We start from the raw sequence: 111,319 nt of genomic DNA, 5'->3' as shown, positions 1-111,319 counted from the left end.
AGGTGTTCTTCAGTTCGGTGTTCATCCAGGTCGCACCGGCCAGCAGGCGCAGGCCGTCAACCGGCTCTCCGAACACGTTCAGCTCTACGCCTTTGTTGATCTGCTCGCCATCGACGCTGAAGGTATTGGTGCCATTCGGGTTGGTGTTGGTGGCGCTGCTGGGCTGCTCGATTCGGTAGACACCCAAGGTCGCGCCAAAACCGTCCCAATCCAGCTTGACCCCGGCTTCGGTCTGCTTGCTGCGGTTAGGCGCAAAGACCTCGCCGGGGTTGGTGACGTTGGTCAACGGCGCGGTCGGCCCTTGGGCCAAGCCTTCGATGCGGTTGGCGTAGAACGACACGTGCTCCCACGGCTTGACCACCAGGCCATACACCGGCGTGGTGATGCTCTCGGCATAGTTGGCGTTGCGCACGCCCGTGGTGGTGTTCCACGCGTCTACCTCAATGGTCTGGCGCCGCACGCCCAGGGTCAGCAGCACACGATCATCGATAAAGCCCAGGGTGTCGGACACTGCCGCACTTTTGATGCGGTTCTTGCCGACGATGCGCGGGTCGTGGATGTCGCTGCCGAAGTAAGTAACGGACGGACGTGGGATCTGGGTCGGGTTATAGAGGTTGCCCGGACGGCGGTTGGCTTGCAAGATCGCTTCAAACGCCGAACGCTGCTCACCCCAGATGCCGGACAAACCGAAGTTCACCTGATGGCTCACCGGGCCGGTGTTGAAACGCCCGTTCAAGCCGGCCATGGCGCTCTTGTTGTCCTCGTCGTGAGGCGAGTACAAAAAGCCCACACGGCCACTGCCATCGTTGCCCACGTACAGCGACGAATACTGCCCGTTCTCCCGCGTGTGCTTGGCCCCGCCACCGACATAGGCGGTCCAGCTGTCATTCAAATCGTATTCGGCATTGAACATGCCATAGGTGTCTTCCAGCTCCGACCAGCTCCAGTCCTGGGCATAGTTGTGCTTGGCCGATGGCGCCTTCGGCACCTGTGTGCCGTTGGGATAGACCACCGAGCGACCGCTGTTGATGCGCTCTTTCTGGTAGCCGAAGTCGGTGGACACGCGCAGGCGATCGCCCCGGTAATCCAGGGCGACGGCCACCAGTTGCGAGCTTTTGAATTCATCCTCGATGGCCGTGTCGCCGCCATGCTTGGCCAGGTTGACCCGCGCGCCGAAGCGGTTGTCTTCACCGAACCGCTGGCCCAGGTCGAGGTGGCCGCCGCTCTGGCCATCGGTAGTGGTGTCGAGGCTGACGCTACGGGTTGGCACATCTTCGGCGCGCTTGGGCACCAGGTTGACGCTGCCGCCAATGCCGCTGCCGGCTGGCGATACACCGTTGACGAAGGCGTTGGGGCCTTTGAACAACTCGACCCGCTCCAGGGCTTCGGTGGTGATGATCTGTCGCGGCAGCACGCCGTACAGACCGTTGAAGGCAATGTCATCGGTGTTCAGCGGCAGGCCGCGAATGGTAAACACCTGGGAAAAATTGCCGAAGCCCGCCGACTGGCGCACCGACGCATCATTGAGCAGCACATCCCCGACAGTACGCGCCTGTTGGTCGGCGATGGTCTTGGCGGTGTAACTGACCACGCTGAACGGCACGTCATTGATCGAGCGATTGCCCAACACCCCCAGGCGCGCCGATCGGGCGACCTGGCCACCGCCATAGGTATCCGCCTGCGCCCCGCTCTCGCCGCTGATGGTGGTCGCGCCCAGTTGCACTGCATCGCCCGTTGCTTCAGGCGCCAGGGTGTAGCCATTGGCGCCGGTGCTTTGCAGTGCGTAGCCGCTGCCTTGCAGCAGTTGCATGAAGCCCACCTGCGCGGTGAAGCTGCCCTGCAAACCGGCGCTTTGCTGGTCGTTGAGCAGCGTGGAATCAAATGACAACGGCACCCCGGACAACGCCGCGAATTGCGCCAACACATTGCCCAACGGCCCCGGCGCAAGGTGGTAGCTGCGTGTCGCGCTGCTCGTCGGGGCGTCGGCTGCCACGGCGCTGTGCAGCGGCGCGATGGCAGCCAGGGCGACAGCCAGGCTCAAGGCCTTCAAGGGGCGGATCGGGTGCGGGGTGAAGGTCATGAGGGTTCCTGTCGACGCGGTGCAGAGTTGAGGGTTCTCCCCTACACCGGGCGACAACTGAAAAGGTATCAGCGAAACGGGAAAAAATTCAGCGCGGTTCGATCGTCACCCAGTAGCCGGTCAAGCTGCTGACCTTGACCGGCAGGGTTTCCTGCAACAAACGCAGGCTGGCGTCGGTGTCCCGCAGGGGGAACGCCCCGGACACGCTCAGCCCGGCGACGCTGTCGTGGCAGCGCAACACGCCGTGGCGGTAGCGTCCCAGTTCATCGAGCAAGTCCGCCAGGCGCATCTGCTGGGCCAGCAGCATGCCGCTTTCCCAGGTGGTGGCGCCGGCCTCCAGCGCCTGCACCGCGGCCACGCTGTCACTGCCGAACGCGCTCTGCTCGCCAGCCCTGAGGATCAGCCCACGACTGGCATGTTGCGGCAGCATTTCCACCGCACCGTCGAGCACCGCCACGCGGCTGCTCTGCTCGTCCACCCGCACGCTGAAATGCGTGCCCAGGGCGCGGGCGGTGCCGTGGCGGGTCTGCACCACAAACGGACGATGGGTCGGCGCGGGGTCCTTGGCGGTGGTGATCATCACTTCACCCTGCAGCAACTCGAGACACCGCAGCTGGTCGGTGAACGCGATATTCAATGAGCTGGCTGTGTTGATCAGCAGGCGCGTGCCATCCGGCAAAGTGAGGTTGCGTTGCTCGCCAACGGCGGTGTGCTGGTCGGCGGTCCACGGTTGCCACGGCTTTTGCCGGTAGGCCAGCCAGGTCGCAGGGCCCGCCAGCAGCAACAGGCCAAGCGCCTGGCGGCGGCCGAGGGATTTTTTGCGGCCGATACGCTTGAGGGTGTCGCCCGCAATCGCTGCCGGCACACTGTTGAAATCTCCCAGAATCGCCTGCGCCCGTTGCCAGGCCTGGGCGTGCTGGGCGCTGCGACCTTGCCATTGGGCGATGGCGCGACGGTCTTCGTCGGTGGCGCTGCCGGACTGCAACTGCACCATCCAGTCGGCGGCTTCACCGAGGATCAGCGGGTCGATAGACGGGTTCATGCCACGCTCAGGCACGCAAGGAACGCATCGCGCATGTAGCGTTTGACCGAGACCAGCGACACCTTCAATTCGTCGGCGATCTGCTGATAGGTCAAGCCGTCGAGCTGTGACATCAGGAAGGCCTGGCGGGTCTTTTCCGGCAAATCCCGCAACATGGCTTCGATGCGGTACAACGCCTCGAGGATCAGCCAGCGGGTTTCCGGCGACGGCACTGCCTGCTCGGGCAGGTGCGCGATGGTTTCCAGGTAGGCGCGCTCGACTTCCTGGCGACGCCAGCTGTCGATCATCAGGCCCTTGGCAATATGGGTGAGCAACGCGCGTGGCTCGCTGCCGAAACCGGCACTGTATTGGCGGGTGAGCAGGCGCATGAAGGTGTCGTGGGCCAGGTCGGCCGCATCGTTGGCATTGCCCAGCTTGCGGTCGAGCCAGCGGTACAGCCAACCATGATGTTCGCAGTACAACGCCTGGACAGGCAGATGGAGCGAAGACGACATGCCGATCACCCGAACCCGGTAGTAATTAAGAATTGATCGCATTCTAATCTGGGCAACGAATCGCGGCAACGCGTTAATTAATGTTATAGGATAACAACCCATTTTCGCCCTGCCCTGTGATCCTCGCCCATGACCGACGCTGTTCCCCTGCGCCAACGCCTGCTGTCCATCGACGCCCTGCGCGGCCTGGTGATCCTGTTCATGTTGCTGGACCATGTGCGCGAAACCTTCCTGCTGCACCGTCAGGTCAGCGATCCGATGACTATCGACAGCACCGAGCCCGCGCTGTTTTTCAGCCGCACCCTCGCCCACCTGTGTGCGCCAGTGTTTGTGTTGCTCACGGGCTTGTCGGCGTGGCTGTACGGCCAGAAATACCAGGGCCGGCGCGATGTGTCGGCGTTCCTGTTCAAACGTGGGCTGTTCCTGGTGGTGCTGGAGTTCACCCTGGTCAACTTCGCCTGGACCTTTCAGCTGCCGCCCAGCGTGATCTATATGCAAGTGATCTGGGCGATTGGCGTGAGCATGATCGCCCTTGCGGCACTGGTGTGGTTGCCGCGTCCGCTGCTGATCGTGTTGGCAGTGGTGATCATTGCCGGGCACAACCTGCTGGACGGGCTGCACTCCGACGCCGGTTCGGCACTGCACATTCCGTGGGCAATCCTGCATGAGCGCAGTTGGATCGAAGTGGGCGACTCGCTGCGCCTGCGCATCACTTATCCGGTGCTGCCGTGGATCGGTGTGATTGCCCTGGGCTACAGCCTCGGCCCGTGGTTTGCCAAAGGCATGTCGCCGGCGCTGCGTCAGCGTTATCTGTTGCTCGGCGGTATGAGTGCATTGATAGGGTTCGTGGTGTTGCGAGCAGCCAACGGGTATGGCGAAAAACCCTGGCAAGCCTATGACAGTGGCGTGCAGACCCTGATGAGCTTTTTCAACATCACCAAGTACCCGCCTTCGTTGTTGTTTCTGGCACTGACACTGGGGATCGGCTTGCTGCTGTTGCTGGCGTTTGAGAAGGCGGGAAGCAAGCGTTGGATCGGCCTGCTCGCCACCTTCGGTGCAGCGCCGATGTTCTTCTACCTGCTGCACCTGTACGTGCTGAAAATCCTCTACGTCGCGTGTGTGGCACTGTTTGGCCTGAATCACGGCAACTACTTCGGCGTCGACGGCATGGGTGCCATTTGGCTGGTGGCGTTGCTGCTGCCGCTGGCGCTGTATCTGCCGGTACGTTGGTTTGCCGGGCTCAAGACGCGACGCCGCGACCTGGCCTGGCTCAAGTACCTGTAGAAACCGGATAGCTTTTCTGTGGGAGCTGGCTTGCCTGCGATTGCATCACCTCGGTCTCTGCATAAAACCGGGGTGACAACATCCACTCACGTGGCGACCAGATGCACATAGAACGCGTGAAACATGAAATACGCACACACCGCCAGCGCCAGGCCCATGCAGCGGTTGAACACGGTAAACGCCGACGTCCCGTTGATCCGCCGCCCCAGCAGTGCACCAAGCAACGCATAGATCCACGGCGCACCAAACGCGCCAAAGGCCAGCAACGCCGACACCAGCGCAATCGACACCCCGGTGATATGCGCCGCCGGCAGCATGACGCTGGTGATCGGCAGCACCGCCATGATGCCCTTGGGGTTGAGCAACTGGATCACCAGGCCGTTCCAGAACGTGAGCGTCTTGGCCGGTGCGGTAGAGACTTTTTCATCGACCACCGTGCGCGCGGTGAACACCTGATAAGCCAGGTACAAGGTGTACACGCCGCCAATCAACGAGATATAGGGCAACGCCGCCTGGGAAATGATCGCCTCGCCGGTGTAGCCGAACAGCACGAACAACACCAGCATCGCGCAGCCTACGCCGATGAAAAACCCGGTGGAGCGCCGGAACTGGCCGGTGAGCCCGGCGTTGAGGCCCATGAAGTTCACGGGGCCGGGGCTGTACATGACGCTGAAGGCGTAGAGGAAGATGTCCATGGAAGACCTGCAGTAGAGGAAGTGCGGCGAGTCTACTGAGAGGGTTGGGGGGATTCTTGTACGTTTGTGGTTGGGCTGGATGGGGATGCTGCGCATCCCAGCGGGAGCAAGCTCCCTCGCCACAGGTATAGTGTTTGCCGGACCCTTCAGGACAAAACCAGACATGGATGTATTCACCCAAGGCAGTTGCCTCTGCGGCGCAATCACTTATCACGTTTCGACACCGCTCAAGGCCGTCACCCACTGCCACTGCAAAAAATGCCAGAAAGGGCATGGGGCGGCGTTCGCGACGTATGCCAGCGCGCGCCGATCAGACGTGACGATCCAGGCTGTGCGTGACACGCTGAAAAGCTATGAATCTTCGCCAGGTATCACCCGTCAATTCTGCTCGGAATGCGGTTCATCGCTGTTCTGGAGCGACGCTAAAGGAAAGTATCCAGAGTGGATTTCGATTGCGCTGGGCACGCTCGATACGCCGTTCAAGGTACAGAACCAGGCGCACAGTTGCATTGAGTCCAAGGCACCCTGGCTTCGTGGATAGATCCCAGCCTTTCAAGGTCTTTAGGTAGAACTGGCGATAAGTACCCTGTGGCGAGCGGGCTTGTCCCGCGTTGGGTTGCGAAGCGACCCTAGAAGGAGGCATGCGGTGAGTCAGGCCTTCTTCGGCCGCTGGTTCTGGGGCTGCTTCGCAGCCCAACGCGGGACAAGCCCGCTCGCCACAAGAGAACCAATGTGGGGCTCGACGGCTCCCACATTGGGTTTTGCAGTGTTAGAAAGGTCGTTACATCAACGGAATCGAGTAGTTCACAAACACCCGATTCTGATCCTGGTCCCGCGCCACTTCACTGCGCGACACGCCGTTGCGCCAGCCGAACCCGACGTTCTTGAACGTGCCGCTTTGCACCACGTAATCCAGCGAGATATCACGCTCCCACTCGCTAGCGTCGTTGCCGCTGGCGGTGAGGATGTGGTCGCCCTTCAAGTACATCACCGAGGCCTTCAACCCCGGCACGCCGAGTGACGCGAAGTCGTAGGCGTATTGCGCAAAGGCCGTGCGCTCGCCGGCCTGGATGAAGGTTTGCACGGTACGGTCGGTGTAGAGGTACAGGCTGGAACCTCCCTCCCCTTTGTTCACCAAACCGCCCTGGTTGAGCTGGGCGAAGTTGCTGTCGTCCGAGACTTGTTGGTAGCCGGCGGTGATCGCGTGCGGGCCCAGGGAGTAGATGAACGCCGCGCTCCAGGTGTTGTTGTCGATTTCGCCGGTGCCGTTCTTGGTATAGCCGCCGAGTTTGTAACCTTCAGCACGGCCAGAGGCGCTGCTGTTCTTGCCGTCGGAGGTGGTCTTGAAGTAGCGCAGGTCGGTTTTCAACGAGCCGTAGTCGCCCAGCGGCAATACGTGGATCAGCCCGGCGAAGTGCTGTTGATAATAGTCTTCGAGGTTGGCGTAGTAGTACTGGACCATCAGGTCCTTGGTCACCTGGTAATCGGCACCGGCGTAGTTGAATTTGTTGCTTTCCTGGGTGCCGCCCGCCGCCGCCAGGCCGCTGCGGTCGCTGGAGCCACGGCCGGTGGTGTGTTGCAGTTGGCCGCCGATCAGGGTCAGGTTGTCGATGTCCTTGCTGGTGATTTGCCCACCTTCGAACGACTGCGGCAACAGGCGGCCGTCGTTGCTCACCAGGATCGGCAGGTTCGGCCGCAGGTAGCCGTAGCGCAGTTCGCTCTTGGCAAAACGCGCCTTGGCCGTGGCGCCGCCACGGGCCCAGTTGTCGGTGGCCTTGCCGTCGTCGTTGGGGATCATCGAGCTGCCCACGTGGCGGCCGGCGCCGCTGTCCAGGGTGATGCCGAGCATGCCGATGGCGTCGAGACCAAAACCGACCGTGCCGTCGGTGAAGCCCGATTGATAGTTGAGGATAAACGCCTGGCCCCACTCTTCGGTCTTCGACGGTGCAGCGGCGCCGTCACGGTTGTCGTTGTTGAAGTAGAAGTTGCGCATACTCAAGTTGGCTTTACTGTCGCTCAAGAAATCAGCCGACGCCAAAGGGCTCAGGGCAACGCCCAGGCCGCCGGTCAACACGCTTAACATATTCAAAGTGGCTTTCATCACAACCTCAGTCAATTAACCCATGAGCGTCATAAAACGGATACGGCCCCGGGTACTCCCCGAATACGCCGTTGTGGCTGATCAAACCCTGTTGCGCCTCCCAGCGATGCAACAGATAGCCCGCCGGCTCCAGGTTGAAATGCGCGGGCGCCGCTTCTTGTAGGTCCAGTACGATCTGGTGCGAGGTGCCGGGGCACACACAACTCAGGCTGCCGCCGAAACGGCGCTGCATCGGCCGGTGCAAATGCCCGCACAGCAGGCGCTCGACTTGCGGATGACGGGCGACGACCTGCTCCAGCGCCGCCGCATTGATGAAGGGCTCGCGGTCCATATGGCCGATGCCGCTGATGAACGGCGGGTGATGCAAAATCAGTAAGGTCGGCGCATCCGGGCGCAGGGACAATTGCGCATCGAGCCAGTGCAATTGGCTGTCGAGCAACTGGCCGCCGTGACCGCCGGGGATGGTGGAGTCGAGGCCGATCAGGCGCAGCGGATGCTCGTCCACCACCCAGTCCAACGGGCCCTCTGCGCACACAGGCAAATACGCGTGATCCCGGAACGCCTCCAGCAGCGGCCCGCGCGCGTCGTGGTTGCCGGGCACCAGGTAGCACGGCATGTGCAGACGGGCGAGTTCGGGGTGCAGCACGGCGTATTCATCGGCGCGGCCAAAGTCCACCAGGTCACCGCTGATCACCACAATATCCGGGCGTGGGTGGCTGGCGTTGAGGTGATCCACGGCGCGGCGCAGCGCACCCAGGGTATCGACAACGCCGTAAGTAAGACGCTGGCCGGCTTTAAGGTGCAGGTCGCTGATCTGCGCGACAAGAAACGGACGATTCACAGTAGATTCTCAAGCATTCAGGGTGAACAACATGTGCGGCGCAATCGCCAGGGCGATCGGCGCGCCGACGGCGTACAGCTGGTTGTCGCTGCTGTCGACCAGCAGCGGTTGCGGGCCGCCCACATCCACCAGCAAGCGGCTTTGTGCGCCCTGGAAAAACTGCGCCAGCAGATGGCCGTGCAGGTGCCCTTCTCCCTCCATCACCTTCAGGTGTTCCGGGCGGCAATAGACCGTGCTGGGCCGCTCGGCGGCCTGCCACGGCAACTCGCCGCCGCAGACTTTCAAGCCATGGGCCGAGGGCTCGATTACCTCGAAGGCATTGAGGTTGCCGACGAAGCCCGCGACGAAGGCGTTGGCGGGTTTCTGGTAGATGTCACGCGGGCTGGCCAGTTGCGCGACACGGCCGTGCTCCATGACCAGGATGCGGTCGCCCAGGGCCATGGCTTCGCCCTGATCGTGGGTGACGAACACCGAGGTGATGCCAAGGCCGCGCAGCAGGTCATTCAGTTCGCTGCGCAGGCGCTCGCGCAATTGCGCGTCGAGGGCCGCCAGGGGTTCGTCCAGCAACAGCACTTTCGGACGCGGCGCCAAGGCACGGGCCAATGCCACGCGCTGGCGCTGGCCGCCGGAGAGTTCGTGGATGCTGCGCTTGCCGTGATGCTGCAAACCCACCAGCTCCAGCAACTCGTCGCAACGTTTGTTGCGCTCAGGCACCGACATCCCGCGAATCTTCAAGCCGTAGACGATATTTCCCGCCACATCCAGGTTGGGAAACAGCGCGTAGTTCTGGAATACCATGCCCACGTCGCGACGCTCGATGGGCAGGCGCGTCACGTCCTGGTCACCGAACAACACCTGGCCCACATCCGGGCGCTCCAGGCCGGCGATCAGGCGCAAGGTGGTGGTCTTGCCACAACCGGACGGGCCGAGAATCGCCAGGGTTTCGCCGCCCTCGACGGTCAGGTTCAAGTCATGCACGGCCACGGTGCCGTCGGCGAACGCCTTGCGACAGCCTTGCAGGCGGATAGTGATAGCGGTCATCGACGCTCTCCACGGGACAAACGGGCACTGATGGCCTGCAACGCAATCAGCAGCGGCACGATCATCAGCAAAAAGATAAGGGTGTAGGCGCTGGCGATCTCCAGGCGCGCCGAGGCGTAGCTGTCGGCCAGGCCCACGGGCAGCGTCTTGGTCATGGGCGTGTGGAGCATCCAGGTCAGGTTGAATTCACCCAGGGACAAGGTCACCACCATCAGCACGCCGGCCAGGATTCCCGCGCGGCAGTTGGGCACCACCACACTGAAAAAGCGCTTGATCGGACCGGCGCCCAAACTGGCCGCCGCCTCTTCCAGCACCGGCAGTTGCTGGCGTTGCATCACCGCCATCACCGGGCGTACCAAAAACGGCAAGGTGAACAGCACATGCCCGACCAGGATGAACAGCCAACTGCTGCGAAAGCTGCCGAACTGGCCGTAGGTGAGCAGCAAGGCCAATGCACTGGCCAACCCCGGCATTGCCACGGGCAGCACCATCAGCTCTTCGAAGGCGCGGCTGAAGCGGTTGTTCATCCGCACCAGGGCGTAGGCCGCCGGCACGCCGATCACGCAGACACACACCGCGCAGGCCAGCGCCAATTGCAACGACAACCACACAGTGGGCGAATAGGCCTGCCACACCTGGACCAACCAATCGAAGGTCAAGCCGCTGGACAGACCGACGAAGAAGTTGCGGGTCAAACCCGCCAACAACGACATCACCACCGGCACCAACATGAAGGCGCACACCAGCAGGGTAAACAGCAGTTGCAGCACAAACAGCGATGAGCGTTTCACAGCACAGTCCCCGCGTTTTTCACCAGGCGCCGCGTCAGCAGCAACACCGCCCAGGTCACCCCGCCCAGCACCACCGACAGCGCAGCGGCGACGGCAAAGTTGGCGTAGTTGGTGAATACGTTGTAGATCGCCACCGGGGTGACATTCAGGCGCGTGCCCAAGGTAAACGCCGTGCCGAAGGCGCCCATGGACGTGGCAAAACAGATCGCCCCGCAGGACGCCAATGCGGGCGCCAGGCCCGGCACGATCACGTCGCACACCACGCGCCAATGCCCGGCGCCCAGGGAATGCGCGGCTTCTTCCAGGCTGCGATCAAGGCTCTCGCAGGCCGCCATCACCGTGAGGATCACCCGTGGAATCGAGAAGTACAGGTAGCCCACGAACAGCCCCGCCAGCGAGTAGGCAAAGATCCAGCGCTCGCCAGCCAGTTGCAGGCCCAGTGAGGCCAGCAGGCCTTGACGACCGGCCAGCAGAATCACCAGGAAGCCCACCACCACACCGGGAAAGGCCAACGGAAAGGTGAGCAACGCCACCAGCGCCGAGCGCCCGAAAAACTGGTGTCGGGCGAGGAACACACCGCTGATGCCGCCGATCACCAGCGCCACCAGCGTCACCACCACGGCCAGGATCAGCGTTTGCCCAAGGCTGCCCAAGTACTGCGCGCTGCTGAGCACCTGCCAGTAACCGCTACCATTGCTGTCGCGACTCTCGGCGCCGAGCACCATCAAGTGCGCCAGCGGCAGCAGCCAAAAGGCGAGCAGCACCGCAAAGGCCGGGGCCAGTGCCCAGGCGGCATGTCTTGCCGATGCTGCCACTTACTTGACCTCGTTCAGGTAACGGGCGGCGAAGGCTTCCTGCACTGCGGCCATTTTTTCGTAGTCCACTACCCCGGCGCGGGCGTAGTCGCTGTCCGGCAGGAACTGCGCGGCCACGTCAGCCGGCATTTTCATTGGGCGCACTGGGCGCAGGTAGGCCTTGGCCCAGAGTGCCTGGCCTTCGTCCGACAGCACGAAGTCGAGGACCTTTTGCGCATTGGCGCGGTGCGGTGCGTTGGCCACCAGGCTCATCACGTAGGGCACGCTGATGCTGCCTTCCTTCGGGATCACGAAGGCGACGTTGGCCTTATCTTTGTAGCGCGCGCGGTAGGCGTTGAAGTCGTAGTCCACCAGGATCGGCAACTCACCGGACAGCACCCGCGCATAGGCGGTTTGCTTGGGCACGATGGGCGCGTTCTTCGCCAACTTCTGGAAGTAGTCGATGGCCGGTGCGAAGTTGTCCAGGTCGCCACCCAGGGCACGGTTGATCGCCACGGCCGAGACGTAGCCGACGAAAGCACTGGACGGGTCGAGGTAACCGACCATGCCTTTGTATTCCGGCTTGAGCAGGTCCGACCAGCTTTGCGGCACCGGCAAACCACCCAGCGCATCAACATTGACCATGATGCCCAAGGTGCCGGAGTGGATCGCGAACCAATGGCCGGCCGGATCTTTCAAGCCAGCGGGAACCTGCTCCCAGGCCTTGGGTTTATAGGTGTCGACCACCTCGGCTTTTTGTGCCTGCAGGCCGAAAGTCACGCCGTAGTACACGACGTCGGCCACCGGCGCGGCTTTTTCCGCCACCAACTGCGCCAGCGACTGGCCGGAGTTCTTGTTGTCCAGCGGTACTTGCACGCCGGTGCTGGCGGCGATGGCCTTGAGCTGGGTGCCCCAGTCGGCCCAGTCCGGCGGGCAGTTGTAGCAGATCGCGGTTTCGGCGGCCTGGGCCAGGCTGGCCGCACCGCACAGCAGCACGGCTGCCAGGGTTTTACTGAGTGCGCGCATCAAGGGTTTCCTCGTGGGGTTGAGTACTGTCGCCCGGCCGGATATGGCAAGGCAGGCAATGGGACGTCGGGGCGTTGCCGGCGATCTGCGCCAGCAGTTGGTCAATCACGGTGCTGGCCAGCAAGGCGATGGGCTGCACCACGCTGCACAGGGTCGGGTGCATCTGGGTGCCGAGGCTGATGCCGTCGAAGCCCATCACCGACAGTTGTTCGGGCACGTTCCAGGCGTTGCGGCGCAGTTCGGCGATCAGGCTGATCGCCAGGAAGTCGTTGGAGCACACCAGTGCAGTCGGGGCTTCGGCGCCTCGCAAAAAAGGCTCGATGGCGGCGAATTCGGCCTGGGTGTGGGCCGGCATTTCGATCACCGCGCGGGGTTCCAGGCTGTATTCGCGCATGGCGTCGCAATAACCGGCGTAGCGCAGGCGGGCACGGTCGGACTGCAACGCAGGGCCGGCGACCATGCCGATGCGTCGGTGCCCGGCTTCCAGCAGGTAACGTGTGGCCAGCGCCATGCCCGCGCGGTTGTCCACCGACACGGCGCTGTAGTTGGGATTGCTCGGTTGGTGATAAGCCAGCACGAACGGGGTTTGCTCGGTGTTCAAGCTGCTGAGCACGCTGTTGCTCTCGGCATCGGTGACCGTCAGCACCAGGCCATCGACACGCTGGCGCAACAGTTCTTCCACCACGATGCATTCGCGCTCGCTGCTGTAGTCGGTGGTCGCCAGCAACAGGCTGTAGCCCCGCGCCCGAGCGGCGCGCTCCATGGCCTGGAACTGTTCGGCAAACACCGGGTTGAGCAGGTTGGGCACCACCACGCCGATCAACTGGGTGGTTTGCAGGCGCAGCTGGCGGCCCAGCAGATTGGGGCGAAAACCCAACTCACGGGCGGCGGCGAACACCTGCTCACGGGTGGTCGGGCGCACCTGGTCGGGGGAAGCAAAAGTGCGGGCGGCGGTGGCGCGGGATACGCCCGCCAGCCGGGCTACGTCTTTCAGGTCAGTCATTGTCACTCGCTTGAGATCGATCTCATTGGCGAGGACAGTAGCGGGGGAATGTGGCAGTTCGGCGGTAAGGAGATGACAGTTTGATGGCACCTGGCTTGCTACCCATTGATCCGGCGTATGCCCATAGATGGTCATACTCAGCGGGTATCATTGAAACCAAGGGCAGCAAAATCCGCCCACTAACCTTTCGATTCGATCCAAGTGCGGGCACAATGCGTGTCCTTTTTTGGCAGGCACCGCCGCAGGCTCTCAAAAATGATCAAAACGCCGTACTACCTCATCGATAAACAGAAGCTTCTGGTCAACATGCAGAAGATTGCTTACGTGCGCGAGCAGTCCGGCGCCAAGGCGTTGCTGGCGCTCAAGTGCTTTGCCACCTGGTCGGTGTTCGACCTGATGCAGCAATACATGGACGGCACCACCTCGTCGTCGCTGTATGAGCTCAAGCTCGGCCGCCAGAAGTTCGAAGGTGAGGCACACGCCTACAGCGTGGCTTGGGCCGACGACGAAATCGAAGAGATGCTGGATAACTGCGACAAGATCATCTTCAACTCGATCAGCCAGCTGCAACGCTTTGCCGAACGTTCCGAAGGCAAGACTCGCGGCCTGCGCGTCAACCCGCAGGTGAGCAGCTCCGATTACCTGCTGGCCGACCCGGCGCGCCCGTTCAGCCGCCTGGGCGAATGGGACCCGGTGAAGATCGAAGGCGTGATCGAGCAGATCTCCGGCTTCATGTTCCACAACAACTGCGAGAACGGCGATTTCAGCCTGTTCGACAAGATGCTGGGCACCATCGAAGAACGCTTCGGCGCGCTGCTGCACAAGGTCGAGTGGGTCAGCCTCGGCGGCGGCATCCACTTCACCGGTGAAGACTATGCGGTGGACGCGTTCTGCGCACGCCTGAAGGCGTTCTCCGAAAAGTACGGCGTGCAGGTGTACCTGGAACCCGGCGAAGCGGCGATCACCAACAGCGCCTCCCTGGAAGTCACCGTGCTCGACACCCTCTACAACGGCAAGCACCTCGCCGTGGTAGACAGCTCCATCGAAGCCCACTTGCTGGACCTGCTGATCTATCGCCTCAACGCCAAGCTGGCGCCAAGCGACGGTGAACACACCTTCATGGTGTGCGGCAAATCCTGCCTGGCCGGGGACATCTTCGGCGAATATCAATTTGATCGTCCGCTGGCCATCGGCGATCGGCTGTCGTTCATCGACACCGCAGGCTACACCATGGTCAAGAAAAACTGGTTCAACGGCCTGAAAATGCCGTCCATCGTAGTGAAACAACTCGACGGTACTGTCGAGGTGGTTCGTGAATTTGGTTACGACGACTACCTGTCCAGCCTTTCGTAAGCTGGCGGATAAAGGAGAGATAAAGCAATTGAAAAAGAACGTTCTTATCATTGGTGCAGGAGGTGTCGCCAAGGTGGTGGCCCACAAGTGCGCGCAGCACAACGACGAACTCGGTCGTATTGCTATCGCGTCGCGCAACATCTCCAAATGCCAGGCCATCATCGACAGCGTCAAGGCCAAGGGTAGCCTCAAGGTTCCCGCCGACATCCAAGCCTTCGCGCTGAACGCCCTGGACGTGGAAGCGACCAAGGCCCTGATCCGCGAGACACAATCGCAGATCGTCATCAACGTAGGCTCCGCGTTCCTCAACATGTCGGTACTGCGTGCCTGCATCGATACGGGCGTTGCCTACCTCGACACCGCCATCCACGAAGAGCCGGGCAAGGTCTGCGAGACCCCGCCGTGGTACGGCAACTACGAATGGAACCACCTGGAAGAGTGCAAACAGAAGAACATCACCGCCATCCTTGGCGTGGGCTTCGACCCGGGTGTCGTCAACGCGTACGCCGCGCTGGCGCAGCAACAGCATTTCGACCGCATTGATTCGATCGACATCCTCGACGTCAATGCCGGCTCCCATGGCAAATACTTCGCCACCAACTTCGACCCGGAAATCAACTTCCGCGAGTTCACCGGACAGGTGTGGAGCTGGCAGAACAGCCAGTGGACCAGCAACACCATGTTCGAAGTCAAACGCACTGATGACCTGCCGGTCGTCGGTTCGCAGAACCTCTACCTCACCGGCCACGATGAAGTGCACTCGCTGTCGAAAAACCTCGACGTGCCCAACGTGCGCTTCTGGATGAGCTTCGGCGAGCACTACATCAACGTGTTCACCGTGCTGAAAAACCTCGGCCTGCTCTCCGAAAAACCGGTCACCACCGCCGAAGGCCTGGAAGTCGTGCCGTTGAAACTGGTCAAGGCCGTGCTGCCCGACCCGTCTTCGCTCGCCCCCGGCTACACCGGCAAGACCTGCATCGGTGACCTGGTCAAGGGCACCAAAAATGGCCAGCCCCACGAGATGTTCATCTACAACGTGGCCTGCCATGAAGAAGCCTTTGCCGAGACTGACAGCCAAGGCATCTCCTACACCGCAGGCGTGCCACCAGTGGCCGCTGCGCTGCTGGTTGCCCGTGGCGAATGGGATGTGAAGCACATGGCCAACGTCGAGGAACTGCCGGCTGAGCCGTTCCTGAAGGCGCTGGACGTGATGGGGTTGCCGACTCGGATCAAAGACGAGAACGGTGATCGGGCTTGGGATGCGATTGCCTGATTAGGCGATAGCGACCCGAACAAAAAAATGCGCCTCCAGGGGCGCATTTTTTTTGGGCCAACATGGCCCTCACGACCAATGAGGTCAACTGTGGGAGCTGGCTTGCCTGCGATAGCCGTGTGTCAGACAGCACATCTGGTACTGCAAGACCGTTATCGCAGGCAAGCCAGCTCCCACATTTGATCTCCAGCGGATGTGAGATAGATTCATTCGAGGTTGCGCGCCGAATTACTCAGAGCCCTAGAACATTGCAACAACGCCGGCGCCAACTGCTTCTCTGCATCCGCCCTGCTCCACCGACTGGTCGGCGCCACCACATGCACCGCCGCCACCGGGCGGCCATTGGCACCCAACACCGGCGCGCCGATGGTCATATCGCCCAGGAACAGCTCCTGGCCATTCACCGCGTAGCCCTGCTCGCGCACCTGTTGCAACGACTTCAGAATCTGCTCGATGTCAGTCAGCGTCTGGCTGGTGTGGGCAATGCGCTGGCTGTTCTCGATCAACACCAACGCCTCCTCCTGCGGCAACGCGCTCAAATACGCGCGCCCCGACGCCGTGCAATACATCGGCACCCGCGAACCGATCGGCATATGCACCGGCACGAACCCTGAGCTGACGAACCGCGCGATATAGGTCATGTCGTAGCCCGCAGGCTCGGTGAGGCATGACGTTTCGCCGGTCAACCGCGTCAGCTCCGACAGAAACGGGTTGGCCACCTCGATCAACGAATGCGCATCCAGATAACTGAAGCCCAACTCCAGCACCCGGGGTGTGAGTTGGTAATGCCGTGTGCGGGAGTGTTTCCGAAGGTAACCCAGGCTTTCCAGGGTAAACACCATGCGCTGGGCCGAGCTTTTGGTCATGCCGGCGGCCTCGGCCACCTCTGCAAGGCTCATGCTACGGCGCTGTGCACTGAATGCCTTGAGCACCGACAGGCCTTTTTCCAGGGATTGGTTGTGCAGACTGTTGCGTTCTTCGGACATGGCGGACTCGCGGTCAGGTCGATCAGGCGTGGCGATATTTCTACCTCAAATCACAAAAATAGACCATGAAATATCGCATATCGATACGAATGGTTCATTTAATCGGATTTCATTAGCACATATCGATTTTTATCAATCGAAATGGCACAGAGCTTGCGATTTCATCAATAACCGCTCGCGGTACTGACGATCCGTTTTCCTTCTGGAGTAACCCGATGAACAGTCTTTCGCCCTTGTTTCGCCGCCTTGCCTTCGGTCTGTGCGCCGCCGTTTGTGTCAGCGCCGCGCACGCAGACAGTGCGTCCTCGTACAAAGTCGGTGCAACGGCCAGTGGCTCGCCGTTTACCTTTCTCGACATCAAGAGCAACAGCATCCAGGGCGTGATGGTGGATGTGGCTTAGGCCGTGGGCAAGGCCGGCGGTTTCACCAGCCAGATCGAACAGACCAACTTTGCCGCGCTGATTCCGTCGCTCACCTCGGGCAAGCTGGACTTCATTTCCGCCGGCATGCTCAAGACCGAAGAGCGCACCAAGGTGGTCGACTTCAGCGCGCCGGTATATGCCTACGGTGAAGGCCTGATCGTCAATGCCGACGACAACACCGCCTACCCCGACCTCATGCCACTCAAGGACCAGGTGGTCGGCGTACAGGCCGGCACCGTCTTCTATGACCAACTGAACAAGCTCGGCATCTTCAAGGAAATCCGCACCTACGATTCCATCGGCGAGATGGTCCGCGACCTGTCCCTGGGCCGCATCAAGGCCGCCGTGGGCGACCAGCCGGTGGTGGCCTACCAGATCCGCCAGAAGCTGTTCAAAGGCGTGAAACTCGCCCCGGACTACAAGCCCACCCATGTCGGCGAAGTGTGCCTGGTGGTGCGCAAGGGTGACGCGCAAACCCTCGAACGCCTGAACACCGCCATCGCCAGCATCAAGGCTGACGGCACCCTGGACAGCATCCTCAAGAAGTGGGGACTTGATACCCAGGTGCGCCCATGAACCCGGCTGAGTTCCTGCAAAACGCCCAGGACTTCTTGCCGATCCTGCTGCAAGGCGCCTGGGTGACGGTCCAGATTACCGTGCTGTCGTTCCTGCTCAGCAGCGCGATCGGCCTGGTGCTGGCGCTGCTCAAGCTGTCGCCGATCCGCGCGCTGTCGTGGACGGCCAGCACCATCATCAACGTGATCCGTGGCCTGCCGATCATTGTGCAGCTGTTCTACATCTACTTTGTGCTGCCGGACATGGGCGTGCACCTCACCGCGTTCTACGCGGGCGTGATCGGCATGGGCATCGCCTACTCGGCGTACCAGGCCGAGAACTTCCGCACCGGCATCATCGCCGTCGAACAGGGCCAGCGCGAGGCCGCCGAAGCCTTGGGCATGCGCTCGGCACTGATGATGCGCCGGGTGATCCTGCCGCAGGCGTTCCGCATCGCCCTGCCGCCCTACGGCAACACCCTGGTGATGATGCTCAAGGACTCGTCGCTGGTATCGACTATTACCGTGGCCGAGATGACCCGCCAGGGCCAACTCATCGCCTCGTCCACCTTCCAGAACATGACCGTCTACACCCTGGTCGCCCTGCTCTACCTGCTGATGAGCCTGCCGCTGGTGTATGGCCTGCGCCGCATGGAACAGCACCTGGGCCGGAGGAAAAAAGCATGATCGAGATACGCCAACTGCAAAAACATTACGGCAGCCACCGCGTGCTGCACGGCGTCGACCTGGACGTGGCCAAGGGCGAAGTGGTGTGCCTGATCGGCCCTTCGGGTTCAGGCAAGTCCACCTTGCTGCGCTGCATCAATGCGCTGGAAGCTTATGACGGCGGCGTCATCACCGTGTTCGGCCAAACCGTACAACGCGGCAGCAAGACCGTGCACGCCCTGCGCAGCCGCATGGGCATGGTGTTCCAGCGCTTCAACCTGTTCCCCCATCGCACCGTGCTGGAAAACGTCATGGAAGGCCCGGTGTATGTCAAAGGCGAACCTGCGCAACAGGCCCGCGAGGAAGCCTTGGAATTGCTGGAAAAGGTCGGCTTGAGTACCAAGGCCGACGCCTACCCGGAGCAACTCTCCGGTGGCCAGCAACAACGCGTAGCCATCGCCCGCGCCCTGGCGATGAAACCCGAAGCGATGCTGTTCGACGAACCTACCTCGGCCCTCGACCCGGAACTGGTGGGCGATGTGCTGGCAGTGATGCGCACCCTGGCGGATGAAGGCATGACCATGATCGTGGTCACCCATGAAATGGGCTTTGCCCGCGAAGTGGCCGACCGCGTGTGCTTCCTGCATGGCGGCTACATCGTCGAAAGCGGTGCGGCGGAACAGGTGCTGGGCAATCCGCAGCACCCGCGCACCCAGGACTTCCTGCGCCGTGTGCTGCATCCCACTGGCGATACGCGGAGCCTGTCATGAAATCATTGTGGTCCGCGACCGCACCGTCGGTGGTGCCGACGCCTGCGTTGAGTGAATCGGTGAAGGTCGATGTGGCGATTGTCGGTGCGGGCTATACCGGCTTGTCCACGGCGCTGCATTTGGCCGAGCGCGGCGTGAGCGTCTGCGTGTTGGAAGCCAATGAGCCGGGTTGGGGTGCGTCGGGGCGCAACGGTGGGCAGGTCAACCCCACCCTCAAATATGACCCGGAACAACTGGTGCAGATGTATGGACCGGAACGCGCCGAGCCGTTGATCTCAACCGTGTCGAACTCGGCGGACCTGGTGTTCAAGCTGATCGAAAAACACGGCATCGATTGCGCGCCGGTACGCAAGGGCTGGATGCAGGTGTCGTACACCGAAAAAGGCGTCGCCGGGTTGCATGCGCGAGCAGATCAGTGGGCCCGGCGGGGTGTGCCGGTACATCGCCTGGATGCAACGGCGGTGGCTTCACGCATGGGCAGTGACGCGTTTGCCGGTGGCTGGCTGGACGGCCGCGCCGGGGCGATTCAGCCGTTGGCATATGCCCGTGGGTTGGTGGGCGCAGCGTTGACGGCGGGTGTAAGGATTCATGGGCAGAGTGCGGTGACGGGGTTGCAGCGCCAAGGTTCGGGCTGGCAATTGACGACGGCAACGGGTGCGCAAGTGAGCGCCGAGAAAGTGGTGCTCGCCACCAACGGCTACAGCGGTAACCTGTGGCCGGGCATGGCGCAAAGCATCCTCGCGGCCAACAGTTTTATCGTCGCGACCAAGCCTCTGACGGGGCGTGCAGCCGAGAGCATTTTGCCCGGCCAGGAAACCGTCTCCACCGCACAAAGGCTGCTGCTGTACTTTCGCAAAGACAGCCATGGCCGCTTGTTGATGGGCGGACGCGGGCTGTTCAACGACCCCACTTCGCCCACGGACTTTGCTCACCTGGAGCGTTCGTTGGCGCTGCTGTTTCCGCAGTTGGGGCCATTGGAATTCGAATACCGCTGGGCTGGGCGAATCGCGATCACACGGGACTTCATGCCCCATGTCCACGAACCGGCGCCGGGGCTGACATTGGCGCTGGGTTGTAATGGTCGTGGGATTGCGCTGTGTACCAGCCTGGGGCAGCAACTGGCGGGGCGGTTGTGTGACCGCAAGGCAGAGTTTGCCTACCCGGTGACGCCGTTGCAGCGCTTGCCGATGCATGGGTTGCAGCGGTTTTATATCGGGGCGGGGGTGGCGTGGTACAGCTTGTTGGATCGGTTGCATATCAGCTGAGATCCATCGCCAAACAATCTATACCACTGTCATTTTTCACAGGTTGCCGATCACGCAATGGCTGCTAGCTTTAGCCAGTCGAGTTCACACTTCGACTGGCCTACCTATTCACCATGCGCGAAAGGAATCGTCCATGAACCCGCAAAAGAACCCGAGCAGCCTCCCGGCGGGGCTGGCCGGGCTGGCATATAGCCTGGTCTGCTACTTGGTTTTCCTGGCCACCTTTTTATACCTGATAGGTTTTCTGGGTGGCTTCAGTGTGCCAAAAGCCATCAACGATGGACCCTTCATCCATTGGTCATTGGCAACATTGATCAACGGTTTGCTGGTCATCCTGTTCGGCATGCAACACAGCATCATGGCGCGTAAAAACTTCAAGAACAGGCTGGCCGCTTTCATTCCTCCGGCGGTTGAACGCTCCACCTATGTGTTAATTAGCAGTTGGGGACTCATGTTGATGTTCTGGCTTTGGCAACCTATGCCGCACACGGTGTGGAGCGTTGACGCCGCCTGGGCAAGGGCCTTGTTGGCTGGGTTGTTCTGGCTGGGCTGGGGCATCGTCTTGCTGGCAACGTTGTTGATCAGCCACTTCGAACTGTTCGGCCTCAAGCAAGCCTTTGATCGTTGGCGCGATACGGCACCGCACACGCCGATATTCAGAACGCCGCTGCTGTACAAGATCGTTCGCCACCCGCTGTACCTGGGGTTCTTGATTGCCTTCTGGGCTACGCCTGACATGACAGCGGGTCATCTGGTGTTTGCGGTAGGGCTGACGTTCTATCTCTTTATCGGGGCGCACCTTGAAGAAAAGGACCTGGTCGGGATGTTTGGGGATAGGTATCGCCGGTATCAGCAGGAAACCGGCATGATTTTGCCGATACCGAAGAGACTGGCTGGGGCGCCGACGAAAGAGAAAAAATAGGCGGGTGCCGGAATATTCATGCCACCTTGGGCGTTTTGCTCATGACTATCCCCGGCGACATGCCCAACTACCTGAACGTAGACGACATAAGGCGCCTGAGCTATCTTCGGACGCCTTATCGATCGACCCGGAACAGGAAGTCACCGCTTGAGCACGTCGTCCCTACTGCGAAGCCGCACCTTTGCCCTCTTCGCAGGCATCGCATTTGTTGCCATGGACCAGCTCGTCAAACTGCTGGCGCTGGTTTCATTGCAAGCCAACAGCTTCAAATTCGGCGCCAGCCCCCTCAACCTCGCGCTGGAACTGAGCCTCAACCCAGGCGCCTTCCTCAGCCTGGGCGCGGCGCTACCGCCGCAGGTCAAACAACTGATCTTTATCGTTGGGGTGGCGGTCGTGGTGGCTTGGGCGTTGGGGTGGTCGCTTTCCAATTGGAACCAACCGCTGCGTAAAGTCTTGCCACTGTATGCGATTGCGCTGGGCGGTATCGCCAACCTGATTGACCGCGTGTTTCGCGACGGGCATGTGGTTGACTACATGGTGCTGAATGTTGGGCCGACGCATACCGGCGTGTTCAATATTGCTGATATCGCAATTACAGCTGGTGCAATCTATTTAATGATCGACTTGTTGGTACAACCGCGAAAGGCATAGTTGTATGAGCACGTTATGTAAAAGAAGGCGTCTCACCTTCTACGTCAATTTATCGATCACGTATTGCTGAAACCAGGCGGGCTGCGTGTCCGAAACGATATCGATATCCTCACCTTCGGTGATTTCCGCCAGCTGAGCGAAACTAGGCTCACCGTCTTGCGAGTTATCAAAGATATAAGCTCTGTTTGAAAGCAAAACAGCCTCGGAGAGATTCTCCAGCGAGCGCTTGTAACGAGAGCGAATTTTGTCGGCGGGAACATCATGCCCCCCGATGGATGCCCTGTACGCAACCCGCGCAACGTTGATATCGGCATCTGCAGTAGCAACGTAGTAGACGTATACCCGATACCCCGCTGCTTTGGCCTGCCGCAGCAACTCTATCTTGCTGCTATCTGACATGACGGTTTCAAAGGTAAAACTCACCCGTTCTTCAATCAAAGAAACTCGAATAAAGTCAGACAACGCAGAGGCTATATAGGAGTCCACCTGCCTTGAGGGAAAAGCGATTTGATCGCCGTCCACGACTAACCCTTCCAGCTTGGAGAGAGAATCGGGAGAATTCAAAAGTAGCGTATGACCGCGTAAGAACAGAAGTGCCCGCCCGGCATGTTGATCAAGGCCAAACGCAGCGAGTTCGAACACTCCTGTTTCGCGGATGTTCAACTCAATTGCATCAGGGTTGATGTAGTTCACCAACAAATGAGCCGGAACTTTCGAATTGAACGTGCTCTTTCCACTCCCGTTCGGTCCGGCGAACATCCGGACCCTGGGGGTGGTACTCAAGCTTGAATCTGCGCCTGGGTGGACCGTCGATCCAAGAGAGACTTCCTGGTTTTCAAGCGGGTGCCCGCCTTGAGAGTGCCATAGGTTTCCACGGGTCGGATAACCAGCGTTTCTGTATTTGAGACTTTCACCAGTTGCCCGGCACGGACCACAAGCACAGATTCGCCCTTGGAAAGGGCAACCTCGTAGGCATCTCTGAATGCCTTGGCTGCAATAGAGGGAATACTCGATTCTTGAGCAAGAATCTGCGCTTCGGTGATTTGTGGCTTAACTTTTTTACGTGACATGCTGGTCTCCGGCTCAGGACGGGGGCGGATCAATGGCGGTTAGCATAGATCACCTCAAACGTCGAACGCAGACTCGACTTTACCTCAATGTGTGTCCCGTGTCCTCACCCCCACAGTACGACACGGCGTTCACGCTCTTCCCATTCGATCTCTCAAAACACCGACCACCCAATCCGCTCACTCAACAACTCCAACGCCTTCATCCCCGCCAGCGAATTCCCCGCCGCGTTCAACTCCGGCGACCACACGCACACTGTGAACTGCCCCGGCACCACTGCGACAATCCCGCCCCCTACCCCGCTCTTGCCGGGCAACCCGACGCGATAGGCAAAATTGCCCGCCTCGTCATACAGCCCGCTGGTGGCCATGATCGAGTTGACCTGCTTGGTCTGGCGCGCCGTCAAAATCTGCTCGCCGCTGTGGGCGCTTATGCCCTCGTTGGCGAGGAAGCTGAATGCGCGCGCCAAGTCCAGGCAGCTCATCTGCAACGCGCAGTAGTTGAAGTAGCTGTGCAGCACCGCGTCCACGTCATTGTGGAAGTTGCCGAACGATTTCATCAGATACGCCATGGCCGCGTTACGCGCACCGTGTTGCGCTTCGGACTCGGCGACGATGCTATTGACCAGGATTTGCGGGTTACCCGACAGGCGCCGCACAAAATCGCGCATCGACAAGATCGGCACGGCAAAGCGCGACTGGTTGATGTCGCAGATCACCAGCGCACCGGCATTGATGAATGGATTACGCGGGCGGCCGCGCTCGAATTCCAGCTGCACCATGGAGTTGAACGGCTGTCCGGAAGGCTCATGCCCCAGGCGCTCCCAGATGGTTTCACCGCCGTGGTCGATGGCTTGCACCAGGCTGAACACCTTGGAAATGCTCTGCACCGAAAACAAGGTGTCGGCGTCGCCGGCGCAATAGGCCGTGCCATCGTTGCCGTAAACGGCGATGCCCAGTTGGTTGGCCGGCACGTCGGCCAGTGCGGGGATGTAGTCGGCAACCTTGCCGAGGCCGATCAGGGGGCGCACTTCGTCGAGAATCGAGGAGAGCATCGCCTGCATGTCTTGTCCGGTCATTTGTCTTTGAATCGGTGGAAAAAGAGGCGCGGAGGATACCTGAAACACCCAGGTCAGGTGGCGTACTACAGAACGTGCAGCCTCCCCCGCTCGCCACAAAGGGAGTGGGAACTCCCTCGCCATAGCTCGACGTTGCGGGCGTTCAAAAGTGCGCCACATCCGACACCCGCTCATCCAACACATCCCGCGCCAGCGCCCAGGCCTGGTCCTTGGATTCCACCACCAACAGCGGATAGCCCCAGGCCTTGCCGAACATCACGGCAAACGGCTTGAGCGCCAGGCGCTGTGCAGCGCTGGGTTCCACCTGGATCATGCCTCGGACGTAGGTGCGCAGCGCCTGCTTGTTTTTCTTCATCCAGATCGAGGCTTGCTTGCGCTCTTCGTGGGAGTGTTCGTGATTGTTTTCGTCCACGGATTTTTCATGCAGCAGCAGGAAGGGTTGCTGGCGGGCCAGCAGGTTTTCGAAGACCAGGAAGGCATCTTCCGGCCCGCCCTCGTTGGGCGCGTCGAAAACGATTTTCACCACCGGGAATGTTGTGCTGTCGAGTCGCATGGCAGAGCTCCTTGTTGAGAATGGCTCTCACTTTAACGATCCATCCACTGGACGGCATTGCACAGAATAGCCAGACTGTTTCGCAATTCAGCCAACCTGCGATCCCGTATGAAACACCATCGCCTTCAAATGCATGACCGCTCGATGGTCAAGGATGCCGATCTGTTCCCGCGTACGGTGGTTGCCGTGGGCGCCACCAGCACGTCGGACACCTGGGAGCATGCGCAGCACGCCCATCGCAAGGGCCAGTTGCTGTACACCCTGCGCGGGGTCATCCATTGCGAGATCGAGGCGGGTATCTGGATCGTGCCGCCGCAATGCGCACTGTGGATTCCCGGCGGAATGTCCCACGCAGCACGCGGCTCCGGCGAAGCCGAAGTCTATTGCCTGTTGATCGACCCCGACGCCGCCTGCGCCCTGCCCCCGCAATGCTGCACCCTGGCCGTGTCAGGGCTGTTGCATGAGCTGATCAGCAAGGCGGTGAGTTTCCCGCTGCTCTACGACGAAAGCGGCGCCCAGGGCCGTTTGATCAACACCTTGCTGGATGAGTTGGCCGCTGCACCTGTCGAAGCCTTGCACTTGCCGATGCCTCAGGACCCGAGACTGCGCCGCCTGGCCGATAGCCTGCTGGCCGAACCGGCGGACAAGGCCACGCTCGGTCAATGGGCCGTGCGCATCGGCATGAGCGAGCGCAGCATGACCCGCCTGTTGCTGGAAGAACTGGGGCTGAGTTTTGGCCGCTGGCGCCGGCAGTTGCATGTGATCTTGTCACTGCAACGGCTGGCCAAAGGTGAGAGTGTGCAACGCGTGGCCCTGGACTTGGGCTATGAGAACGCCAGCGGTTTTATCACCATGTTCCGCAAGACCATGGGCCAGCCGCCGGCGCGTTACCTGGCAGACCGTGCCGGGGCCTTGAACGCCCTTGCGCCGGCGGCGATTGCGCTCAACTGAGCCGGCGGGTCACCAGTTTTCTCCTAGCCCCAGCAAACCCAGGATCTGCCGCCGCAAGTCCACCAGATATGGATCATCCCGGTGCCGGGGATACGGCCGTTCGATGGTCAACTGCGCCTGGATTTTCGCCGGACGGTCGCTGAACACGATCACCCGGTTGGCCAGCAGCAAGGCTTCTTCCACATCATGGGTCACCAGCAGCGCCGTGTAGCCCTGGCGTTGCCACAGGTCGATCAGCTCTTTTTGCATGGTGATGCGGGTCAGTGAGTCGAGTTTGCCCAGGGGCTCGTCGAGGATCAGCAGGCGTGGTTGATTGACCAGTGCGCGAGCCAAGGCGACCCGTTGCGCCATGCCGCCGGACAGCTGCCGTGGATACGCGCGGGTGAACTGGCTGAGGCCGACTTTTTCCAGGGCTTCATCGACCTTGGCCGAATGGCTCTTGAGCAGGCCCTGGGCTTCCAGGCCGACGGCGACGTTGTCCCACACCCGGCGCCATGGGTAGAGCGTCGGGTCCTGGAACACCACCACACGGCTCGGGTCCGGGCCGGTGATGGCGGCACCGTCGGCCAACAAGCGGCCGGAGTCCGCCGTTTCCAGGCCGGCCACCAGGCGCAGCAAGGTCGACTTGCCGCACCCCGAAGGCCCGAGCAAGGCCACGAACTCGCCGGGTGCCACGTCCAACGAAACCCGCTCCAACACCGGCAGATGCTGGCCGTCCAGGGCAAAGCCATGGCTGAGGTTTTCTATACGCAACGCCAAACCTTCCGACGCCGATACGGCGTGTGCCAGGGCTACCATTTCATCGATCCTTTCTGCCAGGCCAATAACCGGTCACGCACCAGGAACAACCCGGTGATCAACCCCGAACAGGCGAGTGCCATGATCAGCAAGGCGGCGTACATATTCGCGTAGGCGGCCCAGCCCTGTGCCCATTGCAGGTACCAGCCGATGCCGGATTTGACGCCCATCATCTCCGCCACCACCAAGGTCGAAAACGAAGCGCCCAGGCCCATGAACAAGCCGACAAATACATGCGGCAAGGCAGCGGGAATCGCCACCTTGAAAATCAGAAAACCTTGCTTGGCGCCGAGGGTACGGGCCACGTCGTAATAGGCTTTATCCACGCTCGCCACGCCCGACCAGGTGAGCACCGTCACCGGAAACCAGGTGGCCAGAGCGATCAGGAATACGCTGGCGCTCCAACTGCTCGGAAACAGGAAAAAGCACAGCGGCAACAGCGCCGTCGACGGCACCGGGCCGAGGATGCGCAGTACCGGGTGCAGCCAGTAGCCGATACGCGTGGACCACCCGATCGCCACACCCGCAATGAACCCGGTGATCGCCCCCAGCGCCACGCCCGAACCCAGCAGCAGCGCCGAGTGCAACAGGCTGTCGGCCAGCCGTGCGTAGTCTTCGATATACACCGCCAGCAAGGCCTGGGGCGGCGCAAAAAACGGCACCGGCAACAGCGCCAGTTTGGCGGTGAGCAGCTCCCAGATACCCAGCAGCGCCGGCAAGGCAATCAGCCAGGGACCCGCGTTGCGCAGACGCAGGCCCAGCTTCGCTACCTTGCGCCCCAGCAGGCTCAATACGATGAACAGCGCCGCGATGCCCACGCACAGATTGGCCAGGCCCTGGGTCATCGGCCAGTTGCGCGTCGCGTTGGGCCAGTAGCTGATCAGCAACGCGACAGCCAGCCAGGCCCCGACCACTGCCACATCCTGCCATCCGATTTTGTAGGCCAGGGCAGGCGCCAGAGTTGTTGCATCAGCTGAAGACATCGGCGGTGATCTCCTTGGCAAACTCCACCGGGTCAGTGCTCTTGCTGATCACTTCGACGGTTTTCAGGTCGGTCACATAGGTGAGGATTTCCTGGGTCAGCGCCGCACCCACCGCGTGGTGGCCGTGGGTATGGTCATGGAGGATCGCCTGCACTTCCTCCACCGACGTATTCAGCGCATGGGCCTGGAAGCCTTTGGCGACTTCTTCGGGGTGCTTCACGGAATAGTCGTGGGCTTCCAGAATCGCTTGGGTCAGCGCCGCGACCACGCGTTTGTCTTCGCGTACCAATTTGCCGGTGACGCCGACCACGCAGCAGCTGAGGTTGGCGTATTCCTCCACCAGGTTGGTGGACAGTTCACGGGCCACGCCGGATTTGATCAGGCGGTACATGAACGGGTCACTGCCACTCACCGCCTGCACTTCGCCGCGCTCCAGGGCCGTGCCGAGCAGGTCGGCCGGGTACAGGCGCCACTCCACGTCGCGCACCGGGTCCACGCCGTGTTTTTTCAGCAGGATCGAGAAGAAATTGCGGTCCGGGCTGGCCATGTCGGTCACGCCGATGGCCTTGCCCTTGAGGTCTTCCAGCTTGGTCACGCCGCCATTCGCCGCACTGAGCAAACGCAGGCAGCCGCCGTGGGTGCCCGCCGTGAGTTTTACGTCAAAACCCTGCTCCAGGGCCTTGAGCCAACGCAGCGCCATGCCCACACCCGCGTCGGCTTTACCGGTGGCGATGGCCTCCAGCAGCACCTCGGTGGAGTTGCCGAAGTTGACCAACTCCACGTCCAGATTGTGCTTGGTAAAAAAGCCCTGGCCGTGGGCGATTACTACGGGTGCCAGGCACACGGCGTTGAGATTGACTGCCAGCTTCAGCTTGCGCGGTGCGTCGAGGCGGATGAACTCACCGGTGCCGGCGGGTTCCTGTGAAGTGTTATGGCCAGCGTGTTCGTCAGCGGCGAAACCCAGGCGTGGCAGCGACAGGCCGGCCAGGGTGATACCGGCGAGGCCGAGTAGGCGGCGGCGGGTTAAATGATCGAAATCAGCCATGCGAAATATCCTTTTTATCAATTCTGTTGTTGAGATCAGCCAATCCCAAATGCTCGCGCAACGTCGCTCCTTCGTACGCCGTGCGAAACAATCCCTTGCGCTGCAAATGCGGAATCACGCTCTCGACAAACTCGGTGAACGAGCCCGGCAGGTACCCCGGTGAAATCACAAACCCATCGCACCCACCCTGCTCAAACAGCTCGGCCAATTGATCGGCCACCTGCACCCCCGTGCCCACCAACTGCGGCACGCGCACGCTGCTGGCGAAGATGCGCCCGAGTTGTTCCAGGGTGGTTTCCGGCCCCTGCATCAACAGCTTCTCGGCGGCAGCCGGGTGGATCAGCGGCGACTGGGCGATCTCGGCCAGCGTCGCCGAAAGCGGGAATGGCGACAGGTCGACATTCAACTGTGAAGCCAATGTCACCAGCCCCAACTCAGGCCGCGCCAAAGCGTTGTGCTTGTCGCGCTTGGCCCGGGCCTCGGCCTCGCTGCCCCCAATGAACGGCATCACCGCCGTCAGCACCTTGCAGCTGTCAGCCTCACGGCCTTGCTGCACCACCTGCGCACGCACGTCATCGCGAAACGCACGCATCGCCGCCAAATGCGGGTGAATGGTGAAAATCGCCTCGGCCCACCGCGCACCGAAGCGCCGGCCCCGCCCGGACGAACCGGCCTGGATCAGCACCGGCCGGCCCTGGGGCGTACGTGGAATATTCAGCGGGCCTTCAACCCGGAACCACTCGCCCTGATGCTGCACCGAACGGATCAACGCGGGGTCCGCCAGCACCCCGCTTTGGCGATCCAGCTTCAGCGCGTCCTTGCCCCAGCTGTTCCAGAGTTTGAGCGCGACTTCGACAAACTCATCGGCGCGGTCATAGCGCAGATCGTGTTCCAGGTGCTTGTCCTTGCCGAACAGGCGCCCTTCGCTGTCGTTCATCGAGGTGACGATATTCCACGCCGCACGGCCCTTGGACAGGTGGTCGAGGGTGGCGAATTCACGGGCGATGTGCGCCGGTTCGTAATAGGTGGTGGAACGGGTCGCACCGAGCCCCAGCTTGGAGGTCTTGCCGACCAGGTAAGAGAGGATCGGCAACGGGTCCAGCCGCGTGGCGTCCTGGGCGCCGTAGCGTAGGGCGAACTCGCGGGAACCGCCCATCTGGTCGCCCACGGCCAGGCGATCGGCGAAGAACAGGAAGTCGAACAGCCCCTCCTCCACCACCTTGGCCACCCGTGCGTAGTACTCGGGGTCGAGGTAATTGCCCACCGTTTCCGGGTGACGCCACACCGCGTGGCTGTGCACCACCGGCCCACTCAACAGGAACGCGGATAAATGGATCTGACGGCTCATGGTTTTGGCGTCCACACAGTGATTGCGCTGACCTTCAACGGCTTGGGAATCAGCTTGGCGGCGTAGTAGGTGTCGGCGATGCGCTGTTGCTCGGCGAGGTTGTCCAGCTTGACCGGGATGATGTCGTAGCTGCGGCGGCTATTGGCGCGTTCCACCGTGGCCGGAGCGATGTTGCCCCACAGCGGGCCGAGGATTTCGGCAGCTTCCTTGGGGTGGGCCTTCACCCATTGGCCGGTCTCGCGCAGGGTGTCGAAGGTCACCTGCAACACGTCCGGATGAGCCTTGGCGAATTTCGTCGTAGCCAGGTAGAAGCGGTTGTAGTCGGCCAAGCCGTCCTTGCCGTCGGCAATTACCCGCACGTGATGGTCCAGTTGCTGGGTGGCGAGGAACGGGTCCCAGATCACCCACGCGTCCACGCTGCCATTGGCGAAGGCGGCACCGCCGTCCGGGGCTTCCAGATAACGGGGGGTGATATCGGCCAGGGTCAGGCCGGCTTTTTTCAGGGCCGAAATCAGCAGATAGTTGCTGCCCGAGCCCTTGGACACGGCGACGGTCTTGCCCTTGAGGTCGGCGATGCTGTGGATCGACGATGTGTCCTGCACGATGATCGCCTGGGCACCGGGCGAGGAGTTTTCCTGGGCGTAGTAGGTCAACGGCGCGTCGGCGGCCTGGGTGAACAGTGCAAAGGCATCGGCCACATCGGCATGGAGGTCGACGCTGCCGGCGTTCAAGGAACTGAGCAAACCGGTGCTGAATTCATGCCAGTTCACGGTGAAACCCAGCGGTTTGAGCCGCTGTTCCAACTGGCCATTTTGCTTGAGCAGGATCCACAAGGTGGACGAACGCTGATAGCTGATGTCCAGGGTTTGCTCGGCTTGGGCCGCCGCCGCGGCGAACAGCAGACTGGCGGCAACGATAAGTTTCTTGAACGTCATGGAAGGCCTTGGCGTGAGAGAAATAGAAGGAGCTGCATATGCCAAAAAACCGCGTAAGGCCTGGCAGAAAAACTCATTCGATTATATTAACGACGAGAAATGATGAAAGAATCTTATAATTCTATGGTTATGCCCAATTCGTCGGATCCAGGGAAAAGCGCCCTAAGCTAAGATCGAAAGAGTATTTAACGAATGGTTTTTAGAACTTTAAGCTCGACGCTATTTCGTTGAAGATCGAGCTCGCCATGTCCATACGTCGTCCCCTCGCCGCGGTACTCGGGTTGTTGGCCTTTTCTGTCGCCGTGAGCGCCGAGGCCCAAGAAACCGTGCGCATCGGCTACCAGAAATCCTCGACCCTGATCACCCTGCTGAAAACCCAGGGCACCCTGGAAAAAGCCCTCAAGGCCAACAACATCGACGTCAGCTGGCATGAGTTCCCCAGCGGCCTGCCACTGCTCGAAGCGCTCAACGTGGGCAACGTCGACATCAGTGCCGACGTGGCCGACACCGTGCCGATCTTCGCCCAGGCCGCCCAGGCCAAACTCACCTACTTCGCCCAGGAAGCACCCTCGCCTTCAGCCCAGGCCATCGTGGTGCGCAAGGACTCGCCGATCCAGCAACTGGCGGACCTCAAAGGCAAGAAAATCGCCGTGACCAAGGCGGCGGGCACCCACTATTTGCTGATCGCGGCATTGGCCAAGGCGGGCCTGGAGTTCTCGGATATCACGCCGGCTTACCTGACCCCCGCTGATGGTCGGGCGGCGTTCGAGAACAACAAGGTGGACGCCTGGGTCACCTGGGAACCTTTCCTCACCAGCGTGCAGCGCCAACTGCCGACGCGCACCCTGGCCGACGGCGCCGGCTTGGCCAGTTACAAGCGTTACTACCTGACCGGCACGCCTTACGCCAAGGCGCATCCTGAGGTGTTGAAGGTGGTGTATGAGCAGTTGGAAAAAGCCGGCCAGTGGGTGAAAACCAACCCGCAGGATGCAGCCAAGATACTCGGCCCGCTGTGGGGCAACCTGGATGTGGCTACCGTTGAAGCGGCCAATGCGCACCGCAGCTACCAAGTGCAACCGGTAACGCTCGGCCAACTGGGCGAGCAGCAGAAAATCGCCGATGCGTTCTTCAAGGCGGGGTTGTTGCCTAAAGCGGTGGATGCCAAGGATGTGCAGACCTGGAAGCCTTGAAAAGTTTCATTTGGCAAGCCGATCGGGTTATCGCATAAAGGGCTTCCCCTCATTGCTGATCAGGTTTTTCCGCATGATTTTCGCAATTCACGCCCTGTATAAACCCAACGCCGCCGAACAACGCGCCGCCCTGCTGCCCGCCCATCGCGACTACCTGGCCGGCGTGGCAGAGCGCATCGCGTTCGCCGGCCCCTTGCTCGGTCCCCAGGGCGAGCCCGTGGGTTCGTTGATGGTGGTGGACTTCGACGATGAGGCCCATGTGCAGACCTGGCTGGCAACAGAGCCGTTTACCCAGGGCGGACTGTTCCAGCAGTTGGACGTGCAGCGCTTCCAGAACCGCTGGCCGCAGAAAACCGGCTTCCCAGAGGTTTGACCGGTTTGACGGTGAGCGGGTAAACACGACGCCCACTCCGTGGTACAACGGGAGTGCCCCGCTCTCGTTCTCTGGACCCTCCCATGACCGCCATCGCCCCACTCGTTCAGCCGCGTACCCTGGTGTTCCTGGCCTATCCGCAAATGGGCCTGCTCGACCTGACCGACGCCCAGACCGTGTTCTGGGCCGCCACCAAGGCCATGGCCGAACGCGGCTTGCCGGGTTACGTGATGCACACCGCCAGCCTGGCTGGAGGCTTGATGCAGACCGCCGAAGGTTTGAGCGTAGACACGGTGGCACTCGGGCAATTGGCTGATACGCCCATCGACACCCTGATCGTACCCGGCGCGCCGGCCATTCAACAGGCGATGGCGGCCAATACAGAACTGGTCGAATGGCTGCGCATCGCCTCGGCCAGCGCCGGGCGCACCGCCTCGGTGTGCAGCGGCACCTTCCTGCTGGCCATGGCCGGTTTGCTCGACGGCCGCCGCGCCGCGACCCACTGGGCCATGTGCGACATGCTCAAGCACGGCTTCCCGGCCATCGTGGTGGACATGGACGCGATCTTTATCCAGCAGGGCAATGTATGGACCTCGGCCGGCGTGACAGCGGGGATCGACCTGGCATTGGCCCTGGTCGAAATCGACTGCGGCCGCGATGTGGCGTTGCAGGTGGCCCGCGAGCTGGTGGTGTTTCTCAAGCGCCCCGGCGGGCAGGCGCAGTTCAGCCAGCTGCTGCAGGCACAGACCGATGACAGCGCGGGTTTTGATGAACTGCACCTGTGGGTCGCCGACAACTTGCAGGACTCGGACCTGTCCGTGGAACGTCTGGCGCACCAGGCCCAGATGAGCCCGCGCAACTTTGCGCGGGTCTACAAGCAACGCACCGGGCGCACACCGGCCAAGGCCATCGAGTTGTTTCGCATGGAAGCGGCGCGCCGCCTGCTGGAAGATTCCGACCGCAATATCGACCAGATTGCCCGGCTGTGTGGGTTCGGCGATGAGGAGCGGATGCGGTATACCTTCCACCGCCACCTGACGATTTCGCCACGGGAGTATCGGGAGCGTTTTTCCCGCTAGGTTGTTGAGGTGATCTGAATTGTTGTAGTGAGCGGGCTTGCCCCGCGCTGGGCTGCGAAGCAGCCCCAATAAGATCACCGCATTTTTCCAGATAAACCGAGGCGGCTGGTTTTAGGGCCGCTTCGCAGCCCAGCGCGGGGCAAGCCCGCTCACCACAACAAGCTCGCTCACCACAAGTGGATCAGTGTTTCTGTAGCCACCGCAGCAAACCACTCTTCTTGACCGGCGCAGGTTTCTTCAGCACCACCGCATCACGGATGTCTTCGCGCTGATGCTGCAACCGATCCAATGCCATCAACAAATCACTGCTGTGCTGCAACTGCGCGCCCAGCAGTGATTTTTCGATGCGGAACAACCGCCCGCTGGTGAGGCTGCGAAATTGCCCACGGGAACGCCCGTCCGCCAAGATGCCCTCCTCACCCATCACTTCGCCGGGGCCCATGCGACCGGCTTCGACCACGCGGTCACCATCATGGATCGCTACCGATATCACGCCAGTGGCGATGATCATCAGGCTATCGGCGACTTCATCGAAGGCCAGCAGCACCTGATTGGCCTGGAAGTCCACGGGGGTCATGGCCTCGGCCAGGCGGTCACGCTCCTCAAGGCTGAGGGCACGCATCACCCGGACTTCCTCCAGCAATTGCCGCTGGCGGCTCCAAGCCTTGGTGTTGGAGCCTTCACCCCAGGTCAGTCCAGCCGCTTCAAGGTGTCGATGGGCCAGGTCAAACATCAAGTTACGCACGCCGCTGCGCGCCGAGCGTGAGGCGACGAAGCCCTTGAGTTCGTATTCGTTGAATTCCAGTTGCGAGCTCTTGATCGAGACTTTGGGCCCCGGCAGCAAGGCGTGCGTCCCCTGCAAGGCTTTTTCCAAGGCCTCCAGTGCCAGGCGAGGCGCGATGCCGCTGGGCACCGCCAGGCTGACGCTGACGCCATGCGCCCCGCCCGGCCGGCTGTGGTTGAGGATCTTGGCCTTGGCCGCCAGGGAATTGGGCACCACGGCGGTGCTGCCCGCTTCCGTCTGCAAATGAGTAGAACGCCAATCGATGTCCAGCACCTTGCCCTCAACCCCATCGATGCTGACCCAATCATCGATCTGATAGGGCTTGGTGGTGTTGATCACAATGCCGCTGAACACGTCGCTCAAAGTGCTTTGCAGCGCCAGGCCAAGGATGATCGCCATGGCGCCCGAGGTCGCCAGCAGGCCCTTGACCGGCAGTTGCAGCACATAGGCCGCTGCGCCGACGATGGCGACCAGGAAGATCACCGCCCCCAGCACGTCATGCAGCAAGCGCGCGCTCTGCCCCACACGAGTGGTGAGGCCGTGGCCGAGGATCACGGTCAGGGTGCGTGCGGCAAACAACCACCAGCCGATGCCCAGCACGGTCGCCATCAGGTTGAGCACCGCGTCTTCCGGCCAAGGCGGTGGCTGCAAGGGGCTGATGCCGGCCGCCACCATGACCCAGCAAAACAGCGCGAACACCAGCACCCGCAATCCGCTGCGCAAGGTACGCCGCGCCGGGCCAAGGCCTTGCCACAACACCAGGTCCAGCAGGATCAGCACGCCGCCGAGCAGCAAGGGATGGGTGTAGAGGTTCATCAGCTGGCCACCGCGAGCACCACCGGCTCGCCCAGGAACACACTGCAGCGCGCCCGCAACCAGCGCTCCCCCGGATCGTTATGGGTGGTGCCGCGCCACACCAGCGCCAACTCCTGCTCAGGCAAATCCAGCGGCGCACACTGCGCACGAAGGCCACCCACTCCGGCCATGGCGCGCGCCACATAGTCGGGCACGATGGCGAGCATGTCGCTGTCGGCCAGCAGCACCGGCAACGCGCTGAACTGCGGCACGGTGAGCACCACTTTGCGCTGGCGCCCGATCAGGCCCAGGGCACGGTCGGAGTCATCGATCACATTGCCCATGGACGACACCACCGCGTGGGGCCGTTGGCAGAACTCGTCCAGTCCCACGTCCCCTGGCCGGTGATCGGCGCGCAGCAGCATCGGGCGCATCGGCCGCAGGCTTTTGCGGCGTGCATTGGCCGGCAGTTCCTGGGTGTGGCTGATGCCCAGGGAGATCTCGCCACTGGTGAGCAGTTGCGACATCTGCCAGTGATCGGCACGGCGCACCACCAGGGTCATGTTGGGTGCCTCGATACGCAGGCGCCGCAACAGGCTGGGCAGCAAGGCGTATTCCACGTCGTCGGACAGGCCGATATGAAAAGTGGCCTCGCTGGTCGCCGGGTTGAACGCCTGGCAGCGACTCAGCGCCGCCGCAATGCTGTCCAGCGCCGGGCCGAGATTGCTGAAGATTTCCTCGGCACGGGACGTGGGTTGCATCAGCCGCCCAGCGCGAATGAACAGCGGGTCATCGAACATCAACCGCAAGCGGCCGAGGGCACTGCTGATAGTCGGCTGGCCGAGAAACAATTTCTCGCCGACCCGGCTGACATTGCGCTCATGCATCATCGACTCGAACACCACCAGCAGATTGATGTCAGCACGACGCAGGTCATTTCTGTTCATCATGTTAGCCACCCGGCCGCAGGGCCTTGGAGAGGAGTGAGAGGCCTCAGGTTATGGCGGCTCGGGCCGGGCGTCTCTCCTACCTGGGGTCAGCGCGCTCATACCTGGGTATAGGGCTTGGCAGGATTTCAGGGTTTTGTGTCCTACTCGGTGAGAACGGATGCTTTTAAAGTGAGTGACCCCTGCTCCACCCTCGACAACACCAATGGAGTGCCTGAACGCCATGAAAATCACCGTTCCCGCGAGCGCTCGCCGCGAACAGTCAGGGTGGGCTGGCCTTTGGGACCGGCTGGTGTTCACCCCAAGCCAGACCCACGCACGCGCCGCGTTCGGCATCAGCCCGACGCCGGCGATCAACGCCCTGGGCTGGGTGGTCGGGCTGGTCGTGGCCTGCGGCATTTTCGTGATCAACTCCGAAACCCATACCGACTGGGCGCCGACGCTGCTGTACATCACGCTGCTGTTGATGGCGGCCAACCTCTTTTCAATCAATGTGGTGATTGGCGTCGCGCTGTTTTCCATCGCGCTGCTCACTGCGCTGTTTCTCTACAACGGCAACTATGAACGTTGGGAATCGATCACCGGGTTCTTCCGCTGCCTCACGGCGCTGTCAGCCATCACTTTTCTTGCCCTGCGCAGCAAGTACGCGGCGGACAGCCTGCGGCACAACGAGGCTTACCTGGTGGGCGCCCAGCGCCTGAGCCAGACCGGCAGCGTGAGCTTTCGTGGCGACAGCGATGCCATGTCGTGGTCCGAGGAATTGGCGCGGATCTTCGAATACCCACACCAGCAGACGCCCACGGCAGCGATGGTGCTGGAGCGCACCCATCCCGACGACCGTCACCTGGCCCGTGAGGTCTTCGCCAAGGCCCTGAACCGTGAACCTTTGATCGAGGTCAAGCACCGCCTGCTGATGCCGGATGGGCGCGTCAAGCACCTGCATATGATCGCCAGCCCTGTCGAGAGCCGTGGGCATTTCGAATACCTGGGCGCGGTGAAGGATGTCACTGCCGACAAGCTCGCCGAAGAGGCGTTGTTCCATGCGCAGAGCCAACTGGCTCACGTCACCCGCATCACTTCCCTGGGCGAATTGGCCGCCTCGATTGCCCATGAGGTGAACCAGCCGCTGACCGCCATCACCAGCAGTGGCGAAGCCTGTCGGCGCTGGCTTGACCGCGCCGAACCCGACCTGAACGAAGCCCGCCAGTCCCTGGACCGCATCGTCTCCAGCGCCTGCCGCGCCAGTGAGGTGATCAGCCGCATTCGCGCGCTTTCACGCAAGTGCGACCCACTGCGCAAACCCGAGTCGCTGGACGCCATCGTCAATGAAACCCTGGGCCTGGTGCAGCACGAACTGTCGCGCCATAAAGTGCGCAGCCGCGTGGAACTGGGCGTGCTCGACGCACAGATCAACGCCGACCGCGTGCAGCTGCAACAGGTGCTGATCAACTTGATCATCAATGCCTGCCACGCCATGGAAACCGTCGCCCCGCGCCAGCGCCTGCTGCGGGTGCGCACCTGGGTAGACGGCGACAATGTTCTGCTCGAAGTGGCCGACCAGGGCATCGGCATTGACGCCAAGGACCTGCCGACCTTGTTCCAACCCTTCTTCACCACCAAGCCCGACGGCCTGGGCATGGGCCTGTCGATCTGCCGTTCGATCATCGACTTCCACGGCGGCCGCCTCTGGGTCGCCAGCACGCCCGGCGAGGGCACCGCATTCACCTGCTCACTGCCACTGTTGGCCAAGGAGGCCCCATGAACGACCTTCACCCGATGAACCGCGTGATCAGCCAGGAACCCTGGGTGTATATCGTCGATGATGATCGCCCGCTGCGCGAATCCCTCGGCAGCCTGTTGCGCTCGGTGGGCCTGCAGGTCCAGCTGTTTGCTTCGGCCGCCGAGTTCATGCATTTCCCACGCCCCGACCTGCCCAGTTGCCTGGTGCTCGACGTACGCCTGCAAGGCACCAGCGGCCTGGATTTTCAGAATGAATTGGTGGCGGCGCGGATCAATCTGCCCATCGTGTTCATGACCGGCCACGGCGACATCGCCATGACCGTGCGCGCGATGAAAGCCGGTGCCGTGGACTTCCTGGCCAAACCGTTCCGCGAGCAGGACCTGATCGACGCGGTGTGCGCCGCCCACGCCAAGGACAAGGCGCGGCGTGAAGCCGAGCGCGGCGATGATGAACTGCGCAGCCGCTACGCCACCCTCACCCCCCGCGAGCAAACGGTCATGGCGTTGGCAGTTTCCGGGCTGATGAACAAGCAGATTGCCGGCGAGATCGGCCTGAGTGAAATCACCGTGAAGATCCATCGCGGCCAGGCGATGCGCAAGATGCTCGCACGCTCTTTCGCCGATTTGGTGCGCATGGCCCAGGCCCTCGGCATCCCGGTCAAGCAACAGGCTGGGTATACGCACGTATAGTATGTTGCCGGTGTGGACGGCGTATCGTGGGGTGATGGCGGGTTGCTTCCATGTGCAGCCCGATAGCCTCCAGGTAACGAAATGTCCGACACGAAGATAATTGCCATCGTCGATGATGATGAGTCCGTTCGCCTGGCACTGGATGGGCTGCTGCGCTCCAACGGCTACAGCGTCCGGCTCTATGCGAATGCCGAAGCCTTCCTCGGCTCGGATGCCCCCCGCACCACCGCCTGCCTGATCAGCGACATCCAGATGCCTGGCCTCACCGGTATCCAGCTTTACGAAACCCTGCACGCCGATGGCGTCTCACTGCCGGTGATTTTCATCACCGGCTACCCCGGCCCACCGCCCAGTATCGACCCGGCGTTGCCGCCGCCGATTGCGTTCTTTCCCAAGCCGTTTTCCTGCGCCCAACTGATGGCCTGCCTCGCCGATGTGCTGGGCCGCTAATACCTTGGTATAGCCGCCTCACACCTACGCATGCCTGCACTGACCCTAGGTAGAAGTGTTCAAGGCAGGCCACATGGATAGTCTGGCTCCACACAGTCCCACTCACGCAACAACGCCTCTCCAGGAGCAAACCATGAAGCAGCACATTCTTATTATTGGCGCAGGGTTCGGTGGTGTCTGGAGCGCGTTGAGCGCGGCCCGCCTGCTGGACAAACATGACCGCAACGACGTGCAGATCAGCCTGCTCGCCCCGCAACCGGAACTGCGCATCCGCCCACGTTTCTACGAGCCCGATGTGCACACCATGATGGCACCGCTGGGCCCGTTGTTCGACGCGGTGAACGTGAAGTTCATTGAAGGCGCGGCGGACAGCATCGACGAGAACGGCAAGCAAGTGACCTACCGCAACGCGGCCGGCACCTCCACCACCCTCCAGTACGACCGCCTGGTGCTGGCCGCTGGCAGCCGTCTGAATCGCCCGCAGATGCCAGGCATCGAGCATGTCTTCGATGTGGACCAGATCGAAGACGCCACGCGCCTCGAAGCGCATATCAAGGCCTTGAAGAACCTGCCTGACAGCGCGGCGCGCAATACGGTGGTGGTCGCCGGGGGTGGTTTTACCGGTATCGAGACCGCCACCGAAATGCCGGCGCGCCTGCGTGAAGCACTGGGTGACAAGGCTGACATTCGCGTCGTGGTGGTTGACCGTGGCCCTCAGATCGCCGCGTCCATGGGCGACGGCATCCGACCATCGATCATCGAAGCGAGCACGGAATTGGGCCTGGATTGGGTGCTCAATACCTCGGTCGCCTCGGTGGATGCCGGCGGCGTGACCCTGGCGAATGGGCAGCGGATCGAATCCAGAACCGTGATCTGGACCATCGGCTTTCGCGCCAACCCGCTCACCGAACAGGTCAGCGGCACCCGCGATCCCCAGGGCCGCCTGCATGTGGACGGCAACCTCAAGGTCAAGGGCCAGGCTGACGTGTTCGCCGCTGGCGACGTGGCCTACGCCGCCACCGATGACTTGGGCAACTTCGCCGGCATGTCCTGCCAGCACGCCATCGCCCTGGGCCGTTATGCCGGCAACAATGTGGCCGCCGACCTGATCGGCGTCGTGCCGATGACCTACAGTCAGCCCAAGTACGTGACCTGCCTCGACCTTGGTGCCTGGGGCGCGGTGTTCACCGAAGGTTGGGATCGTCAGCTGAAACTGGTCGGCCAGGAAGCCAAGGACCTCAAGCACCAGATCAACACCGTGTGGATCTACCCACCGGCCGCTGATCGCACCGTGGCGCTGGCGGCGGCGGACCCGTTGATTCCGGTGGCCTGATCCCCGTACTCCCTAAACCGGCCAGCTCACTCCTTGCTGACCCGGTCACTCCCGAGCGCCCGCCGATGATGTTTAGGCGGGCGTTTTTTTATCGTCCCCACCCAACGAACGCGCCGCCAAGGCCCCCATCACCCCGCCCACCATCGGCGCCAGCCAGAACAGCCAAAGCTGCGCCAGGTACTCGCCCCCGGCAAACAACGCCGGCCCGGTGCTGCGTGCAGGGTTCACCGAAGTATTGGTCACCGGGATCAACACCAGGTGAATAAGCGCCAGCGCCAAGCCAATCGCAATCGGCGCAAAGCCAGGGACCGCGCCCGGTGCGGTCACACGCATGATGATGAACAAGAAGAAAAACGTGGCGATGAACTCTGCGAGCAGCGCGGCCTTCATGTCGAAGTGGCCAGGGCTCAATGGACCATAACCGTTGGCGGCAAAACCACCCACTGTAAAATCCGGCTGCCCATTGGCAATCAGGTACAAGGCGGCCGCCGCGCCCATCGCACCGGCAACTTGCGCCGCGATATACGGCAACACATCACCGCCGACCACACGACGCCCCGCCCATAGGCCATGGTCAGCACCGTGAGCCCGAACGCCAGTGAAACGCCGACAAACCCAATGCCCAGTGCCGGGAAAGCCGCCGCCAGGATGGCGCTGCCACAGCCGCCAAACGTCAGCCAGAAAGTACCGATAAACTCGGCGGTCAAACGCTTTTGCACAATCGACTCCATTGCTGTTCAAGTGCCGTCTCCACAGACCGTGGGCGGTCGTGGGGGACGGTAGCAATGGGTATCAAATTGCTGTGTAAGACTTGTCCTGTTTTACCGGGTTACGACACCTTGCCCAAATCGGCGGATCGCCAGGCAATACCCAATCAACGCCAGCGCCGCCAGCAACCCGCCCGCCGCGCCGATCCAGGCAAAGCCAAACTGGCTGCCGACCCAACTGCCCATCAGGGCGCCACCGCCGATGCCGATGTTGTAGATGCCGGAAAACATCGCCATGGCCACGTCGGTTGCATCCGGGGCCAGCACCAGTACCTTGGATTGCATCGCCAGGCCAAAACCCATGATCGCCATGCCCCAGAACACGCTCAACACCACCAGGTAGGATTCTGCACCACTCAACGGCAGTAGCAGTGCCAGGCACGCGGCGAGGATGAATACCGCGCCGACCACAAACAGATGCGGGTTGAATCGGTGCACCAGGCTGAACAGCAGCGAGCCGATGATGCCCGCGCCGCCGAACACCAGCAGGATCAGGGTGACCGCGCTGCCGCTCATGCCGGCGACGCCTTCGACGAAGGGTTCGATGTAGCTGTAGGCAGTGAACTGCGCGGTCACGGTCATGGCGGTGAGCACGTACAACGCCACCAGCGCCGGGCGCTTGAACAGCAGCGGCAGGCTGCGCAAGGAGCCGGAATTCTGGCTCGGCAGCAGCGGCAAGGTGCGCGCCAGCCAGAACACCAGGGCGGCGGCGAATGCGCCGATCACCAGGAACGTGGTGCGCCAGCCCATGGCTTCACCCAGCAGGCGGCCCAGTGGAATCCCCAATACCATTGCCAAAGAAGTACCGGTAGCCAGTAGACCGAGGGCTTGCACCTGCTTGCCTTCCGGCGCCAGGCGCACTGCAAGGGACGCGGTGATCGACCAGAACAAGGCGTGGGACAAGGCAATGCCAATGCGGCTGATCATCAAAAGGCCGAAGCTGTTGGCGACACTGGAGAGAATGTGGCTGACGATAAACATGCAAAACAGCACGATCAGCAGCTTGCGCCGTTCGACGTTGCGGGTCAGCAGCATCACCGGCAGCGAGGTCAGGGACACGATCCAGGCGTAGATGGTGAGCATCAGGCCGACGCTGGACACGGGCATGTCGAAGCTGGCACCGATGGCGCTGAGCAGTCCGACGGGCACGAATTCGGTGGTATTGAACACAAACGCGGCCAACGCGAGGGCGATGACCGGTTGCCAGTTGGCTTGGGGCGTTGCGGCTGAAATGCTCATTGAAGGGCGCGGTACTCGGACGATGATCAGACGGCCACCCAGGACAAGCGCCGCCGCCGAGCATTCTATAGGTTTCTGGCGCGGCTGTTGACGCCGATCCGGCTCAAAACAACCTCAACCCCATCACGGCGCGCTCAGGGTGACCACGTAGGCCCCCGATTGAATGGGCTTGCCGAGGGCGTCCACCAGCACATACCGTTGGTCGTAATAGCGCCCATCACGGCTGTCGGCGACCAACTTGACGTTAACCTGCGCAGTGCCCAGCGCCTTCACCGTGCGCACAGGTTGCACCGCCAACTGGCTGCCACGCAGGGCCTGGGGGCAGCCCTTGAATTCCAGCGTCGACCCGCCTGGCGCAGCCGCATGACAACTGGGCTCGACAATACTGCCGTGAAATTGAATGACGCCTGAGGGCGCCGCCAGGCAAGCCCCCGCCCATACCGCAAGAACGCCGGTAACCAGTGACAAACGTTTAACGTTCATGTCGACGCTCCTTCTTGGGTAGTTAAGAAGGTAGTCGTCTGGCCCGGCGTTTACTTGAGCTTATTCGGCAAAGGCTGTGACGTAGATCAAGGATCCACCTGCCCCATCATTTCTGGAATGCTTTCCGGCCGCTTGGCATAACGCTGGGCCAACGCCGCGCAGACCATCAGCTGGATCTGGTGGAACAGCATCAGCGGCAAAATCAGCACGCCCATGGTTGCCCCGGCAAACAATACCTGGGCCATCGGCACGCCGGTTGCCAGGCTCTTCTTCGAACCACAGAACAGGATGGTGATGCGGTCTTCCTGATTGAAGCCAAAAGCCTTGCCCAACACGGTCGAGGCCACCAGCACCAAGGCGAGCAACACGCAGCACGCCACCACCAACCCACCCAGCTCCCACAACGGGATCTGGTGCCAGATGCCTTCGTTGACCGCTTCGCTGAACGCGCCATAGACCACCAGCAGAATCGAGCCCTGATCAACGAACTTCAGCCAGGATTTATTGCGGCCGACCCACTCACCGATCCAACGACGGGCGATTTGCCCGGCGATGAATGGCAGCAGCAATTGCACGCTGATTTTCAAGATCGCGTCGACGGTCGAACCACCCTCGCCGTGCACGTTGAGCAACAGGGTCACCAGCAACGGCGTGAGGAAGATCCCAAACAGGCTGGACGCCGCCGCACTGCAAATCGCCGCCGGGATATTGCCCCGCGCCAGCGACGTAAACGCAATCGCCGATTGCACCGTGGCCGGCAGGGCGCAGAGGTAGAGCATGCCCATGTACAGGTCTTTACCGATCAACGGCGACAGCACCGGTTTGAGCGCCAGGCCCAGCAGCGGGAACAGCACGAAGGTCAGGCTGAACACCAATAAATGCAGGCGCCAGTGCCCGGCACCGGCAACAATCGCCTGGCGCGACAGCTTGGCGCCGTGCAGGAAGAACAGCAGCGCAATCGCAAGGTTGGTGACCCAGCCGAAGGCCACGGCGGTCTGGCCGCTGGCGGGCAGCAGGGAAGCGAGGATCACCGTGGCGATCAGCGTCAGGGTGAAGTTGTCGGGCAGAAAACGGGGGCGAGTCATAAGCAGGATCTTCCGGGGGGTTGCCAAGAGCGTCGTCGCGACTCTAACGTAACGGCTTGTTACCGACTAACGCCAATGAGCCAGTAAATGCCGCCTAAAGGACATGACAAGACCGTCCGCCGCAGTGTGCCTGGGCTTTCCAGCCTGCCACGGCCGGTGTACGGACGCACCGAATCCTTGCCCAATCGTGCGTTGACCCGTCGCCACAGCCACCCGTGGGTGCAATTGTCCTACGCGATTTCCGGGGTGCTGGAGATCCAGACCAGCGTTGGTCGCTTCGTCGCGCCGCCTCAGCGCGCGGTGTGGATTCCGGCCGGTATGCCGCACCGCGTGTTCAGTTCGCCCCACACGGAGATGCGCAGCCTGTACCTGGATTGCAGCGTCACCACCTGGGCGGATGAGCGCTGTCATGTGCTGGAGGTGAGTAGTTTGCTGCGGGAGTTGATCCGCAGTTTCAGTGAATTGCCGGTGGAATATGCCGAGGATGGGCCGGATGGACGTTTGGCCCAAGTGGTGCTGGACCAACTGGCGGCGGCGCCGCAAGTCGACTTGATGCTGCCGCTGCCGCTGGACCCGCGTTTACGCCAGATCTACCGCAGCTTGAACTCACACCCGGAGCAGCAGACCACCTTGGGCCAGTGGAGCCAGAAGCTGGGGGTGAGCGAGAAGACCCTCAGCCGCTTGTTCCTGAGCGACACCGGGCTGACCTTTCGGGCGTGGCGCCAGCGTTTGCGATTGCTCACCGCCCTGCCCGCCCTGGAGCAGGGCGAGCGGGTAACGGATGTGGCACTGGGGTGTGGGTATGAATCCACCTCGGCGTTTATCAATGCGTTTCGCCAGCAGTTCGAGGCGACGCCGGGTGAGTTCTTTCGCTAGGCTGAGGCCTTCGCCAGCATCGCCTGGAGCAACACATCCGCGCCCGCCGTCGACCATTCCTGGGAAATGTCTTCCGCCTCGTTATGGCTCAACCCATCCACACAGGGCACAAAGATCATCGCCGTCGGCGCCACCTGGTTCAGGTAGCAGGCATCATGCCCGGCGCCGGAAATCATCGGCCGATGGCTATAGCCCAACGCCTGCGCCGACGCCCGCACGACCTCGACACAGCCTGCGTCAAAGGCAATCGGCGCGTACTGGAAGATCTGCTTCACGCTGTGCTGCAAGCCAATGCCGTCGGCAATCTGCGCCACGGCATTGCGCAACTGCTGATCCTGGCGCGCCAAGACCGCTTCGTCCGGGTGACGGAATTCCACACTGAAAAACACCCGCCCCGGCACCACGTTGCGTGAGTTGGGGAAGATATTCGCCATGCCCACCGTGGCCCGCCCTTCGGCGCCCTGCTCCAGGCCCAACCCGTTGACGGCCTCGACCACCCGGGCAAAACCGAGCAAGGCATCCAGGCGATGGTCCATGGGCGTGGTGCCGGCGTGGGCGCTGCGGCCGCTCAGTTCCAATTCATACCAGCGCTGGCCCTGGGCGCCGGTGACCACGCCGATGGTAATGCCCTGCGCTTCAAGGATCGGGCCTTGTTCGATATGCAGTTCGAACGCGGCGTGGATCGCTTGGCCACCCACCGATTCGGTGCCAGCGTAGCCGATTTGCTGCAGCGCCTGGCCAATGGTCACGCCGGCTTTGTCTTCACGGGACAGCCCGTATTCCAGGTCAAACACGCCCGCGTAGACGCCCGACGAAATCATCGCCGGCGCAAAGCGTGAGCCTTCTTCGTTGGTCCAGTTGACCACTTCGATGGGCCGGTCGGTCTCGATACCCAGGTCATTCAGAGTGCGCAGCACTTCCACGCCCGCAAGCACACCGTAGATGCCGTCGTACTTGCCGCCAAAGGGCTGGGAGTCGCCGTGGGAACCGGTCATCACCGGGGCCAAATCATCGAAGCGCCCTGCGCGACGGGCGAAGATATTGCCCATGGCGTCCACGCGGATGCTACAACCGGCCGCCTCGCACCACTGCACGAACAGGTCGCGGCCACGGCGGTCTTCGTCGGTCAGCGCCAGGCGTGATACGCCGCCTTTTTCGGTGGCGCCGATCTGCGCCATTTCCATCAGCGAAGCCCACAGGCGTTCGCCGTTCACACGCGCCAGCTTACTCATGGGGTTTGGCCCGATAGCGGAAGTCACAACGGTGATCGCCGCCCATGATGGTCTGGGTGCGGGTCAACTGGATGTCCGGGTTGTAGCCGACGATAAACAGCTCGTCACGGTTGCACGACAGCAGGTGGCCGATCTCGCCCAGGCCCATCTCGTGGTACATCTCGGCGTAGCGGCAGCGCTTGACGTCGTAGTCGTAGTGCTCGGCGTCACTGGCGATGATCTCGACCTTCAGCGCGTCGTCCTTTTCCCACAGCACTTGCAGCTCGACGAAACTCTTGAGGTCGGCGCCCTGCTCTTCCAGCGACGCAAAATGCTTGCCGGCCTGGATCGCGGCATTGCCCACGGCTTCACCGATCACGGCAGCGGCAAAGTCCTTGCCCTGTTCGCGCTTGAGGATCTCGTAGATCGGCTTGATGATTTCGGCCTCGATGCGCCGCCGGGCGAGGATGCCCAGTTCACCTTCCAGTTTGCTCATTGTGTGCCTCCATCAGCTCCACAGAATCGGGTGCCCGACAGGCACCCGACAATACGATTATTGACCGCCCGCCACGCTCACAGGCTGCCATTGATTGGCCTTGACCTGGTAAACGGTGAACGTCGGCTTCTTCAAGTTGCCTTCGCCGTCAAAGGCGATGGTGCCGGTCACGCCCTCATAGCTGATGGCGCGCAGCACCGGCAGGTATTTCTGTGGGTCCACCGAATCTGCTTTCTCGATAGCCGCCACCAGCACGCCTACACCGTCGTAGGCGAACGGCGCGTGCAGCTCGATGTTGGTTTTGTAGCGTTCCTTGTAAGCCTGCTCGAATGCCTTGCCGCCCGGCATCTGCGCAATCGCCAGGCCCGGCTCCAGGGCGATCACGCCTTCGCCTTCGTTCTGCGCCAATTGCAGGAAGGTCTGGCTGACGAAACCACCGGCGCCCATCAGCGGCGCCTTGATCCCCAGTTGCTTGAGGCGACGGGCCAACGGCGCGGCCTGGGCGTCGACGCCGCCGAAGAAGATCAGGTCCGGGTTCTGGCTGCGGATATTGGTCAGCACGGCGCTGAAGTCGATGGTCTTGTCGTCCACGTATTCGCGGGACACCACCTTGGCGCCACCGGCTTGGATGGATTTGACGAACTGGTCCGCCAGGCCCTGGCCAAAGGCGGTGCGGTCGTCGATCACGGCGATACGCTGGGCCTTGAGGGTTTTCAGGGCGTAGTCGCCGGCGACCTGACCACCATCGTCGTCATGGCCCATGATGCGGAAACTGGTGTCGAACCCTTGCTGGGTGTAAGCGTGACCGGTAGCCACCGGCGCCACCTGGGCGATGCCCGCGTCATGGTAAACCCGCGCCGCCGGGATGCTGGTGCCGGTGTTCCAGTGGCCGACCACGCCCACCACGCCTTCATCCACCAGGCGCTGGGCCACGGTGACGGCAGTGCGTGGGTCGGACTGGTCGTCTTCGGACACCAGCTTGAAGGTCACGGCTTCACCGTTGATCTTCGGGTGCTTGGCGTTGGCCTGGTCGATGGCCAGTTGCGCGCCGTTTTCCAGGTCCTTGCCGATGCGGGCCGACGGGCCAGTGAGCGGGCCGGCGAGGCCGATCAACACAGTCTGGTCGGCCTGGGCCACGGCGCTGGCCAGGCTGCTCAGGGCCAGGCCGATCAATGCGGTTTTCTTCAAGGTGTTCATGGGTTATTCCTGCTAAGTGTCGGGCGGGTCGGAACACGCCGGGCGTCCGGTAGCGTCATGGTGTTATTCACCGAGGTAAGCACTGCGCACCTCGGGGTGTTCAAGCAAATCCTGGGAAGGGCCGGTCAAGGTGATGCGCCCGGTGTCCATCACGTAGGCACGGTCGGTGACTTGCAGCGCCAGCCGTGCGTTCTGTTCCACCAGCAACAGGGTCATGCCCTGGCGACAGACGTCGTCGATCACCTGGAAAATCTTCTCGACCATGATCGGCGCCAGGCCCATGGACGGTTCGTCCAGGATCAACAAGCGCGGGCGTGACAACAGCGCACGGGCCAGGGCGAGCATCTGTTGCTCACCACCGGACAGCAGCCCGGCGGGCTGGTGCAGACGCTCTTCCAGGCGCGGGAAGTGTTCGAACAACTGGCGCATTTCGCGCTGCACGTGCGCGTTATCGCGGCGCAAAAAGGCACCAGCCAGCAGGTTTTCCAGCACGCTCATGCGCGCGAAAATCCCGCGACCCTCGGGGACCATGGCGATGCCCTGGCGCAGCAGGTGTTCCGGGGCCTGGCCGAGAATCGATTGCCCGGCAAAATGGATCGACCCCTTGGCCGCCGGCAGCAAGCCGGTCAAGGCCTTGAGGCTGGAGGACTTGCCCGCGCCATTGGCGCCGATCAGCGTGACGCGCTCGCCTTCAGCGATATGCAGGTCCAGAGATTTGACGGCTTCGATGGCGCCGTAGCGCACCTGCAAGCCCGCGACGTTCAACAAGGCTTCAGACATGCACACTGGCTCCCAGATAGGCCTGGATCACCGCCGGATGCTGACGCACTTCGGCGGGTGGGCCGACGGCGATAACCTGGCCATAGTCGAGCACGCTGATGCGGTCGCATACGCCCATCACCAGCTTGACATCATGTTCGATCAGCAACAGCGTGTGGCCGTCGTCGCGGATCTTTTCCAGCAGGCCGCGCAGTTGCACTTTCTCGCTGGCGTTCATGCCCGCCGCCGGTTCATCCAGGGCCAGCAAGCGTGGCTCGGTGGCCAGGGCGCGGGCGATTTCCAGGCGGCGTTGATGGCCGTAGCTGAGGCTGTCGGCGCGGTAGTGGGCAAAGCCGGCCAGGCCTACATACGCCAATAAACGATGGGCATGGGCACGGGTTTGCGCCTCTTCTTCCTGCGCGCGGCGGTGACGACTCAACGCCGCCCACAGGCCATTGCGGGTGCGCACATGGCGCCCGACCATCACGTTTTCCAGGGCGCTCATGGCATTGAACAGGCGGATATTCTGGAACGTACGGGCAATACCGGCCTCGGCCACCTGATGCACACTGGTGGGCTGGTAGTCACGGCCATCGAGCTGGAAGCGCCCGGAATCCGGGGTGTACAGGCCGGTCATCACATTGAAGAACGTGGTCTTGCCCGCGCCGTTCGGGCCGATCAACCCGTAGATCTCACCGGGCTGGATGCTCAGGCTCACATCGGTCAGTGCCGCGACGCCGCCGAAGTGCTTGTTGACCTGGTCTATCTGCAACAGAGGTGCGTTCATCGTGCCACTCCTTTGGGCCACAGCCCGGCCGGTCGGTAGAGCATCGCCAGGATCAGCGCCAGGCCGTAGAACAACTGGCGGATGATTTCCGGGTCCACCAGCACCTGGCCGAACAGCGCCTGTTGCAGTGGGCCCATGCTCGCGCGCAAGGCTTCGGGCAAGGCCGCCAGCAACACGCAGCCGAGGATCACGCCGGGGATATGGCCCATGCCACCCAGCACCACCATGGCCAACACGGCGATGGACTCGTTGAGGGTGAAGGACTCCGGCGAAACAAAACCCTGGAACGAAGCGAACAGCGCCCCGCTCACCCCGCCGAACGCCGCACCGATGGCAAACGCCAACAGCTTCAGACGCACGGTATTCACGCCCATGGCCTGCGCCGCTTCTTCGTCTTCACGGATCGCCACCCAGGCGCGGCCGATGCGCGAGCGCTCCAGGCGGATGCAGGCAAACAGAATCAGCACCACCAGCGCAGCAAACAGGTAGTAATAGAGGTAGACCGACGGCAGGCGCAGCCCGAACAGCTCCTGGGTGCGACCGAGGTTCACGCCCAGCAGGTTGATCGGATCGACCTGGGCAATGCCTTTGGGCCCGTTGGTGATATTCACCGGGCGATCGAGGTTGCGCAGCAGGATGCGGATGATTTCGCCAAACCCCAGGGTCACGATGGCCAGGTAATCGCCGCGCAGGCGCAGGGTCGGCGCGCCGAGCACCACACCGCAACCGGCAGCCAGCAGCGCGCCCAACGGCAAAATCAGCCAGATCGAGGTGTGCATCCCTGCCGGCAACAGCGCGGCCAATGCCGGGAACTGTTGCAGCAAATGCGGTGACGACAGCAACGCGGCCAGGTAGGCGCCCACCGCGTAAAACGCGATGAAGCCCATGTCCAGCAGCCCGGCGTAGCCAACCACGATGTTCAGGCCGAGGGCGAGCATGATGTACAGCAGGGCAAAGTCCAGGGTACGCACCCAGGTGTTGCCGCCCGCATGCCCGACGATCCAAGGCGCCAATACCAGGGCCACGGCGAACAGCAGCAAGCCAAGGCTGGCGCGTTTATTAGGCGAGAGAGACTGGATCATGCGCGGGTCGCCAATCGTTCGCCCAACAGCCCGGAAGGACGGAACACCAGCACCGCGATCAACACGATAAAGGCGAACACATCCTGGTAATTGCTGCCGAACACGCCATTCGTGGCCGCGCCCAGGTAACCGGTACCCAGGGCTTCGATCAACCCCAGCAGCAATCCGCCGAGCATGGCGCCCTTGAGGTTGCCGATACCGCCCAGCACCGCGGCAGTGAAGGCTTTGATGCCAGGCAAAAAGCCCATGTAGAAATGCGCGCTGCCGTAGTTGCTGGCCATCATGATCCCGGCGAGTGCCGCCAGGGCGCCGCCGATGGCGAAGGTGATCACGATAATCCGATTGGGGCTGATGCCCATCAGGCTGGCGACCTGGGGGTTTTCCGCCACGGCACGCATGGCGCGGCCGAAGCGTGTGCGCTCCACCAACACCAGCAGCGCGACCATCACCGACAAGGCGATGGCAATGGTGGTCAACGCCGTGACGTTGGTAATCGCCGGGTGCGCCGAGGCACCGGCCAACACTTTAATCGGCGCCAGTGGCAGCAGTTGCGGGAACATCTGTGGGTTGCGGGTCCAGACCAGCATGGCAATGGTTTGCAGCAACAGCGACACGCCGATCCCGCTGATCAACGGCGCCAGGCGCGGCGCATGGCGCAGGCGGCGATAGGCAACGCGCTCGATCACCACCGCGAGTACTGCGCAAAACGCCATGGCTACGACGGTGGCACACAGCAACACCAGCACCGGCAGCAGTTCTGGAAAGGTCGCCTGCAACAGGCGAATCATCGACAACCCCACCAACGCGCCGATCATCAACACGTCGCCGTGGGCAAAGTTGATGATGCGCAAAATGCCATAGACCATGGTGTAACCCAGGGCCACCAGCGCGTAGAGACTGCCCGTCATCAAACCATTGAGCAGTTGTTGGATAAACCCATCCATCAGGACCAGAGACCTCAGTGCGTGCAAGGGCGGCACACTAAGCATCTATTCTGTTTTTATCAAATATCAGAAAGTCATATGCATATATCAAACGAATAACAGGCCTTTTATGCCACAAATACGGCACTTATGGCTCTTTATTCAAACTAAAAGTTAGTATTTAATTCAACACATGAATAAATCAGAACAATTAGCCAACGACCCTCCCCTGCGTGCCGTACGCACCTTCGAAGCGTTCGCGCGCCATGGCGGCGTGAATGCCGCCGCGCGCGAGCTGGACGTGTCCGCCTCGGCCATCAGCCATCAACTGCACTTGCTCGAAGATTTCCTGCAACAGCCACTGACCTTGCGCCAGGGCCGCAATCTGGTACTCACCGATGAAGGCCGCGAGTACTACCGCGCGATTCGTTCGGCCTTCGCCGTATTGCGCAGCGCCACCGAGCATGTGCGCGAAAAAAGCGCTACACGCCAGGTGACTATCAGCCTGATCCCGCTGTTTGGCATCAACCTGTTCATCCCTCGCCTGGCGGACTTTCTGAAGGACCACCCGGCGCTGGACATCAACGTGACCTACGCCAACCACCGCAGTTACCCCAGCGATGCGGCCGACCTGTCGATCCGCTTCGGCACCGGGCATTGGCCGGGTTATCACAGTGAGCCGCTGATCTCCGGCGCGGTGACGCCCTATTGCAGCCGCGATTTCCTGGCGCAACACGGCCCCATCGACTCGCCCGAGGCGTTGAGCCAGCTGCCACTGCTGCACGACGAAGAACGCGGCACCTGGGGCCAATGGTTCGAAGCAGCCAACGTGGACGCCACGGCGCTGAATGGGCTGTTGTTGGAAGACGGCCAACTGGCGCTCACCGCCACGCTCACCGGCCTCGGCTGCGCCTTGCTGCGCGAGCCGTTGGTGGCACCCCTGGTAGCCAGTGGCGAGTTGGTGAAGTTGTTTGAACGGGAGGTCAATGATGGCCGCCAGTACTACCTGTGCCGGCGGGCCAACAGTGAATTGTCGAGCGAGGGGAATGACTTGTATGACTGGATCAAGCGCAGCTTGATTGCCGGCTAGCTGCCATTGCCGCCATGGGCTTCTTCGAAGAAGTAGTCCTTCCAGCTGGCGGCCTTGTTTTTCAGCACACCGAGTTCCTGCAATTTTTCGGCGTAGATGTAAGTGCGCTGCGGCACGATGGTGAAATCGATTTCCGGGTCCTGGACGATTTTCTCCACCAGGTCCAACGGCAACTTCGACTGTTCTACGCGAATATAGGCCTTGGCCGCCGCCGGTTTGTCGGCCTTGATAATTTTCTCGGCCTCGGCCAGCGCGTCATAGAACGCTTTGTAGGTCTTGGGGTTTTCGTCGTGGAATTTCTGCGTGGTGTAGAGCACGTTGAACGTCGCCTGCCCGCCCAGGATGTCGTAGGAACTGAGCACCTTGTGCACGTTGGGATCCAACAGTTCCTGGTACTGGAACGGCGGGCTGGAGAAGTGCGAATTGATCTCCGAACCACCGGCAATCAGCGCGGCAGTCGCGTCGGGGTGGGCCAGGCTGATGGAGATGTCGTCGAACTTCTTGTAGTTGGCGTCGCCGAATTGCTTGGCAGTCTCGATCTGCAGGGTGCGCGACTGGAAACCCACGCCGGCGGCGGGCACGGCGATGCGGTCTTTTTCGGTGAAGTCCTTGAGAGTCTTCACATTGGGGTTGTTGGTCAGCAGGTAGTTGGGCATCGAGCCAAGGGAAGCGATGGCCTTGACGTTCTGCTTGCCCTGGGTGCGGTCCCACAGGGTGAGCATAGGCGGCACCCCGGCCGAGACCACGTCCAACGCGCCCGCCAGCAGCGACTCGTTCAACGCCGTGGCGCCGGAAATGCTGTTCCACTCCACCTGGATGTCCAGGCCCTGTTCCTTGCCGTGCTTTTCGATCAGGTGCTGGTCGCGCACCACATCGAGGATCAGGTAGCCGATCCCGAACTGCTGGGCGATGCTGATCTTGCCTTCGGCCTGGGCACCGATACTGATCAAGGCGGTTGCAGCAGCCAGCAAGGTCAGGGAAGAACGCTTGAACGTCATAGGAATCTGCCGGTTTTTTAAGAAGATGATGGAGCCTAGCGGCGATTTTTAAGACTGGAAAAGAATATCGGGATCTATTGTTATGCAAATACCCCACAAACAGGCCCTCGGCTGGTATTGTGCCGCGCTTTGAAAAACTGCCGAACCTGCGAGGAAATGGACGTTGAACACTGACGAAAAAATGACCGGGGACCTGTTCGAGGTGGATAAGCGCCTGTCACTCAAACCCGTGGTGGACTTCAACGCCTACCTGCGCAGCGCCTTCGGCGACGGCCCATGCAGTTGCATCCGCTGCACGGCCAGCCAAGGTGATGAAACCGGCTATGAGTTCCAGCACACTTTTACCTTCGACGGCAAACCCACCCACCGTCGCTTCGCCACCACGGCGGGCAGCGATGTGTTGCAAGCGCTGAAGAAAGCCTGGTTGTCGTACACCAAGGCCGAGCTGCCATTGAGCGGTGTGCTTGCACTGGACACGGTGAAGGAGTTTGTCGAACCGCAACTGCACAAACGCCTGGCACCGCTGTTTTTGGCCAGTGGGTTGGTCAAGGAGGTAGAGGGGGTGTTGCAGGTTCAGCCGCAGGCGGCATGATCAGTAACCCACACCCCGCACACCACCAGAAGCCCGGATCGATTCGCCGGTCACCCAATGAGCCTCATCGGAGGCCAGGAACACAGCCAGCGGCGCGATATCTTCCGGCTCACCAAAGCGCCCAAGGGGCGTACCGGCGATCAGCGACTGGCCAAATTCGCCGGCAAAATTACCTTCGGTGGCCGGCGTGTTGGTATGGCCCGGCAGGATCGAGTTGACCCGAATACCCTTCGGCCCCAGCTCACGCGCCAGGGCGAAGGTCAGCGTGTCCACCGCGCCCTTGGTGGCCGAGTACACACTGGAGGCCAGGTAGGGGTCGGTGCTGAGGATCGAGCTGATGTTGATGATGCTGCCGCCCTGCCCCAGCAACTTCACCGCTTCGCGCGCCGCCAGCAGATAGCCCAGCACGTTGAGGTTGAACTGTTTGTGAAAGGCCTCTTCGGTCAGGTCTTCAATCATCTGGAACACCGCGACGCCAGCGTTGTTGACCAGGATATCCAGCCTGCCGAATTGCTCACCGACCGTTGCGAACAGCCGCGTAACGTCGGCGCCTACACTCATGTCCGCCTGCACACTGATCGCTTTGCCGCCGTGCTGCTGGATATGCGCAACCACTGCGTCGGCGTCGGTTTGACTGGTGGCGTAATTGACCACCACGGTCGCGCCGGCTGCCGCCAAGCCTTTTGCGATCCCTGCGCCGATGCCTTTCGAGGCACCGGTGACCACTGCAATTTTTCCGTCGAGCTTCATGATTCTGGTCTTCCCAAGATTGAGTGATGTCGCTTGCCACCAGTATTCGGCCCGCCGTAGGAATGCCGGTTGCCGGTTCTTCTCCCATGCTTGCCTATTCTTCTCAGCCGGCTTGCTTTGCCCGTCGACGTGGCTCAAGGTCGTTGCATGAACAACGACCTGGACGAACTGCGCCGCCTTGTGATGCGCGCCGACAACAAATGGACCGACACCGGCTTGCCTCGCGTGGCGATGGTGCGCGCCGAAGCGTGCGCGGATCAGGTGTATCAGCCGATGCTGCACCTGGTGCTGCAAGGTTCGAAGACCCTCTCCATCGGCGATCAGGTCGCGACCTACGGGCCGGCCAGCTATTTCGTGGTGCCGGTGGAGGTGCCGGCTACCGGCCAGGTCCACCCTTCGGCCCCCACACGGCCCTACCTGGCGCTCAGCCTGACCCTGGAACCCTCGATGATTGCTGCCGTGCTGGCAGACGAGCGTCAACCCGCCGAACGCCCGCGCACGCAACGGTTCGCGGCGGTGCAGGCGTCGGAGGAAATGCTGGATGCATGGCTGCGCATGCTGCGGTTGATGGATCGACCCAACGAGGCGGCCGTACTGGCGCCCCTGATCGAGCGGGAAATCCTGTTTCGGGTCCTGCAGGGTCCGCTGCGCGAAACCCTGGTGGACATGGCGCGCCCCGATGGTCGCCTGGCGCAGATCCGCCGCGCCACCGAGTGGATCCGCCAGCACTACACCGAACCTTTTCGCGTAGAGCCACTGGCGGCCATGACCGACATGAGCGTGGCGGCGTTCTACCGGCACTTCAAAGCCATCACCGCGATGACGCCAATTCAATACCAGAAACGCTTGCGCCTGTTGCGGGCGCGTTGGTTGCTGCTGTTCGACACCCTGGATGCGGCGTCCATCGCCTTCACCGTGGGTTACGAAAGCGCCTCGCAGTTCAGCCGCGAATATGCGCGACTGTTTGGTTTACCGCCGGTAAAGGACGCGGCCCGCTTCAAGGTGCAGGGTTAAAAGCCGGCCAACACCCCGACGTCACCGGAGCGCCAGACGTTATCCACCGTCACCCGCTGGATCAGCCAGACGCTGGTCTCCCTGACCAACTCAACGTCATAACGGTTCTTCATCAAGTAGTGCCGCGACGGATCGCTTTGCGGCACATGTTGCGCCTCCACCAGCGCGTCCAGGCGGGCGCTGTCGCCGTCCAGCGTCACCCGCGCGTTGCTCACGGAGTGCGTGGTGTCGAGCTGGCTGAGCGCCCCCGACAGCGCGGCGACGATAGTGTCGCGGCCTTCCAGCACAGGGTATTCAAAGCCGGCCTTGGCGGCAGCCGGACGAAAGTCCGACACGGCGTGTTGAGTGAAGGCCGAAGCCAGCAGGGTCGGATCGTTCTGGTCGATGCCCGCTGCGAAGCGATGCAGGGTGTCGATCACCGCGAACGTGTCGACGGTGGTTTGAAACTCAGTAGACGTCATGGGGCGATTCCTGTGGCGTTAATAATCGATGATCTGGGTGCCGGCAATCGTCTGGGCAAAGCCCACGCCGAACAGTTTGGCCGGGGTTTCGAAACCGGCCCGGCGTTCGCCGCCGAGCACCCGGCGTGCCGCTTCCACGGCGGCCAGTGGGGTGTAGCTGTAACCGTTGACGGTCTCGATGACCGAGCGCGCGACCGAACCGTCGAGGCCGGTGACTTCGGCCACGGCGCGCGCGCGGTGGGCGTCACGCTGGGCTTGGGTGGGGCCGTCGGGCAGCAGCGACAGGTCGCCCTCAGGGAAGGCTTCGCCGGTGATGTGCACGAACATGGCGATCGTCGGGATGGCGCTGGAATGCCAGGCGGTCACCAGGTCGCCAAACGATAACGGCGCGCACAGTGCCGGTCCGTCGCCAAAGTCCAGGTGCTGAGGCTGGGCATCCGGTGTGGCGACCAGTTCACCCTCGATGCGCGCCATCACGCCTGCTCCGATGATCTCGCTGACACTCATGGCCGAACCACGGGACATCGCGCCGGGCACCTGCAGAGCGATTTTTATCGACTGCGGCTGCTGCACACGGCGGGCGACGTGCATGGCCAGGCAGTCGGTGGGCACCACGTCCCAGCCCACGCCGGGCAGCAACATCACGTCCGCTTCGGCGCCGAGTTGCTCGGCAAGGCGGTACACGTTGATTTCGGCGGTGATGTCCAGGTAGTCAGTGCCATTGACGATACAAGCGCGCATCAGCGCTGCGGCGGTCTGGGCGAACGGCCCGGCGAAATTGAGCAGCACGTCGATGCCTTCCAACTGGGCGGTATCTGCCGTGAATACGCGGTACGGCGCGTCCAACTCAACCGCCAGGGACGCCAGGCGCTCGGCGTTGCGGCCGGCCAGCACCAGGTTGAGTCCGAGTGTTTTCGCGTGGTGCGCCGCCATGCGTCCGGTGTAGCCGGTGGCGCCGTAGATCATCAGGGTTTTCATGGGGTGTGCTGCCAGTTCTTGTAGACGAATTCGAGGCTGTAGCCGTCCGGGTCGAGGACATTGGCCGCGTAGTAGTTGGGGTCGTAGTGCAGGCGTGCGCCCGGTGCGCCGTTGTCGGTGGCGCCGTTGGCCAGGGCGGCGGCGTAGGCGTTTTCCACCTCGGCGCGGTTATTGGCGACAAAGCCCACATGCACCGCTCGCCCTTCCACCACGCCTTCGCGCAGCCAGAAGAACATCCGGCCATTGGCGCCAAAGCCCTTCAGGTCTGGATGGCCGGGCGGGCCGTCCTTGCCGTCGTAGTCATGCCGCGCGGTGATGCCGAGGGGTGTCAGGGTGGCTTCGTAGAAGCGGATCGAGCGTTGGATATCGCTCACCGAGATAAACAGATGGTCGAGCATGGTGGAGCCTCCTGATTCAGATGATGTAGCCGCCCGCAACTTCGACGGTCTGGGCATTGATCCAGCGGCCTTCTTCCGACAGCAACAGGCCAATAACCCGTGCCACGTCTTCCGGTTCGCCTACACGGCCGAGGGCGGTTTGCCCGGCAAGCAGGGCTTCGAATTCATCGTTCAAGCCGCCGCCCAGTTCGGTGCGTATGGCACCAGGGGACACGGCGTTGGCACGGATACGTCGCTCACCGAACTCTTTGGCCATGTAGCGCGTGAGCACATCCAGGCCGCCCTTGAATGCGGCGTAAGGCGCAACGCCCGCCGTCGCGACGCGAGTGGTGGCGCTGGTAAGGTTGACGATGCTGGCGTGTTCTTCCAGCAGAGGCAGCAGGGTTTGGGTCAGGAAAAACGGCCCCTTGAGGTGCACATTGAACAAGCCGTCGAACTGCGCCTCGGTCACCGACTCAAGGGGGTTGAACAAACCATAGCCGGCGTTGTTCACCAGCCCACTCAAGGTGCTTGCGTCCCATGTGGCCTGCAGGGCAAACGTCACCGCCTCACGGAATGCAGGGAATGTGCTGACAGCCGCAACATCCAATTCCAGCGCCACGGCTTTACCGCCGCTGGCCTCGATGCGCTGGACCACCGCCTGTGCCGCATCCGGGTTGCGGTTGTACGTCAGGATCACGCCATGTCCCTGACGTGCACACAGCTCGGCGGTGCTGGCACCGATCCCACGGCTGCCTCCGGTAATCACGATAACGCCCATGGCCTGCTCCACTGCTGAAAAGTTGAGTGACCACAGTAGTCATCGCCCTACTTTTCGACGCAGCCGTTCCTACTCCAATCCTGCCTGTTTCTGCTTTTTGCTTGCGCAAGGCTCAATGGAAGGCACAGCATGGTCGCCATGAATACTCAATTGATCGAACTGCGCGCCTTGGCTGCCAAGGCCGAAAACCGCCGCACCGAGACCGGCATCCCGCGCGTGGCGATGGTCCAGGGGGCGATTCCCGAGCATATGCTCGCGGCGGTGTATGACCCGATGATCAACCTGATCCTGCAGGGCAGTAAGTGCATGACCGTGGGCGACCGCACGCTGCATTACGACCCGGCGACGTATTTTGTGATGTCCATCGAGTTGCCCGCAGTCGGCGTGGTGAACCCGGCGATCACGGGCGAACCCTACCTGGCGGTGAGCCTGACGCTTGATCCGACCGTGCTGACCACCCTGCTCAACGACCTGCCGGCCCCCAACGGGCGTTGCGAACAGGAAGCCGGTTTCTCTGTGGCGGCCGTCACGCCCGCCTTGATGGATGCCTGGGTGCGCATGCTGCGCCTGATGGGCGACCCAGTGGCGATTGCCGCCTTGGCGCCCGCGTATGAACGGGAAATCCTCTACCACGTGCTGCAAGGCCCCCACGGCTGGATGTTGCGCGAGATTGCCGCGCCGGATACGGCCATGGCGCGGGTCAGCCGAGCGATCCAGTGGATCCGGCGCGACTATGCCGAGCCGATTCGTGTGGAGGCGTTGGCGCAGAAGGCTGCAATGAGTGTTTCGGCATTTCACCGGCACTTCAAGGCCGTGACCAACCTGAGCCCGTTGCAGTACCAGAAACGCGTGCGGCTGTTGCAGGCGCGCACGTTGATGGTGGCCAGTGCCAGCAGCGTGACCAGTGCGGCGTTTGAGGTGGGGTATGAAAGCGCGACCCAGTTCAGCCGGGACTATGCGCGGGTGTTCGGGTTGCCGCCGGCGAGGGATACGGCGCGTATCTTGGCCAACAGCCGAGGATTGTAGTGAGCGGGCTTGCCCGCTCACTACAATTTACCCTGGTAGAGTTATTTGCGCGCAGCCTCCCACTGTTTGAGCAAGTCGCCGTAAGCCACGGTCTCGCCCTTCGGCTTCTCGTTGGCCAGTTTCGGTTTCGGCGCGCCCGGCTGGTCGAACCAGTATTGCGCGTCACGCTCGGGGTTCATTTTCGGGCCGCATACCGGTTGGACCTTGGAGCGTTCCAGGCGCGTCATGATCGCGTCCTGTTCCTTGGCCAGGTTGTCCAGTGCTTGCTGCGGGGTTTTCTCGCCGCTGGCGGCGGCGGCGATGTTGCTCCACCACAGTTGTGCCAGGCGTGGGTAGTCCGGCACGTTGGTGCCAGTCGGGGTCCACTCGACGCGTGCCGGGCTGCGGTAGAACTCCACCAGGCCACCGAGTTTCGGTGCCATGTCGGTCATCGCTTGGGAGTTGATGTCGGACTCACGAATCGGCGTCAGGCCGACGATGGTTTTCTTCAGCGACACGGTTTTCGAGGTCACGAACTGCGCGTAGAGCCAGGCCGCGAGTTTTTGCTTCTCAGGTGTCGACTTGAGGAAGGTCCAGGAACCTACGTCCTGATAGCCCTTCTTCATGCCCTTTTCCCAATAAGGTCCGACCGGTGACGGCGCCATGCGCCATTTTGGCGTGCCGTCGGCATTCACCACCGGCAGGCCCGGCTTGGTCATGTCGGCGGTGAACGCGGTGTACCAGAAGATCTGCTGGGCGATGTTGCCCTGGGAAGGCACCGGGCCGGATTCGGAGAAGGTCATGCCCGCCGCTTCCGGTGGCGCGTAGGCTTTCATCCAGTCCACGTATTTCTGGGTGGCATACACGGCGGCCGGGCCGTTGGTGTCGCCGCCACGGGTGACGCTGGAGCCGACCGGGTGGCAGTCCTCCACGCGAATGCCCCACTCGTCCACCGGCAAGCCGTTGGGCAAGCCTTTGTCGCCGCCACCGGCCATGGAGAACCAGGCATCGGTGAAGCGCCAGCCCAGGGACGGGTCTTTCTTGCCGTAGTCCATGTGCCCATACACGCGCTTGCCGTCGATTTCCTTGACGTCTTCACTGAAGAATTTGGCGATGTCTTCATAGGCCGACCAGTTCACCGGCACGCCGAGGTCATAGCCGTATTTTTCCTTGAACTTGGCTTTCAGGTCCGCGCGCTCGAACCAGTCGGCACGGAACCAGTACAGGTTGGCGAACTGCTGGTCGGGCAGTTGGTAGATCTTGCCGTCCGGCGCAGTGGTGAATGAGAGGCCGATGAAGTCCTTCAGATCCAGGGTCGGCGAGGTGTAGTCCTTGCCCTCATTGGCCATCAGGTCGGTGATGGATTCGGTCTTGCCGTAGCGAAAGTGCGTACCGATCAGGTCCGAGTCGTTGACCCAGCCGTCATAGATGTTCTTGTCGGACTGCATCTGGGTTTGCAGCTTTTCCACCACGTCGCCTTCCTGCAGCAGGTCGTGGGTCAGCTTGATCCCGGTGATTTCGCTGAAGGCCTTGGCCAGCACCTTGGACTCGTACTCGTGGGTGGTGAGGGTTTCCGACACCACGTTGATCTTCATGCCACGGAACGGTTCCGACGCCTTGATAAACCACTTGAGCTCCTCAAGCTGCTGTTCAGCCGTGAGGGTGGACGGTTTGAATTCGCTGCCGATCCATTTTTTCGCGGCATCTTCGTACGCATCGGCCCAGGCCGAAGCGCTCAAACCGCTGAGGGCCAGTACGGCGGCCAATGAAATGCTATGTCGCAGCTTATTGTTCTTATTCAACATAGAGACCTCCAGGTTGTTTATTCACAAGGGCATCAGCCCCAACGCATCACACTCAACAGCCATACCAGGGAGAGCGCGGACGCCACCCAGATGCTCCAGTCGGTAGCGCCGATCACCAGCAAATGCAGGTAGGCGCTGCCGAGAAGACCGATAAACAAACGATCACCACGGGTGGTGCTGATCGGTAACAAACCGCGCCGAGGGATGCTCGGCGAACGCAATTCCCAGGTGGTCATGCCCGCGAGGATCAGGGCTATGGCACCAAAGAACAGCGCGGTGGGGGTGGTCCAGGCCATCCATTCCATCATCGACTCCTCAGACCCGGCCCAGGGCAAAGCCCTTGGCCACGTGGTTGCGAACAAACCAGATCACCAGCATGCCGGGAAGGATAGTCAACACCCCCGCCGCCGCCAGCACGCCCCAATCGATACCCGACGCCGAGACCGTGCGCGTCATCACCGCCGCGATGGGCTTGGCGTTGACCGAGGTCAGGGTGCGCGCCAGCAGCAGTTCGACCCAGGAAAACATGAAGCAGAAAAACGCGGTCACGCCGATGCCGGAGCCGATCAACGGGATAAAGATCTTCACGAAAAACTTGGGAAACGAGTAGCCGTCGATGTAGGCGGTTTCGTCGATTTCCTTGGGCACCCCGGACATGAAGCCCTCCAGGATCCACACCGCCAACGGCACGTTGAACAGGCAGTGCGCCAAAGCCACCGCGATATGCGTGTCAAACAGACCAATCGACGAATACAGCTGGAAGAACGGCAGCAAAAACACCGCCGGCGGCGCCATGCGGTTGGTCAGCAGCCAGAAGAACAGGTGCTTGTCGCCCAGGAAGCGGTAGCGCGAAAACGCATAGGCCGCCGGCAGCGCCACGCTCAGGGAGATCACCGTATTCAGGCTTACGTAGTAGAGCGAGTTGAGGTAACCGGTGTACCAGCTCGGATCGGTGAAGATCACCTTGTAGTTGGCCAGGGTGAAATCCTGCGGAAACAGCGTCAGCCCGCCGAGGATTTCGGTGTTGCTCTTGAAGGACATGTTCAGCAGCCAGTAGATCGGCACCAGCAGAAACAGGATGTAGATCAGCAGCGGGATAACCTTGCGCTTGCTCATGTTGGCGGCCTCAGCGGTTGGCGTCGGAGTGGGTCATGGCGGTGTAGAACAGCCAGGACACCAACAGGATGATCAGGAAATACACCAGCGAGAAAGCCGCCGCCGGGCCCAGGTCGAATTGGCCTACAGCCATCTGGGTCAGCGTCTGACTCAGGAACGTGGTGGCGTTACCCGGCCCGCCGCCGGTGAGGACGAACGGCTCGGTGTAGATCATGAAACTGTCCATAAAGCGCAACATCACCGCGATCAGCAGCACGCTTTTCATCTTCGGCAACTGGATATGTCGGAACACCGCCCAGGGCGATGCGCGATCAATCCGCGCGGCCTGGTAGTACACGTCCGGAATCGCCCGTAGCCCTGAATAACAGAGCAGCGCCACCAGCGACGTCCAGTGCCATACGTCCATCACCAGCACCGTCACCCAGGCGTCCATAGTGTTGGCGGCGTAGTTGTAGCTGATGCCGAGGGCGTTGAGGCTATACCCCAGCAAACCGATATCGGCACGGCCGAAAATCTGCCAGATCGTGCCCACCACGTTCCACGGGATCAGCAGCGGAATGGCGAGGATGATCAGCACCAGCGACGACCAGCGCCCCTTGGTCGGCATGGTCAGGGCGATGGCGATGCCCAGCGGGATTTCGATCAGCAGCACGCAGGCCGAGTAGATGAACTGGCGCAGCAGCGAGTCATGCAAACGTGGGTCGAGCAGCACCTGCTTGTACCAATCGGCACCGACAAAGTAGCGGCTGGACTGGTCGAAGATGTCCTGCACCGAATAGTTGACCACGGTCATCATCGGAATCACCGCGCTGAATGCCACCAGCAGAAACACCGGCAACACCAGCCACCAGGCCTTGTTGTTCTGCACCTTGTTCATGGCTGCACCTCCAGCAGGTAATCGTCGGCGTACACCATCAGCCACTGCGCGGGAAAGCTGATGGAGGCCTGGCCTTCGGGCACCGGTTTGTCTTCGGCCAGGCGCACCTTGAGCAAGGCGCCATCCAGGTTGAGGGTAATGATCTTGTAGGTGCCAAGGTCTTCCAGGTGTGTGACATCGGCCTGCAGCGCGTCAGGGTTGTGCTCGTCCCACACGTGGATGAATTCCGGGCGGATGCCGACCTGCAATTTCTTGTAATCGGTGTTGGCAATGCGTTGCTGCAGGGCCTCGGACAACGGCAGATGGGTGCCGGCAAAGCGCACCCCGCCCGCCTCGGCCTGCACTTCGATCAGGTTCATCCCAGGGCTGCCGATGAAATAGCCGACAAAGGTGTGGCTCGGCCGTTCGAACAGATCCCGGGGCGTGCCGAATTGCACGATCTGCCCGCCGTACATCACTGCGATTTTGTCGGCGAAGGTCGAGGCCTCCAACTGGTCATGGGTGACGTAGACCATGGTGATGTTGAACTGCTCGTGTATCTGCTTGAGTTTGCGCCGCAGCTTCCACTTGAGGTGCGGGTCGATCACCGTCAGCGGCTCATCGAAGAGGATTGCCGACACGTCGTCACGCACCAGGCCACGGCCCATGGAGACTTTCTGTTTTTCGTCGGCGGTGAGGTTGCGCGCCTTTTTGCTCAGCAGGTTTTGCAGGTCGAGCACTTCGGCAATTTCCTGCACCTTGCTGTGAATTTTCGCCTCGGCCATGCCCTGGTTACGCAGCGGGAACGCCAAGTTGTCGAACACCGTCATGGTGTCGTACACCACCGGGAACTGGAACACCTGGGCGATGTTGCGTTTTTCCGGGGTGAGGTCGTTGACCACTTTGGTGTCGAACAACACCTGGCCTTCGGACGGGCTGAGCAGGCCGGAGATGATATTGAGCAAGGTCGACTTGCCGCAGCCCGACGGCCCAAGCAACGCGTAGGCGCCACCCTGCTCCCACACGTGGTTCATTTCCCGGATGGCGTAGTCCTCCGGACCACTCGGCGTAGGGCTGTAGCTATGCGCCAGGTTCTGCAAATGGATCTCGGCCATCAGGCAACCCTCGCGACACGGCGTCCGGGGGCTTGGACCAAACGGCCCTGACCATCGAACACAAACAGTTTATGGGTGGGGATATACACGCGGATCGGCGCATCGACGTCGTATTCGTGCACCCCCGGCAGGTGCAGCACCAACAGGAAATGCTCGCTGCGCACGTGCAGAAAGGTTTCCGAACCGCTGATCTCCGCGACTTCCACGGTGACCGCCAGCTCCAGGTCGTCATCGTTGCTCGGCACCAGGCTGATATGGCTGGGGCGTACGCCGAAACGGAACTCGCCTTCACCAATGGGACGCAGGTCGACGTTCAGCGGGAAGTGCACGAAATTGGCGAAGCTTACTTCGTTGCCACTGATACGCCCCGGCATCAGGTTGATCGGCGGCTCGGAAAACAGCTCGGCGGCCAGCACCGTCTGCGGCTGGTGATACACCTCGGCGGCCTTGCCGCTCTGGATCACCCGGCCTTCGTGCAGGATGGTGGTGGTGCCGCCCAGGGCCAGGGCTTCGTTGGGCTCGGTGGTGGCGTAGATGGCAATGGTGTGGCGCGCGGCGAACAGCTCGCGCATTTCCTGACGCAGTTCTTCGCGTAGTTTGTAGTCCAGGTTCACCAGCGGCTCATCGAACAGGATCAACTCGGCGTCCTTGACCAGCGCGCGGGCCATGGCCGTGCGTTGCTGCTGGCCGCCGGAGAGTTCCAGCGGGTGGCGCTGGAGGAATTTTTCGATGCGCAGCATTTTCGCGGTTTCCAGCACCTTGCTCTGGATCACCTCGTGGGACACACCGGCCTGGCGCAACGGCGAGGCGATGTTCTCGAACACGGTCATGGTCGGGTAGTTGATGAACTGCTGGTACACCATCGACACGTTGCGCAGGCGCACCGGTTTTTGCGTGACGTCCACGCCGTTCATCAGGATGCGACCGCTGTTGGGCTTGTCCAGGCCGGCCATCAGGCGCATCAGGCTGGTCTTGCCGGACAGGGTGCGACCGAGCAAGACGTTGAAGGAACCGGCTTCGAAACGCAGGGTGGCGTCGTCGATCCAGGTTTGGCCTTCGACAACGCGGGAGACATTTTCCAGGGTCAATGACATGACACGACCTTTTTTATTATTGGAATGAATCTGGCAATCCGCTAGAGCGAGTTTCGTGCCAGAACTGGCAGGTGCTTGATCCACAAGGAAATGGCGAGCATTCGATGTTCAGGAGTGAACAGAAATGAACAACCCTGGCTGAACAACTGAACACTCAGGGGGTTGACAATGAACAGTACTGAACAACACTAATTAGGCCCCCGCGCCTGCGGGGCCCCATAAAAACAATAAAAAGCAGAAGGTCGCCCATGGCCGAACCCTTGGCTCACGACACCCTTATCCAGGAATCCTGGCGCCGTTGCCGCGCCTTTGGCCTGGACCACCAGAGCACGCCAAGCTTCGACCAACTCCCCGCCGAGGGCATTAGCCAATTGCTGGAAAGCCAGCACTCGCTGGTGCAGACCACCCATCAGGAAGTGCTGCCCTACTACGAGAACATCCTCAGCAATTCCAATTGCCTGATCATGTTGGCCGACAACCAGGGCCAGGTACTGACCAGTTGGGGCACCCAGCGTTTTATCGAGCCCAAGCTGGCGCGCGGTTTCAACCCTGGCGCCAGTTGGATGGAGCGCTCCAGCGGCACCAATGCCATCGGCACCGCGCTGGCGTGTGCCCAGGCCGTGCATATCGAGCACGATGAACACTTCCTCAAGGCCAACCGTTTCATGACCGGCTCGGCGGCGCCGATCTTCGATGCCCAGCGCGAAATCATCGCGGTGCTGGATGTGTCCAGCGACAGCTACCTGCCACCCTCCCACACCCTGGGCATGGTCAAGATGATGAGCCAGACCGTGGAAAACCGGTTGATCCTCAACCTGTTTCGCGGCGAGCACTTCCAACTGACCTTCAACACTGGCCTGAGCAACCTCGACAGCCAGTGGGCCGGCCTGTTGATTTTTGATGAGAGCGGCCAGGTGCTGTCGGCCAACCGGCGTGCCGACAACTTGCTGGGTATCAGCCTGTCGCGGGTGATGATCGACAGTTTGTTCAAGGTGTCATTGCTGGAGCTGTTGAACCAGCCGGAAGGGCTGCCCTTCTCCCTGCAAGCCGCGGGACGCAACCGTTTCCAGTGCTTGCTGAGACGCCCCAAACAGACATCGGTGCAGGCGCGTGTGTTCACCGAGCCGACGCCACCGAAGCCCGCGCCGATTGGCCTCAAGACCTTGCATTTTGGCGATGTGCGCGTGGAAAAAGCCGTGCGCCAGGCCGAACGTTTACTGGAGAAGGACATTCCGCTGCTGATCCACGGCGAGACAGGCGTGGGTAAGGAAGTGTTCGTCAAAGCCCTGCACCAGGCCAGTTCGCGCAGCCAGAAGGCATTTATCGCGGTGAACTGTGCGGCGATTCCGGCTGAGCTGGTGGAATCGGAACTGTTCGGCTACGAAAAAGGCGCCTTTACCGGCGCGAATCAGAAAGGCAGCATGGGCCTGATCCGCAAGGCCGACAAGGGCACGCTGTTTCTCGATGAAATCGGCGATATGCCCCTGCCGACCCAGGCGCGTCTACTGCGGGTGCTACAGGAACGTTGCGTGCAGCCGGTGGGCAGCAGCGAGTTGTTCCCGGTGGATTTGCGCATCATCTCGGCCACCAACCGCGCATTGCGGGACTTGGTGCAGGCCGGACGTTTCCGTGAGGACTTGTACTACCGCATCGGCGGCCTGACCCTGGAACTGCCGCCATTGCGCGAACGCACCGACAAGCAGGCACTGTTCCAGCAACTGTGGCAGCAACACCGCGAGCCGACTCAATGGGCGGGCCTGAGCGCCGAAGTGCTGGCGCTGTTTGAGCAGCATCCGTGGCCGGGGAACCTGCGCCAGGTGAGCAGCGTGTTGCAGGTGGCGCTGGCCATGGCTGAAGAACAGCCGATCCGCGCAGAGCACCTGCCGGATGATTTCTTTGTGGACTTGAAGGTGGAGCCGCCGCCGCCCGCCAGTGAATACCTGGATGACAGCATCGACCTGAACCAGCGCTTGAAGGCGGCCGGCGGCAACATCTCCCACCTGGCGCGGGAGCTGGGGGTGAGCCGCAACACCTTGTACAAACGCCTGCGCCAGCACGAAAGCTAGCGCGGCTTGACCACCACCAGCAGGTCGGTGAAGTACTCCACCTGGATCGGCAGGTTGTCCGCCAGTGACGACAGCGCCGCCGCCGTGTCATCCAGCTTGAACACGCCGGACACCCGCAGGTTTTGCAGGGCCTGGGGATCGAAGCGCAGCATGCCGTGGCGGTAGCTGGCGAGGGTTTGCAGCACCTCGCTCAGGGGTTGGTCGTTGACCTTGAGCAGGCCACGGGTCCAGGCGTCCGGGTCGCTGTTGCCGATGGATTGCGGCGGCTGGGCGCGACCGTGGTCGAGGACCGAACGCTGGCCGGCGGTAACCTTCACACCGTCACTGGCATCACCTTGGACCGCGACGGTGGACTCGATCACCGTGACCACCGTGGTGCCGTCTGCCGCACGCTTGACCAGATAACGCGTGCCCAATGCCGTCGCCGTGCCCTGGTCGGTACGCACCACGAAGGGCCGTTGCGCATCCTTGGCCACGTCCACCCAGAGTTCGCCTTGCAGCAGTTCGATGACCCGTTGATGGCCGTCGAACTTCACGTCCACCGCCGAATTGCTGTTGAGCTGCAACTGGCTGCCGTCTTCGAGGGCGATCTGGCGGCGCTCGCCAACGCCGGTGCGTTGGTCGGCCATCCAGACTGGCAGATGTTGCAAGCCCAGCCAGCCGCACAAGACTACGCCAAGCAACCCCACCACCTGCGCACCGCGCGGACGTCGCGGGGCGAATGCGCGGTTCAGGGCCATGCGTGCGGGTTTGGCCGGCAGCGTATCGAGGCTGCCCCAGAGTGCACCCATGCGTTCGATGGCCACGGCGTGACGCGGGTCGGCCGACCGCCAGGTGTTGAACGCCTGGCGGTCGGCTTCGTTGACGTTTTCGTCGTGCAGGCGGGTCAGCCACTGCGCCGCTTGCTGGATGATTTGTTCGGAACTCATGCCAGCGAGTCTGCCGGGTGCAGGCTGTGGTAGCAGTGCACCAAGGCGCTGGAGATATAGTTTTTGACGGTGCTGGGGGACACGTCCAGACGTGTGGCGATTTCGCTGTAGGTCAGCCCGTCGAGGCGACTCAATAGAAACGCTTCACGCGCCTTGGCCGGCAACCCGGCGAGCATTTCGGCGATGCGCTCCAGGGCTTGCAGTGCCACATGAATGGCCGCCGGGTCGGGCATGCCGGCGTCTTCGCACTGGATCACCAGGGCTTCCATGTAGGCTTTTTCGATGCGACGGCGGCGGGCGCCGTCGATCAGCAACCGCCCTGCCGTGGTGGCCAGGAACGCGCGCGGCTCTTTGATCTGTTGGGGTTCGGCCAGCATCAAGACGCGAATGAAGGCGTCATGAGCAAGGTCGGCAGCATGTTGGGAACACCCGAGTTTCTTGCGCAGCCAGCCATGCAACCAACCGTGGTGCTCGCTGTACATCGCCGTGAGGGTCTGCTGCCGGACGGAATCGCCCAGCGCGGCCGGAATGTCATGCATGCGCAAAAAGATCTCAAATGGGAATAGTTGCCAATTGCGCAGACAATGCCAGTAAAACGGGGTTTGGGCAAGGGCTCAGCGCCAGCTCCAGGAGACGCCGGTGTAGACTCCACGGCCATCCGCCGGGGTGGAACGCGCGACATCCAGGCCTTTATCGTCATACCCCGGCGTGACGGTATTGGCGTAACGGCGGTTGGTGAGGTTGCGCAGGTCGACCCAGGCTTGCCAATCCTGCTGGGGGGCGTCGTAGCCGAAGGTGGCGCCGAGAAGGGTGTAGGACGCGGCGTAGTAGGAGTTGGCGTAGTCCACCGCCACTTTTGATGAATGCTCGGTGTTGAGGCTGGTGTAGAAACCGGTCGGATGGCTGTAGCGCACTTGCGCCTGATAGTAGTGCTTGGGGATGCCCGGCAAGGTGTTATCGCCGAAACGGTCGTCATCACGGTAATGGAAGTCGCTGAAGGTGTAGGCCTGGCGCAGGGTGAGCTGGCCGTTGCGACCGCCCTCCCACACCGGGCTCAGCAGGCTCAACTCCACGCCCTGGTGAATCGTCGGGCTGGCATTGTTTTCGGCGACGATGGCATTGCTGGTCGACGTCTGGGCCTGGGTTTCCACGGTGAGCAATTCGTGGCGCACTTCGGAGCGGTACAGCGCCAGGTCCCACTGGCCGAGCCATGCTTCACCACGGCCGCCGATTTCCAGGGTGGTGGCGGTCTGGTTTTTCAGGCTCACGCCTTCGCGCTGCAGGCCGGTGGCCGCTCCACTGCCTGCGGGGAAGTATTTGTTGGAACCCCAGATCATCGACCACGCATGCGGCGGCTCGACCGAACGGCTCAGGTTGCCGTACACCTGCAGTTGCGGGGTGAAGTCATACCGCAAGCCGACACGCGGCGCATAGTCCCAGTCATGTTGACTGAGCGGTGCCTGGCCTTCGGGATAAGTGACCTGGGTTTCGCGACGGGTGTAGATCGCCGCCAGGCCGGTGGTCAGCCACAGGTCCGGAACCAGTTCGAGGTCGTTGCCGATATGTAGCACGGTATCGGAGCCCAGGTAGCTGTAGTCACGGGTCTTGGTGCCCGGCGCGTAGCCAGCGGTGTTGCCGGCCGGCGTGCGCACGTATTCCGAGGCACCGTTGTTGGGCATCGCCTGGGTGGTGCGCAGGCCGACGGTGGTTTTGCTGTCGTGGCCGAACAGCGTGTCCTGGCGGATGTAATTGAGGGTGCTGCTGATATCGGTGTAGGCGACTTTCAGGCGATTGGTGCCTTCGCGCAGGTCCATCGGGTAGTCGTGGTACGCCAGGCCGACTTCGACCCGGGCATTGTCATCCAACTGCAAGGTGGTTTTGTTGGCGATCCAGGTGGAGCCCGGTTGCAGGCGCTTGGAATCGCGGGCGGCATTGAGGCTGTTGGCCGCGCGTGGGTCGTGGCTGATCTGGCTGCGCGTGAGTTTGCCAGGGGTGTCGTTGGTGGTTTCGCGGTAGCGGAAGTAGAAGCGGGTTTCCAGGTCCGGGTTGAACCGGTAGCCGAAGTTCGCCGCCACGCCCTTGCCGGTGGCGGCACTCTGCCGTTGGTAGCCGTCGGACTCGGAGTCGGTGAGGCTGATGTAGTAGTCGGCATCCCCCAGCACCTGGCCCGAGCTGATTTCGCGCTGGGCATAACCTTTGCTGCCGGCTTCATAGCGCAGTTGCAACTTGGGCGCGTCGTAGCCGGTGCGCGTCACGTAGTTGACCGCGCCACCGAGGGCCAAGGCGCCCTGGTCAAAGCCGTTGGCGCCACGCAACACCTCGACGCGGCTTTGCCACAACGGGTCTTTCAACTCATAAGGTGTGCCGCCGGGGCCGGTCAGCGGCAGGCCGTCGAACATTTCGTACAGGCCGGAGGCATGGGAGCCGGGGCTGCGGTTCAGGCCCGAGCCACGAATCGAGAGCTTCACCCCTTCGTTGTTCGCCGCCTTGGCGTACACCCCGGCCTGGTACTTGAATACGTCTTCGTTGGTGCTCACCCGCCCCTGCTGCACGCTGTCCATGTCGATGTAATTGGTGCCACCGGGCACGCTCTTGAGCTGCGCCTCGGCCACTTCACCGGCGCTGGCTTCGCTGCTGGTGACTTCGACCGGGGCCAATTGCAGGTCTTCGGCATGCACCAGTGAGCTTAACGTCAGGGCGGCAAAGAGCAACGGAGGGTGGCGCAACAGCATCGGGCAGGTCCTTGGAATTCGGGGGGCACGTGGTGGGAAGGCTGGGACGCCCGCCAGGTCACGCCTTATTAACGGACCAGACCCTTCCGACAACAGTGTCGGATCGGGATTATTTGCTAAGTCCGAAATCGAATTACCACATGCAAACTCAGTATTTAAAGAAATAACCGCCACGCATTACTGTGGAGTCACTGAGTCACCCACGCACCCCGAGATCGCCCCCATGCCAGTATCCGCCACCGTCATCGACTTCACTCTCCACCGTAAACGCCGCCAAGCGCGTGCAGCGGCCGAGTTGATGTGGGCGATGTACGCAGCGCGTGCCGGGCTGGCGGTGTTTACCGCTCAAGCCGCCCCGTCCAGCGATACCCGCCGGGCGTAAGGCCGATGAATTTCCTGCACGTGATTCCCGAACCACCTGAACCACTGCCCAAGCCCAGCACTGACGACGATGTGATCAGCCAGTGCGTCGCCCACAACCTGCAACGCTTGCGCAGTAAACGCCATTTGTCCCTGGATGGATTGGCGCGCGCCTGTGGCGTGAGCAGGGCGATGCTGGCGCAGATCGAATCCGGGCGTAGCGTGCCGTCGATCAAGGTGCTGTGCAAAATTGCCAAGGGCCTGAAGGTCTCGGTGGCGGCGTTTCTGGAGGACCGAGCATTTGAGGGGGTGGAGGTGCTGCCGGCGCAACAGAGCAAACGCCTGGTCAGTGCCGATGGAGCGTTTATCAGCCGAGCGTTGTTCCCCTACGATACGGCGCGCCAGTCAGAGTTCTACGAGATCCGCCTGCGTGCGCTGGGCGAGGAAATTTCCGAAGGCCACGGGCCCGGTATCCAGGAAAACCTGGTGGTGGCCCAAGGGGTGCTGGAGGTCAGTGTCAACGATGAGCGCTACCTCCTTGCTACCGGCGACTCGATCCTGTTCTACGCCGATCAGCCCCACCGCTACCGCAACCCGGCAGACAGCGAGGCGGTGGCCTTCCTGGTGATCACTTACCCAGAGCGCCTGGACTGAAATGCAAAACGCCCCGAATCATCGGGGCGTTTTTTAGTGCGCCTGACCTATCAGCAGGTGCAGCACATCATCGGCATGCCGTTGCAGCTCATCATCATCGGCATGGCGCAGTCGTTCATCATTTTGTTCATCAGCATGCAGCAGTTTTTCATCATGTCCATGCTCATGCCCGGCATTGGCATCATTTTGCAAATCATGCTGTCACCCATCAGGGTGCATTCCATCACGCACTTCATCATCGGCATTGGCATGCCCATCATCGGCATCATGTTCATGCCGGTCATCATGGCCATGGCATCGACCGACATGCACATCATCGACATGTTGGCGCACTGCATCATCATCGGCATGCCGCAGTTCATCATCATCGCCATCATTTCGGCGTTGGTCTTGAACTGAGCCATGTCCATGCCGGCGGCCGGCTTCATGGTGCACATCATGGCATCCGCGGCCATTTCGCATTTCAGGGTGGCCATCATCATCGGCATGCCCATCATCGGCATCATTGGCATGGCGGTGTTCATTGGCATCTGCATGGCATTCATCATCTTCGAAACTCCGTAATCGACAGGAAATGAGCAAGTTCTGGCGCCGATTCTAAAGACGGTGAACGGCGGCGCAAGACGGCGGCAGAGCAGCAGGAATGGGTGTTTGAAGGGAAGCTTAGTTGAAGGAAACAGCTGCAACGGATGTAAAGGCGACGATTTCGACACTATTGCAACGTCAATGACTGTTGTATTCCTACATTTGACGCTATGGATATTCTGTAAAGGAATAGCGACCAATCTTAAGGAAATAAACGTTCTAACGGATTGGGAAGAAGTAACAAATCGACACCTCATGACCTGGGAAGCTAAAACCTAGCCTCCCGACAACGTCATCTAAATCCAGCGTTTAGTTACACTGCACGCTGACATTACTCGCGCTGAACTGTGACCACCCACCTCGCGTAGAGTGAATCACTTGATTTTGGATTCCTGGATGCGCGGTTGCCTGGGTGCTAACACTTTGACCTCCAGGGCTGTTTTCTGTAGTAAATCTGAAGCTGATATGACAAGTATGGGGCTTATCGTCGGTATTGGTCGCGAATACATCCAATCCGGACTGGTCTTGGCGAACCGCTGTAGAAAACTGCGCATGGGCCAAGGTTGAAAACAACACTGCAAGTGCGCCTATCAGTAATTTCTTCATTGGAAACGTCTCCGTTCATTGATCGAAATACTGTGAAAGCCAAACTGCAGCACAGTACGTTCAACTGTAGCTGGTTCGTAGACGCTGTCGCGCCCTCGCAAAATCCTCAACTATCGAAAATTTTCAGCGCCTGCATCAGTTCTTCCGCCTCTGATCCCGGAACAAACCGGAATCCATACATCTCATCAGTGCTGAGGATTTCTCCCAGTACCTCCAGCAATTGCACCTCAGTCGGGGAATCACGCAGTAACTTGTGCGCGGGCAGTAGCAAATCGGACGAAACGCCTTGAACACTCGCCGTATCGATCACGGCAAACAGGATAAAGCGCAAACGAATTTCTCTTTCAGTAGGCCAAACCGTTTTTCGCTTACCCATGGTAAAGGCCTCACATTTCAGAAAAATCCGAGGCTATTGATGACAGAGGGGTGTTTCAAGCATTGGGCGGCAAGATAGGCCGATTCCTACGCGGGAAAGGGAAACACCGCACCTTTTATGCTGATGCTGCGCCGTTTATTGCACCGGCAGGAAGTTCATCAGCAACAAACTCTGCGCATAGTTCAAACCGATACGCCGGTAGCGTTCATCGAGCATCTGGGTCAACAGGTCGAGGCGCGCGACGATCTTGCCGAACTCCACCGCAAAACTGAGGTTGCTGCCCTCCTCCGATATCTCGTTGGAAAACAGCAGCAGCACGCCATTCGCATCCTGGCGCTTGCTCAGCAACCAGGTGGCCTTCTCGATATTGCGCGCGGCATTGCTGACGAACTGCGGGTTGATCGAATCGGTGATATAGAACTCGGTGCGTCCACCGTGAGCGGTCACGATCATGCTGCCAATGGCATAGATGAAGGCGCCGACTCGGTCGCCCTTGAAGTCCGGCCCCAAGGAATAACTCAGCGCCGCCAGGTCACGACGCTCCCCAAGGGCCGGTAGCGCGCGACGTTGCTCGATGGCCTGGCGAATCTCCCGCGCCGCCGTCACCGCGTCCGGGTACCCCGACTGCCGCCACTGGCTGGGATTACGCAGATAGAGCTTGTTCATCAGCAAATACAGGCTTTGCAGGTTGTCGCACATGCCCAGCGTCGCCATGCGATCGACACTGGTCTGGAAGAACTCATCGGGCTTGCCATTGCTGAACTGCTTGGCGATATCCCGGCCCTGTTGCTGGCTGCAACCGGCGGCACAGAGCATCAGCAAGGCTGCCAGCAGCAAGGGCTGGCGAATCCGTCGAAGGTTGAAACAAGGAAACGTGCGATCCATCGGCACCCGATCTGGCTCATCTGCCCACGCGGGGGATCGGCGGGGCTGGGACAAGGATAGAGCGGAGAAATCCAGAAAAGTGCAGTGGCCCCAGGCAGATAGTTGTAACCAGAGACCGCTGGGCCGATGAATCCGCTCAAACGTGAAGAATTTTTTCCACGCTCTATACTGATTGCAACAGTTGCGTGTGTTGTTGGCGATCCAGGGTGGAATTTCAACCTTTGAACGGCCTGGCGCGTTTGTCTACATCGCCCACGGCATACTCACCAGCAGCTGTATATGAGGGTGACGGCAATGAAACATCCAATTCGTGCACAAATGGTTGTTCAAGTAATTTGCCTGCTTTCGGTAGCCCAGCTTTTTTGCTGAGCTGCGTTTCACGGCGTTAAAACCCAGCCGCCGTTGCGGCGGTGGAAGGTATTGCCAACGACAACCCCACCTCTGGCCCGACAAGTGATTGCCGGGCCAGACCGTGCAGCTACAACAAGACAGTGGCCAGCATGCCCAAGGCGCCCAGGCAAAACCCGATCAATGCGCCTCGTCCGGGAAACGCCTGGAACAGCCCCCAGATCACGACCGGCTCCAGCAGCAATAACGAAGTGACGGAAACCACCGTGACCACCCAGATATCACCCACCGCCCGATAACCCAGCCAATACGCCCCCAACAGACAAAGCCCCGCAAAGCACATCACCACTACCGGCATGATAAAGGCTTGCCATGAGCCGTCGCCGGCCTGGGCCAACCTGGCGGTTACCACCTCACTGTAGATTGCACAAAACTCACCAACGATCATCAAGCCTAGAGCAGAAACTCCGAGTAATTCTTTGGACATATCAAAAACTCCTTCGTATTCAACGCACTGTTTTTCAACTCCCAGCGGGCAATGCCACTGCCGAGGGTTTCGTCGCAGAGATACGAAGCAGCCTTGAACAGGCCTGAATTGCCGAAGTGCTTTTGCATGCTCATGTCCTTATATTGGGGGTGAGTCTCGGCGCCTCGATAAGACGCTGGCTCCGATCATACGGTTGGCCGGCGGTTTTGAACACTCGGGGCACAATTGGCATGAACGGCATTAAAAATTTGCAATCCCCCTAGCCGCCTTACGTGATGATCGGGCTATGATCGGCCATCTGAACCGGACGCCCTATGCCCCATGCCCGTTGACCTGCAAGCCCTTTATCCCAAACTGATCCACCTGATGCTGGATACGGTCTTCGTCGTCGACAGCGATAACCAGATTGTCTTCGTAAGTGATGCCTGCGAGGCACTGCTCGGTTACCGCGCCCACGAGCTCACCGGCACCCTGATCACCGACTACATGCACCCTGAAGACCTGGCGCGCACCCGCGCCTCTATTGTGCGGGTCATGAATGGCCAACCCCATGTCGACTTCCGCAATCGTTACCTGCGCAAGGACGGCAGCGTCGTGCACATCCTGTGGGCGGCCTTCTGGTCCAAGGACGTCGGTGCGCGGATCGGTGTCGCGCGCGACGTCACGGCGCTCACCCAGGCCGAGGAAGAACTACGGTTCCTTGCTCATCATGATCCGCTGACGGCCCTTACCAATCGCTCGCTGTTCAATGAGCGGCTGGACCAGGCCCTGCACGCTGCGCGGCGTCACAACCACACGCTCGCGTTGCTGTTTCTGGACATCAATGACTTCAAGGGCATCAACGATGTCCACGGGCATGCCATGGGCGATCGTGTCCTTTGCGTGATCGCCCGACGACTGGAGCGCTGCGTACGCGAGGGCGACCTGGTGGCGCGGATGGGCGGGGATGAATTCACGGTGCTGATCACGGACATTCAGTCGCAGGATGCGGTGGCCGGGAAAGTGGCGCAGATACTGGCGGTCATGGCTGAGCCGTTGGGCGCTGAGTTTGGCGGGGTGAAGATGCCGTCTTGCAGCGTCGGCGTGGCGTTTTACCCGGGGGATGGGGAAGATGCGGATACGCTGCTGAGTCATGCGGATGGGGAGATGTATCGGGTGAAAAGGTTGCGCTGCAACTGACCGACACCAAGCAAATGCCCCGACAGGTCGGGGCATTTTCAAGTCTTACGCGACTCACCAGAGCTTCTTGGACCAAGAAGCACTCGCGGTGGGTCTGCCTGTATTATTTGGCTTGGCGCAGCACAAGCTCAGACAGACGGGTCTTAACCCGGAAGCAGAACTCACGAATTTGAAATTGATAGGCGGGCATGACCATATAGTTCAAATCAGGACCCAATGAGTCTTTGATTTCCATGTATTTAGCGGTCTTGGCAGCAATGGCTTGGTATTCCGCCTCGTATTTAACGTAAGACGGCTTGTTGTAAACCTTCAAAACATCCAGCTCTTTACGGCATTGCTCAGCACGACTGGTTTCAGACTCTGGCTGAGCGGCCTCTGGAGAGGTATGGGCTGGAGCGTCGGCAACAGGGGCAGCCTCATACCGCACGGTGTAATTGGCAGACGACGCAGGTGCGACTTCAGGTGGTACTTCATGGACGACGGCAGGGGGCGGAGTCACTTCAGTTTGTTCTGGAGTTTTCGTAGCGCATCCCGCGAGGGCAAGTCCTACCACTACAACGATGCCACACATTTTATCCATCGGTTTCACCAAGAAGTAATTATGGTTGGCTGAGTCGTAAGGTTCTGGGTAAAAGCAATAGCTCACTCAATGTTCGAGTGTAAATTTCTACCAGACTCAAGGCGCTCAGCCTCTCTTCCTTGAGCGCACAGACGGGTAATAGTAGTAAAAAAACAAAGAGATGACGAGAAAAAGCTCGATCGCAGAGCAGATGATAGGGGCCATGCAAGACATGCATCCGCCAAGCCCTTCAAATAGGCAAAATGTCGGAGCACCTATGCTGAAGGTCCTCAATAGCAACGGCCCGGAATGGGGCCGTTGTGATGTTGGCCATTAAGACTTGACCCAATCCAAGTCTACCGCCCCCTGAATACCGTCAACCTGGCCCTTGCTGCTGTGCTGCCACCACTCCCAGCTTTTGCCCTTGGCGCTCCAGGTTTCAGGTACCGTGGGCTGAGCCACCTCCCAATGGGCAATCCACAGCGGACACTCACTGAAGTCGTACTTACGCCAGGCCACGCGGTTACTCCAGATGCTGGGAGAGGCGTAAATATGCGGGTATGCCCCCTCCAGCAGCGAAACCCTGACCAGCGTCACCAACTGAAACAGGGCATCGGCCATCTGATCCGGGCTGGCACCTTCGTTGCGATTGGTCTCGACATCAATCACCAGCCTATCCCGCCCGGCTTTGAACGCCACCTCGGCCAGACGCCCCTTGATGTTGTTCAACTGCTCGCACGGCGTACTGCTCAAGGCACGGAAATAATGATAGACCCCGGCTTTCAAACCGTTAGCCTGCATGCCTTGGAAGTTCGTGACAAATTTTGGATCGGTGTAGTCCCCACCCTCCGTCATTTTGGCGATTGCATGGGTGATGCCCGCCTTCGCAACGCGGCTCCAGTCAATATCGCCCTGCCAGCGCGACACATCGATGCCCCGCGCATTTTCGTTTTTTATCGGTTCGTTGCAATTCATCTGTGCGTTCCTGCCATGGATGTCGGGTCGATTCTTTCATCGACTTACATCGGCAATGCACTATGGGGATACCGCACCCGGTGATAACGAAATGACAGGCAAAAAAAATCCCGCAAAGCCTCTGGCTCGCGGGATTTCTTTATCTGTTTGGCGGGAAACCAGGCCGCCAAAAGGCTTTTCATTTGAACATCCTATGCTGACTCAGGCTGCGCCAGGAAGGCTCAACGGTCTGAAATAGATAGGGCTGAAACCGATATTCGGTTGCGAACACGGTTTCATATTCAGTCATGGCGTCCGGGCAAATCGCGTCAGAAACGGGGGTACAGACTGGGGTATCGTATGGAATTGGGGTATGGCGGAGAGGATATCAGTAATTTCACACGCTTCACCGCACCAGACTTTGTTGGAAATGACCGCTTTTACCCAATTAGACAGGAGGTGCGCTGACTGCCCCACTCTTACATTCAACTTGGCCTCATATGCCATAGCAACCTGGACTTTAAACGACTTGGGGTAAGAGCTTCGTTGGCGCATTTAAGGGCTATCGCGTCCGCTTAAAAATAGACGGACACCGTCGCCCTTAATTTGGGAGGTCGGTAGGTGTGTTCACCGTTCGCTTACGACCAGAGGGCAAGCTGTGTTGGCTAGACGCTTACCTGTTATCAGCGTCGGGTCTCGATTTTGTAGAAATTACTTTCAACCTGAATCCGACGACGATCCGAAATAGGCGCACTCTGGATCTGGCTTGTGAGCCGAACGAAGTATCTACACTCATTTTTATCGCCGAGCGCTTTGATGGCTGAAGTTGAACGGACGAAATCGTCGTAGCCTCGTGAGGTCTTAGCCATCAGATCGTCGTACCCTGGTAAAGCCAACGCATCGGGCTGGCGCGAAGCAGGCCAGGCCGGCTCAAAGGTTAGGTTGTCGTCTTTGAGGAAGACGGTCAGAAACATCTCCGGCTTGCCGGCGCTATCAACCCAGCAAGGCGGCAGATCACCACCCTTGCCCCGATTCAGCTTGTTATTGAGGAATTGTAACTGCCCCTTTAGGTCGCTGTTTGCCTTCTGCAATGTAACTGGGTTGAGCCCCGACTTTTCCGCCGCGGCGTAAGCCGTAGCGTCCTTCACCATCTTTTGAACTTGTTCAGTCGAGGGCGTAGAGCCAGTTTTCAAGGCGTCTCTGACCACTGCTTCTGTTGCACTTAGCTCTTCAACCCGCTTCACGACATCGGTCGCTTTCACATCCTTTGACGGATCAGTGACCAACTTCTTGAGTTGCTCGTAGGACATGAGCGTCTCGAGCACGAGGCGCTTGGCGTCTTCCCCTTTATCCTTACTTCCACTTTCTTCCAACGCTTTATCGATCGGAGCAAGTGCGGCAAGGTGTTCGTCCTTCTGGGTCAGCAGAACCTTCAGACGCTCCGACTCATCTCTAGCTTTGGAGGCATCGATGAGCTTGGCAATGACCTCGTCAGGGTTCTTGACACCGAGATGCTTGAGTTTCACCTTGAGGGCAACAGTAGCCTCATCAATTGCTTTCTCACGATCACTCAAGTCGTTTAGGCCGACAACCTTCTGCTCGAGCGAGTTCTTCTCGTTTGTCAGCTTCCACACCTGCCATCCGGTCAAGAGGAGCAGGATGAACGCAAGCACCATCCAGATTTCGGTGATCGACAGGTTGAACACTTGGTCATTCTTTTGACTCATTAAGCAGGTCTCACGTCAGGAGACGGCTGCACCAAATGCGGCGTAACGAAGGCATCTACCTCATCAGGCATGACGTATTCGCTGGCAACTGGCTGATGAACACCAATTTCTTTGATGTGATCAATCTTGCGAACTAGCTCATCGAGGTGCATGTGAACAGCTTCAAGTGAGACATTCCCTTGAACGACCTGCGATGCCAGCATTCTATGGGTTTCGTTACTCGAGGCGATCGACTGGATCAACGGGGTTAAGGTGGTCTTGATCGACTCCGAGAACGCTTCGTTAGCTCTCTGGCTGATTTCACCGACGACTCGGAAGGCTTCGGTGATGTCGTTGCTCAAGGAAGCCTTTGAGTCGTCTGTTTCTATGTACTGATGGAGGGCCTGTATCCGGTCGACAACCTTCTCAACCACCTCTCGGTTTGATTTTATTTCCTCCTGGTAATCCTTTTGATAGTCATCCAAGGTATCGAGGAACTCCTTCTGTACCCGCTCCACGCTTTGTATCATCGTGGTGCCGTGGCTGCTCATCGCATCCATCAAACGCTGCTGGCTGTCGACGATGCCACTGACGGCTTGCAGGGTTTCTTCCAGGGTTTGAGTCTTCGTGTTTAGGCCGCGAATGGCGGTACCTACTGTGCGAGCAGCCGTCTTAACGTCGTCTGCAAGAGTGGAAATACTTTCGTTAACCCCAACGGTCGTCTGTGAAAGCGCGTCAATAGAGGGTTGGAGCTTGCTGGCGAAGAGGTCGTCAGGAAAGAGTGTTTGCTCCAGACGTCTGGTCGCCAAGTTACCGAAGTCCAGAGCGTGAGATTCCATGCGTTCAAGAGTATTTTCGCTCTTGTCAGCCAACCCATTAATTGTCACGAGCAGACCATCACTGGCCGATTTAGCATCTTTGAGCATGGAGTCAAACGTTTCGTTGCTACGCTGGGTTGCATTGGCGAAGTAGGTATCCATGGCAGCGATGCTGTGTTTTTGGATTTCTTCGATTTGCTCTCTGGCGCCGGCCGTAGTTTCTTTTGAGATCGCGACCACCTCATCGCGAAAGCGAGTGAGCTTTTCGCGCGTTTCATCGAACATGAACGCAAGCTGCTCAGACGCGCTGATGGCACGCTCCTCTACGCTACGCACCGCGTCCTCCTGATCGGGACGGAATCCAACGTGCAATGTACGAGCCACCATGCCGATAGCGGTACTTACCATAGCGGCGCCAAATCGCGTCGCCATGTTGGTCAGGTTGTCGCCGATACTCTGGATGTCGAAAAGGCAGATGATGATGCTAACGACAGTGAACAAGAAACCGAGGTAATAGATCGAATCGGCAAACTTCGCGAGGGTCAATTTGACGTCGTAGAGCGCGCGTACGCGGTACCCCAAGGCCCAATAAGCAAGCATCACGGTGATTGGGATGATGAAGCCAAACCACATGGCGTCGTTGAGCTTCAGGCTGAAGCCAGCGCTCACCACCTTGAGCGCCAAAGCAATCACAAACCAGGTCTGGACGCGGTAGATGGGCGCACTGTGATTCTTCATTACAGCCCCTCCATGGGGTTAACACTTTCAAGACTGGCGCCATTGGCCGAGAAGTACTGAGCCCAGAACTCCGACCGCTTCAGGAAGGGAGTGGCGTTGGGTTCGGCGGTCATCATGTTGATCGTCACCAAAACATCTGCCAATGAAGGAGCGATCGCCTTCTGGTAATAGCTCGTCTTGGCGAAATCTTTGTAGTTGAGCTGCGCATTCCGATACATGGAGAAGTCACCGGTATTAGCAGCCATGTCTGAGAAAATAATCAGGCGCTTTTCGCCCTTGGCATTCTGATGATTGAACCCATTGAGGCTAGCCAACTGCAGCATTTCGAAGATTGGAGACGTCTTACCTCGAGAATCCAGAGGGATTCTGTTTACAACCGCCTCGAGAGGCTTCAAGAATTTCTCATTGAAATCCTTGTCCACAAACTTCTTGGTCTTGGTCAAGCCTTCGCCCTCGACCCATTGGCCTGGGTTGCATTTCTCAAACACTGGATCGCCGTTATGTTTGTAGTCCTCTCCCAGCAGAAAGACTGTGAGCATGGCTCCGGCCGGGAGGTCTCTAACTACAATATCCTTGAGTCGCTGTTTAAGTGCTGCCTTCTGCGTAAAGGGGAACGGCGACGTGTTGTCGATCAGCACCACGAACTCACCCTTCGCCCCACTGGAGGGACATAAGGTGACCTTATCAAACGTATCCTGAGTGCTGCTCTTCCACAGGAGAAAGCCAGCACCAACGATAAGGGCTAAGGCTGCCAAAACACTACCAGCAACGAGTGCCGGCGAGGTACTGCTTTTTTTTCGGCGATAAACAGACATCTGTCAGTCCTACATAAGGCTCTCAAGGGGCTTCAGCTGGTCGAATTTCGCAGTAAAGGACGACTGGATCTGGGATCGAGTAGGCTGAACGATGTCCCGAATCTGGCGAAGCATTTGCTCTTGGTTACGCAAGCGTTTTTCGTCGCTTTCGAGGCCGAAATCTGGGAAGTCCTGATCGCTAAGCTCGACTGGATCATTGAAATAGTCAGGCCGTGGTTTGTCTGCGGGCCTTGCTAGTTGATTCTCATAGCGATATGCCTGGATCAAAGCTTTGATAGTGTTATCCGCGAGCACTAGATGTTCCGTCACTTTCTTCTTGGCGACGGATTTTTCGCCCATGCTGGATTTGAAATATCGGATAGATTCCTCGGCTTTCTGGGCTTTGAGCTCAAGCTTGCTGATCGTGGTCTGTTTCTCGTCTTCGAGCTTCTCCTTCAGCACTTCGATGAGTTCGATGACGTTGCCACTCGCCTCTGTGTACGCACCATAGACCTTCTCATACCCTGGATAGCGGTCTTGCCAAGTGTAGCCATGGTGCATCGCAACCAAACCGAAGATCACCGTGATGGCGCAGAGTGCAACGCCCTCAATGTCGGTGAAAGGAGAGATGTGGGCAACAAGGTTCTGCCACACGAGAGCAAGCTGGTTGGCACCGTCATCATCGACTTGAGGTAGGACAAATCGGAGGTATGCCACTACGATGCCAGCACAAGCAGTCCACGCAAGACCAAAGAGCCCTGCAAACCATCCTGCGGTCTTGCGCGTTCTACTGACGTGATTTTTGTTGATCAGCGCCCTACCGCAGAAGAAGGCCACCACAAGGTTCAGACCTGCGGCCATGAGTGCCATCATCAAGCCGCCGAGGAAACCACCTGCTAAGCCTTGGGCGAAGAAGTTGGCGTTGATGACTGACTCGACCGCGCAAAACATGACCAGCACGCAAGATTTGACAATATGATCTCCGAAACCGTGCATTTTCGGTGGAGTGTCTGGCAGGCGATTGTCTGTCCGAAACTGCTCAAGAATTACCTTCCGAGCTTTAGCAATTCTGATCGACTCTTGAAGCTCGCCATCTGCGCCTGAAAGAATCGCATCTGCTTTACGAGCGAATTCGTCCCCAAGCTGGATGGTATGATTGAACTCCTTTGTGAGATCAATCCCATCGAGCCGGGCCTGGATTTGAGTGAGCCATCGCTCACCGGTTTTGAGCGTGGCTGCGCGCAGCTTACCCACGGTCCCCTGAATCTGATGCTCAGTTTCAGTCAGCCGCGAGTCTCTGAAATCAGGAACGCCCTTCTCGCCATGCGCGCGCGCCGTCTCGATAACTTTGAGATCTGCTTTGATCTTGTTCGAGTCGATTATAGGAAAGCTCGCCTCATGCTCGTCTTCGACACGCTTACCGGTGCCCGACAGGAAGCTTCTGATCGCTTGCCAAACCCTTTTCAGAAAAGACATTTCAAAATATCCATAACTCGTGATTGCCAACGAATCCTTGTTGCACCCAGTCAGAAACAGGGAGCCTGTAGGTCCGTAGTCGGGGATGGGGAAGCTCAATTCGTATCAGCATGAGGTGATTGCACGGCCTGATGGATCGGGGAACTCTGGTTTGTGAGGGCATCGCCCACCCTTTATCCGCGCAGGCACCCGAGGGGTAGAGAATGTGCCCATGAACGGTAGGGAATTCCTGGCATGCTAGCGGAAAAGAAAGTGCTATCAAAGTGCCATTTAAATACTTATTGAAGATCAGTGCGAAAAGTTAGTGATGCACAATTTGCATAGAGTGTTGTGGTCAACTGAAACCGCCACCCCGCTAGCCCTCGTGCCATTGGGTACTGTTCTCTGCAAAAAAGCGCTCGAACGCTTCGGAGTTAAGGACCGCTGGGCCGAAAAACCCGAGGAGGCTCACTGAAAACCATCGCCCAAAGCATGAGCCACCTTGATAGATGGCCCAGTCACGAAAACAGCGGCGAAACGCATACGGAGATAGCCCACGCGATACATGTAGGCATTCGAGGCCCTAGAGCTCGGGACCTTGGCACAATCTGCGCGTGGTATCACCCAATTCCGATCAAGCTCGCGCAATGCTTCCGGCACATCGACTGGAGCGTGTAACACTGGCACAACATGCTTGCGCCCAGATTTGGTATTTACAGCAGGTATCGTCCACAATTTCTGCTCCCAACAACGTCCCACGGTTCAAGGCCGACTTGATCAAGTACCTGCACAACTGCGTCAGCTATGACCTGAAGGATGGCAGCCTAGGCCGAAGCGCCTTCAATCGAAGCGACAATGTGTGGGACCTGCTGGCCAACCCAACCCTGCCCGCTTCAGCACCGTAATCCGCGAAGGTACGGTAGATGTCGGGACGTGCCTGGGCACCAAGCTTGATTCCATAGTTTTTCGAAAGGTGAAGAATTAGGTTATGCGTTAGGCGTCGCTGCGTTGTCAGTGGGTAATTTCAAGGTTTTTGCTTAACTCAGGCGAGTCTAACCCGTAGCCCATTATGGTTTGGAGGGATTGATCCTGATGATCGGTGTGTGTTTTTTCTGCTCCCTCACCAACGCTTCACCGCGGACAATCTTGATGTAGTCGCGAATTGCCAGATACGCATAGAGGCCACCGCAAGGAATTGTCACCACGGACAACCACATAAAGCGGCGCGGAAACTCAAATGGACCTGTCAGCAGTAACGGCGAAGCCGCCAGGAACGCTGTGAGGAAGTAAACCAGCAACCACCACACCTTGCGCCATAATCTAGAGAAACGTTTGATGTATTTGTCTTTGTATTGCACCCGTTGTAATTTGTGATCAATTTCGACATACGCCCGTGAGAGCGCGTAATCTTTCAGCGCTTTATCCGGCGAAGCCAACGTAAGCAAATACTCAACATCTTCCGGTTTGATATTTGCGGTGCCAGCGATCGCATACAAACCCCGCTCGATGGCCAAAGGATGAAGTTTATCTGCCCCTTCTGCGCTATATAAATCTTTGAGAAATTCCTTTGCAAAACGGTACTCCTCACGGCGTCGAGTCTGTCCACCCAGGGAGAATTCGTAAATTATTTTTGCCGCAGTAAATATAGCGCCAACCGCAAAAACAATTTTTATAATAGTGCCGATATCCATGCTGCTTCCTATTGCATCTTAACTTGGGGGCAGTCCGCCCATACTCCGCAACGATGAAGCGACCCTACAACGGCTGCAACAACGATAACCTCGACGGACGAGTAAACTTGGTCCCGCCCAATTTCGCCTCTCCGCAAGCCCTGGTTGGTGCCCTCCCCTGCGGAAGCCATAAGTCCCACACCTCATTCATCTCATTGAAGTCAGCCATGTGTGCTCTCGCCACGATCTCAAGAAGGTCGAAATGTTGTTCGGTCACCAAAAGCGAATCCTGAAAGTGGATCAATTGCGACTACACGGAATAACCGGTGCAAACGACGAGTCCACCTTGGCAGGTTGCGGTATAGAATCTAAGGTGGCTGGCGAAACTGATCTCACAAGGGCCGCCGTCCACTGGATAGGTAGGCCCGGAATCAGCAAAAAACCTCAAATCAACCCACTGAAGAGGCTGCAAAGATCTATGCAGAACTAAAAAACCACGCAAGGTGGTCAACAGGTTCCGAAATGAGGATCTACCTCGTCTTCTTCCAGCCCGAAATTCTAACTTTTCAACAGGCCCAGCCGATAGTTGCTACTGGCAACCAACCGCTTTGGACAGCAGTGCAAACCTACCGTCGGTATGCCCCTTGCTCAGCGAGAAACGGCCAATCAAGGGCACCCAAACACCATTCTCAGCTTTGCGCCACAACTCGTTCCGCTTGCAAGATTTCAGACTTGGGCAACGCCATTCGAAGGCTTTCACGGTACTGCTCCGCCGGTGCTTCGTGGGCAACCTCGACAGCAGCATCGTAATTTTCTCGAATTACCGACTCGATTTCGGCAATGTCCGCACGGAAGAACTCTTTGCGCCCGTTCACCTTATTAAGGCGACCTGCCGCAAAGCGTTCGTGCAATTTCGCTTCCAAGGCTGGGGCGTTGTTCGAGAAGACCATCGCGTGGACGTCAAACCAAAACGGCACCGAGGCATCGCCCAGCTCATCGACGCGGTCCATGGGTTCCAGGCGGCGTGTCATACCGATTTTGAACACCCCTTCGCCGAACGCACCCACGTTGGAGATCACGTATACATAGCCGGCTTTGGCATTTTGTTCGCGATAGTCGATCAGCTTTTCTGCGCTTTCCAGCTCGGCACGGCTAGCTTCAACCTCCGCCAGTTTGGCTAAAAGGGTCGCCCGTTCCTCTTCTGATTCGGTTTTGTCCAAGCGCGCCTGCAGGTCACGCATTGCTGCGGTGAAGTGCTTGCGCTCCTTGGCGATCTTCTCCCGCGCTGCGCGAATTTCCTGCTCAAGCTTCTGCTGTTCTCGCAGTTCTTCTCGGGCGCGCTTGGCCTCCTCCTTCTCCTCCTGCTTCTTGATCTGAAACTCGTGGGCAAGGTGCAGCTCATCAAGTTTGAGGTTCAGGTACCGGCGCGATATTTCCACACTCATGATTTTGCCGAGGCGGTTGCAGGCTTCAAAGGATTTGAGAATTCGTTTCTCGCCCAATTCGACGTTGTCGAACTTTACGTTGTCGACGCAGCTATCCGCTTCGTTATTGAACGAGCGAATCACCAGCTTGATCATGTCGTTGACCAGCTTGCGTCCTTGCGCCTGACTGTCGTTGACCGTCCAGCCCATGTTCCCAGTTGCGGCCTCTGCGCTTTTGATCATTGCCTTCTGACGATCGCGAACACTGTCCAGTCGAGATTTGTATTCCTGGCTGGAGGTCAGCTTGAACTTGGGCTGATAAAGCGCAAAACTTTCCAGAAGCAACACTTCTTCCCAGACGAGAATCTCACCCTTCAATTCAGCGGAGCGTTGCGCGAGCGCCGCCACTTCCCGCTCAGCACTGTGGGTTTGCTGGCGGACAGCTGCAAGCTTCCCCTTCTCTTGCTCAATCAGCCCTCGAACTTCCGCGACTTCCATGGCGCCGACCGCCTTTGAGAGCGCTTCCAGCTCCGCGTAGCGCACCTGAAAGTCTACAAGCTGGCGTGCCAGATCATCCGCCCGCTGCCGATGCGCCGGGCCATTCCAATAGTCACTTAGAGGCATAGATTCCTTCCATATTCCCGAGTTGAGGGTTGCTCAGTGCTAATCAACCTGGGGGCCTTTATAACGTAATCCGGCGCAATAGGGATGGTTGACTGTGCTGTGTTGCACCGGGAGGTTGAGCACAAGGCCTGTCGATGGTTGCTTGCGCTTGGGGCTGCTTGGCCGCTTGCCGGGTCAGCACCTTGATCCCGGCGCCGATCTTGCCGCCGAGCGGAAAACGCGACGCGCTCTGGCCAAGCACAGTGGCTTGGACGCCGGAGCGGGTAATCAGAGTGGAGTGCATGGTGGTGTCCTGCATGACGGTGTAAACCTTTAAAGGTCATGCTCACACCGAATCGGTGGCGATCAACCTCCCCTCTAGCGCTTCGTTAGTGGCAAAATGACACAATCTACAACCTCACCGTTCTTGCATCACAGCGTTGGCGCCCCGTCCGCTCGCTCCACGTTTGATTTGTGCCGTACCAACTCAAGGAAGAAAAGCAATGATCAGATTAAATCGGGGGCCCGTCCCGGACATTCTAAACTCCGAGCGTGCTAACAAACTGCGAAGGCAAGCGGCAGTTTTTTTTGCCAAACCCAAAGAGCAACGTACGCAAAATCGCTTCGAGTTTCAAAAATACGCGGCGCAGTTAAATGGTGAAATCCGCAAAGCTCTCGCCGAACGCTTTCCTGGTAAGTGTGCCTATTGCGAGACACCGGTTGAGAACCCTGAGTTAGAGCTGTTTCGGCCTCGGCAGAACGCCAGCAATCTGGACGGTTCTGTTGACGATGATAGCTATTGGTGGCTTGCGCATGAGTGGTCGAACTACCTGCCCGCGTGCTTTCCCTGCAACACGTTGAAAGGATCGCGTTTCCCAGTGGACGGATTGCGTGCGGGGCCAGATTCGAAAAGCATCAGCTTGGCTGAAGAAGAAAGGCTACTGCTTGATCCTTGCGAAGATGAGCCATCGTCCTTGCTGCTTTTTCTGGAAGATGGTCGTGTAACAAGTGACGACTTTCAGGGAAAGGTGACGATCGATGTACTCGGGCTCAATCGGGAGTTATTGGTTGGCGCGCGTCGTCGCGATTTAGAAAACCTGAAGCTTGTTTTATCAGTGCAAAAAGCGGCCTTCGACACGCCGGCTTTGGTCGATGACCTCCTGAGTTCAATGATTACGGACGACAGTCCGTATGCAGGCATGCGTAGACAATTTGTAAGTGCTTGGGCGAATGAGGAAGCACCTCCTGGACCGAGAACGAACAAGCTACTCCAACAACTGCAGCACCACCGAGGTGCGGGGGCCGGCACCCTTGTTGCAAGTCTGGAGGCCATGAAGTTAGCCGCGGAACGTCTCACTATTGTTACTGAATCGATGGAGTCATTTTCCGTACTGGACGAACACATATCGACAGATTTCTACCGTAACAGCCGATTTATCGAACACTTCCAGTTGACCAACATCCGATCATGCGAAAATGTAAGCCTGCAGACCCCATTGGGGGCAGGAGGGTCAGGAACATGGTTGATGTTGCTAGGTGAAAATGGCACCGGCAAGAGCACCACGCTTCAAGCCCTTGCCTGTGCGCTGGGGGGACAGAGCGCGGTTGACGACCTCAAGCTCAAGGCGTCTGATTTGCTACGTAGCGGCTGTGAAACCGGTTCGGTGAGTGTGCAGCTGTCAAGTTTTTCCAAACCCATCGTAATGACGCTTAACGCAGCCGATAACAGCATTACCATCGACCCTCCTGAGCCTAAAGTCATGGTCTTGGGGTATGGGGCCACCCGGCTTTTGACCCGTAACGAGAGTACAACAGCGCCTCGAACATCCGTTCACATTGGCAACCTATTCGACCCGCTTGAGCGCCTAAGTAATGGACGCCCTTGGCTGTACGAGACCGGCATTGAAGAGTTTGACCGGGTGGCACGTGCATTGTCGGCCCTTTTACCACGATCTGATGGTGTGCACTTCTTTCGCCAGGGTAACGAGATTGTTGTCGAGTCCGCCGGTGTACGTGACACCCTGGAGGCACTTAGCAGCGGATATCAGGCAGTGCTCGCTTTGGCGCTAGATATCATGAGCGTGATGCGACGGGGCTGGCAGGATATGGCCTCCGCTGAAGGAATCGTGTTGATCGACGAGATTGACGCCCATCTGCATCCGCGCTGGAAGATGCGCATCATCCAACGCCTACGCGAGGTCTTCCCTCGTCTACAGTTTATTGCCACAAGCCATGAACCACTGACATTGCGGGGATTAGAACGAGATGAAGTGGTGGTGTTTAAACGCACATTGAGTGGGTCAGTGAAGATTATAACCGCCGACACCGAGGATCTGCCCTCCCCTCGAAACATGACCGTAGGGCAACTACTAACCTCCGACTTCTTCGGCTTAAACTCGGCCGAAGACCTCGAAATGGATACGCTATTTGAGGAGTATTATCGACTGCTCGCGATGAAGGAGCGAACTGCCACCGATGATTTTCGCCTTGACGAACTTCGTGAGCAACTCGAGTCCGGCCGGCAACTAGGTTTGACTGAACGTGAGCGTTTGGTATTTGAAGCCGCAGATGCATACATTGCGAAACGGATGGCCAGGCGACAAGCATTGCCGGAACAGATAAGGACCGATGCGCAAAATCTCCTGCAACAGCTTTGGGCAAATCTAGATTGGACCACTGACCCCAAGTCACCTCGAAAATTGGGAACTGACGGGGATTCATCGTTATGATCAGGGTTGAACGGGCGAACTGTCCGCCTAGCTTGAATGGGCCAGAGTCAAAAGGTAATCAAGAGCGAGTAGCCGCGATCAATGCGCAAGCAGCCGGGCAAAAAGCGAAATTCAAAGCCTACAAGGGCGCTGATGTCGTCCGCACACTGCGCGAGATGTTCAACAAAAAATGTGCCTACTGCGAGTTCAATTACGCCGCAGGGTCTCCCGAAGACATTGAGCATTTCCGGCCCAAAGGTGCCGTAGTCATCAATGGCCAGCTCAGTAAACCTGGGTATTACTGGCTAGCCGCCGAGTGGAACAACCTCCTCCCATCGTGCATTGATTGCAATCGCAAACGGGAGAAGAAATTCGCTGCATCCAATCAAGCCTCCTCTGGAAAAGCCCATCTGTTTCCCGTCGCAGATGAGACGCACCGATGGCGAAGCCACACCGTTAACAACGTGATGGAACAGCCCTTATTGCTCAATCCTTGTGATGATTACCCTGAGCATCATCTGGAATTTTTGAGTGATGGTTTGGTACGGCCAGCGACCGATGCGACCGGACAAACAAGCTTGAAAGGTGAAACGTCAATAGAGGTTTTTGGTCTGTTACGGCAAGATCTTGTTGAACAACGAGCGGCCAAACAACTCATGATCAGAACTGCGATTGAGCGCGCCTTAAGGGCCGCCGAGATAGCCTCATCGACAACCGACGCCTCGACAAAAAAGGACATGACGGCCATGTGCGAGGATTTACTGAAGGACGCTCGCACTCACTTGAGCAAACAACAACCTTATCTGGCGGCTGGCGAGGCGATATTCCGCGAATATGGTATTCCGCCCAATCCATAGCTTAGATGCTCAGAAAATCGCCCAAGCAAAATGATTGAAACCATGTGTGCCCAAGGGGTAAATCAGCTCGATAACCGTGACCGAGTGGCCGCGCCAAAAATGGCCTGCACGCTTACAACAAGCCGCACCACCCCATTCAATTCGGCCCGTCGCAGCACGTACGCTAAAAGGTCAGCCGCCTGTTGTAATCACTCACGATTGAGTACGGGCGTTTCTACGGTGACGCCTAAACGCAACGGACGATCAGGAATGCTGCTCACATGGCCACCCCTTGAGGTATTCCGATCAGGGGTGTAGCAGGAGCCATGCTCCTGTCAATCGGGCTGGAGTGAATGAGATCCAGCTGTCTCAACTTTCCGAATCATCGGACAACACAATGGCGCGTTCGGGCGCCCTCTCCTGCTCAGTGCCGCGTCGGAAGGTCTGGCAGTGCCAGGGTTCATCCGTCGTCGCAGGCCGCAGGCAAAACGACATGCGGCGTTGGCTACATCGCGCACTTGCCGCTTGATCAATGCACGCTGTTTGTCCACCACGGCGAGGGTTAGCACTTCGTGAATTCCCGGGGTCCACAGCAAGGGCATCAACGGGGCCAACTTGCTCAGCACGTCCAAATAGCGCCGTCCATTCGTAAGCGTCTGGCGAAGTCACCTTGCCCTTTCAATGGATGCCGTGCTGACCTGTGCAAGAGTTTTCCCCGTAAGCTTACGGTGTGGGGATCGCTAAAGACCATATATCATTCCAAACGACAGGCCGTCGCACCTACTCCATCGCTGATACTTAAAGGATTATATATGACAGCCGAACTGCACACAGGGGCGCGCGCCGGCTACAGCACTCTCGACTGGAACAATGGATGCGACGTTAACCTGGGCGACGTCATTCACCAGCTTCCTCAGCTCGTACTGGGCCGTTATGTGGCAATAGCGTGGTCGGATAGCGGGCGCTATGACCTTAGCGCTGCTGAGATCGCTAGCGGGTGGCAACGAGTAGGTGACTTGGCTATCAGTCCTATGATTACGGATGTCGGTCAGTTGCCGACGCCGGGCTTTGATGAGTGGTATGTCTTTGAGCGCTTACCTGATAGGGCGAGGTTAGCCAGATTTAGTAGCGCTATTGCATTTGAACCTTTCGGAGAGAGCGACAAGGTCTACGAGTTCTGGTCACAAATTGAAGATTTGCAACCAACGCACGCTCTGCTTGGCGCCTGTCCTAGCCTTTTACTGATCACTCAGGACGCAGTAATGTATGAGCGCGTATTTGCTTTCTATTTGACCTAAGGACGCCCTGAAAAAGACTTTCAACTCTTGTTAAGGCGGTTGCTTAACATACCTCGCCCCCCTGAATTGCTACTAATAGTCTGGTCAACACGCTCGCCGAACGTTTGCGGAAACGCGTCTAGCTCTGCTGAAGTAGAGCTTTCAGCGCGACGATGTATAGCCAAATCAAACCTTTTCGCCCCGCCCTAGGCCAGCGCTGCCGCCAAACGCTGGTCTCTCTGCCAAACAATATCGGTAATTGCAAACGCCTCTAACGCCTTAGAGGAGTTAATGGCTTGCTCCCTACTCAGCATACTTCCAAGGAAGTTAATACCGCCCCACCGGGAGTTAGAAGCATCTATTACCCTACAGCCTGGCCCGGTTTCACTCTGACGCCACTCCAGTGCAACGCATTGTTTGAGAGACGGATCATTGCCCGTCCCCCAGCCTCCTATGCTTACGGCCATGTCAGCGCCGAACTCGGGATGAGACGCTGTGTAGGTGCATAGGTAAACTGCGTATGCACCTTCTTGGTCATTAACGAACCCGCGAAAGGTTCTAGTTTCGTGACCACATCCGTCGCAATGTCCGATGACTTCCTCATCGCCCAGTTCTATCTCTAAAGCATTATCCATATCCATAAGTATCCTTTCTTCTAAATCATCTTGAACGTACACGGCCTGCCGAAACTGAAAGGGAATTTACCTTGCGCACATCAGGCACGCATCCACTGATGCGGCAGCAGTTGGTCAATCTCACTTGCACGCTGCGCCGGCAGGCGCGTCAGCACATCGTTGAGATACGCATACGGATCGTGTCCGTTCATGCGCTGACTGGATCAAGCTCATGATTGCTGCCGCCCGTTTACCGCTGCGTAGAGATCCGGCGAACAACCAGTTGGAGCGCCCAAGAGCCCGGCTTGATCTGGTTTTCGACTTGGTTGTTGTCTATGGGCACAGCCCCGTCGCACCAGATCACGCTGGGCCAATATCCAGTCATGCAGCGTTTTGATGATCGGGGCTGCCTTTTCCTGGCGTATTCGCCAGCGATCCTCATCGCTCATGTCCCGAGCTTGTCGTTCAACCTCGTACAAGCCGCCAATCGAGTGCAGTGCCTGTTCGGCCAGCTGGCTTTTGTTCGCCACGTGAAGATCGAAAAACTTGCGGCGCGCATGAGCCATGCAGCCAATTTCGGTCATGCCTTTCTCGAAACCGGCTTTGTAGCCAGCGAAATCGTCGCATACCAGCTTGCCGTTCCACCGCCCAAGGAAGTTGCGCGCATGGCCGCCTAGCGGTCGTACTGGCCGATGGCGACATCAGAATTCATCGATATGGCGGCGCCAGCTTACTGCTGGACTTAGCAAACGAGAGATCACGATCTGGGTTTACAGGAGGATTGGCGCCACTGCCAAACCCTCCAAATAGGCAAAGTTTCGGAACGCCTATCAAAAACCGCCTTTACCTACCCAAACCCCAGAAACACAAAAGCCCCGCATTCGCGGGGCTTTCGTTTGAATCTTGGCGGGAAACCAGGGATTCGAACCCTGGAGACGCTATTAACGTCCGCCGGTTTTCAAGACTGCGGAGTTAACGATAAAAATCAATACGTTAGCCGTATATCGTTTCCGCACTTGGAAGCTTTTTGCTGGCCTGTAAGCCCCACAGATCAAAGGGCTCATGCACAGTTGCGGAAATGATTTGCCCTCTCTCCGGCGTCCTGCCGACTCAAATCAAATACCCTATTTCATTGCCTGCTACGCTGTTCAATCTATGGAGGAACAGCTATGCCCAACTCAGACCTACTCCCTTCCCTGCTCTCAAAACTGTACGAAAACCAGCTGGCCCTTGAGGCCTCCATCATGGAGCTATCGAACTGGGTTGAGCAGCGTGGCTCCGCCGAGGTGGCTGAGAACATACGTGGCGCCCTATACACCATCGACCAGAATGAAGAGTTCATTAAGCTTACCCTGGGAGTGCTCATGGCGCCGGAGTGATCGCTACTTGCAGGCCACCGACCACAGTTGGTCGAGCTTGGTGGTGTAGCTCTGGCTCATCATTTCCCGGCGCATGCCCCAGTCTGGGTTCGTTGGCACGCTGGCAGACCGCAGCGTTCCCCTTCCCCACCTTTCATTGATCTGGTCCAGCACCGACATTACCCGCGTCGCTTCTGCCGGCTGCGAGACCGCGAACAGATCATCGGTGTACTCACCTGGCTGGCACAGGTTGAGCAACATCACTTCGGCCTTGCTGTAGTTGAAGCCTGGCCGGTAGATATGGTCGAGCGCATCGACCGCCGCCTTGGTGAGTAATCGCACATCGTCGGTTGGATACGGCATATCTACCACCACCCCGTTCGCGTACTTCGCCTCGTCCGGATTGAACATGCCAGTGCGGATGCACACGCGGACCTTTTTGCAGAGCGAGTTCTGGGCGCGGAGCTTTTCCGAAGCACGCATCATGTAGGTGGCCACGGCCTCCTTGATGGGCGCTAGGTCGGTCAACCGCTTGCCAAACATGCGGCTGCAGCAGATTTCCTGCTTGGGTGGGTCGGGCTCATCCAGTTCGAGGCAGGAGGTGCCTGCCAGTTCGCGGGCAGTCTTCTCGATCACCACACTGAATTTTTTCTGGAGTGTCCAAGGATCGGCTTTGGCCAGGTCCATTGCGGACTTAATGCCCAGGGCGTCGAGGTGGAGCTTCATTTTGCGGCCCACGCCCCACACCTCAGATACATCGGTGTTGCGCAAAACCCAATCACGCTTCACCGGGTCGGTGATGTTTACCACTCCCCCGGTTTGAGCCTGCAAGCGTTTCGCCGTATGGTTCGCAAGCTTGGCCAGGGTCTTCGTATTGGCAATGCCGACACCAACGGGAATGCCGGTGCAACGAAGTACTTGGGCACGGATCTGCCTGCCGAGCGCGTCAAGTTCACCAATCCCAGTGAGGTCGGCGAAGGCTTCGTCGATGCTGTAGATCTCTACGGCGGGCACCATGCTCTCGATCAGCGTCATGACCCGCTCACTCATGTCTCCGTACAGGGCGTAATTTGAGGAAAACGGGACAATGCCGTGTTGCTCGAGCTTGTGCTTGATCTGGAAGTACGGTTCGCCCATCTTGATGAACGGCTTCGCGTCGTAGCTCCGGGCGATGACACAGCCGTCGTTGTTGCTGAGCACCACGATAGGCGTCTTGGCTAGGTCGGGCCGAAACACTCGCTCGCAACTGGCATAGAAGCTGTTGCAGTCGATCAGCGCGAATATTGGGGGATTAGACATGGCTGCGCACGGTGCTGGTGATCACACCCCAAATTGATAGCTCGTCGCCTTCCAGCACGTAACGTGCCGGGTACTTTGGGTTTTCGGATACCAAAATCAGTTCTTTGCCACGCTTGCATAGTCGCTTGCACATAGGGTCATTGTTGAGCAACGCCACCACGATATGGCCGTGGGCCGGCTCAATGGATCGATCCACCACCGCCAGGTCACCCTCAAATATTCCGGCGCCCTGCATGCTTTCGCCGGTGATCATCACCAGGTAGACGTGCGGAGCCCTGATGTTGAGTACTTCATCCAAGGAAATATGCTGCTCGATGTGATCGGCCGCAGGGGACGGAAAACCGGCCGGTACGTGAAACGAGCAGAGAGGCAGTTTTGCGCCGCCGCTGGCAATTGGACCCAGGATGTTGAAGCTCATGGTGCTGCCTTATACAAACACTGTACGGACGTACAGTTAATATCGTATGAGGGTTTGCGGTCAATTTCGTGTAAGAGATATCTGACAGGCGGGCGCTTCAAGCTACCTCTTCGGTATAGGCGGTACTAGCTTCCTCCACCAGCGCTCGCCACTCGCCAGTGTCGATAATTCCGCGATTTTTGAGGTCGTCAGTCATGGCCAGGCGGGTCTCGTACCCGTACTCGGGCGTCCCGCTAACAAAAGCCGGGTCATCATCAAGAGCAAGCCAGGCTCTAAGCTCGCTTATCTGTCGTATATCGAAGGTCATGACGAATTGCACACGTAAAGGTCTACCGTGTAGAGATGGTCGGCAGTGAACGATTCCAGGCACCCGACGTGTGGAGAAGTATATGTGTGGCCGATTCGTGCAGTACGAGGGGATGGCGATCTATATCGAGGAGCTGAGCCCTCAGATCGAGCTTTTCAGTGGCTACGACGCAGAACCTATTAACCGGTTCAACGTCGCACCGTCGACGCGTGTGCAACTGCTGCACAGCAAAGAGGATGGGTTGCACATTGACGCTGTGCACTGGGGGTGGGCGCCCTTCTGGGCTAAAGGCAAACGGCCTGACCCGATAAATGCTCGGGTAGAAACCGTCACGACTGGTAAATTTTTCAAACAGCTTTGGCCGACTGGCCGTGCGATCGTACCTAGCGAAGGCTGGTATGAGTGGGTCAAAGACCCGGACGACCCGAAAAAGAAGCAGCCATATTTCATTCGGCTCAAAAGCAGAAAACCGATGTTCTTCGGAGCACTTGCCCAAGTACATCTAGGCCTTGACCCGCACGAAGGTGACGGTTTCGTCATCATCACTGCTGCCAGCGATCAGGGCATGGTTGATATTCACGACCGCCGCCCATTGGTTCTTACTCCGGAGCACGCCAACGAATGGCTTGATCCTGATATTTCGCCTGCACGCGCGGAAGAAATCGCAAAGGACCTATGCCAGCCCACTGAAGAGTTTGAGTGGTTCCCTGTTAGCAAGGCTGTGGGCAACTTTAGGAACCAGGGCTCAGAGCTTATTGAACTGGATCTATCCGCTGAAAAACCACATGACGAACACGACAGCGGTCACCCAACCAAGGGTAAGTAGAAATGAAAGACCTGCAAGCCGCTTGTCCATAGTGCTCTGTCCAAATCCAAACGCCCCCCATACGACAGCATATCTAGAGAGTCCTGCCATGTGCTGTGCTTGTAAATGCTCGCTTTTAGCATGGCACGCCCCGGACGTGCCGTAGCCAAAAAATTGTTGAACCGCACATAGCGAGCGCACACTAAATTACTTAGCGCGCAATTATTTAGCACATCTATCATTCCAATACATTTTTTTGCATACCTCGTTTCAGGTATATGCCTGCAAGCTGCAGCTGGAAGTCACTGTGCCGCATGAAAATGCTGCCTGCGTTCGTGATCCTTGAAATTACGTGGAAATGCCACGCTACTAAATCCGGCCCTCGGAGGCCTAAATGAAATTGAGATCCTTGAGTATCGCGCGGCGAGCTTTCGTCTGTTTTGGCTTAATCACATTCCTACTGATCAGCTTGGCGGGCTTCTCTTATCTGCAAATTGATCGGCTACGCGCTACAGAACAGGCCATTGAGCAAAACTCCCTTCCAAGCATTCAGGTCATTGACGATATTCAGATCGCCCTCCTCCACGCCCGTCTTGAAAGTATCCGCATGCTCTCAAGTACCACGGCAGAGGTGCATGATTTCTCGCTGTCAAAGGTCGAAGAAGCTATACAGACACTTCAGGTGAAGACTGATTTCTATCGTGCACATTTGATGTCTGGAGAGCAGGACGAAATCCAGTTCGCGAAGGCCAACCAGGCTATGAATGCTTACGTCGACGGCCTCAAAAAAGTAATCGCTTTGGATTCATCTGATCATGATCAGGCTGTGAATTTTGCCAACACAGAGCAGGCACAAAGAGCTACGGCCTATCAAGAACAGCTGGCACTACTGCGAGAGCAAAATGCACGCCAGGCCGTGGTGTCTGGAGTAGACGCGACCGAGGTCTACAACCATAGCGTAAGAGTCCTGGTAGCAGTGCTGATCGTTGCATTTGTCTTAACCATAGCACTGGCGATCTTGTTCACTAGGAGCATCGTAAGTCCAATCAGTTCATCACTTAAATTGGCGGAAAAGATCGCTGCTGGCGACCTTACCCACGATCTTGATGTAACAGGTTCAGATGAAGCTTCGCGATTGATGCATGCGCTGAATCTTATGCAGAAAAATTTGCGACACACAATTTTAGAAATCTCGGGAGCTTCAACCCAACTGAGTACCGCGGCCGTCGAAATGACCTCGATCACTGAAAGCGCTGATCGCACACTTCAGCAGCAAAATAGCGAAATCGAGCAAGCTGCTACCGCGGTAAATGAAATGAGTGCGGCTGTTGAAGAGGTTGCACGTAACGCCAACTCCACATCTGAAGCAGCGATGCAATCAAGCATATCTGCAGATCTCGGCAATCAAAAAGTCACTGAGACCTTGAAAGCGATGCGCGGCTTGACAGGCTTGGTTGAGGTGTCATCAGATCAGGTGAAAGAGCTCGCAGACCAGGCTCAAGACATTAGTAAAGTTCTGAGCGTGATCAGGGCGATTGCTGAGCAAACCAACCTACTCGCTTTGAACGCCGCAATAGAAGCGGCTCGTGCAGGAGAACAGGGTCGCGGTTTCGCAGTAGTGGCAGATGAAGTTCGTGCGCTGGCACACCGAACGCAAACATCGACGCAAGAAATTGAACAGATGATATCCACGATTCAAGCAGGCTCTTCTGCCGCGGTCGAATCTATGCAAAAGAGTACATCCGAGGTCTACAGCACGCGAGATACTGCAGAACAAGCGGGCCAGTCGCTGCGGCAAATTATTGATTCCGTGCTCGAAATTAACGATCGGAATATCCAAATTGCAACAGCATCCGAGGAACAAGCTCACGTCGCGCGGGATGTTGATCGTAGCCTGATAAGCATCCGCGACCTTGCAGTGCAGAGTAGTGAAGGCACCCGCCAGACGCTTACAGCGAGCAACGAGCTTTCTCGCTTGGCCGTTAACCTAAACGATTTGGTTCTTCGATTCAGGACGTAGTAAGTCGGCCAACCGCAATTTTCGGTTGGTAGAAGGATCTCTCAGACGCCAATGCCGCGCGCCCAATCAAATACAGCACAGGTGGAATATGAATAAGCCCGAAATCAGCTTGCACTCTGTGCTGAATTTAGACGAGCGTTCAGCGTTGGCTGAGATTGAAGCTATCACTAGCATTTTAAAGCTTGTAACACGCCTGACCCGAATGCGATTTGCCGGGATCGCGAAGTTCACCGAAACAGACTGGGTCGTCTGCTCAGCTTACGACCCGATGCATATGGGGATAGAGGCTGGTGATACGCTAGAGCTGGAAATCACGCTTTGCAGCGAGCTCCGCAGAGATCCTAAGGCACTTTTTATTCCTAAAATCAGCGAAGACGGCAGATATTCAAGTCGTGCGGTGGTTAAACGGTATGCGATAGAAAGCTATGCAGGTGTTCCCATCTTCCTTCCCGATGGGCAGCTTTATGGGGCTCTATGCGCGCTAGATTCGTGCTCGATATTATTTGAAGACCCGGAGTTGGAAGAGACGTTAGCTTTATTTGCAACGTTGATCGGATGCGTTTTTTTCACTACCCCCCGCTGCTGAATGAATCCGAATAATATGCCTTATCTCACATTCGAATTTTTGAGTTTCAATATGAGTGTTTGATAGCTCGGACGTAATCTTGGCATGCTCGTAACGCTATCAAGCCGTTATCACCTTCATCAGTTATGGCGATAATTCGTTGAGCATGCGCTGGGTCAAGTTGGGCTCGACGGACTGCATGAACCACGCCGACGGCGCCGGGGGTGGAAGGCACGTTGCAGCCACTGGCTGGATCCTCGGCAAGGAGGACTGACAGCCGGACATCAGCAGTAGCAAGCTGGTCACGCAGGCGAGCCTGGTTGCGCTGAGCATCGGATAATTCCTTGGTGTGTTGTTGGTCCTGGCCGGAGAGCTTGTGCTCTAGGGCCAGCCGTTTGTCTTGCTCGGCGCGGGCCTGGGCAAAGGCAGCATTGCTGATGGCTGCCAAATCATCCTTGTGCAGGCCCGCCTGCTCGGCGAGCTTCTTGCCCATGCGCCAGGCCTGAACCTGCCAGGCGCCGCCGGCTGCCCCAACCATCAACACCAGGACCAGCACCACCAGACCGGTCAGCTTCTGCCAAGAAGTCATGCCAGCGCCCGTCGCACACCTTCAGCCAGTACCGCGTCAGGGTACGCGTAGCCTGCGTTCTCGTGATGGATGATCGCCTTCACGAAACCAGCCATAACCGCCGGCTGGGCCAGGTCCACCTCAGCGCCTGGCCGAGTGCCGGTGTTCACCTCAACAGCGCGCACGTATGCCGCAGCGTCGTTTTCCACCGAAGGCGCCCAACGGTTGATGATCGCCTTCACGGTCTTCAGTCCATGCTTGCGCTGGTATGTCAGCAGGAGCTTGCCCAGGGCGCGGATACCGTTCTCCGGTGTATCGAATCGCGCGAAGCGTTTCTCAATAGAAGGGTCTGGCGCGAGCTGGCCTTGCCATTGATTGGCCGGGTTGTAGTCGATGTTGCCGGGGTTTCGGTTGCGCACCCCGCGAGTTTCGGTATTCGGCATACTTTTCTCCAGGCAAAAAAATACCCGCTCATGGCGGGTGATGGTGTTCAGTTACAGGTCACGTAGGCGCTGTGGGCCGCTTGGTACTGTCGGGGAAGTCAGGGTTGGTATCGGTCCACTTCAACAAAGCCAGCCAGTATTTTTGCCATTGTTGAGCGGTGCCGGGGACGCCGTCCTCGCCGTATTCGATGGCAGTTACAGTCTCTTGTGCCTTGGGCATTTGGGTTTCGCGCCAAGCCATTTCAATTGATGCCTGTTTGGCATCAAGAGTGGTTTGTGTGATCAACCAAGTGCCATCGGCCTGCGCGCTATAGTCGGCGGCTGATTCGTCATCGGGGCGGGCGGAAATCATAAGGGCGTAACCCGCTGGAACCGTGCCATTTTCAGTTAAATCGAATACCTGTTCGTTACTGCCTATAAGCGCGTAAACTTTCATCCTTTAACCCTCCATACTAAAACTCTTGCGGGGATACCCCCAGCTACGTTTCCGCTGTTTTTTGGCCGAGAACCCCCATCATAGTTCCCCCCTACGGCCAACGCTGCAACGCCAGTCTGTACAATAATAGTACCTGTATCTTGCTGAGTAGCTCTAACACCGTAATTATCGGTAGCAGAAGAGGGGGTCCCTAACCAGCCTGTTTCCTCCCATATTCCTGAAACTAGAATTTGCGCCCGAAGAATAACCGGATAATTTGGAAACGGGTTTGTGATTGAATATCGGCTATTAACGGCAACGTTTCCAGGTGACGCGGCATTACCCCCGCCCGGGTAAAGATAGGTAAAGTCCACTAGAGAGGCGTTTAACTTAGCATCGAGGGCCGCCTGCAAGTCAGTTTGCGCGGAAAGCGTACCCGTGAGTGCGCCCCAGGCTAGGGGAACCCATATTCCTGCCGCACTTAATACTTTCAGGCGATCAGCAACTGAGGCAACTGGAACTAGCCCTTTTACACTAGGAGTTGTCGATGTGGCGCCGACCATGGGTGAGATGCCCTGACGTAACTTGTCGAAGCCGTCAGCGCTGATTGCAAGCAACGACGTAATATCGTTATTGTTGCCGCTTGCTGCCTTACCTTCAGTGACCTCCTCAGCTCGATCTGCTGAATCCTTCGCAGCAGTAGCTGAAGCGGCGGCCGCCTGCTCCGATTGGATGATGGAGTCCCTTGCAGTCTCAGCACGATCGGCGGCAGTGCCGGATGCCTGGGCGGATGATCCGCTTTGTTGTGCAGCTAGTTGCGCGGCGTTCTTGTTTTCGCTTGAGGAATTCGCAGCGGCAGTTGCGATTCCCGCCTGTTCTGTCGCTATGCTCTTGGACTGCTCGGCTGATTCAGCAGCCTCGGTCGCGACCGCGACCTGCTCCTGCATGTCCGCAACACCGCTTGCAATAACCTGGGTGGCTGCGCGCAAGGCGTCGGCAGAATCCTTGACGTAACCCTGCATCGGCGCGAGCGAATAGCCGCCGGCAGCCACCGCCCCCCCTTGGTAGTTGGGCGCAATCGACAGCGCCGTGTCGCTGGCGATGTTGATGACTTCATACCATTCGCCATCTGGCCCACGGAACGCATCGCCTACACGTGCGTTGCGAATGAACCCCGTGCCGGTGCCGATCACGGCGTTGCTGCCGGGCGTCACGACAACTGTTCCTGTTTTGTACCAGGTCATTAAATTCCCCTATGAAATGGGCTTGGCGAAAACCACGGGCGTGTAAAGCGTGGTTTGAATGTCCACGCCGATAACTTGCATAACTAATCTATTGTTTCCGTAGTCCCAAACTGCATACATATTTCCTTGTCGAGATGTGCCGCCTGCGACATCCATTGCAATATTATTTAGCAACATAAAATCGCCAGTATTTAAAGGAGTGCTAGCAGTCCAGCTCAGCCTGTAGACACCCTGGCTCGTCTGCTCTGAGCCGAGATAACTCCAGCTTGATATGGTTCTGGTAAACTGAGCGCAGGGTGTGCCGGTATCAAACAGCAACCTTGTTCCACCATCCCAAAGTCGAAGCCCATACTTAGCCAGAGGTGAAGATTGGAAGGCTGCACAAAACCAACCTCCCGAAGTGCCAACTCCCGCAATGCCTGTGAAAGAGAAACCCGTCCACGCTCCCGGACTACCAGAAATCTTGCAGAAGCAAAGCGTGTTCGACTGGCTTGGCCTTACAAAAACGAGTGGCGGCTCAGCCGAGGTGATCGTAAAAGGAAACCCCACACCAGCGCCTCCCGTGCCGCTGTACGATCCTTTTGCCAACACAACTAGCCTTGAAAATTCAGAGTCGAGAGTTACCACATTGCTACTGTTCACATACGTCAGGCCGTAAGTCATCACCTATTCCTCATAACTAAGAGTCTTTGAGGTGTGAGTACTCCGAGCGGCCCGTTTGTATTCGGCTGACCAAAGAAGACCGTTACCCCCCCTGACCCGACGATTGGTGTGTACTGAATGGCTGTAGCACTTTGCCCATCAGTTCGATAGTCAGTTATCGGAACGCAGACAGCGGAGTGCGTAGAAGGTCCAACACCGCTAATAGGTATAAACACCGACCTTCCTTGACCTCCGCCACTCTGAATAACGGCCGAGTAAACGACCATGACAGTGAAAGAGTTCTCGTCTAACTCAAGGGCACCAGTGGCCCCCCATGTTCTGAGCCCTCCAATCATGCTGTCAGATCTCCAAGTTGCACCCGCTTTACACCATTTTCGTCGTAGACCTTGATGGCCCGATTGGTCATCGTCAGACGGCCACCACCAGGTGACGGCCCGTTGAACTCCAAGTTGCCCGCTTTATCCAGTCGCCACCCCTGAACGCCGGCAATGTAGTTGTCGGATTGAAGGGCTTGACCGATCTTGAGCATGCTTATGCTGCCGTCCTGAATGAACGCCGAACGCATGAATACCTGGCCGTTATCCACCGCGAAAGGTGTGAAAACCTCCCCGCCTGCCAGCGTGCTGACAATCGCGAAACGATCAGCGCTCACCAAGAACTGACTCCGAAGAACACCCTCTTCGTCCTGCTCGATACCCAGGCCAAACCCGGCAGCGACCAGTTGGCCGTCGGCGTTGACCTGCATCTTCACGGAGTACATCGTGGAGAGCTTGCCGTCGGTGTCCGCCTGGGCCTGGCTCACGGTCTGGATGTCTGCCGAATTGTCGTCAATTTTCACGCCGATCTGCTGGATCGCCTGAGCGGTCGCTTCACGGTCGCTGACTACCACGCTTTCGAGCTCGGTTACGGTGCCGGCGACATCACCCACCGAAGCGGTGAGCTCGGTCTGCCGCTGCACCATGGCCGCATTCTGCGAGGCGCGCGTCTTCACTTCCTGCGCGAAGCTCGCCGAAGCGTTGTAGCCCTGAAGCGCGTCCGCGAGATCGCCCTCGCCGGTGTCATCCCTGTAGGCCGACTGCAAAGCCTGTAGGCTCGACGCGGCCGCCGTGACCACGCCGTCCAATTCGGTAATGCTGGTGGTGTTGATCTCGACCTGACGCGCCAGGCCATTGGCGGTGACCAGCACCTGGCCGACGTCCACCCAGTAGTCCGCGTTCGGCGGCGAGGTATCCACCGGTACCAACTGCGTGGCCTGGTAGATCCGCTTGCCGACCACCACCTGGTCGCCCTCGAGGTAGGGCTGCTCAGGGTCGTAGGCCGAAAGCCCGTCGAGCGCGTCAATCTGTGCCTGAAGGCCAGGAATTTTGTCGATCTCGTCGGTGATGTCCTTGCCCAGCTCAGTACGCCCAATCTGCCCGGCGATCAACTCCAGCACCGGCGCAGCGTCCGCGCTGGCCATACCCATCACGCCGTTGCCGACGGGATAGAACGGCCCGACGTTGCCGGTGCGGTCCACCAGCCGAGCCCAGAAGAAGAACTTCGCGCCAGCCGCAAGTGACTGCATGCGGTAATCGGACTGCGGGTAGGTCAGGTCTGTGAGCTTTGTGGCCGCTCCCAGGTCATTTGCCGGCCCATACCAAAACTCCGTCCGCTGGGTATCTTCTGCACCTGGTGGAAAACCAACTTTCAAACCGATGCCGAAGAGTTCGCTGGTGGTGGACAGGAATGCCACCGCCGGCGGCAAGCCGACCTTCCCTTCCAGGTTGGTCAGGTTGGAGCTCTTCCAGATCGAGGAGATCTCGAAGGCGCTCACCGACCGAACCCGGGCCAGGTAGGCGCCCGAGTAAATTCCGGTGACGTCAACGCTTGTCGCGCCCGTGCGCTGCAATTTGATCCAGTTGCCGCTGTCCCTGCGCCACTCCACGTCATACGCGACCGCGCCAGCCACGGCAGGCCATGAGATATTCATGGTGCTGATCGCCAAGCCCTGATCCACGGAATAGTTCGACGTGATGTCGACGCTTGCCGGAGCCGGTACCACGGTGATAGGCACAACGCTGATTGGCCGCTCTTCCAGCCGGGCCCCGGTGTCGATGTGATCGAACTTGCTTGGGTCGTACTGCACGGCCGATATCTCGAAAACGCCAGGCTCTGGCCGCGCCACGCTCACTACGCGGTACAACGGTATTGCCAGATCGTCGGCGTCGAGCGCCCATACCAGTTCGCGCTCAGGCGGCACGGAATAAGCCACGGTCACGGTGACCTGTCGGCCGCTGACCAGTTGCACGGTACGGCCCTCACACTTGCCGTCTGGCAGGTTAAGGATCAGGCGGTCGCCGGGCTTGGCCTGGGTATCGCGGTCTAGGGTGATGACCTTGCCGCTCACCGACGAGATGCGCCCGCCCACCGGACGCCCCGCCAGCAGCTCGTCGGCGATCGGGATCACGTAGCCCGGAAGCGGGATGCGGCCGTCCAGGCCGACCTTGAAATTGACAGCCCGGTCCTTCGAGTTCGTGAGCAGCGCCCACTTACCGCGGCGCTGGGCCTCTGACTCTCGGTCGCAACCAATTGCGCTGATCTCCAGCGGGTTGTCGCCATAGCGCCGCTGGAGCTTGGCATCGGTAACAGCAGTGACATCGGTGTCGTAGTTGTTCAGCGGGTTGTCGTAGCTGACCAGCGCGCGGCTGTATCGGGTGCGCTCCGACGCGCTGGAGTAAGTGAGCTTGCCATCGATCACGTTCGCTCGGGTGTAGGCGAAGTCAAAGTCGGTGGCGCGCGGCATGTCCGACAGGGTGAATACCTGGCCCTGGGCCCAGTAGGTCATGCCGCGGTAAATCGCCGAGATATCGCGCAGCAGCGACCAGGCGTCAGCCTTGCTCTGCAGGTTCAAGTTGCAGAGGAATCGCGGTTCCATGCCGCCTTTGCCGTCCGGTACCAGTTGGTCGCAATACTGCGAGATGCGGTACAGCTCCCACTTGTCCACCATCCACGGTTTGATACGACGGCCAAGGCCGAAACGGTCGTTCGTGGTGATACCGTAAGTGTGCCAAACGGGGTTGTCGGTCCAGGCCTCTTTGAACGTTCCGTCCCAGATGCCCGTATAGGTGCGCGATCTAGTGTCATAGTTGCTCGGCACCTGCCATTTCCGACCATCACATTCGATCGTCACCGCGGGGATGCTGCGGAACTGCTCAGCAGAAAACTCGATGTAAAGCAGCGCGGTGTTCGGGTACCGAATCTTCGCGTCGATCACCTCGGTGAAGCCGGCAATCTGCATGGTGTCGGAGATTTTATTGTTGTTCTGGTTTGCAGTCAGTCGAGTGATGCGCAGCAGCCACCCGGTTGTCGCGCGCGGCAGATTGATGCGGCGGGTTCGCTCGTACAGGCTGGTGGTCTTGCCGGACACTGCCTCGTTCAAAACCTCCTGGTAAGTCCCCCCATCAGTTGCCAGCTCGACCTTATAGCCGATCGCATAACCGTTGATGTTGCCGCCGGCGTCCACAGATTGGAGCGCAGGCCAGGCAAAGCGCACACGTACAGCCGATAGCTGGGTATTGGTGATCGCTCGAACCCACGGCGTGCCGCTGCGCAGCTCGGTGCTGATGGTTGTTTCGTTCTCGACCGATGGGATGCCCTGGATATAGGTCTGGTCCACGGCCCCGCTGCGCCACTCCCATTTCACGTTCGGGAAGTTCATGTTTCCCTGCGGGTCTTGCAGCGGCGTGTTGTCGAGAAAGATGTCCTTCGCGGTAGGTGCACCGTCAAACTCGCCCTCACCTACGGCAATAAGCATTTTCGCAATCGCAACGGAGCGCAGGCTGTCTGGTGCCTCGGTTGGGGTTTTAGGCTTCTCGGAACCGCCCTTGGCGCCATAAACATCGATCTTGCGTGCTGCGCCCATGCTTTTCTCCAGGCATAAAAAAACCGCCTCTTGGGCGGTGTGTGGTTTAAAACTGCGAACGCTAAAGAATCTTGTCCCAAGGGATGTTCCCAGCCAGATATCCGACTGCGACTATCATCCCTAGCATGCAGAGCAGAACGAACCGCCAAGCAGGCATTTTCATTGCCATCACTCGTACCTCTCGTATGATTTTGCTAATATCCAATCAAGTTCTCCTCTTGGTCCTAACAAGGGGTTGAAATAAAAACCCCCGGCACGTTGCGAGCGTCCGGGGGTTTTGCTTTTCTGGGCCGGCGATCTTTCGATCATCAGCGCCTCAGGGTGTCGGTTTCCCGACTATTTGTTATCCCTCCACGTGAGGGTTAAGCCTTCTCTCCATGGTAATTGGCAATTTCCACTCTCGCTGAGCGACCTATCCTGTTCTTGTGGGGGTTTTTGTAGCTTATCGGTGCCCTATTACCTACGCTCGAGGCGCTACCTGTTGTCGGAAGGGCTTACCCCCTATAAACGCCTGTTACCGCAATAGTGAGGGTTTTATCTCTCTACCATTATATGCGGCTTCAAAAGCGCTCCTTCCGGATGCCGGGTTCACATTTGGTCTTCGGCATAAATCGCGGCACTGATTATCGCACCACCCCATCGCCGGCGGCCTGCACACAGCGAGACAGGATTGCCGGAGGCCGTGGTGTTCTTGGCGCTGCCGAAGGCGTAGCCGGGGGTGTTCTCGGGCGCGGCGCTGGTCTTGAGGCCGCCGGCCTGGGGGCTGAGCATTTGGATCACGCCGCCGGCGACAAGGCCAATACCAGCGCCGATGAGAGGAGTACCGAAAGGCGTTGCCGAGAAAATCACACCCACGACAATCAAAATCGCTCCGACAATGGTTTGAAGAACACCTCCGCGCTTGCTACCAACCACGACGGGGGCGATACGGATATCACCGGTACCGTTATAGCTCAGCTCTTTTTCGCCGATGTTGCGCTTATCGCGGAAGACTGCGAACTCAAGCCCCCGCGGTTTAGCATTTGAAAGAAAACGCTCAAACCCGGGGATCTGCACGCAAAGGGCCTTGATAGCTTCCGCCGGAGACTTAACTGCAAGTCGGAACGACTTCCCGAATTGCCGAAGTTGCCCGTGTAGCCGAATAGTCGTCATGGGTTGGTAGTTGATTGCAGGGGCTTGCATTGCTTTCTCCGGGCGTAAAAAAACCGCCAGAAGGCGGTTTGGATGGTTTGGTTTCAGTTGTACTCGACGTATGGTCCGATGTAGAAGCCCGACATATCCCCGCTGATCCTGTAGAGGCTTTCCTTGCCGGGCTGCACCGTCGCCGCAATGGTCCGGATTGCAGCGCCTGCACACAAACCAGAGCCAGCCAGACCAGTGCCGAGATTGGGGGAGCCTGGCGGAAGGTAGAATGTAGCCCGCTGGCCGGTGCCGATTTTTGCAGCCCTTCGTCCGTAGACATAAACAACGATGTCGCACCCCGAGCCGACCGCGCCGGAGTCGCGCACCACCGTAATTTTTCCGCTCTCACCTGATGGCTTGGACTGAAATGCATATAGCTCATCCGCAGGCACCGGCTTCGCATCACGTACTGAAATCGCCGTGGATGCACAACCCGCCAGCACCATCACCGCTACCGCAGCTATCAAAATCCGCATTTCGTTCCCTCTTTGATTTCTCAGGACTTTATCACCTAAAAAGGGGCAAAAACGAAAGCCTCGCATATGCGTGGCTCTTAGGGTTCAGAGGAGGTTAATCGGCCTCCAGACAAACCACAGTTTTATCTAGCCTCGCAAATAGGGCGTATTGGAATGCAGTCCTATTGCAATGATTGCCCACCAGATGAACGTCAAACCCTCGCTAAACCTTTTAGAGAGCCAACTCAATTGCTAAGCCACTTGTGTAGCGAACCTACCCACCGCATCAACCACTCGCTTGGCGCCATCTTGAATTTCAACAATAACCTGGCCTGCCTGAGTGGCAAGTTCAAGGCCTTGCTCGGCTTGAGATTTGCTATTTGCCATCTCTGCGACGGTTTCATCTACCAGTTTCTGGTTTTGCAGCACAACTGAAGCGATTTCTTCGGTAGCTGTGCTGGTTCTTCCAGCTAGCTGTCGGACCTCATCAGCCACAACGGCAAAGCCTCGACCTTGCTCGCCTGCACGAGCTGCTTCAATCGCTGCGTTTAAAGCCAAAAGATTTGTTTGCTGGGCGATGCTGCTGATTGTTTGAATAATTGAGCTGATCAACAGTGACTGCTTGCCAAGCGCCTCCACTCCCCCGGAGGCGGCCTGCATATCAACGGCGATTTTACGCATCGTATGCATAGTGTCGTTAACTACGACGGCTCCTCGTTGAGCGCTTACATCTGTTTGCTGCGATATTTCGAATGCAGTTTGGGCTGCACCACTGACTTCTTGCTCACGGGCGACCTGATCAGTTACCACCGTCGCAAACTTTACCACCTTGCGAAGGTTTCCCTCAGTGTCGTATACCGGGTTGTAGGTTGCTTCCAGCCAAACGGTTTGGCCTCGGCTATCAATACGTTCAAATCGACCAGCGACAAACTCTCCTCTGTTCAACGTCAACCAAAAGTCCTTGTACTCCTGGGAGGAAGCCTGCTCTGGCTTACAGAAAATACGGTGATGACTCCCTATCGCTTGCCCAAGGTTGTAACCCATCGCTTGTAAAAACTGGTCATTTGCCATGAGCACATGCCCAGAAAGATCAAACTCAATTACGGCTGTTGAACGGAGTAACGCTTCAATGAAGGACGCATTTTCTGAAGCTTTCTCCACGCGAGAGGTAATGTTCGTCGCGTAGCAAGCAACGTGACTCAACTGGCCGTTCGGATCCATGACTGGCTGCCAATGTGCGTGAATCCACACCAACGACCCATCAGCGTGAAGGTACCTGTAATCGTCGGTGATAGACTTGCCCGCAGCAACTGCGGCTCGGAAGTTATGAAAGCACGGCAGCTTCGAAACGTACTGCGGAACAATATCTGCCATGGCTCGACCCAAAAGTCGGTCCGGGGCATAGCCCAACGCAGCTCCAAAGTTTTCGTTGCATGCCGTAATTTTAAACGTCGAGTCGATACTTAGCGTCAACATTTCACGGTTCAAGCCATCGCGTAGCTGGCGCAGCTCAAACAGTTCGCTTTCTTGTGATTGAAGCTGCTTTTTAAGCCTAGCGTTGAACATACGAAATAGCCTCTTGGGTCGTACCTACTCTATCGGCATGTCATTGCGCAAATTAAGGGTATCTGATGATAAAAAATGTAGCCGCCTATGACGGACTGAGCAAATAGGGTGCTTCGTCCATAAGTCCATAAGATGCGCAACACGATCTCTTCCCCCCTTAGTAGACGGGCCTCTTAATTGCTTTGAGCATCTTTGTGTCTAAGAATCAGACGAGTTCGGTCATACCAGGGACCGCCATAGACGAGGATCTCGGAGGGGCGACCGTATAGGTGGTGCAGAAGAAACGGACCTGGTCCGAACGTGCCTGACTCTTCACCAGGTAGCGACGAATCAGCGCCCAGATAGATCCCAGCGTGATTCGGGTGAACCGTTCGGCCGACATGCATAACTATCAGGTCACCGCGCTGCGGTTGATCGACGCGCACAAAGCCGGCGGCCTCGTAATGCTGCTCGTAAAGGCTGGCGTTATCCGCACTCTCCCACCAGCCATCGGCGCGCTGGAAGGCTTCAAACTCAATCCCCCACTCCCGCTGATACCAGTCAGCGCAAACCTGCCAACAGTCCCAGGCGCCGTGCACGAACGGGCGCTTAAGCAACGCCGTGCTGCCGGTTGGCGTGATCGTGCGTAGGTCGCCCTCGGGCCAGCTCAGGATGTGCCAGGGCAAGGCCGTGGCCTCACACATGGCCAGGTCGTGCGGTGACGGCCTGCTGGTGGCGTCCGGGTGCGAGTGGACAATGCCGATCACTTCGCCCAAGTCTTCCGCTGCCGCGTAGTCCTCGGGGTCGAGCCGGAATTCTTCGCTCGGCTCCATGGCAATGTTGCGGCAGGGGAAGTACTTCTTCGCTTTGCCAATGGCGAGCAACAGGCCGCAGCACTCGCGCGGATACTCCGCCGCCGCGTGCGCCTGGATGGCTGAGACGATATTTTTTCGCATTTTTAGCGCCCACTAAAAAGGGCGCCGTAGCGCCCTTGGTTAAACTATTTTTCTTGAATGGTCTACGGGAGTGGATAGAGCCCGTTCGGGCTCCCAGCCTCCCCGTAATCTGCCGCGAATTGCATAACGTCCGATGCCAGTCTTCTCCACCCATTCAGCCAAGCTGAGGGTTTGGCCGAATGCGGTGATCATATGGCTATTGCGACGATTTCTGTTCTGCTGCTCTGCAGTTGCCCAGCGGCAATTTTCCAAATAATACCCATCATCGTTGTCACGACGGTCAAGGGTCATGCCGTCCGGCCTATCACCCATGTCAAAAACGAACAGATTGAAGTCAGACCACCTATCGCAGACGGAGATGCCCCTCGCGCCATACTTCGGATAATCGACATACCCGGGGTCTGAGCAACGGTAATGCATGCAAATCCAAGTATGGTAAAGAGGGTGGTCGCTGTAACCATGAATTCTGCCAGTGTTAGAAGCGACCTCCTTCTGTAAGCAGCCGCAAGACTTTGATGCCCCAGATGTCAGGCTGTAGAGAAGAACCGAAGCCTCTTTTCCGCAGTCGCAGCGGCACAAAAAATATCGCCGTCCACCTCTGCTTTCGTTCTCTTGGATTACGGTCCATCGAACAAATTGACTACCCGAAAGATCTTTCAAGCTCTTCATGATTAACCCCTG

107 protein-coding genes and 5 pseudogenes (1 of these 112 cut by a window edge) are annotated in these 111,319 nt (G+C 59.2%); 34 read left to right on the top strand and 78 right to left on the bottom strand.

Features of this window, described 5'->3' with window-relative positions:
* The 3 genes from ACP7BX_RS15740 to ACP7BX_RS15730 all read right to left on the bottom strand — a co-directional run.
* Nucleotides 1–2,080 carry the 5' portion of a TonB-dependent siderophore receptor gene (locus ACP7BX_RS15740; RefSeq protein ID WP_426160922.1) on the bottom strand. 350 nt of this gene lie to the left of the window's left edge, so only the first 2,080 of its 2,430 coding nucleotides appear in the window; it begins with the start codon at nt 2,078–2,080; its stop codon lies off the left edge, out of view.
* Between the two features lie 88 nt (nt 2,081–2,168).
* Nucleotides 2,169–3,122, bottom strand: a complete 954-nt coding sequence (locus ACP7BX_RS15735; protein ID WP_426160923.1) for a FecR domain-containing protein — start codon at nt 3,120–3,122, stop codon at nt 2,169–2,171.
* Complete coding sequence (locus tag ACP7BX_RS15730; RefSeq protein ID WP_314528134.1) at nt 3,119–3,616, bottom strand: sigma-70 family RNA polymerase sigma factor; 498 nt, start codon at nt 3,614–3,616, stop codon at nt 3,119–3,121. The genes ACP7BX_RS15735 and ACP7BX_RS15730 overlap by 4 nt, the downstream gene beginning before the upstream one ends.
* A 129-nt stretch (nt 3,617–3,745) precedes the next feature.
* Between ACP7BX_RS15730 and ACP7BX_RS15725 the strand changes: the two genes are divergently transcribed.
* Nucleotides 3,746–4,900 (top strand): DUF1624 domain-containing protein, encoded by a 1,155-nt coding sequence (locus ACP7BX_RS15725; RefSeq protein ID WP_426160924.1) that lies wholly within the window; start codon nt 3,746–3,748, stop codon nt 4,898–4,900.
* An 86-nt stretch (nt 4,901–4,986) separates the two neighbouring features.
* On the opposite strand, the gene ACP7BX_RS15720 is transcribed toward ACP7BX_RS15725, so the two are convergent.
* A complete protein-coding gene (locus ACP7BX_RS15720; protein ID WP_426160925.1) occupies nt 4,987–5,595 on the bottom strand; it encodes a LysE family translocator in 609 nt (202 codons plus the stop codon).
* A gap of 163 nt (nt 5,596–5,758) precedes the next feature.
* Between ACP7BX_RS15720 and ACP7BX_RS15715 the strand changes: the two genes are divergently transcribed.
* Nucleotides 5,759–6,136, top strand: coding sequence for a GFA family protein (locus ACP7BX_RS15715; protein ID WP_426160927.1), 378 nt, complete (start codon nt 5,759–5,761; stop codon nt 6,134–6,136).
* A 240-nt stretch (nt 6,137–6,376) separates the two neighbouring features.
* Here ACP7BX_RS15715 and ACP7BX_RS15710 read toward each other — a convergent pair whose 3' ends face one another.
* From ACP7BX_RS15710 to ACP7BX_RS15680, 7 genes are read right to left on the bottom strand one after another with little or no spacing between them, the layout of a single operon-like run.
* On the bottom strand, nt 6,377–7,696 hold the full coding sequence (locus tag ACP7BX_RS15710; RefSeq protein ID WP_269130989.1) for an OprD family porin: 1,320 nt from the start codon (nt 7,694–7,696) through the stop codon (nt 6,377–6,379).
* A gap of 7 nt (nt 7,697–7,703) precedes the next feature.
* Nucleotides 7,704–8,537, bottom strand: coding sequence for a phosphodiesterase (locus ACP7BX_RS15705; RefSeq protein WP_426160998.1), 834 nt, complete (start codon nt 8,535–8,537; stop codon nt 7,704–7,706).
* Between the two features lie 9 nt (nt 8,538–8,546).
* The gene (locus ACP7BX_RS15700) at nt 8,547–9,578 is read right to left on the bottom strand and encodes an ABC transporter ATP-binding protein (RefSeq protein WP_426160997.1); all 1,032 of its coding nucleotides are present in this window, start codon (nt 9,576–9,578) and stop codon (nt 8,547–8,549) included.
* Nucleotides 9,575–10,369, bottom strand: coding sequence for an ABC transporter permease (locus tag ACP7BX_RS15695; RefSeq protein WP_038846943.1), 795 nt, complete (start codon nt 10,367–10,369; stop codon nt 9,575–9,577). The genes ACP7BX_RS15700 and ACP7BX_RS15695 overlap by 4 nt, the downstream gene beginning before the upstream one ends.
* Nucleotides 10,366–11,184, bottom strand: a complete 819-nt coding sequence (locus tag ACP7BX_RS15690) for an ABC transporter permease (RefSeq protein ID WP_233891077.1) — start codon at nt 11,182–11,184, stop codon at nt 10,366–10,368. Before ACP7BX_RS15690 ends, ACP7BX_RS15695 begins: the two co-directional genes overlap by 4 nt.
* Nucleotides 11,185–12,189, bottom strand: a complete 1,005-nt coding sequence (locus ACP7BX_RS15685; RefSeq protein ID WP_426160995.1) for an ABC transporter substrate-binding protein — start codon at nt 12,187–12,189, stop codon at nt 11,185–11,187.
* Nucleotides 12,173–13,192, bottom strand: a complete 1,020-nt coding sequence (locus tag ACP7BX_RS15680; RefSeq protein WP_426160993.1) for a LacI family DNA-binding transcriptional regulator — start codon at nt 13,190–13,192, stop codon at nt 12,173–12,175. Before ACP7BX_RS15680 ends, ACP7BX_RS15685 begins: the two co-directional genes overlap by 17 nt.
* A gap of 255 nt (nt 13,193–13,447) precedes the next feature.
* Between ACP7BX_RS15680 and ACP7BX_RS15675 the strand changes: the two genes are divergently transcribed.
* Both ACP7BX_RS15675 and ACP7BX_RS15670 read left to right on the top strand, forming a co-directional pair.
* Nucleotides 13,448–14,545, top strand: coding sequence for a carboxynorspermidine decarboxylase (locus ACP7BX_RS15675; RefSeq protein ID WP_028616547.1), 1,098 nt, complete (start codon nt 13,448–13,450; stop codon nt 14,543–14,545).
* Between the two features lie 28 nt (nt 14,546–14,573).
* Nucleotides 14,574–15,818: a saccharopine dehydrogenase family protein gene (locus tag ACP7BX_RS15670; RefSeq protein WP_038846952.1), complete on the top strand. Its 1,245-nt coding sequence runs from the start codon at nt 14,574–14,576 to the stop codon at nt 15,816–15,818.
* A 206-nt stretch (nt 15,819–16,024) separates the two neighbouring features.
* Here ACP7BX_RS15670 and ACP7BX_RS15665 read toward each other — a convergent pair whose 3' ends face one another.
* Nucleotides 16,025–16,804 (bottom strand): IclR family transcriptional regulator, encoded by a 780-nt coding sequence (locus tag ACP7BX_RS15665; RefSeq protein ID WP_269130995.1) that lies wholly within the window; start codon nt 16,802–16,804, stop codon nt 16,025–16,027.
* A gap of 215 nt (nt 16,805–17,019) precedes the next feature.
* Between ACP7BX_RS15665 and ACP7BX_RS15660 the strand changes: the two are divergent.
* The 6 genes and pseudogenes from ACP7BX_RS15660 (at nt 17,020) to ACP7BX_RS15635 (ending at nt 22,054) form a co-directional block, all read left to right on the top strand.
* Nucleotides 17,020–17,802 (top strand): annotated as a pseudogene (locus tag ACP7BX_RS15660) (ABC transporter substrate-binding protein).
* Nucleotides 17,799–18,467 carry an amino acid ABC transporter permease gene (locus ACP7BX_RS15655; RefSeq protein WP_426160992.1) on the top strand — a complete coding sequence of 223 codons (669 nt, stop codon included), beginning with the start codon at nt 17,799–17,801 and terminating at the stop codon, nt 18,465–18,467. Before ACP7BX_RS15660 ends, ACP7BX_RS15655 begins: the two are co-directional and overlap by 4 nt.
* The gene (locus ACP7BX_RS15650; protein ID WP_426160991.1) at nt 18,464–19,216 is read left to right on the top strand and encodes an amino acid ABC transporter ATP-binding protein; all 753 of its coding nucleotides are present in this window, start codon (nt 18,464–18,466) and stop codon (nt 19,214–19,216) included. Before ACP7BX_RS15655 ends, ACP7BX_RS15650 begins: the two co-directional genes overlap by 4 nt.
* A complete protein-coding gene (locus ACP7BX_RS15645) occupies nt 19,213–20,481 on the top strand; it encodes an NAD(P)/FAD-dependent oxidoreductase (RefSeq protein ID WP_426160990.1) in 1,269 nt (422 codons plus the stop codon). Before ACP7BX_RS15650 ends, ACP7BX_RS15645 begins: the two co-directional genes overlap by 4 nt.
* A gap of 133 nt (nt 20,482–20,614) precedes the next feature.
* Entirely contained in the window at nt 20,615–21,403 is a 789-nt protein-coding gene (gene mddA / locus ACP7BX_RS15640) for a methanethiol S-methyltransferase (protein ID WP_426161272.1), read from the top strand.
* 147 nt (nt 21,404–21,550) lie between these two features.
* Nucleotides 21,551–22,054: a signal peptidase II gene (locus tag ACP7BX_RS15635; RefSeq protein ID WP_426161152.1), complete on the top strand. Its 504-nt coding sequence runs from the start codon at nt 21,551–21,553 to the stop codon at nt 22,052–22,054.
* Between the two features lie 39 nt (nt 22,055–22,093).
* Here the strand turns inward: ACP7BX_RS15635 and ACP7BX_RS15630 are convergent, their stop codons facing one another.
* The 4 genes from ACP7BX_RS15630 to ACP7BX_RS15615 all read right to left on the bottom strand — a co-directional run bounded on the left by ACP7BX_RS15630 (nt 22,094) and on the right by ACP7BX_RS15615 (nt 24,753).
* On the bottom strand, nt 22,094–22,747 hold the full coding sequence (locus tag ACP7BX_RS15630) for a zeta toxin family protein (protein WP_426161153.1): 654 nt from the start codon (nt 22,745–22,747) through the stop codon (nt 22,094–22,096).
* 86 nt (nt 22,748–22,833) lie between these two features.
* Nucleotides 22,834–23,124 carry a hypothetical protein gene (locus ACP7BX_RS15625; protein WP_269131001.1) on the bottom strand — a complete coding sequence of 97 codons (291 nt, stop codon included), beginning with the start codon at nt 23,122–23,124 and terminating at the stop codon, nt 22,834–22,836.
* A gap of 152 nt (nt 23,125–23,276) precedes the next feature.
* Nucleotides 23,277–24,185, bottom strand: coding sequence for a glutaminase B (gene glsB / locus ACP7BX_RS15620; protein WP_033896725.1), 909 nt, complete (start codon nt 24,183–24,185; stop codon nt 23,277–23,279).
* Between the two features lie 157 nt (nt 24,186–24,342).
* Nucleotides 24,343–24,753, bottom strand: a complete 411-nt coding sequence (locus ACP7BX_RS15615; RefSeq protein ID WP_038846960.1) for a hypothetical protein — start codon at nt 24,751–24,753, stop codon at nt 24,343–24,345.
* Between the two features lie 108 nt (nt 24,754–24,861).
* Between ACP7BX_RS15615 and ACP7BX_RS15610 the strand changes: the two genes are divergently transcribed.
* Nucleotides 24,862–25,704, top strand: coding sequence for an AraC family transcriptional regulator (locus ACP7BX_RS15610; RefSeq protein ID WP_426161273.1), 843 nt, complete (start codon nt 24,862–24,864; stop codon nt 25,702–25,704).
* 9 nt (nt 25,705–25,713) lie between these two features.
* Here the strand turns inward: ACP7BX_RS15610 and ACP7BX_RS15605 are convergent, their stop codons facing one another.
* From ACP7BX_RS15605 to ACP7BX_RS15585, 5 genes are read right to left on the bottom strand one after another with little or no spacing between them, the layout of a single operon-like run.
* Nucleotides 25,714–26,502, bottom strand: a complete 789-nt coding sequence (locus tag ACP7BX_RS15605; RefSeq protein WP_426161095.1) for an ABC transporter ATP-binding protein — start codon at nt 26,500–26,502, stop codon at nt 25,714–25,716.
* Nucleotides 26,496–27,485 (bottom strand): ABC transporter permease, encoded by a 990-nt coding sequence (locus ACP7BX_RS15600; protein WP_314528173.1) that lies wholly within the window; start codon nt 27,483–27,485, stop codon nt 26,496–26,498. The genes ACP7BX_RS15605 and ACP7BX_RS15600 overlap by 7 nt, the downstream gene beginning before the upstream one ends.
* The gene (locus ACP7BX_RS15595) at nt 27,472–28,530 is read right to left on the bottom strand and encodes an ABC transporter substrate-binding protein (protein WP_314528175.1); all 1,059 of its coding nucleotides are present in this window, start codon (nt 28,528–28,530) and stop codon (nt 27,472–27,474) included. Before ACP7BX_RS15595 ends, ACP7BX_RS15600 begins: the two co-directional genes overlap by 14 nt.
* Entirely contained in the window at nt 28,523–29,878 is a 1,356-nt protein-coding gene (locus tag ACP7BX_RS15590) for an LLM class flavin-dependent oxidoreductase (protein WP_426161097.1), read from the bottom strand. Before ACP7BX_RS15590 ends, ACP7BX_RS15595 begins: the two co-directional genes overlap by 8 nt.
* Complete coding sequence (locus ACP7BX_RS15585; RefSeq protein ID WP_426161098.1) at nt 29,875–30,813, bottom strand: aliphatic sulfonate ABC transporter substrate-binding protein; 939 nt, start codon at nt 30,811–30,813, stop codon at nt 29,875–29,877. The genes ACP7BX_RS15590 and ACP7BX_RS15585 overlap by 4 nt, the downstream gene beginning before the upstream one ends.
* Nucleotides 30,814–31,058: 245 nt before the next feature.
* Here ACP7BX_RS15585 and ACP7BX_RS15580 point away from each other — a divergent pair, with 245 nt between their 5' ends.
* From ACP7BX_RS15580 to ACP7BX_RS15570, 3 genes are all read left to right on the top strand, one after another.
* The gene (locus tag ACP7BX_RS15580) at nt 31,059–32,003 is read left to right on the top strand and encodes an aliphatic sulfonate ABC transporter substrate-binding protein (RefSeq protein WP_426161100.1); all 945 of its coding nucleotides are present in this window, start codon (nt 31,059–31,061) and stop codon (nt 32,001–32,003) included.
* Between the two features lie 73 nt (nt 32,004–32,076).
* The gene (locus ACP7BX_RS15575) at nt 32,077–32,376 is read left to right on the top strand and encodes a YciI family protein (protein ID WP_426161101.1); all 300 of its coding nucleotides are present in this window, start codon (nt 32,077–32,079) and stop codon (nt 32,374–32,376) included.
* 83 nt (nt 32,377–32,459) lie between these two features.
* A complete protein-coding gene (locus ACP7BX_RS15570; RefSeq protein ID WP_426161103.1) occupies nt 32,460–33,455 on the top strand; it encodes a GlxA family transcriptional regulator in 996 nt (331 codons plus the stop codon).
* A 181-nt stretch (nt 33,456–33,636) separates the two neighbouring features.
* On the opposite strand, the gene ACP7BX_RS15565 is transcribed toward ACP7BX_RS15570, so the two are convergent.
* Both ACP7BX_RS15565 and ACP7BX_RS15560 read right to left on the bottom strand, forming a co-directional pair.
* Nucleotides 33,637–35,055 (bottom strand): mechanosensitive ion channel family protein, encoded by a 1,419-nt coding sequence (locus ACP7BX_RS15565; protein ID WP_426160762.1) that lies wholly within the window; start codon nt 35,053–35,055, stop codon nt 33,637–33,639.
* On the bottom strand, nt 35,055–35,984 hold the full coding sequence (locus ACP7BX_RS15560; protein ID WP_305729222.1) for a LysR family transcriptional regulator: 930 nt from the start codon (nt 35,982–35,984) through the stop codon (nt 35,055–35,057). The genes ACP7BX_RS15565 and ACP7BX_RS15560 overlap by 1 nt, the downstream gene beginning before the upstream one ends.
* A gap of 220 nt (nt 35,985–36,204) precedes the next feature.
* On the opposite strand from ACP7BX_RS15560, the gene ACP7BX_RS15555 reads away from it, so the two are divergent.
* The 4 genes from ACP7BX_RS15555 to ACP7BX_RS15540 all read left to right on the top strand — a co-directional run bounded on the left by ACP7BX_RS15555 (nt 36,205) and on the right by ACP7BX_RS15540 (nt 40,194).
* A complete protein-coding gene (locus ACP7BX_RS15555; protein ID WP_426160761.1) occupies nt 36,205–37,743 on the top strand; it encodes a sensor histidine kinase in 1,539 nt (512 codons plus the stop codon).
* Nucleotides 37,740–38,411, top strand: coding sequence for a response regulator transcription factor (locus ACP7BX_RS15550; protein WP_177111814.1), 672 nt, complete (start codon nt 37,740–37,742; stop codon nt 38,409–38,411). The genes ACP7BX_RS15555 and ACP7BX_RS15550 overlap by 4 nt, the downstream gene beginning before the upstream one ends.
* A gap of 81 nt (nt 38,412–38,492) precedes the next feature.
* On the top strand, nt 38,493–38,861 hold the full coding sequence (locus tag ACP7BX_RS15545; protein ID WP_038846986.1) for a response regulator transcription factor: 369 nt from the start codon (nt 38,493–38,495) through the stop codon (nt 38,859–38,861).
* A gap of 133 nt (nt 38,862–38,994) precedes the next feature.
* Complete coding sequence (locus ACP7BX_RS15540; protein WP_426160760.1) at nt 38,995–40,194, top strand: NAD(P)/FAD-dependent oxidoreductase; 1,200 nt, start codon at nt 38,995–38,997, stop codon at nt 40,192–40,194.
* A gap of 72 nt (nt 40,195–40,266) precedes the next feature.
* On the opposite strand, the pseudogene ACP7BX_RS15535 reads toward ACP7BX_RS15540, so the two are convergent.
* The 4 genes and pseudogenes from ACP7BX_RS15535 to ACP7BX_RS15520 all read right to left on the bottom strand — a co-directional run bounded on the left by ACP7BX_RS15535 (nt 40,267) and on the right by ACP7BX_RS15520 (nt 43,768).
* Nucleotides 40,267–40,913, bottom strand: a pseudogene (locus ACP7BX_RS15535) (aquaporin).
* A gap of 102 nt (nt 40,914–41,015) precedes the next feature.
* Entirely contained in the window at nt 41,016–42,200 is a 1,185-nt protein-coding gene (locus tag ACP7BX_RS15530; RefSeq protein ID WP_033896745.1) for a sugar transporter, read from the bottom strand.
* A gap of 123 nt (nt 42,201–42,323) precedes the next feature.
* Nucleotides 42,324–42,683: a type 1 fimbrial protein gene (locus tag ACP7BX_RS15525; RefSeq protein WP_426160759.1), complete on the bottom strand. Its 360-nt coding sequence runs from the start codon at nt 42,681–42,683 to the stop codon at nt 42,324–42,326.
* A gap of 86 nt (nt 42,684–42,769) precedes the next feature.
* Nucleotides 42,770–43,768, bottom strand: a complete 999-nt coding sequence (locus ACP7BX_RS15520) for a bile acid:sodium symporter family protein (RefSeq protein WP_038846999.1) — start codon at nt 43,766–43,768, stop codon at nt 42,770–42,772.
* Nucleotides 43,769–43,855: 87 nt separating this feature from the next.
* Between ACP7BX_RS15520 and ACP7BX_RS15515 the strand changes: the two genes are divergently transcribed.
* Nucleotides 43,856–44,644 (top strand): AraC family transcriptional regulator, encoded by a 789-nt coding sequence (locus ACP7BX_RS15515; RefSeq protein WP_068934330.1) that lies wholly within the window; start codon nt 43,856–43,858, stop codon nt 44,642–44,644.
* On the opposite strand, the gene ACP7BX_RS15510 is transcribed toward ACP7BX_RS15515, so the two are convergent.
* From ACP7BX_RS15510 to ACP7BX_RS15480, 7 genes are all read right to left on the bottom strand, one after another.
* Nucleotides 44,641–45,876 carry a Zn-dependent hydrolase gene (locus ACP7BX_RS15510; protein WP_426160757.1) on the bottom strand — a complete coding sequence of 412 codons (1,236 nt, stop codon included), beginning with the start codon at nt 45,874–45,876 and terminating at the stop codon, nt 44,641–44,643. The genes ACP7BX_RS15515 and ACP7BX_RS15510 overlap by 4 nt on opposite strands.
* Nucleotides 45,869–46,351, bottom strand: a complete 483-nt coding sequence (locus ACP7BX_RS15505) for an L-2-amino-thiazoline-4-carboxylic acid hydrolase (protein WP_016977290.1) — start codon at nt 46,349–46,351, stop codon at nt 45,869–45,871. Before ACP7BX_RS15505 ends, ACP7BX_RS15510 begins: the two co-directional genes overlap by 8 nt.
* A gap of 57 nt (nt 46,352–46,408) precedes the next feature.
* Nucleotides 46,409–47,548: a branched-chain amino acid ABC transporter substrate-binding protein gene (locus tag ACP7BX_RS15500; protein WP_426160756.1), complete on the bottom strand. Its 1,140-nt coding sequence runs from the start codon at nt 47,546–47,548 to the stop codon at nt 46,409–46,411.
* Between the two features lie 63 nt (nt 47,549–47,611).
* Nucleotides 47,612–48,328, bottom strand: a complete 717-nt coding sequence (locus tag ACP7BX_RS15495; protein ID WP_426160755.1) for an ABC transporter ATP-binding protein — start codon at nt 48,326–48,328, stop codon at nt 47,612–47,614.
* Complete coding sequence (locus ACP7BX_RS15490) at nt 48,321–49,094, bottom strand: ABC transporter ATP-binding protein (protein ID WP_426160754.1); 774 nt, start codon at nt 49,092–49,094, stop codon at nt 48,321–48,323. Before ACP7BX_RS15490 ends, ACP7BX_RS15495 begins: the two co-directional genes overlap by 8 nt.
* The gene (locus tag ACP7BX_RS15485; RefSeq protein WP_426160753.1) at nt 49,091–50,176 is read right to left on the bottom strand and encodes an ABC transporter permease subunit; all 1,086 of its coding nucleotides are present in this window, start codon (nt 50,174–50,176) and stop codon (nt 49,091–49,093) included. Before ACP7BX_RS15485 ends, ACP7BX_RS15490 begins: the two co-directional genes overlap by 4 nt.
* On the bottom strand, nt 50,173–51,120 hold the full coding sequence (locus ACP7BX_RS15480; RefSeq protein WP_426160752.1) for a branched-chain amino acid ABC transporter permease: 948 nt from the start codon (nt 51,118–51,120) through the stop codon (nt 50,173–50,175). Before ACP7BX_RS15480 ends, ACP7BX_RS15485 begins: the two co-directional genes overlap by 4 nt.
* A gap of 172 nt (nt 51,121–51,292) precedes the next feature.
* Here ACP7BX_RS15480 and ACP7BX_RS15475 point away from each other — a divergent pair, with 172 nt between their 5' ends.
* Nucleotides 51,293–52,189 carry a LysR substrate-binding domain-containing protein gene (locus ACP7BX_RS15475; protein WP_314528231.1) on the top strand — a complete coding sequence of 299 codons (897 nt, stop codon included), beginning with the start codon at nt 51,293–51,295 and terminating at the stop codon, nt 52,187–52,189.
* On the opposite strand, the gene ACP7BX_RS15470 is transcribed toward ACP7BX_RS15475, so the two are convergent.
* The gene (locus ACP7BX_RS15470; protein WP_426160751.1) at nt 52,186–53,187 is read right to left on the bottom strand and encodes an ABC transporter substrate-binding protein; all 1,002 of its coding nucleotides are present in this window, start codon (nt 53,185–53,187) and stop codon (nt 52,186–52,188) included. The genes ACP7BX_RS15475 and ACP7BX_RS15470 overlap by 4 nt on opposite strands.
* A gap of 163 nt (nt 53,188–53,350) precedes the next feature.
* Between ACP7BX_RS15470 and ACP7BX_RS15465 the strand changes: the two genes are divergently transcribed.
* Nucleotides 53,351–53,779 (top strand): hypothetical protein, encoded by a 429-nt coding sequence (locus ACP7BX_RS15465; RefSeq protein ID WP_426160750.1) that lies wholly within the window; start codon nt 53,351–53,353, stop codon nt 53,777–53,779.
* On the opposite strand, the gene ACP7BX_RS15460 is transcribed toward ACP7BX_RS15465, so the two are convergent.
* Nucleotides 53,780–54,529 (bottom strand): SDR family NAD(P)-dependent oxidoreductase, encoded by a 750-nt coding sequence (locus ACP7BX_RS15460; RefSeq protein WP_426160749.1) that lies wholly within the window; start codon nt 54,527–54,529, stop codon nt 53,780–53,782. It abuts the gene before it with no gap.
* Nucleotides 54,530–54,676: 147 nt separating this feature from the next.
* Between ACP7BX_RS15460 and ACP7BX_RS15455 the strand changes: the two genes are divergently transcribed.
* Nucleotides 54,677–55,543, top strand: a complete 867-nt coding sequence (locus ACP7BX_RS15455; protein ID WP_314528249.1) for an AraC family transcriptional regulator — start codon at nt 54,677–54,679, stop codon at nt 55,541–55,543.
* Here ACP7BX_RS15455 and ACP7BX_RS15450 read toward each other — a convergent pair.
* From ACP7BX_RS15450 to ACP7BX_RS15435, 4 genes are read right to left on the bottom strand one after another with little or no spacing between them, the layout of a single operon-like run.
* Nucleotides 55,540–56,004, bottom strand: a complete 465-nt coding sequence (locus tag ACP7BX_RS15450) for a nuclear transport factor 2 family protein (protein ID WP_426160748.1) — start codon at nt 56,002–56,004, stop codon at nt 55,540–55,542. The genes ACP7BX_RS15455 and ACP7BX_RS15450 overlap by 4 nt on opposite strands.
* Before the next feature lie 18 nt (nt 56,005–56,022).
* Complete coding sequence (locus ACP7BX_RS15445) at nt 56,023–56,982, bottom strand: saccharopine dehydrogenase family protein (protein ID WP_426160747.1); 960 nt, start codon at nt 56,980–56,982, stop codon at nt 56,023–56,025.
* Nucleotides 56,979–57,380: a VOC family protein gene (locus ACP7BX_RS15440; RefSeq protein WP_426160746.1), complete on the bottom strand. Its 402-nt coding sequence runs from the start codon at nt 57,378–57,380 to the stop codon at nt 56,979–56,981. The genes ACP7BX_RS15445 and ACP7BX_RS15440 overlap by 4 nt, the downstream gene beginning before the upstream one ends.
* Nucleotides 57,381–57,396: 16 nt before the next feature.
* The gene (locus ACP7BX_RS15435; protein WP_426160745.1) at nt 57,397–58,140 is read right to left on the bottom strand and encodes an SDR family NAD(P)-dependent oxidoreductase; all 744 of its coding nucleotides are present in this window, start codon (nt 58,138–58,140) and stop codon (nt 57,397–57,399) included.
* Between the two features lie 138 nt (nt 58,141–58,278).
* On the opposite strand from ACP7BX_RS15435, the gene ACP7BX_RS15430 reads away from it, so the two are divergent.
* Complete coding sequence (locus ACP7BX_RS15430) at nt 58,279–59,166, top strand: AraC family transcriptional regulator (RefSeq protein ID WP_314528485.1); 888 nt, start codon at nt 58,279–58,281, stop codon at nt 59,164–59,166.
* Nucleotides 59,167–59,207: 41 nt separating this feature from the next.
* Here the strand turns inward: ACP7BX_RS15430 and ACP7BX_RS15425 are convergent, their stop codons facing one another.
* The 6 genes from ACP7BX_RS15425 to ACP7BX_RS15400 are packed head-to-tail and all read right to left on the bottom strand — an operon-like array spanning nt 59,208 to nt 65,131.
* Entirely contained in the window at nt 59,208–60,950 is a 1,743-nt protein-coding gene (locus ACP7BX_RS15425) for an ABC transporter substrate-binding protein (protein ID WP_426160743.1), read from the bottom strand.
* A gap of 32 nt (nt 60,951–60,982) precedes the next feature.
* On the bottom strand, nt 60,983–61,255 hold the full coding sequence (locus ACP7BX_RS15420) for a DUF2160 domain-containing protein (RefSeq protein WP_016977309.1): 273 nt from the start codon (nt 61,253–61,255) through the stop codon (nt 60,983–60,985).
* Between the two features lie 10 nt (nt 61,256–61,265).
* The gene (locus tag ACP7BX_RS15415; RefSeq protein WP_003174634.1) at nt 61,266–62,066 is read right to left on the bottom strand and encodes a carbohydrate ABC transporter permease; all 801 of its coding nucleotides are present in this window, start codon (nt 62,064–62,066) and stop codon (nt 61,266–61,268) included.
* A 10-nt stretch (nt 62,067–62,076) separates the two neighbouring features.
* Nucleotides 62,077–62,943 (bottom strand): carbohydrate ABC transporter permease, encoded by an 867-nt coding sequence (locus tag ACP7BX_RS15410; RefSeq protein ID WP_010209674.1) that lies wholly within the window; start codon nt 62,941–62,943, stop codon nt 62,077–62,079.
* Complete coding sequence (locus ACP7BX_RS15405) at nt 62,940–64,037, bottom strand: ABC transporter ATP-binding protein (RefSeq protein WP_426160742.1); 1,098 nt, start codon at nt 64,035–64,037, stop codon at nt 62,940–62,942. Before ACP7BX_RS15405 ends, ACP7BX_RS15410 begins: the two co-directional genes overlap by 4 nt.
* Nucleotides 64,037–65,131 carry an ABC transporter ATP-binding protein gene (locus ACP7BX_RS15400; protein WP_033896779.1) on the bottom strand — a complete coding sequence of 365 codons (1,095 nt, stop codon included), beginning with the start codon at nt 65,129–65,131 and terminating at the stop codon, nt 64,037–64,039. Before ACP7BX_RS15400 ends, ACP7BX_RS15405 begins: the two co-directional genes overlap by 1 nt.
* A 248-nt stretch (nt 65,132–65,379) precedes the next feature.
* Here ACP7BX_RS15400 and ACP7BX_RS15395 point away from each other — a divergent pair, with 248 nt between their 5' ends.
* On the top strand, nt 65,380–67,197 hold the full coding sequence (locus tag ACP7BX_RS15395; protein WP_426160741.1) for a sigma-54-dependent Fis family transcriptional regulator: 1,818 nt from the start codon (nt 65,380–65,382) through the stop codon (nt 67,195–67,197).
* On the opposite strand, the gene ACP7BX_RS15390 is transcribed toward ACP7BX_RS15395, so the two are convergent.
* The 3 genes from ACP7BX_RS15390 to ACP7BX_RS15380 all read right to left on the bottom strand — a co-directional run bounded on the left by ACP7BX_RS15390 (nt 67,194) and on the right by ACP7BX_RS15380 (nt 70,858).
* Nucleotides 67,194–68,126, bottom strand: a complete 933-nt coding sequence (locus tag ACP7BX_RS15390; protein ID WP_426160740.1) for a FecR family protein — start codon at nt 68,124–68,126, stop codon at nt 67,194–67,196. The genes ACP7BX_RS15395 and ACP7BX_RS15390 overlap by 4 nt on opposite strands.
* The gene (locus ACP7BX_RS15385) at nt 68,123–68,665 is read right to left on the bottom strand and encodes a sigma-70 family RNA polymerase sigma factor (RefSeq protein ID WP_016977314.1); all 543 of its coding nucleotides are present in this window, start codon (nt 68,663–68,665) and stop codon (nt 68,123–68,125) included. Before ACP7BX_RS15385 ends, ACP7BX_RS15390 begins: the two co-directional genes overlap by 4 nt.
* Nucleotides 68,666–68,740: 75 nt before the next feature.
* Entirely contained in the window at nt 68,741–70,858 is a 2,118-nt protein-coding gene (locus tag ACP7BX_RS15380; RefSeq protein WP_426161274.1) for a TonB-dependent receptor family protein, read from the bottom strand.
* Between the two features lie 223 nt (nt 70,859–71,081).
* Between ACP7BX_RS15380 and ACP7BX_RS15375 the strand changes: the two genes are divergently transcribed.
* Both ACP7BX_RS15375 and ACP7BX_RS15370 read left to right on the top strand, forming a co-directional pair.
* Complete coding sequence (locus ACP7BX_RS15375; protein ID WP_177111786.1) at nt 71,082–71,240, top strand: hypothetical protein; 159 nt, start codon at nt 71,082–71,084, stop codon at nt 71,238–71,240.
* Between the two features lie 5 nt (nt 71,241–71,245).
* The gene (locus ACP7BX_RS15370; RefSeq protein WP_426161275.1) at nt 71,246–71,872 is read left to right on the top strand and encodes a helix-turn-helix domain-containing protein; all 627 of its coding nucleotides are present in this window, start codon (nt 71,246–71,248) and stop codon (nt 71,870–71,872) included.
* Nucleotides 71,873–71,922: 50 nt separating this feature from the next.
* On the opposite strand, the gene ACP7BX_RS15365 is transcribed toward ACP7BX_RS15370, so the two are convergent.
* From ACP7BX_RS15365 to ACP7BX_RS15345, 5 genes are all read right to left on the bottom strand, one after another.
* A complete protein-coding gene (locus ACP7BX_RS15365; RefSeq protein ID WP_426161305.1) occupies nt 71,923–72,420 on the bottom strand; it encodes a hypothetical protein in 498 nt (165 codons plus the stop codon).
* A 749-nt stretch (nt 72,421–73,169) separates the two neighbouring features.
* A complete protein-coding gene (locus tag ACP7BX_RS15360) occupies nt 73,170–73,439 on the bottom strand; it encodes a hypothetical protein (RefSeq protein ID WP_426161276.1) in 270 nt (89 codons plus the stop codon).
* A gap of 135 nt (nt 73,440–73,574) precedes the next feature.
* The gene (locus tag ACP7BX_RS15355; protein ID WP_426161277.1) at nt 73,575–74,324 is read right to left on the bottom strand and encodes a hypothetical protein; all 750 of its coding nucleotides are present in this window, start codon (nt 74,322–74,324) and stop codon (nt 73,575–73,577) included.
* Nucleotides 74,325–74,802: 478 nt separating this feature from the next.
* On the bottom strand, nt 74,803–75,120 hold the full coding sequence (locus ACP7BX_RS15350) for a hypothetical protein (RefSeq protein ID WP_426161306.1): 318 nt from the start codon (nt 75,118–75,120) through the stop codon (nt 74,803–74,805).
* Between the two features lie 5 nt (nt 75,121–75,125).
* Nucleotides 75,126–75,287, bottom strand: coding sequence for a hypothetical protein (locus ACP7BX_RS15345; RefSeq protein ID WP_016977319.1), 162 nt, complete (start codon nt 75,285–75,287; stop codon nt 75,126–75,128).
* Between the two features lie 193 nt (nt 75,288–75,480).
* Here ACP7BX_RS15345 and ACP7BX_RS15340 point away from each other — a divergent pair, with 193 nt between their 5' ends.
* Nucleotides 75,481–76,338 carry a diguanylate cyclase domain-containing protein gene (locus ACP7BX_RS15340; RefSeq protein ID WP_426161278.1) on the top strand — a complete coding sequence of 286 codons (858 nt, stop codon included), beginning with the start codon at nt 75,481–75,483 and terminating at the stop codon, nt 76,336–76,338.
* Between the two features lie 103 nt (nt 76,339–76,441).
* Here ACP7BX_RS15340 and ACP7BX_RS15335 read toward each other — a convergent pair whose 3' ends face one another.
* The 9 genes from ACP7BX_RS15335 to ACP7BX_RS15295 all read right to left on the bottom strand — a co-directional run bounded on the left by ACP7BX_RS15335 (nt 76,442) and on the right by ACP7BX_RS15295 (nt 87,378).
* The gene (locus ACP7BX_RS15335; protein WP_256733705.1) at nt 76,442–76,918 is read right to left on the bottom strand and encodes a hypothetical protein; all 477 of its coding nucleotides are present in this window, start codon (nt 76,916–76,918) and stop codon (nt 76,442–76,444) included.
* Between the two features lie 312 nt (nt 76,919–77,230).
* Entirely contained in the window at nt 77,231–77,872 is a 642-nt protein-coding gene (locus ACP7BX_RS15330) for a glycoside hydrolase family 25 protein (RefSeq protein WP_426161279.1), read from the bottom strand.
* 662 nt (nt 77,873–78,534) lie between these two features.
* A complete protein-coding gene (locus ACP7BX_RS15325; protein ID WP_426161280.1) occupies nt 78,535–79,557 on the bottom strand; it encodes a hypothetical protein in 1,023 nt (340 codons plus the stop codon).
* 20 nt (nt 79,558–79,577) lie between these two features.
* On the bottom strand, nt 79,578–81,113 hold the full coding sequence (locus ACP7BX_RS15320) for a hypothetical protein (RefSeq protein WP_426161281.1): 1,536 nt from the start codon (nt 81,111–81,113) through the stop codon (nt 79,578–79,580).
* Nucleotides 81,113–81,928 carry a hypothetical protein gene (locus ACP7BX_RS15315; protein WP_426161282.1) on the bottom strand — a complete coding sequence of 272 codons (816 nt, stop codon included), beginning with the start codon at nt 81,926–81,928 and terminating at the stop codon, nt 81,113–81,115. Before ACP7BX_RS15315 ends, ACP7BX_RS15320 begins: the two co-directional genes overlap by 1 nt.
* Nucleotides 81,929–81,937: 9 nt before the next feature.
* Nucleotides 81,938–83,383 carry a hypothetical protein gene (locus tag ACP7BX_RS15310; RefSeq protein WP_426161283.1) on the bottom strand — a complete coding sequence of 482 codons (1,446 nt, stop codon included), beginning with the start codon at nt 83,381–83,383 and terminating at the stop codon, nt 81,938–81,940.
* A 1,046-nt stretch (nt 83,384–84,429) separates the two neighbouring features.
* On the bottom strand, nt 84,430–85,053 hold the full coding sequence (locus ACP7BX_RS15305; protein WP_426161284.1) for a hypothetical protein: 624 nt from the start codon (nt 85,051–85,053) through the stop codon (nt 84,430–84,432).
* A 668-nt stretch (nt 85,054–85,721) separates the two neighbouring features.
* The gene (locus tag ACP7BX_RS15300) at nt 85,722–87,080 is read right to left on the bottom strand and encodes a DUF4041 domain-containing protein (RefSeq protein WP_426161285.1); all 1,359 of its coding nucleotides are present in this window, start codon (nt 87,078–87,080) and stop codon (nt 85,722–85,724) included.
* A gap of 58 nt (nt 87,081–87,138) precedes the next feature.
* Nucleotides 87,139–87,378, bottom strand: a complete 240-nt coding sequence (locus ACP7BX_RS15295) for a hypothetical protein (protein ID WP_426161286.1) — start codon at nt 87,376–87,378, stop codon at nt 87,139–87,141.
* 184 nt (nt 87,379–87,562) lie between these two features.
* Between ACP7BX_RS15295 and ACP7BX_RS15290 the strand changes: the two genes are divergently transcribed.
* The 3 genes from ACP7BX_RS15290 (at nt 87,563) to ACP7BX_RS15280 (ending at nt 91,901) form a co-directional block, all read left to right on the top strand.
* On the top strand, nt 87,563–89,788 hold the full coding sequence (locus ACP7BX_RS15290) for an AAA family ATPase (protein WP_426161287.1): 2,226 nt from the start codon (nt 87,563–87,565) through the stop codon (nt 89,786–89,788).
* Nucleotides 89,785–90,624 carry a retron system putative HNH endonuclease gene (locus tag ACP7BX_RS15285; protein ID WP_426161288.1) on the top strand — a complete coding sequence of 280 codons (840 nt, stop codon included), beginning with the start codon at nt 89,785–89,787 and terminating at the stop codon, nt 90,622–90,624. Before ACP7BX_RS15290 ends, ACP7BX_RS15285 begins: the two co-directional genes overlap by 4 nt.
* Nucleotides 90,625–91,415: 791 nt before the next feature.
* Nucleotides 91,416–91,901 (top strand): hypothetical protein, encoded by a 486-nt coding sequence (locus ACP7BX_RS15280; protein WP_426161289.1) that lies wholly within the window; start codon nt 91,416–91,418, stop codon nt 91,899–91,901.
* A 694-nt stretch (nt 91,902–92,595) separates the two neighbouring features.
* On the opposite strand, the pseudogene ACP7BX_RS15275 reads toward ACP7BX_RS15280, so the two are convergent.
* Nucleotides 92,596–93,168: pseudogene (locus tag ACP7BX_RS15275) on the bottom strand (IS66 family transposase); the annotation flags it as partial.
* A gap of 495 nt (nt 93,169–93,663) precedes the next feature.
* Between ACP7BX_RS15275 and ACP7BX_RS15270 the strand changes: the two are divergent.
* Nucleotides 93,664–93,873 (top strand): hypothetical protein, encoded by a 210-nt coding sequence (locus ACP7BX_RS15270; protein WP_426161290.1) that lies wholly within the window; start codon nt 93,664–93,666, stop codon nt 93,871–93,873.
* Nucleotides 93,874–93,876: 3 nt separating this feature from the next.
* Here the strand turns inward: ACP7BX_RS15270 and umuC are convergent, their stop codons facing one another.
* From umuC to ACP7BX_RS15255, 3 genes are all read right to left on the bottom strand, one after another.
* Nucleotides 93,877–95,151: a translesion error-prone DNA polymerase V subunit UmuC gene (gene umuC, locus ACP7BX_RS15265; protein WP_426161291.1), complete on the bottom strand. Its 1,275-nt coding sequence runs from the start codon at nt 95,149–95,151 to the stop codon at nt 93,877–93,879.
* Nucleotides 95,144–95,569: a LexA family protein gene (locus ACP7BX_RS15260; RefSeq protein WP_426161292.1), complete on the bottom strand. Its 426-nt coding sequence runs from the start codon at nt 95,567–95,569 to the stop codon at nt 95,144–95,146. Before ACP7BX_RS15260 ends, umuC begins: the two co-directional genes overlap by 8 nt.
* A gap of 97 nt (nt 95,570–95,666) precedes the next feature.
* A complete protein-coding gene (locus ACP7BX_RS15255) occupies nt 95,667–95,876 on the bottom strand; it encodes a hypothetical protein (RefSeq protein ID WP_426161293.1) in 210 nt (69 codons plus the stop codon).
* A gap of 82 nt (nt 95,877–95,958) precedes the next feature.
* Here ACP7BX_RS15255 and ACP7BX_RS15250 point away from each other — a divergent pair, with 82 nt between their 5' ends.
* The 3 genes from ACP7BX_RS15250 to ACP7BX_RS15240 all read left to right on the top strand — a co-directional run bounded on the left by ACP7BX_RS15250 (nt 95,959) and on the right by ACP7BX_RS15240 (nt 99,287).
* Entirely contained in the window at nt 95,959–96,702 is a 744-nt protein-coding gene (locus tag ACP7BX_RS15250) for an SOS response-associated peptidase family protein (RefSeq protein ID WP_426161294.1), read from the top strand.
* Nucleotides 96,703–97,075: 373 nt separating this feature from the next.
* Entirely contained in the window at nt 97,076–98,701 is a 1,626-nt protein-coding gene (locus tag ACP7BX_RS15245) for a methyl-accepting chemotaxis protein (protein ID WP_426160461.1), read from the top strand.
* Nucleotides 98,702–98,789: 88 nt separating this feature from the next.
* Nucleotides 98,790–99,287 (top strand): GAF domain-containing protein, encoded by a 498-nt coding sequence (locus tag ACP7BX_RS15240; protein WP_068936677.1) that lies wholly within the window; start codon nt 98,790–98,792, stop codon nt 99,285–99,287.
* A 46-nt stretch (nt 99,288–99,333) separates the two neighbouring features.
* Here ACP7BX_RS15240 and ACP7BX_RS15235 read toward each other — a convergent pair whose 3' ends face one another.
* From ACP7BX_RS15235 to ACP7BX_RS15185, 11 genes and pseudogenes are all read right to left on the bottom strand, one after another.
* A complete protein-coding gene (locus ACP7BX_RS15235; protein ID WP_426160462.1) occupies nt 99,334–99,855 on the bottom strand; it encodes a lysis system i-spanin subunit Rz in 522 nt (173 codons plus the stop codon).
* Entirely contained in the window at nt 99,852–100,277 is a 426-nt protein-coding gene (locus ACP7BX_RS15230) for a structural protein (protein ID WP_426160463.1), read from the bottom strand. Before ACP7BX_RS15230 ends, ACP7BX_RS15235 begins: the two co-directional genes overlap by 4 nt.
* Nucleotides 100,278–100,335: 58 nt before the next feature.
* Nucleotides 100,336–100,713: a hypothetical protein gene (locus ACP7BX_RS15225; RefSeq protein ID WP_426160464.1), complete on the bottom strand. Its 378-nt coding sequence runs from the start codon at nt 100,711–100,713 to the stop codon at nt 100,336–100,338.
* Complete coding sequence (locus ACP7BX_RS15220) at nt 100,710–101,936, bottom strand: hypothetical protein (protein ID WP_426160465.1); 1,227 nt, start codon at nt 101,934–101,936, stop codon at nt 100,710–100,712. The genes ACP7BX_RS15225 and ACP7BX_RS15220 overlap by 4 nt, the downstream gene beginning before the upstream one ends.
* 9 nt (nt 101,937–101,945) lie before the next feature.
* Complete coding sequence (locus tag ACP7BX_RS15215) at nt 101,946–102,599, bottom strand: hypothetical protein (protein ID WP_426160466.1); 654 nt, start codon at nt 102,597–102,599, stop codon at nt 101,946–101,948.
* 331 nt (nt 102,600–102,930) lie between these two features.
* The gene (locus tag ACP7BX_RS15210) at nt 102,931–106,500 is read right to left on the bottom strand and encodes a host specificity protein J (RefSeq protein ID WP_426161295.1); all 3,570 of its coding nucleotides are present in this window, start codon (nt 106,498–106,500) and stop codon (nt 102,931–102,933) included.
* A gap of 588 nt (nt 106,501–107,088) precedes the next feature.
* Entirely contained in the window at nt 107,089–107,682 is a 594-nt protein-coding gene (locus tag ACP7BX_RS15205; RefSeq protein ID WP_426160469.1) for a tail assembly protein, read from the bottom strand.
* Between the two features lie 53 nt (nt 107,683–107,735).
* Nucleotides 107,736–108,158 (bottom strand): hypothetical protein, encoded by a 423-nt coding sequence (locus tag ACP7BX_RS15200; protein ID WP_426160541.1) that lies wholly within the window; start codon nt 108,156–108,158, stop codon nt 107,736–107,738.
* 231 nt (nt 108,159–108,389) lie between these two features.
* Nucleotides 108,390–108,824: pseudogene (locus ACP7BX_RS15195) on the bottom strand (methyl-accepting chemotaxis protein); the annotation flags it as partial.
* 102 nt (nt 108,825–108,926) lie between these two features.
* Nucleotides 108,927–109,613 (bottom strand): annotated as a pseudogene (locus tag ACP7BX_RS15190) (PAS domain-containing protein); the annotation flags it as partial.
* A 263-nt stretch (nt 109,614–109,876) separates the two neighbouring features.
* Nucleotides 109,877–110,638, bottom strand: coding sequence for a C40 family peptidase (locus ACP7BX_RS15185; RefSeq protein ID WP_426160470.1), 762 nt, complete (start codon nt 110,636–110,638; stop codon nt 109,877–109,879).
* Nucleotides 110,639–111,319 lie beyond the last annotated feature (681 nt).

Source organism: Pseudomonas sp. DWP3-1-3b3 (assembly GCF_049896305.1).
Lineage (GTDB): Bacteria > Pseudomonadota > Gammaproteobacteria > Pseudomonadales > Pseudomonadaceae > Aquipseudomonas > Aquipseudomonas azotoformans_A.
The sequence above is the reverse complement of the archived record's forward strand: the minus strand, read 5'-3'. Positions and strand labels throughout refer to the sequence as shown.

What these genes read in the sequence shown, in the direction of transcription:
- ACP7BX_RS15700 (WP_426160997.1), bottom strand. Translation starts at nt 9,578, where the DNA reads ATGACCGCTATCACTATCCGCCTGCAAGGCTGTCGCAAGGCGTTCGCC.
- ACP7BX_RS15405 (WP_426160742.1), bottom strand. Translation starts at nt 64,037, where the DNA reads ATGGCCGAGATCCATTTGCAGAACCTGGCGCATAGCTACAGCCCTACG.
- ACP7BX_RS15315 (WP_426161282.1), bottom strand. Translation starts at nt 81,928, where the DNA reads ATGTCTGTTTATCGCCGAAAAAAAAGCAGTACCTCGCCGGCACTCGTT.
- ACP7BX_RS15450 (WP_426160748.1), bottom strand. Translation starts at nt 56,004, where the DNA reads ATGACGTCTACTGAGTTTCAAACCACCGTCGACACGTTCGCGGTGATC.
- ACP7BX_RS15435 (WP_426160745.1), bottom strand. Translation starts at nt 58,140, where the DNA reads ATGGGCGTTATCGTGATTACCGGAGGCAGCCGTGGGATCGGTGCCAGC.
- ACP7BX_RS15655 (WP_426160992.1), top strand. Translation starts at nt 17,799, where the DNA reads ATGAACCCGGCTGAGTTCCTGCAAAACGCCCAGGACTTCTTGCCGATC.
- ACP7BX_RS15280 (WP_426161289.1), top strand. Translation starts at nt 91,416, where the DNA reads ATGACAGCCGAACTGCACACAGGGGCGCGCGCCGGCTACAGCACTCTC.
- ACP7BX_RS15290 (WP_426161287.1), top strand. Translation starts at nt 87,563, where the DNA reads ATGATCAGATTAAATCGGGGGCCCGTCCCGGACATTCTAAACTCCGAG.
- ACP7BX_RS15445 (WP_426160747.1), bottom strand. Translation starts at nt 56,982, where the DNA reads ATGAAAACCCTGATGATCTACGGCGCCACCGGCTACACCGGACGCATG.
- ACP7BX_RS15665 (WP_269130995.1), bottom strand. Translation starts at nt 16,804, where the DNA reads ATGTCCGAAGAACGCAACAGTCTGCACAACCAATCCCTGGAAAAAGGC.
- ACP7BX_RS15270 (WP_426161290.1), top strand. Translation starts at nt 93,664, where the DNA reads ATGCCCAACTCAGACCTACTCCCTTCCCTGCTCTCAAAACTGTACGAA.
- ACP7BX_RS15420 (WP_016977309.1), bottom strand. Translation starts at nt 61,255, where the DNA reads ATGGAATGGATGGCCTGGACCACCCCCACCGCGCTGTTCTTTGGTGCC.
- ACP7BX_RS15330 (WP_426161279.1), bottom strand. Translation starts at nt 77,872, where the DNA reads ATGAATTGCAACGAACCGATAAAAAACGAAAATGCGCGGGGCATCGAT.
- ACP7BX_RS15570 (WP_426161103.1), top strand. Translation starts at nt 32,460, where the DNA reads ATGACCGCCATCGCCCCACTCGTTCAGCCGCGTACCCTGGTGTTCCTG.
- ACP7BX_RS15575 (WP_426161101.1), top strand. Translation starts at nt 32,077, where the DNA reads ATGATTTTCGCAATTCACGCCCTGTATAAACCCAACGCCGCCGAACAA.
- ACP7BX_RS15365 (WP_426161305.1), bottom strand. Translation starts at nt 72,420, where the DNA reads ATGATGAATGCCATGCAGATGCCAATGAACACCGCCATGCCAATGATG.
- ACP7BX_RS15295 (WP_426161286.1), bottom strand. Translation starts at nt 87,378, where the DNA reads ATGCAGGACACCACCATGCACTCCACTCTGATTACCCGCTCCGGCGTC.
- ACP7BX_RS15510 (WP_426160757.1), bottom strand. Translation starts at nt 45,876, where the DNA reads ATGAGTAAGCTGGCGCGTGTGAACGGCGAACGCCTGTGGGCTTCGCTG.
- ACP7BX_RS15390 (WP_426160740.1), bottom strand. Translation starts at nt 68,126, where the DNA reads ATGAGTTCCGAACAAATCATCCAGCAAGCGGCGCAGTGGCTGACCCGC.
- ACP7BX_RS15425 (WP_426160743.1), bottom strand. Translation starts at nt 60,950, where the DNA reads ATGTTGAATAAGAACAATAAGCTGCGACATAGCATTTCATTGGCCGCC.
- ACP7BX_RS15415 (WP_003174634.1), bottom strand. Translation starts at nt 62,066, where the DNA reads ATGAGCAAGCGCAAGGTTATCCCGCTGCTGATCTACATCCTGTTTCTG.
- ACP7BX_RS15555 (WP_426160761.1), top strand. Translation starts at nt 36,205, where the DNA reads ATGAAAATCACCGTTCCCGCGAGCGCTCGCCGCGAACAGTCAGGGTGG.
- ACP7BX_RS15615 (WP_038846960.1), bottom strand. Translation starts at nt 24,753, where the DNA reads ATGCGACTCGACAGCACAACATTCCCGGTGGTGAAAATCGTTTTCGAC.
- ACP7BX_RS15600 (WP_314528173.1), bottom strand. Translation starts at nt 27,485, where the DNA reads ATGTCTTCAGCTGATGCAACAACTCTGGCGCCTGCCCTGGCCTACAAA.
- ACP7BX_RS15595 (WP_314528175.1), bottom strand. Translation starts at nt 28,530, where the DNA reads ATGGCTGATTTCGATCATTTAACCCGCCGCCGCCTACTCGGCCTCGCC.
- ACP7BX_RS15460 (WP_426160749.1), bottom strand. Translation starts at nt 54,529, where the DNA reads ATGAAGCTCGACGGAAAAATTGCAGTGGTCACCGGTGCCTCGAAAGGC.
- ACP7BX_RS15350 (WP_426161306.1), bottom strand. Translation starts at nt 75,120, where the DNA reads ATGATCGTTGGTGAGTTTTGTGCAATCTACAGTGAGGTGGTAACCGCC.
- ACP7BX_RS15210 (WP_426161295.1), bottom strand. Translation starts at nt 106,500, where the DNA reads ATGGGCGCAGCACGCAAGATCGATGTTTATGGCGCCAAGGGCGGTTCC.
- ACP7BX_RS15490 (WP_426160754.1), bottom strand. Translation starts at nt 49,094, where the DNA reads ATGAACGCACCTCTGTTGCAGATAGACCAGGTCAACAAGCACTTCGGC.
- ACP7BX_RS15385 (WP_016977314.1), bottom strand. Translation starts at nt 68,665, where the DNA reads ATGCATGACATTCCGGCCGCGCTGGGCGATTCCGTCCGGCAGCAGACC.
- ACP7BX_RS15735 (WP_426160923.1), bottom strand. Translation starts at nt 3,122, where the DNA reads ATGAACCCGTCTATCGACCCGCTGATCCTCGGTGAAGCCGCCGACTGG.
- ACP7BX_RS15580 (WP_426161100.1), top strand. Translation starts at nt 31,059, where the DNA reads ATGTCCATACGTCGTCCCCTCGCCGCGGTACTCGGGTTGTTGGCCTTT.
- umuC (WP_426161291.1), bottom strand. Translation starts at nt 95,151, where the DNA reads ATGTCTAATCCCCCAATATTCGCGCTGATCGACTGCAACAGCTTCTAT.
- ACP7BX_RS15680 (WP_426160993.1), bottom strand. Translation starts at nt 13,192, where the DNA reads ATGACTGACCTGAAAGACGTAGCCCGGCTGGCGGGCGTATCCCGCGCC.
- ACP7BX_RS15340 (WP_426161278.1), top strand. Translation starts at nt 75,481, where the DNA reads ATGCCCGTTGACCTGCAAGCCCTTTATCCCAAACTGATCCACCTGATG.
- ACP7BX_RS15730 (WP_314528134.1), bottom strand. Translation starts at nt 3,616, where the DNA reads ATGTCGTCTTCGCTCCATCTGCCTGTCCAGGCGTTGTACTGCGAACAT.
- ACP7BX_RS15225 (WP_426160464.1), bottom strand. Translation starts at nt 100,713, where the DNA reads ATGAAAGTTTACGCGCTTATAGGCAGTAACGAACAGGTATTCGATTTA.
- ACP7BX_RS15605 (WP_426161095.1), bottom strand. Translation starts at nt 26,502, where the DNA reads ATGGTAGCCCTGGCACACGCCGTATCGGCGTCGGAAGGTTTGGCGTTG.
- ACP7BX_RS15590 (WP_426161097.1), bottom strand. Translation starts at nt 29,878, where the DNA reads ATGAGCCGTCAGATCCATTTATCCGCGTTCCTGTTGAGTGGGCCGGTG.
- ACP7BX_RS15245 (WP_426160461.1), top strand. Translation starts at nt 97,076, where the DNA reads ATGAAATTGAGATCCTTGAGTATCGCGCGGCGAGCTTTCGTCTGTTTT.
- ACP7BX_RS15545 (WP_038846986.1), top strand. Translation starts at nt 38,493, where the DNA reads ATGTCCGACACGAAGATAATTGCCATCGTCGATGATGATGAGTCCGTT.
- ACP7BX_RS15255 (WP_426161293.1), bottom strand. Translation starts at nt 95,876, where the DNA reads ATGACCTTCGATATACGACAGATAAGCGAGCTTAGAGCCTGGCTTGCT.
- ACP7BX_RS15300 (WP_426161285.1), bottom strand. Translation starts at nt 87,080, where the DNA reads ATGCCTCTAAGTGACTATTGGAATGGCCCGGCGCATCGGCAGCGGGCG.
- ACP7BX_RS15495 (WP_426160755.1), bottom strand. Translation starts at nt 48,328, where the DNA reads ATGTCTGAAGCCTTGTTGAACGTCGCGGGCTTGCAGGTGCGCTACGGC.
- glsB (WP_033896725.1), bottom strand. Translation starts at nt 24,185, where the DNA reads ATGCAGGCGATGCTCTCCTCGATTCTCGACGAAGTGCGCCCCCTGATC.
- ACP7BX_RS15480 (WP_426160752.1), bottom strand. Translation starts at nt 51,120, where the DNA reads ATGGATGGGTTTATCCAACAACTGCTCAATGGTTTGATGACGGGCAGT.
- ACP7BX_RS15520 (WP_038846999.1), bottom strand. Translation starts at nt 43,768, where the DNA reads ATGACTCGCCCCCGTTTTCTGCCCGACAACTTCACCCTGACGCTGATC.
- ACP7BX_RS15410 (WP_010209674.1), bottom strand. Translation starts at nt 62,943, where the DNA reads ATGAACAAGGTGCAGAACAACAAGGCCTGGTGGCTGGTGTTGCCGGTG.
- ACP7BX_RS15200 (WP_426160541.1), bottom strand. Translation starts at nt 108,158, where the DNA reads ATGCGGATTTTGATAGCTGCGGTAGCGGTGATGGTGCTGGCGGGTTGT.
- ACP7BX_RS15205 (WP_426160469.1), bottom strand. Translation starts at nt 107,682, where the DNA reads ATGCAAGCCCCTGCAATCAACTACCAACCCATGACGACTATTCGGCTA.
- ACP7BX_RS15345 (WP_016977319.1), bottom strand. Translation starts at nt 75,287, where the DNA reads ATGCAAAAGCACTTCGGCAATTCAGGCCTGTTCAAGGCTGCTTCGTAT.
- ACP7BX_RS15585 (WP_426161098.1), bottom strand. Translation starts at nt 30,813, where the DNA reads ATGACGTTCAAGAAACTTATCGTTGCCGCCAGTCTGCTGTTCGCCGCG.
- ACP7BX_RS15360 (WP_426161276.1), bottom strand. Translation starts at nt 73,439, where the DNA reads ATGGGTAAGCGAAAAACGGTTTGGCCTACTGAAAGAGAAATTCGTTTG.
- ACP7BX_RS15260 (WP_426161292.1), bottom strand. Translation starts at nt 95,569, where the DNA reads ATGAGCTTCAACATCCTGGGTCCAATTGCCAGCGGCGGCGCAAAACTG.
- ACP7BX_RS15505 (WP_016977290.1), bottom strand. Translation starts at nt 46,351, where the DNA reads ATGAGCAAACTGGAAGGTGAACTGGGCATCCTCGCCCGGCGGCGCATC.
- ACP7BX_RS15455 (WP_314528249.1), top strand. Translation starts at nt 54,677, where the DNA reads ATGAACAACGACCTGGACGAACTGCGCCGCCTTGTGATGCGCGCCGAC.
- ACP7BX_RS15320 (WP_426161281.1), bottom strand. Translation starts at nt 81,113, where the DNA reads ATGAAGAATCACAGTGCGCCCATCTACCGCGTCCAGACCTGGTTTGTG.
- mddA (WP_426161272.1), top strand. Translation starts at nt 20,615, where the DNA reads ATGAACCCGCAAAAGAACCCGAGCAGCCTCCCGGCGGGGCTGGCCGGG.
- ACP7BX_RS15515 (WP_068934330.1), top strand. Translation starts at nt 43,856, where the DNA reads ATGCCGCCTAAAGGACATGACAAGACCGTCCGCCGCAGTGTGCCTGGG.
- ACP7BX_RS15370 (WP_426161275.1), top strand. Translation starts at nt 71,246, where the DNA reads ATGAATTTCCTGCACGTGATTCCCGAACCACCTGAACCACTGCCCAAG.
- ACP7BX_RS15305 (WP_426161284.1), bottom strand. Translation starts at nt 85,053, where the DNA reads ATGGATATCGGCACTATTATAAAAATTGTTTTTGCGGTTGGCGCTATA.
- ACP7BX_RS15285 (WP_426161288.1), top strand. Translation starts at nt 89,785, where the DNA reads ATGATCAGGGTTGAACGGGCGAACTGTCCGCCTAGCTTGAATGGGCCA.
- ACP7BX_RS15395 (WP_426160741.1), top strand. Translation starts at nt 65,380, where the DNA reads ATGGCCGAACCCTTGGCTCACGACACCCTTATCCAGGAATCCTGGCGC.
- ACP7BX_RS15725 (WP_426160924.1), top strand. Translation starts at nt 3,746, where the DNA reads ATGACCGACGCTGTTCCCCTGCGCCAACGCCTGCTGTCCATCGACGCC.
- ACP7BX_RS15235 (WP_426160462.1), bottom strand. Translation starts at nt 99,855, where the DNA reads ATGACTTCTTGGCAGAAGCTGACCGGTCTGGTGGTGCTGGTCCTGGTG.
- ACP7BX_RS15675 (WP_028616547.1), top strand. Translation starts at nt 13,448, where the DNA reads ATGATCAAAACGCCGTACTACCTCATCGATAAACAGAAGCTTCTGGTC.
- ACP7BX_RS15710 (WP_269130989.1), bottom strand. Translation starts at nt 7,696, where the DNA reads ATGAAAGCCACTTTGAATATGTTAAGCGTGTTGACCGGCGGCCTGGGC.
- ACP7BX_RS15400 (WP_033896779.1), bottom strand. Translation starts at nt 65,131, where the DNA reads ATGTCATTGACCCTGGAAAATGTCTCCCGCGTTGTCGAAGGCCAAACC.
- ACP7BX_RS15230 (WP_426160463.1), bottom strand. Translation starts at nt 100,277, where the DNA reads ATGCCGAATACCGAAACTCGCGGGGTGCGCAACCGAAACCCCGGCAAC.
- ACP7BX_RS15310 (WP_426161283.1), bottom strand. Translation starts at nt 83,383, where the DNA reads ATGTCTTTTCTGAAAAGGGTTTGGCAAGCGATCAGAAGCTTCCTGTCG.
- ACP7BX_RS15715 (WP_426160927.1), top strand. Translation starts at nt 5,759, where the DNA reads ATGGATGTATTCACCCAAGGCAGTTGCCTCTGCGGCGCAATCACTTAT.
- ACP7BX_RS15525 (WP_426160759.1), bottom strand. Translation starts at nt 42,683, where the DNA reads ATGAACGTTAAACGTTTGTCACTGGTTACCGGCGTTCTTGCGGTATGG.
- ACP7BX_RS15470 (WP_426160751.1), bottom strand. Translation starts at nt 53,187, where the DNA reads ATGACGTTCAAGCGTTCTTCCCTGACCTTGCTGGCTGCTGCAACCGCC.
- ACP7BX_RS15335 (WP_256733705.1), bottom strand. Translation starts at nt 76,918, where the DNA reads ATGGATAAAATGTGTGGCATCGTTGTAGTGGTAGGACTTGCCCTCGCG.
- ACP7BX_RS15355 (WP_426161277.1), bottom strand. Translation starts at nt 74,324, where the DNA reads ATGGATCGCACGTTTCCTTGTTTCAACCTTCGACGGATTCGCCAGCCC.
- ACP7BX_RS15540 (WP_426160760.1), top strand. Translation starts at nt 38,995, where the DNA reads ATGAAGCAGCACATTCTTATTATTGGCGCAGGGTTCGGTGGTGTCTGG.
- ACP7BX_RS15645 (WP_426160990.1), top strand. Translation starts at nt 19,213, where the DNA reads ATGAAATCATTGTGGTCCGCGACCGCACCGTCGGTGGTGCCGACGCCT.
- ACP7BX_RS15375 (WP_177111786.1), top strand. Translation starts at nt 71,082, where the DNA reads ATGCCAGTATCCGCCACCGTCATCGACTTCACTCTCCACCGTAAACGC.
- ACP7BX_RS15650 (WP_426160991.1), top strand. Translation starts at nt 18,464, where the DNA reads ATGATCGAGATACGCCAACTGCAAAAACATTACGGCAGCCACCGCGTG.
- ACP7BX_RS15380 (WP_426161274.1), bottom strand. Translation starts at nt 70,858, where the DNA reads ATGCTGTTGCGCCACCCTCCGTTGCTCTTTGCCGCCCTGACGTTAAGC.
- ACP7BX_RS15500 (WP_426160756.1), bottom strand. Translation starts at nt 47,548, where the DNA reads ATGAACACCTTGAAGAAAACCGCATTGATCGGCCTGGCCCTGAGCAGC.
- ACP7BX_RS15685 (WP_426160995.1), bottom strand. Translation starts at nt 12,189, where the DNA reads ATGCGCGCACTCAGTAAAACCCTGGCAGCCGTGCTGCTGTGCGGTGCG.
- ACP7BX_RS15625 (WP_269131001.1), bottom strand. Translation starts at nt 23,124, where the DNA reads ATGTCACGTAAAAAAGTTAAGCCACAAATCACCGAAGCGCAGATTCTT.
- ACP7BX_RS15610 (WP_426161273.1), top strand. Translation starts at nt 24,862, where the DNA reads ATGAAACACCATCGCCTTCAAATGCATGACCGCTCGATGGTCAAGGAT.
- ACP7BX_RS15720 (WP_426160925.1), bottom strand. Translation starts at nt 5,595, where the DNA reads ATGGACATCTTCCTCTACGCCTTCAGCGTCATGTACAGCCCCGGCCCC.
- ACP7BX_RS15530 (WP_033896745.1), bottom strand. Translation starts at nt 42,200, where the DNA reads ATGAGCATTTCAGCCGCAACGCCCCAAGCCAACTGGCAACCGGTCATC.
- ACP7BX_RS15440 (WP_426160746.1), bottom strand. Translation starts at nt 57,380, where the DNA reads ATGCTCGACCATCTGTTTATCTCGGTGAGCGATATCCAACGCTCGATC.
- ACP7BX_RS15430 (WP_314528485.1), top strand. Translation starts at nt 58,279, where the DNA reads ATGAATACTCAATTGATCGAACTGCGCGCCTTGGCTGCCAAGGCCGAA.
- ACP7BX_RS15220 (WP_426160465.1), bottom strand. Translation starts at nt 101,936, where the DNA reads ATGACCTGGTACAAAACAGGAACAGTTGTCGTGACGCCCGGCAGCAAC.
- ACP7BX_RS15215 (WP_426160466.1), bottom strand. Translation starts at nt 102,599, where the DNA reads ATGACTTACGGCCTGACGTATGTGAACAGTAGCAATGTGGTAACTCTC.
- ACP7BX_RS15550 (WP_177111814.1), top strand. Translation starts at nt 37,740, where the DNA reads ATGAACGACCTTCACCCGATGAACCGCGTGATCAGCCAGGAACCCTGG.
- ACP7BX_RS15485 (WP_426160753.1), bottom strand. Translation starts at nt 50,176, where the DNA reads ATGATCCAGTCTCTCTCGCCTAATAAACGCGCCAGCCTTGGCTTGCTG.
- ACP7BX_RS15560 (WP_305729222.1), bottom strand. Translation starts at nt 35,984, where the DNA reads ATGATGAACAGAAATGACCTGCGTCGTGCTGACATCAATCTGCTGGTG.
- ACP7BX_RS15250 (WP_426161294.1), top strand. Translation starts at nt 95,959, where the DNA reads ATGTGTGGCCGATTCGTGCAGTACGAGGGGATGGCGATCTATATCGAG.
- ACP7BX_RS15240 (WP_068936677.1), top strand. Translation starts at nt 98,790, where the DNA reads ATGAATAAGCCCGAAATCAGCTTGCACTCTGTGCTGAATTTAGACGAG.
- ACP7BX_RS15475 (WP_314528231.1), top strand. Translation starts at nt 51,293, where the DNA reads ATGAATAAATCAGAACAATTAGCCAACGACCCTCCCCTGCGTGCCGTA.
- ACP7BX_RS15565 (WP_426160762.1), bottom strand. Translation starts at nt 35,055, where the DNA reads ATGAACCTCTACACCCATCCCTTGCTGCTCGGCGGCGTGCTGATCCTG.
- ACP7BX_RS15185 (WP_426160470.1), bottom strand. Translation starts at nt 110,638, where the DNA reads ATGCGAAAAAATATCGTCTCAGCCATCCAGGCGCACGCGGCGGCGGAG.